This window comes from Microbacterium sp. 22242 (assembly GCF_052045495.1).
Lineage (GTDB): Bacteria > Actinomycetota > Actinomycetes > Actinomycetales > Microbacteriaceae > Microbacterium.
This window is the reverse complement of the sequence record NZ_JBQEOZ010000010.1, coordinates 5,149-116,161: the sequence shown is the minus strand read 5'-3', so window position 1 is coordinate 116,161 and position 111,013 is coordinate 5,149. Positions and strand designations below refer to the sequence as shown.

Here is a 111,013-nt window from a genome sequence, read left to right as displayed (position 1 = left end):
AAGGGAGACGGCCCGTTCCAGACACCGGAGAAACGCCATGGAAGACAGCACGCAGACCCCGGCCCGCGCACTCAGCCGCCGTACCCTCGTGAAGGGTGCTGCCTGGTCGGTCCCGGTGATCGCCGTCGCGGCCGCCACCCCGCTCGCCGCAGCCTCAACCGGCAACGCGAGTGTCGCGTTCGCGCCTGCCGGCCAGCTTCTCGACCTGCGCCTGTACGACGGCACCGCAGTGATCGCAAGCGTGCTCGAGGTCGGCCCGAACGTCATGAACATCATCAACGACGCGGGACCGCTGTCTGGCCCGTTTGACGTTGACGTCATCACGACCTATGCGAGCGGCATCAACTTCCCGTTGACCGATGCGGGGCATGGTGTCGGCGTAGCCACTCTCGGTGGTCTGTCCGCACTCACCTGGACAGAGAACGCTGGCGGTTCTGCTGGTTTCGGACCCAACCCGTGGGGCGTGACGTCGACGTTCCAGATTTCCGGCCCCGTGAATGGCAACACGACACTCCCGTCGAACATCGGCTACAAATACACCCAGAACGGCACCTGGGTTGATGCTCTCGGCGTGGTAGCCAGCTTCAGCGTCACTGCCACGGTCAAGCAGGGCGTTACGACCATCGGTACCGCACAGGGGACGGTCAGCGTCTTCCTGAACGCCCATGTTCTCTGAGTCTCACCCACTGCATCTGGGATCGCCTGCGCCCGATAGTCTCTCCCCGTGCGCCTCGGAGTCCTCGACATCGGATCCAACACCGTCCACCTGCTCGCCGCCGACGTGCATCCCGGCGGCCGGCCGCTGGCGACCACGAGCGACCGGTCGGTCCTGCGGCTGATGCGCTTCCTCACGCCCTCCGGCGCGATCTCCGAAGAGGGCGTGCAGGCCCTCGAGGCGGCCGTGGTGCAGGCCCGCCGGGTGGCGGCGGAGGAACGCGTCGACGCCCTGCTCGCAACGGCCACGAGCGCCGTGCGCGAGGCGGCGAACGGCGCCGAGGTCATCGCCCGGGTCGAGCGCGCACTCGGGCAGCCGCTGCAGGTGCTGGACGGCGAGACCGAGGCGCGGCTGACCTTCCTCGCCGTGCGCCGCTGGTTCGGCTGGGCGGCGGGGCAGATCCTGCTGTTCGACATCGGCGGCGGATCCCTCGAGCTCGCGGCCGGATCCGAGGAGCTGCCGGCGCTCGCCGCCTCCGTGCCGCTCGGCGCCGGACGGCTCACCGTGCAGTTCCTTCCGGAGGACCCGCCGGGCGAGGCCGCTGTCGAGCGCCTGCGCGCGCACGCGGCGGAGACCATCGCCCCGGTCGCGGCGCAGTTCTCCGCGCTTCCCCGCCCCGACCACGTGGTCGGCTCGTCCAAGGCGATCCGTTCGCTGGCGCGGCTGGTCGGCTCTCCCGCGCCGGGCCCTTCGACGGGCTCAGGGACCGGGGGATCCGAGCGGATGCTGCTGCCCAGGGCGGCTCTCGGCTCGTGGATCCCGCGGCTCGCGCGCCTGCCCGCGTCCGCGCGGCAGGAGCTGCCGGGGATCACCCCCGACCGCACGTTCCAGATCGTCGCGGCCGCGGTCGCCCTGCACACCGCGATGACCGCGATGCGCGTGGACGAGCTCGAGGTGTCGCCGTGGGCGCTCCGCGAGGGCGTGCTCCTGCGGTACATCGAGGACCGCGCGCACGAGGCCTGAATCCGGTTCTTCTCGCGGGTGCGCGCAGGGCCCCGCCGCCCCTACCCTGGTGTCATGACCGACGCGACGGATTCTGGGGCTCCGCGCGGCGAATCGCCGATGCCGCTCACCAGACGTGAACTCCGACAGCGCCGCGAGGCCGCCGCGATCGCGGCAGCCTCCGGGGCGCACCTCGAACGCGCCCAGGAGGCCGGCCCGCCTGATCCGGCGCCGAACCGGCCGCTGGCGCAGCCGTCGTCGGGGCAGCCGTCAGAGCAGCCGCCGTCAGGGCAGCAGCGCACGGGCGAAGCCCTGTTCGGATCGCTGGCGGGCATGTTCGCCGCACCCGAGACGCTGACCTCGCCGCGACCGACCGTGCTCACCGTGTGCACGGGCAACATCTGCCGCTCCCCGCTCGCCGAGGCGCTGCTGCGCACCCGGCTGGCGGATCTGGACCTGCGCGTGCACAGCGCGGGAACGCACGGTCTGGTGGGCGAGGCGATGACGGCTCCCGCCCAGCAGCTCGCCCGCGCGCACGGCGCCGACACCGCGTATGCCGACGCGCACCGTGCCCGGCTGCTCACCGAGCCCCTGCTCGAGGACGCGGACCTGATCCTCACCATGACCGTGGAGCAGCGCGACTACGCCGTGCGGATGCTGCCGCGCCGGCTTCATCGCGCCTTCCCGGTGCGCGAGTTCGCGCGCCTCGCCGAAGGCCTGGACGACGAGCGTCTGCGCAGCATCGCCGACGCCGCAGGGCAGGATCCGCGGGCCCGCCTGGTCGCGGTCGTCGAGGCGGTCTCCGAGCAGCGCGGCGGAGGCTCCCCGCGCCGCGGAGACGAGGACGTGATCGACCCGTACCGGCGGGCGTTCGCCGTCTACGAGGAGTCGGCGGCGCAGCTGCTGCCGGCCCTCGACGAGGTCGAGCGGGTCGTCCGCGCGGCGCTCTGAGCCCCGGCCGCCCCAGTACGCCTCCGCGGCCGCAGGGTCAAGGGCCGTGAGTCCCTGACCGGAGGCAATAGGATTTCCGCACCCGTCGTCCGAAAGAGTCCGTGTCCGTGCATCCTTCCCCGCCCGCTCTCCTGCTGGAAAGCCACCTCGGCTTGACCTCGCATCACGCTGGTCTGATCAGCGCGCGCACCTTCCGATCGGTGCTGGTCACCGTGCATCGGCCGCAGGAGCCGCAGTGGACGTGGCGTTCCGACACCAGCCTCGACGGTCCGCGGGCCGCGATGCTGTTCCCGAGCGGCGAGGCGGCGGACGGATCCGCCCATCCGATCGCGATCTTCGCACCCCCGCAGTGCGGCGAGACGATCGCGTGGACCCGATCCACCGAGGTCGTCGCGGTGTGGGTGCCGCTGGACACGCTGCGGGAGTTCATCAACGAGGCGCCGCTGCGCATCATCGCCCTGCAGGCCACGCCGATCGTGGCGGCGTTCCGCGCATTCACGCTCGCGATCGCCCGCAACGGGGAGGACGCGTCGTCGATCTCCCGGTACGCGATCGAACGACTGCTCGCCGAGATGGTGTTCGGCGCCCTGCTCGAGATCTCTTCGGCGAGCCTGCCGGAACGCGGGCAGCCGACGCTCGTGGAGCGTGCGCGCTCCATGATGCTGATGCACCGGGAGGATGCGGACTACACGATCGCGGAGCTGGCGTCGGAGCTGCACGTGTCGCTGCGGCATCTGCAGCGCGCCTTCGCCCGCACCGGCACCACGCCCGGCGATGCGCTGCGCCGCATGCGCGTCGAGCTCGCGGAGTCGCTGCTGCGCAACCCCGACTACGTCGTGCTCACGATCGAGGAGATCGCGATGCACGCGGGTTTCTCCGGCGCGCTGCAGCTGCGCCGCGCTCTCCGGGCGGAAGGACTTCCCGCGCCCACGGTGATCCGGCCGCCGTCGCGCTGAACCCACGGCCCCGGCCCGGCGTCAGTCGCGGCGGGTCAGCACCTTCGCGTCGGCGAGCTGGCCGAGGGCGACGGCGACCAGCTCCGCGGGATCGCCCGCCGCCGGCCGGCCGAACTCGGCGATCACGTCGTCGACGATCTGTGCCGTGCGGCGACCCTGGCGCAGCGACTCCCAGATGACCGGGGCGATGCCGTCCAGCACATGCACCCAGCGCTGCGCCAGGACGACCACGCGGTCGCCGCAGCGGATCGCGTCGGTCACCCCCGACAGGTCGTACTCGGGGTGCTCGATCTCGATCTGCGCGGGCTGCCACTCCTCCTGCACCCGGTCGTGGTCGAGCAGCTCCGGAATCACCGGCGGCACGGTGGCCGCGTCCGGGTAGGTGAGCCGGACGACCCCGCCGATCCGGTCGCACAGGGCGGCGAGGGTCTGCAGCGGTCGTGGCAGCTCGGCCAGATAGCTCATCTGCGGAGCGATCTCCGCGATCGCCTCCGGGAACGCGACGGACTCGAGCGTGGGGGCGGGATGGTCGGCGTCCCGCGTCAGCAGCACGAGGGCGCCGAGCCGCAGCGGTGCGTCCGGCACGGGCAGGAGCCCGGCCGCGTCGGGCGAGACCTGCTCCTTCGGCCTGCCGGCGCGCACGACCGAGAGCGGCTTGCGGTACGGGCTCACGACGAGATCGGGGCTCACCGCGACGGTCTCGTCCGAGACGTAGCCGTAGTGAGTGCCGAGCGCACGGCTGAGGGTCGTCTTGCCGCGTCCCGACGGCCCCACGAACGCGGCGACCCGGCCCTGCGGATCGGCGACTCCGCAGGCGTGGAACATGACGAGTTCGCCGCCGCGGCGCTCGAGAGCGGCGAGCGTCACCTGCACCGTGAGCGATTCCGCGAGCGCCTCCTGGTCGTCCTCGGGAACGACGAGGATGATCTCATCGGGCTCGCGCGGATCGTCGGCGGCGATCTGCGCTCCCGCCCAGGACCGGCGGATCCGCTCCGCCGCCTCCGGATCGAACCCGTCCGCGAAGTCCAGCCGGATGCGCACGCCGAAGGCGCTCACCACGAGCGAGGGGCTCGCGCCGAGCCCCGTCACGCGGTCTCCGCGGTCTCCCGCCGACGGACCTCGCCGGACGGCAGTCCCTGCTCGTCATCCGAGCGGTAGTAGTCGCCGTGGTACTGGTAGCCGTAGTAGGCGGCGCCGCTGCCGCGACGCGGGATCCGGTTCAGCACGATGCCGAGGGGCCTGGCGCCGGCCCGTTCCAGGTTGGCGAGCGCCTTGGCGAGCACCTCGTACTTGGTCTTGCCCACCGTGCCCACCACGATCGCGCCGTCGGCGCTGTGCGAGAGCACGGCGGCGTCGGTCACCGGGATGAGCGGCGGGGCGTCGATGACGACGATGGCCTCGCGCGCGATCGACTTCAGCAGCTCGCGCATGCGCGCGGATCCGAGCACCTCGCTCGGGTTCGGCGGAACCTTGCCCGCGGTGACGACGAGCAACTGGCCGTTGCCGAAGCGCTGCGCGACCTCGGCGATGGTCGCCCGCCCGGCGAGCACGTCGGAGATGCCGGCGCCGTGCGGCAGACCGAACACCGTGTCGATCATCGGGCGGCGCAGGTCGCCATCGATGAGCACGACCGGCTGGCCGCTCGAGGCGAGCGTGACGGCGAGGTTCGACGCGATCGTGGACTTGCCGTCACCCGGGAGCGGACTGGTCACCACGATGATGCGAGGCGGGTTGTCCACGTCCATGTACTGCAGGTTGGTGCGCAGTTCGCGCACGGCCTCGGCGATGCCGAACAGGTGGGCGCGATCGCTCGAGTTGCTGCTGCCGCCGTCGAACGGCAGCAGGCGGTTGTCCGCCGTGAACGACTTCTCCTCGGGGATGGTCCCCACGACCGCGACGCCGGTCTCCCGCTCGACCTGCTCGACGGAGCGGATCCGGCGGTCCAGCGTGTACCGCAGCAGGCCGTAGCCGACGGCGATCGCGAGGCCGACCAGGGCGCCCAGCGCGAGCGCGAGCCGGGTGTTCGGCGACGACGGGCTGTCCGGAAGCCGGGCGGAGTCGACAGGGCTGAGGTACACGGCGCCCTTCTTTCCGGGGTCGCCGCTCTCCAGGCGGTTCACTTCTGCGCTCATGGAGCGCACCCAGGCCTCCGCCAGATCGCGGGCCTTCTCCGGCGTGGCGGCGTCGGCGGTGACCTTGAGCGTGAGGGTGTCGACGGCGTTGGTCACCGACACCTGCTTCACGAGCTCGTCCGAGGTGGTGTGCAGATTCAGGTCCTTGATGACCCCGTCGGCGACAGCGCGCGAGGAGCCGAGTGCGGCGTACGTCTTCACACGGCCGGTGGCCAGGGTGTTGCCGACGACGGCGTTGCTGACGTCGGAACCGCCGATCGCGTCCGCGGACGCCTGCACGATCGCCGAGGCGTCCGCCGAGTACACCTTGGGCTGCAGCAGCGTCCACCCGAAGGCGACGACGACGCCCAGGAGCGTGATGAGGACCATCCCGAGCCAATGCGCACGGAAGACCCGAAGATAATCACGCAGATCCATGTGGGCGTTTCCCCCTCGCTCGGTTCACCCTCCGAGGGCGACAGTCAACGGCTTTCGATGCTACCGGACGCGGTATCCCGGTCGCGACCGGGCGACTGCGCCACGACGATTCCGCGTACGAGGTTCTCGATCTCGTCGCCGCGCGCCACCGGGGATGCGACGAAGGGATGGTGCATGCCGCCGAGGAGGACCGCGGACGGAATGCCTTCTGCGCCGAGCGCCCGCTTGGCCGAGGCGGCGCCGAAATACGCGAAGGGCATGGCTTCCGGGCTGACGACACGGAGCGAGTCCGGGCGGGACGACGTGGCCACCCTCAACAGGACGGAAGGTCCTATCGCCCGTTGCCATTCCGGCAGACGACGGGCGACGCCCGCGCACTTGCCGCACTCGGTGGAGAGGAAGACCAGAAGCACGGGAGCGCCCGCACCGAGAGCGTGAAGCGGGATCGTGACGCCCTCGGCGCTCACGAGCTCGGAAGCCGGAACCGCCGCTCCCTCGCGCGCGACCGCCTCGTCTTCGTGAGATGCGGCGGATGGGCCCCCGGTTGATTCGTACGCGGCGCGGGACCCGCGGCGGACACGGACCAATGAGATCGCGAGCGCTGCCGTCGCGACGGCGAGCCAGACCAGCGCCGCCAGCAGCGGGGTGAGACCCGTGGTGAACAGCTCGACCACGAACGCACCGTGCGCAGGCGACGTGACGACGATGACCGCGGCGGCGAGCATCAGGACAGCATTCCGCGTGGCGGTCCAGCCCGTGACGCGGTCGTCGGCGCTGAGGGCGCCGAAGCATCCGCAGTCCACCTCCTCACCCCGGCGGAGCACGCCGACGACGAACACCGTGAACACCGCGAACGTCACGAGCGAGAGCGCGGCTGCCGCAGCACGGTACCCGCCGGGAAGGATCAGGAGCGCCACGGCGAGGCCGAGTTCCCAGAGCGGGACCGCGGCGGCGATCCATCGACGCCGGAAGGGTCCCGGCACTGCGAGCGCGGTCATGCTCTCCAGCGTCCGTCGCCCTCGTCCGGCCTTCGCGACCCCGGAGAGCAGCAGCACGAACGCGACGAACCCCGTCGCGACCATCAGGACGGTCTCGACGGGGTTCGCAGGCATGGGCCTCAGATTAGCGTCAGATCAGGCGCAGGTCTGGATGGTGAGCGAGCCGGATGCCCCCAGGACGCCGAGGCTGCCGAGGTTGACGGAGGCGGCGGCAAGCGTGGAGCTCGTGGCGCTGTTGTCCCCGGCATTCGCGTCGGCGGTGGTCTGCGTCAGGGTGAGGCCGCTCGCCACACCCGCGTTCACGATGGCGCGGTAGAAGTCCAGGGTGAGCGAGCTGCCCTGGGCGAGCGGGGCGGCCAGCGAGAACGTGAATCCGCCCGAGACCGTCGCGATGCCGGCGATACCGGCGATCGCAAGCGACTGAAGTCCGGAGAGCGTGAGGATCGCGTTCGGGTCGCTGAGCAGGTACTGCGTACCCGCAGGAGTCGTGCCGCTCGTCGCGGTGATCGTGAAGCCGCGGGTCGCTCCCGCGTGGATGCCGAGACCGTTGAGTGCCGTCTGCACTGCCGTGAACACGAGGGGAGCTGGCACGAGAGCCTGAAGCGCAGACACGTCGTACTGATTCGTGCAGAACGCGCTGACCGACGCGTTGAACGGGGCGACGCTCGCGGAGGCGAGCGGAGTGGCCGCGGCGACCGCGATGACGGGGACCGACCAGGCGGCGCCCTTGAGAACGGTGCGCCGTTCGACGTTCTTGAACTCGACCATGTGTGTGCTCCTCCGAAGCGTCTGTTTTCCGGGCCCCGGGACAGGACCTCTGCGGCGCGATGCGGTGGATGATGGGTGCATCCCCGACGCGCACAAGGGAAATGCTGGCGGGGAGGGTGTGAAGGGGACGCCACCTCGGTCGCATTACGATCGGCACTGGTCGCATACCGCTCAGGAAGCGCTGTGCGGCCCGGCACACGCGACTGAGCGTGGAGGCGCCGCCTGCCCGGCTTCACCTGCGCCGCGCACGTCAGCGCGGGCCCGTGCACGGCATGATGGATCCATGACCGCGGACCCCTCTGCCCCGCCCCGGCCGCTGTGGCGACGGATCACGGGGAGCACGTGGTTCCACCTGTTCGCGGCGTTCGTCGTGTTCGGCCTGATCCTGTCCTTCGTCGCGAAGCCGTACTGGGTGCCGTCGGGATCGATGGAGCAGACCCTGCAGGTCGGCGATCGGGTGCTGGTCAACCGGCTCGCTTACGTGGGGAACGCGGGCCCGCGCACCGGCGACGTCGTCGTCTTCGACGCCGGCCCGGAGTGGTCAGCGGGCGCCCCTGTCGCCGACAACCCGGTCAAGGCGGCACTGCGCTGGCTCGGCGAGGTCACCGGGTTCGGCCCCTCCGGTCCGCACACGCTGATCAAGCGCGTCATCGCCGGTCCCGGCCAGACGGTGAGGTGCTGCTCGGCCGACGGACGGCTCATCGTGGACGGCAAGCCCCTGGACGAGAAGTACGTGTTCCAGGATCTGCCGTTCCGGACCGGCACGCTCGACTGCGCGACGAAGCCGGTGTCTCCCCGCTGCCTGCCCGAGGTGTCAGTCCCGAAGGACTCCTACCTGGTGATGGGCGACCACCGCTCGGACTCGTCGGACGGAGCCGTGTACTGCCGGGGCCGCACCGCGCCCGACGCGAGCTGCTGGCGGTGGGCGCGTTCCGGGGAGATCGTCGGAAGGGCCGTCGTGATCCTCTGGCCGGTCAACCGCTGGTCGGGGCTGTGACGGTCGCACGACGGCGAACGGTCAGCGGCTTCCGTCGCCCGGAGACGGCGGCCATCAGCCACTCGACCGGTCCGGTGCCCACGTAGCGCCACCAGAGCCAGCCGACCGCCAGCGGGACGACCACCACGGTGATCCAGCCGATGGGCACGTTCGTCGTCGGCCAGCCGATCGACGTGAACCACAGCGACACGATCCATACGTGCAGCAGGTAGAGGCTGAGCGCCAGCTGCCCCCAGACCCGCAGCGGCGCGGACGCCGCGGACGGCACCATGCCGCGCCGGGGACGCGTCGCGAGCAGCACCACGACGGCATAGGTCGCGAAGACGAGCCCGACGTCGTGCAGCGTGTCGGGATAGGAGCCGGAGACCGCCGCCGGCTGGTGCAGCACCTTCTCGAGGACCGGTCGCACGAGGTAGGCGAACGGGGCGACGGCGAGCATGATCCACATCGTGCGGTCGCGCCGCAGACCGCCGCGCAGCAGGAGTGCTCCGAGCAGGAAGAACGGCAGCAGGTTGGTGAGGCGATAGGAATGCCCGAGCACCGTCCAGTCGGCCAGATACCGCACCGCGATGTTCGAGGACATGATCTGCACGAGGTCACCGCGCGCGAGGTCGTTCAGCGGCGCGCCGATCAGCACGACCAGCGCGAGGACCACGGCCAGCGCACGCGACCCCAGCAGCAGCAGCGGCGTGCCGACGATGATCAGCACGCCCAGGCAGGACAGCACGATCGCGACCCACGACCCCCAGGTCGCCATCCACACTCCGAGCGCGATCAGCACGACCCCGCGGATCGTCTGCTGCACGAGCGTCCGCCCCGTGCCGCGCGAGGACGCCCAGACCAGCTGGGCCGACATCCCCATGACCAGCGCGAACAGCGGCGAGGCGAGGTCGTTGATGTTGCCGATCGCGAACCGCACGGTGCCGGGGAGCTGCGGCAGCAGCGGCGCGGCGTGCGCGAGGAGCATCGCGACGATCGCGACACCCCGGAGCACGTCGGGAACGATCAGCCTCTCCGGTCGCGCAACAGCCATCCCGTTCCTCTCGTCGCCTGAAAGCTACCGCATCTCGGCGCACGGAACGGCGAACGGGGTGGTGCAGCGCTGCCCGTGCTGCACCACCCCGCCCGTCAGAGCTGATCGAGGATCAGGGGCACACGCATCCCGGAGGCGTGCCCGGAACGCTGATGTGCAGCACGATCGGCGAGTGGTCGTGGTCGGAGCCGTCCGACGCGTGGCCCCAGGTGACGACGAAGTCGAACGAGCCGGCCTGGTTGGCACTGTTGGTCGACTGGGCCTGCAGCACGATGTCCACCGTCGCACCCGGGGCGACCGCGATGGGCAGCGGAGGGTACGTCGACGGCGTGAGCGTGATGCCGAGCGTGTTGTTCGTGATCGCCAGCGCCGTGATGTAAATGGTCTTGACGGGATCGGGGTTGTAGACCGTCGCGGGGACGTTGTACCCCTTGGCGAAGGACTTGCAGCTGTTGCCCGGCGACTTGCACGCCGCGCCCGGAGTGATGACCGGCGCGGGGCCGGACGTGGCGAAGGCCGGCACCGGAGCCGCCAGCGCCACCGCGGGCACCGCCCAGGCCATCGCCTTGGTCACCGTGCGACGGCTGACGCCTTTCGGCTGTTCGAGTTCAGACATGTTAAGACGCTCCTCCGGGTTGTCCCATCACCCGAATCCCCAGCAGACGGCGGGCGAGCACGCCAGACCCGGGAAGCCCCGTCGTGCACCTGAATTATCGCACAGCGGATCCTCAGATTAAAGCGTGTCGCCTTGATTTCCCTCAGACGAACCGGTATATCGGTCTTGGCCTCGTCTCGGGAGCATCTCCCCCGTGTCCGGATCGAAGTCCATGTCGAGGTCCGGGCCGTCCGGGGTGTACGCCGCCGCGAGGATCGCGGGCAGGCTCCAGGCGGCGCCCAGCACGAGCCGCCCCGGCCGCGGCGCCTCGTCCGGTCGGCTGCCATCCCCGATCTCATGCTCCTGAAGTACCTCGTCCACGTCGGCGAGAACGGGGTCCTCATCCTCCGCGACCTCGGGCTCGACGTCCTCACCGGCGGCAGCGAGGACCCGGTCGTCGGGCGCGACGCCGGCCGGGCCGGCATCGGAATCGGGCCCTGCCGCCCCGCGGGGACCGTCGCAGAGCAGGGCCCCGCCGTCGTCTTGTTCCGGCGCGATGGCACGCCGGATACTGCTCTTCGCGTTCCTCTGCAACGCGCACTTCCCCTCTACCGATCCCCTCCCCAGGGGGCCCGTCACGGGCGGCGCGACGCATCGGCCGTCTCGCGACGAGAAATTGCCGCCGACGGCTTTCGGGTCGCCACCGGCAGACTTCATTCAACGACGCGAAGCTGGGAACCGTCCGAGGTGAAACCGATTTCACCCTCACCGTCACCCGCGGGGCCTGTGAGGGTGCTCAGAGATAGCCCAGCACCGTGGCGCGGATGACGGCGTCGTGCCGGGAGCCGACGCCGAGCTTGCGATACAGGGAGCGCTGGTGCGATTTCACGGTGTTCACCGACCGGAACAGCGAAGAAGCGATCTGCTCCCTCGTCTCGCCGCGCGCGAGCCCCGCCAGGACATCGAGCTCGTGTGCCGTCAGCCGGGGATCGTCCAGGACCCCGCTCGGAGGAAGCTCCTTCCCCGGCGGAACCAGGCCGGGCACGTGCTCCGCGAGCCGGCCCAGCAGCCGGGGAGACAGCGTCCGCAGCACGGCGACCTCGTGCGCTCCGGACTGCCGGTGCAGATCGCTGAGGTGCTCGACGGCTGCCTGCACGGCCGTGGGCTCGCCGCTCAGGAACTCCGCGAGCGCCCGCAGGAGCAGGCGGTGCCGGTCGGCCTGTCGCAGCCCCTTCGTCAGCGTGGCCGCCGCGTTGAGGTCGGCGATCGCCGACCGCGGCGAGGACGAGGCTATCTGCACGAGGTCGCGCACGACCCGCGTCGGCCAGTTCGCGGCGTCCACACCCTGCAGTTCCTCGCGCGCTCGCGGCACGTTGCCGCTGAGCAGCGAGTCGAGGGCGAGCAGGGCGTGCGTGACGGATCCCGGCAGGCCCGACGATCCCGCCCCGATCCCCGCGGACTGCAGTGCCTCGATCCGTTCCCTGCTGTCCACCCGCCGCTCCGCGATCACGCTGGTGCGGTGCAGTATCAGCAGGTGAAAGGGCCAGAACTCCCCCATGTGCCCGTAGGACAGCTGCAGCGCCCGCTCGAACCCGGCCACCGGATCCTCATCCAGCAGCGCCTCCGCGAGGTTCTGCTCGACGTCCAGGAGCGGTTCGACCCAGCTCACGGAGCGGCGGAGCGCGCGGGCCTCGACGAGGTGCGCGCGGGCGGCGTCGCGCGTGCCGTACATCCCGTGGATGAGCGCGGAGCGGATGTGCGCCTCACGGGCGAGGAAGGTCAGTTCGAGCGCCGGACGCACCCGCAGCACCCGCTGATAGAGCGACAGTGCCTCCTGGAACCTGCCGAGCAGCGCGGCCGTCAGCGCGGCCTGGTTCAGGTACAGGCCCCGGACGCCGTGCGTGGGGTCGATCAGCGTGCGGTCGGCTTCGATGATCGCGGGCAGCCCGCTCAGGATGTCGTAGGCCAGTTCGAGGTCGCCGCTCAGCCGCGCCTGCCAGCCGTCGACCAGGACCATCCACCGCCGCAGGTGCGGGGGCAGCTCCTCCCTGCGTTCGGTCGCCGGCAGGACCAGGTCGCGCATGGCCTCGGGCGCCACCAACCGGGCGGCGAGCGCGGCCTCCGCGCTGCGGTTCAGCTCGTTCGGCGGCAGGTCGGCGATCATCTGCGCCAGTTCGTCCGGATCGACCGTGAACCAGAGCTCGATCGAACGGGTCGCCATCAGGCGGGTCAGTTCGACGGAATCGCCGGCGAGCCAAGCGGCTCTCGCCCGTCTCGCGATGTCTCCCATGACTCCTCACCCGTTCGCACGGCGCGCACGCCGTGCTGTGTTGTCCGAGCTTACTCACGCGGCCGGGAAGAGGCGCCGTTTCGCCTCGACGAAAGGGGTGCGTCGCCGGATCGACGTGGGACGATGGCCTCGTGCGCCTGGTCTACGTCTCGCCGGGCCCGCTCGACGCGAAGGCCGTCGACGGGCTCTCGCAGTTCGCGCAGACGTGGCCGGGCGAAGTGATCGCCGTCGCTCCGCCGGTCGCCGGCGCGGCCCTCCCGGCGGCGCCGGGCGTCGAGGTCGTGACCGCAGCGCCGACCACCGCCGACGGGCTCCGTGCGCTCGGCCCGGACGTCCTGCTCGCCCTGCACCGCCCGGAGTTCGGGTGGCTCACCGAGGTCGCGCCGACGGTCTTCACGGCGGAGTTCAGTCGCCGTATCCGGGTCGAGCAGCAGATGGTCGCGGCGCGGGGCACGCTCGACCGGGCCCGGATCGCCCTCGGCCAGAGGCGCCGCGAGCGCGCCTATCGCGACATGGCTCGCCGGGCGGCCGGCCTTCAGTGCAACGGACCCGGCGCGTGGGACGCCTACGCTCGGCTCAACGCCCGTCCCCTGCGGATCCGGGATCACCGGATCCGCAGGGAAGACCTCACTCTTGCAGGCCGTCGTGCGACCTGGCGCGGGGACCGTCCGCTGCGCGTGGCCTTCTCCGGGCGCCTGACGGCGGTCAAGGGACCGCGGACCGTGGTCGAGGTCGCGACGATGTTGCCGGACATCGAGTTCGTCGTGCTCGGCGGAGGCGAGCTGCGGGACCCTCTGGAGCGGGCGGCACCGGACAACGTCCGCTTCGCGGGCTTCCTCCCGTTCGAGGAGTGGAAGGCGTTCGTGCGCGACGGCGTCGACCTCGCCCTGCTCCCCTATCCACAGGGCGACCCGTCAGGCACGTACTACGAGTTCGCCGGCTGTGGCGTGCCGGTCGTCGGTCTGGCCAACAGCACCTGGCGCAGGATCGCCGCGGAGGACGGGCTCGGATGGGCGGAGCGGGATGGTGCCGGACTCGCCGCGCGCATCCGCTCGCTGCGACCCGACGATCTCGACGCCGTCCGGGCGCACGCACTCGGCGGCTTCGAGGCGTTCGAGGACGTCGCGGCGAGGCGGGTCTCGCATCTCGTCGCCGTGGCCCACGGCGACCGCTGAGCCGTCGCGCGCCTCCGCCGGGCGCCGCGAAGGCTCATTCGGACGAGGAGCGGCCACGATGCTCGAACACGGAGCGGATCAGGCGGGCGATGCGACGCGCACCGCCGCGCACCGCCTTCATCATGCCCACGGCGCGGGGGAACCGCGTCCGCATCCGCTCCAGCAGCGCATACCGGTGACGGAGGTCCATGATCTCGTCGTGCTGGCGGAACAGGAACGTGAACCAGTCCTCCGCGTGGTCCGCGTAGGTCTGCAGATTGTTGCGCAGGATCTGCGCGTGCGCGGCGATCAGGTCTTCCCTCGTCATGCTCGAGTTCACCGAACTGCCGTCGGGACCGATCCGGTAGAAATAGTGCACAGCGTCGAGCCGGTGCGGCACGCCGCCGCGACCGAGCACGCGCATCACGAAGTCGTGGTCCTCCCGTCCGCGTCGCATCGTCTCGTCGTAACCGCCGACCGCTGACCAGTCCGCACGACGGAAGACGGCGGCGTGGAAGATCTGGTTGTGCATCAGGAACCCTGCCCAGTCGAAGTCCGGCAGTCGCCACGGGCCGGTGTACCGGCCGAAGAGCTCCGCCCTCGAATACACCAGCCGAATCTGGGGGTCGGCCTCGAGCACGGCGACCGCCTCCGCCACGTAGGTCGGAGAGATCCGGTCGTCGCTGTCCAGGGGCAGGAAGTACTCCCCGTCGGTCGCCGCGATGCCGGCGTTGCGGGCGGCCGAGGGTCCCGCATTCTCCTGCCGGATCACCTGCAGGCGCTGGTCTCCGCGGAGTTCGTCCAGCACCTGCAGGGTGAGCGGATCCGTCGAGCCGTCGTCGACGACGACGATCCGGAGCGGGACGTACGTCTGCGCGAACACGGACGCCAGTGTCTCGGGCAGCGTCGCGCCGGAATCGAACACGGGGATGACCGCCGTCACCGCCGACGCCGTCGCTTGCGAGCTCATGGGCTCATCCATTCATCGGTTCCCCGCAGCGCCGGATCCGCTCTCGGGGCGCCCCAGTATAGCGACGGAGCCGCCACGAGCACGGCCCCTGAGCTCCGTCCTCATAGCCCCGCCCCTCGGCATTGAATAGGGTGGACGCGTGCGCGCCCGGCCCTCCGTAGACGTGGAACGCGGGGACCGATCCCTGCGCGTCGTCGTCGTCGCGCAGGAGCCCCCCGCGCGCAAAGCGGACAGCGCCGGCGTGGGCTACCTCAGGGACCTCATCGACATCCTGGTGGACGGGGGCGCTCACGTCACCGTGATCGTGCCAGAGACCGAGACCAGCCGCCGCGCGGCGACCGAAGCCGCGGGCTTCGCGTTGCGCCTCGTCGCCGCAGTCCCGGTCGCGACATCGGCGGGCCTGGCCGCGTCGGCGATCGGCGCGCGGCTCGCACCGATCCGTCCGCCGCGCGGTTTCCTCTCCGCCCTGCGACGCGACCCCGCCGTCCGCGCGGCGCTCCGCGACGCCGACGTCATCGATGTGCAATGGCCCACGATGGCCGCGGCGCTGCCCGCGCTGCACCGGCTCGCTCCGCGGGCCCGCCTGATCGCGACCCTGCACGATGTCGCGAGCCAGGGCCTGCGCCGGCAGCGTCGGCGAGCCCGCGCTCCGAAGACCTGGGCGCGCTTCGCCGTCGGCACCCTGCAGGCCCGTGCGATCGAGGTGCGCACGACGGCTCTCGCCGACACCATCGTCGTGTTCAGCGAGAAGGATCGCGCTCTGCTGCCCAGCTCGGAGCACGTGGAGGTCGTCCTCCCGCCGCTCGGGCTGACACCGCCTCCGCCGCCGGGATCACCGGAACCCGTGCTGAGCAGGGACATCCTCTTCGTGGGACCGCTCTACCGCGGCGAGAACCGCGAGGCGCTGCGCTGGTTCGCGCGCGAGATCTGGACGGCGGTGCGGGCGGGCGTGCCCGACGCGCGTCTCCTCGTGGCCGGCAGGTCGACGGACGCCCATCGCGCCGACTACACCCACATGCCAGGGATCGAGTTCCTGGGCTTCGTCGACGACCTGGAGCCGCTGTACGCCCGTGCCGCCGCCGTGATCGCACCGCTCCAGGTCGGCGCCGGCGTGAAGTTCAAGGTCGTCGAGGCGCTGGTGCGGGGCGTCCCGGTGATCGGCACGTCCGTGGCGTTCGAGGGCATCGGCGACGACGAGCATCGGCCCCGACCGCGCGACGACGCGGCCGGCTTCGCCGACGCGCTGCTCGCGGCGCTGCGGGATCCGCGGGGTGCCCGATCGGACGCTGCCGGCTGGCGGGACTGGGCGAGGCGCCATTACTCGACGGGGGCGTTCGCGCGACGGGTCGCCGGGATCTACGGACTCGCCCCCGCGATAGCCGTCGCCGAGGACGCGCCCCCGCTGGCGAGCGTCGTCATCCCGGTGCGCGACGGCGCGCACGGCATCGCCAGACAGCTGTCCGCTCTTGCGGGCCAGGACGTCGCCTCCCGTCTCGAGGTGATCGTCGCGGACAACGGATCGACGGATCGCACGGCCACTGTCGCGCTCGCGCATCGCACCGGCTTCCGCGACCTGCGCGTGGTCGACGCGGGCGATCGGCCCGGCGTGAACCACGCGCGCAACACCGGCCTCCTCGCCGCTCGGGCAGAGAAGGTGCTCTTCTGCGACCACGACGACGAGGTGCACGCAGGTTGGGCGGGCGCCTTGATCCGCGCCCTCGACGACGCCGATGTCGTGGGCGGACGCCTCGTGCTGGTCGCGGAGGATGCTCAGGGCACGCACGTGACCGGGGAGGTGTCGGCCCTGCGCACGGCCCTGGGCTATCTCCCCTACGCGGTGGGGGCGAACTTCGGCGTACGCCGCGCGGCCGCCCTCGAGATCGGCGGGTTCGACGAGAGCTTCCGCCGCGGCCACGACGAGGTCGACTTCTGCTGGCGACTGCAGCAGGCGGGTTCCGCGATCGCCTACTCCCCCGATGCGACCGTGTCCTACCGCCAGCGCCGCGGGCTGCGCGACCGGGCGCGGCAGAGCTACCACTCCGCGCGCACGTCGATCCTGCTGTGGACACGGCACCATCTCGTCGGATCCCTGCCCGCACCCTCGCCGCGTCGCGCGGCGATCAACGCGGTCGGCTCGATCCGGTACCTTCCCGGCCTGCTTTCCCGGGCACGGCGCGACGAGTCCGCGCGCGCTCTCGGCTGGGTGTGGGGCTGGCTGGACGGCCAGCTCCGCTACCGGGCGCTCGGGTCGCCTCCTCCGCCTGTCCTACTGACCGGATCGCGGGCCGCGTCGTGACCGCCGACAGCACGCCGCGGGACCCGGCGCCCGCCCTCAGCGTGATCATCCCGGTGCTCGACGGCGCGGAGACCATCCGCCAGCAGCTCGAGGCCCTCGACGCGCAGCGCGATGCGCCGGCGTTCGAGGTGATCGTCGTCGACAACGGCTCGACGGACGGCACCGCGGACGTCGTGCGCCACGTGACCATGCGCGGAGCCTCCCTGCGCCTGATCGCCGCGACCGACGAGCGCGGAGCGTCGTACGCCCGAAACGTCGGCGCGGCGCACGCCCGGGCCGCGCTCCTGATGTTCTGCGATGCGGACGATGTCGTCTCGGCGCACTGGGTCGCCTACGGCTGGCGGAACTTCCAGCACGACGAGCTGTGGAGCGGCATGGTCGTGCCGATCCCGGCGGCCGAGTTCGGGCCGGACGTCACGACGCTGCAGCAGCGCATCGACGAGGACCTCTCCTGGCATCCGCCCGAGCCCAGGACCGACACCCCGATCCCGATGCTGCAGGGGGGAGACTTCGGCGTCACCCGCCGGCTCTTCGCCGCCCTGGGCGGCTTCGATCAGTCGATCCCCTCATCGTTCGAGGACCTCGATCTCGCCTATCGCGCACGCAAGCACGGCGTCGAGGTGCGCTTCGCAGGCGGGACCAGGATCGCGTACCGGCTGCGCGGGTCGCGTGAGGAGACCGCGGTCCGGCAGATCCGCATGGCGCGCGCGAAGATCCTCATCGCTCAGCGTCACGGGGTGCGCGACGAGCTGTCCGATCCGCCGTGGCCGCTGCTCGCCGTGCGCCTGGCCGCGGCGGCCACGCGCATGCCGTTCCGCCGGCGGGCAGACCGGGACTGGACGGGCCTGCGGGGCCGCGCGCTGTTCACCTGGGGCGTGTTCTCCGGAACGGTGATGTACCGGTATCTGCGCCGGATCCCGGCGCCGCGTCCCGGCGCCGGGCTGACTCCGCCGGCGTCCGGGGAGGCAGCTCCATGAGCCCGATCCGGAACCTCGCCGTCGCGGTCCGCGCGCGCACGCTGGTGCCGCTGGGACGCATCCTCGGCGCACCGCGGGTGCAGCTGACCTCTCCACTGACCGGCGCAGGCAACCACCTCTACGACTGGATGTGGGCGTACCGCAACGATGCGCCGTCCGCGCCCGCACGCGTGCTGCGCCAGCCCGGCATGGCCGAGTGGCTGCAGGAGTTCCCGCTGCTCGAAGACCTGACGGTGGAGAAGAGCGACGTCCCGCGCCTGCTGACGGACTTCATCGGAACGCACCAGGACATGTTCGGTCGCGACTTCGCCCGTGCCGACGTGGACCGTTTCTGCCAGGCGCTGCTCGCCTCCTCCCCGGCATTCCGCACCCGCATCGACCGCGCCGCCGCCGTTCTGCAGCCGGGATCCGTCGTCGTGAACGTGCGCCGTGGCGACTACTACCGGCATGACTTCCTGCAGGAGGCGTACGGCCTCGATATCGCCGGCTATGTGCAGGCCGCCGTCCGTCGGCTGCGCGACCGGGAGCACCCGCTCGACGACATCGTCCTCGTCTCCGACGACGTCGAGTGGTGCCTGCGCGAGCTGCCCGCCGTGCTGCCGTCCACGCCGAGGGTCGTCGAAGGCCGGCGCTCGCCGCTCGACGACCTCGCGGTGCTCGCCGCGTCGCGCACCACGGTCCTGGCGAACTCGACGTTCTCGTTCTGGGGCGCGCATCTCGCGGCCGCGCGGGATCCTGAGGTGCTCGTGCTGGCGCCGCCCTACCATTTCATCGACGACGGCGTGCCGTCGCGCGAGCGCTTCGATCCGGCCTGGCTGGTCGTCGAGTCCTAGCCGCGCGGCTCTCTCCGCATGGTGCGGAGCACGGCGGCGGCCTCGTGCCAGGTGCGCCGGAACGAGAACCGCCCCTCGACCTCGGCGCGGGCAGCGACGCCGATGCCGGCGCGCAGCGACGGGTCCGAGACAGCACGGCGCACGACGGCAGCGACACCGGGCCCGTCGTGCAGCGGCAGCGCGAGGTTGGTGCGTCCGTCGTCGATGTACTCGCTCATCGCGGCAGTGCGGGTCACGGCCGTGCAGCGTCCGCAGGCCATCGCCTCCAGCAGCACGCTCTGCCCGGTGGGATAGGCGAGGTCGTGCGTGGGAACGATCACGAGGTCCGCCGCCCGCAGGTTCTCGCGGTGCTCCGCCATCGCCGTCGGCGGATGCAGAGTCACGTTGGCCGGGGCGGAGAGGATCCGGCCGGGCTGGGTGAACACGTCGTAGCGGATCTCCGGGGTCAGCCGGGCCGCTGCGAGGAGAGTGTCGAAGTCGCGTCCCCGATCGATCCCCATCGCCGCCACCTGCAGCCGCGAGCGCCGCGGCTCCCCGGGCGTGTACCAGGCCTCGTCGACGCCGAAGGGGATCGGCACGACCTTGTCCGCCGCGCCGATCAGCCTGAACGCCTCGACCTGGTTGCGGGAGAAAACCAGGATCCTGTCGACCTGCGCGACGGTGCGAGCGATCCGTGCCCTCTGCTGCGCGGATCCGTGCACGAGTTCCTCCGCCCACCAGCACGAGACGACCACGAGCGGCGCTGTCGTGTAGGGCGGGATCCGGCGTCGGCGCAGCGCAGCGGGCAGCACCGCCTTGTCCTCGAGCATGCAGAGCACCGCGTCGGCGCGTGCGGCACGTCCCGCCCCGCGCAGGGCCAGATCCGCGCGCACGCCGCTGCGGTGCTCGACGACGTCGCGCACCTTCCGGTGCAGCCGTCCACGGGCCGGGGCGATCGGCAGGAGGTCGATGCCCTCGTCCATGAGGAGGTCCACGCGGTACGGACCGGGGACGCGCTCGGTGACCGGGAGCGCATTCTGGCCCCGGCGCACCCCGGCGTGATCGAACAGCGCGAGGACACGCATGCGATCCTCAGCAGTCGCGGCGGTCTCGCGCGCGCGGCTCGTCCGGCCGGACCGGCCGGTCACCGGCGGTCCACTCCGAGTTCACCGAGCTCGACCATCCGCGCGAACTCCGGCACCCGATCCCGCACCTCGGCGAAGGTCCCCTCCGCACGCACGTTCCCGGCGCTGAGGAAGACGAGCTTGTCGACGTCGCGCACGGTCGAGAGGCGATGTGCGACCACGATGATCGTCATGCGGCCGTGCAGGGTCGCGAGCGACGCGGCGATCTGCGCCTCGGTGTCGTTGTCGAGCGCGGAGGTCGCCTCGTCGAGCACGAGCACGAGAGGCTCCCGGTACAGCGCACGCGCGAGGCCGAGCCGCTGGCGCTGCCCTCCGGAGAGCCGGGTGCCTCTCTCTCCGATCACCGTCCGCAATCCGTCGGGGAGCTCTGCGATGACATCGTCGAGCCGGGCGAGGGCCAGGGCGCGCTGCACCCGCTCCGGGTCGATCTCGTCCTCGGGCAGCCCGAACGCGATGTTCGCCTGCACCGTGTCGTTCAGCAGGAACACGTCCTGCGGCACCACGGCGAGCCCGCGGTACCAGCGGGCGGGATCCGCCAGGATCGGCACGCCGCCGCACGCGATGGTCCCGCGCGTGGGTGTCAGCAGGCCGAGGACGAGGTCGACGACCGTCGACTTGCCCGCCCCGCTCGATCCGACGAACGCTGTCGTCGCGTGCTCCTCGATCACCAGGTCGATGCCGTGCACCACGGGCTCCGTCGCGTCCGGGTAGGCGAACTCGACCCCCTCCAGGCGTATGTCGCCGTGGAGGGGCTCGGCCACGAGGGGCTCCTCGACATGCGCGTCACCGCGACCGAGATCCTCCACCGCGGCGGCGAGGATCTCCATGCTCGACTCGGCCGCCCGCACCGCGCCGATGTTCTGCGTCATCAGGTTCATGGTCGGCAGTGCCCGCATGGCCGCCGCTCCGAACAGCCCGAGCGTGGCGATCGTGCCGGCCGCGGATCCGGTCGCGAACATGATCGCCGAGACGCCCGCCAGCGCCAGCGCGAAGACGACCTGCGACACCGCCGCCGGCACCGCCCCGAGCGTGGCCAGCAGCCTGTTGGCGCCGAGCAGCCGCGCCTGGGAGCCCTCGTACTCGGCGAGCAGCCGGGTTCTCGTCCCGGAGAGCCGCACCTCGCGGAAGCCGTGCACGAGCGGCAACAGGAACGACCAGCCGCGCAGGTTCGCCTCCGTGCTCGCCGCCCCGGCTCTGCGCTGCGCTGGCTGCAGGCGGCGCTGGGTGAGCGCCATCGTGCCGCCGAACAGCACGACCGTGAACGCCGTGACCAGCGGCGATGCGACCAGCAGCACTGCGCAGATCGCGACGAGCGTGAGCGCGCTCGTGTAGACCGTCAGCACGTTGGTGAGGGACGATCCCACGATCGCGGTGCCGCCGACGTTGCGCAGGATCTCCGCGTCGGAACGGCGCCGGTGCGACGCGTACGGCTCCGCGGAGTACGCGGCCAGCATGGCCGTGTTCGCGGCCACGCCGAGCCGTGCACTGCGCCCGTTCTGCCACCACACGAGCAGCACGCCCGCTCCGCTGCAGACGAGGAACAGCACGGCGATGCACAGCGCGAACACCGGGATCACCACCCGCGGATCCGCCGTGCCGAGCATGCCTGCGAGCACCCCGACCGCTCCGGACCGGGTGCCTCCGCCGGAGATGACCGACATCAGCGGGATCATCGCGACGACCGGGATCGTGCTGAGCCCGGTCTGGACGAGCATGAGCACGATCGCGACAGCGATCCACGGCACCGCGCGCACACCGGCGAGCCGCATGAGCGCGCCGAGGCCCCGGCGCACCAGCGGGTCGAAGATGATCAGCATCCGCTCTCCTCCCCCGCCGGCCGGTACGCCCGCGCGATCGCCGCCGCCATGTCGCGCGGCGTGATCAGCCGATCGCGTGCGATCAGCGGCGCGTCCGCCAGGGCGGCAGCGGTCGCGGCGAGATCGTCCGGATCCACGCAGTGCTCCCGGCCGACGATATCGGCGTTACCGCCCACGTCCGACGCCACCACGCGGAGCCCGCGTGCCACCGCGTCCAGCAGCGTGTACGAGCAGTTCTCCCAGACCGACAGTTGCGCGATCACGTCGGCCTCGGCCATCGCCGCCTCGGGGTCCAGGAAACCGGGGAACGAGACCGGCGCGCCGAGCCGCGCGGCGAGCGTCGCGAGCTCGTCCCGCAGCGGTCCCTCCCCCGCGACGGTCAGCGTCGCTTCGGGGCGGGTGACGCGCACGCGTGCGAACGCCTCGATGAGCCGGTCGATGCGCTTCTCCGCGGACAGCCGGGACAGGGCGAGGATCCGCAGCCCTGCCACAGTCTCCGAGTCGCGCACGGCGGCGCCGTCCGGCAGGGCGACGCCGTTCGGGATCACCCGGATCGGCCGCCGCATCCGCCACTTGGCGACCATGGCGTCGCGGGTCGCGCGGGAGACGGCGATCGCCCCGGCGAACCGCCGGAACCGCCACCGGTGCACGCCGGCCATGAGCTTGGCCTGCAGGGAGGAGCGATGGTAGACGCCGTCGTCGAGCGCGATGCCGTGCTCAGTCGTGAACCGCCGGACGGTGCGCGGCAGGCGGGTGGCCGCGTTCACGATGTCGGCGTAGGCGAGGTGCGAGTGCACGATCGCAGGATCCGTCGCGCGCACCGCGGTGGCGAGGGTCCGCCGGGAGGCGGCGAAGCCCGCGTCGGGGCCGAACGCACCGGTGATCACCGGGGTGCCCTGCGCCCGCAGCCGTACGGCGAGGGCGCCCTCCGGGCACAGCACGGTGACTCGCCAGCCGGGGATCCCGGCATGGGTGGCATCGAGCACGTGCCGGGCGACCCCGCCGATCGGTGCGACCGGGACGAGCCAGAGCGCGCGGCGCTCCTCCCCCCGCACGGACCGCCACTGCCGGAACAGCTCCAGCCAGCGCTCGGCCATGCGCTCGTCCGTGAAGGTGCGCTCCCAGGCGTCGGCGTTCGCCCGCCCCCAGGCAGGATCGGCGCTGAGCTCGATCCCGCGGGCGATGCCGCCCACGAGATCGTCCGGGCCGCAGAGCACGGTGTCGGGGAGGAGCGCGTGCTGGTCGACGTTGCCGCCGACCGCGGTGAACACGAGGGCCTTTCCGAGGGCGGCGGCCTCGAGCGGCAGCAGGTCGTAGTACGCCACGCGGTTCGGGACGACGACGAGGCGGGCCCGGGCGATCGCCGGGACCGGGTCGTCCTGCCAGCCGAGGTCGTGCACCCCGGCCGACGCACGGCGGTCCGGGCCGGCCCCGAGCGTGGCGAAGCGCAGCTCCGGATGCTGCGGGGCGAGCCGTTCGGCGGCGGCGAGGAACAGGTCGTATCCCTTGTGCGCCACGTAGCGGCCCACGAACAGGACGTCTCTGCGGGCGGACTCCGCTGTGCCGTCCGCGGCCCTGGCGGGGCCCGCGCCCGGATCCGCGGCGCGCTGCCCTACCGGGTCACCCGCCGAGGCGGGCTTCGGAACGCCGGAGAGCACGTAGCGCACGGGCTTGTTCGCGATGATCGCGCCGAACGCGTCCGTGTAGGCGCCGGCGGCGTGCGCCGACGGGAACACCACGAGATCCGCGCGGCGGAACAGGGCCCGCTCGGCACGGATCATCCGCCGTCGCACGCGGGCGACACCGCGTCCGGTGTGCATCATCGCGTATTCGTCGCCCGCGATCGTCGGGCTGTGCGGCATGTACCACGCCGCGGTTCCGCGCCGCCGGGCGAAGCGCAGGCGCCGCGGATCCTGAAACCCCTGGAACACGACCACGTCGGCCGCCTCGATCTGGGCGCGAAGCCTGCGCGTCATCCCGCCCTTCAGGGCGTGGCCGATCTCGTGCCGGATCCGCCCGGCGAGACCGCGCAGGCTCGGCCGAGAGCGCGGGCGCGGCGGCGCCGGAGTGCGTTCACCGGTGGCACGATTGCGCTGCCCGGTGACGATCCCGGCGAAGTCGACGTCCACGTCCCCGATGTCGAGGCGCTGCAGCGCGGATCGGAGGTTGTACGTGTACCCGGTGGGCCCGCCGCCGGGTGCGATCAGGTCGCACACGATGAGGACGCGGGTGGGATCCCTGTCGGCAGCCGGCTCAGACATGCGCCGTCACCTCGTCGGGGTGCAGCGTTCCGGACAGCCCCGCCGACTCGACCAGCCAGGCGACGTGCTTCTCCGCGATCCAGCGCGGAGAGCGGCCGATGACGCGATCCGCCGTCCTCGCCCGTCGCTGCAGGGCCCCGAGGCCGTAGCGGGCGGCCGTGCGCCGCACGAGACGGCCCCATGCCCCGGCCGACGCCCCGACGGATCCGAGCGCCTCTGCGCCGTGCTTCGCCTCGAACGCGCGCCTCGCGGCGCCGGCGAGGAATGCCCTGGTGACCCGGATCTCGGTCGTTGTCGCGGCGACGTGGTGCGCGGTCTCCAGCTCGGGCGCGAGCACGATCTCGACCCCGGCCCGGTGCAGCCGGTAGCCCCAGTCCACATCCTCCCAGCCGTAGGCGCGGAACGCGGTGTCGTACCCGCCGACCCGGTCGTAGGTCTCCCGGGTGACCGAGACGTTGCCGGCCCAGTACCGCCAGCGCGCGTCGGCGGGGGTCGCGTACGCGTCGGCTCGGAAGCGCTCGTCCCGCTCCCGCCCGTAGGCGCGTGCATAGGCGGTGTCGGGGTAGACGTTGCGGTACAGGCCGATCACGCCGCGGTTCCCGTCGGCGTGCCGCGCGAAGTGCCCGGCGACGTAGTCGGGACCGGGACGGAGGTCGTCATCGCAGCGGATCAGCACCTCGCCGCGCGCGTCGTCGAAGCCCGCGTTGAGCGCCGCGGAGCGACCGCGGTTCTCGGGGAGGACCAGCGCGCGGACAGGCAGGTCGTCGCCGGCCGCCGCGACGACCTGGGCGGATCCGTCGACGTCGCCGTCGATGACGACGATCGCCTCCCACGCGGTCTCGGTCTGCGCTCGCAGCGCGGCGAACAGGTGCGGCAGGCGGCCGGCGCCGCCCCGAGAGGGCACGACGATGCTGGCGCGCGGGGCGGTCACCGCAGCGCCTCCTCGCACACCCGGGCGCACAGCGCGGTCACGTTCTCGGCCCAGAGCGCCCAGTCCAGCGACTGCGCGTACCAGCCGCTCGCGGCGGCGCGGGAGACGGAGCCCCATTCGCCGCGTCCGAGCGCGGTCAGCCGGGCGGCCGCGGCGCCGGCGGCCGTGTCGTCGTCCGGCACGAGCCAGCCGCTGCGGCCGTCCGCGACGATGCTCGGCACGCCGCCGGTGGCGGTCGCGATGGCCGGCAGCCCGTGGGCGGCGGCGTCGGTCAGCGTGACGCCCGCGGCGTTGGCGCGGGCGAGCTCGAGCAGCACGTCGGCCCGGTCGTACTCGGAGGAGAGCCCGCCGGCGGTGAGCCGGCCGAGCGCGCGCACGCCGTCCGGCAGTGCGGGTGCGCGGCCGATCACCGTGAGCTCGATGTCGGCTCCTGCCGCCCTCGCGCGAGCCACCGCTGCGAGCGCGCGATCCCCGCCCTTGCGCTCCCACTCGCTCGCGACGAGGAGGACGCGCAGGGGGGCCGGGGCTTCGATGACGTTCGCAGGGCGCCCCGCGAGACGCTGCGTTCCGACCGCGGCCCGCAGGATCGCCGCACCCGGAGGCGCGACCACGATCCGCTCCGCCGGAACGCCGGAACGCTCGAGCCCGGCCGCGGCCCACGCGGACGCCGTCACGTACCCGCTCGTCCGCCGCGCGGCGAGGCGTCCGATCCGGCGCACCTGCAGCGCCGACAGCCGGCTCAGGCCGGTGAAGATCGAGTAGCGGTCCTTCAGATCCTCGAAGCCCGCGTCCACGTACTGCACCACCGGCACCGATCCGCCGAGGTGAGCGACGTCCACCGAGGCGGCCACCGCGAACACGACGTCCGCACCGGTCGCCGCCACCCGCCGCCGGGCGGTCCCGCCGCGTCGGCGCGAGGTCGCGAGCCCGAAGTCCCACAGGTACCGCCGCCGCGACAGCCGCGCTGCGGCCCGATCCACGAGCGCCGCCCGCACGTCCGCGGTCGAGACCGGCGTGACCTCGGCGACCGCCTGCAGCGCCCGCAGCATCGGCTGCACGATCCCGGACCACGCCGTAGGATCGTCCGTCCTCCACGGGGTGAGGAAGGCGATCCGCACACGGCCGGGATCCGTCACAACCACTGCTCCATCCGGTCCAGGGCGGTCCAGAATCCCTCGCCGTTGTTCACGTGTCCCTGCCAGATCTCCGGGATGAACGGCACGGCCGGCAGCAGCGCATCGAGCTGTGCGCCGAACGCCGGCCAATCGATGTCGCCCTCGCCGACCTGCACGCCCTCGCCGTCCACGCCCGTCGCGTCGACCAGGTGCAGGTGGATCGTGTGCGCCGCGAGCAGGTCGACGGCCTCGGAGAACGCCATGCCCAGCCAGGTGGTGGCGAGCTTGGTGTGCGAGGCGTCGAAGCACAGCGGCGTCCCGGTCTCCTCCGCGAACTGCGCGGTGTCGCGAGGGTCCACGAACAGGTTGTGGAACTGCTGCCCGCCCATCAGCCACGGGTACGGCGGCAGGGTCTGCGCGGCGATGCGCACGCCGTCGGCGTCGAGCCGGCCGAGCGCGTCCGCGATCCGCGCGTACTTGGGCGCGCGGGCGGTCGGCGGCAGGTGCCGGTCCTTCGTGAACCCGCCCATCGTGACGACCATGACCGGATCCTGCTCCGCGGTGAACCAGCGGCGCAGGTCGCGGGTCACGTCGATCGTGCGCTGCACCTCGCGGATCGAGCGCTCCCAGATCTCAGGATCCTCGGACGCGAGGTCGACGAGGAAGTCGCCCGCGAACAGGTCGGGCAGATGCGTGGTGAACGCGATCGGGAGCCGCTCGGCGAAGACGCCGTCCGGGGCGATGTCCAGATCCTTGTAGGAGAAGTGGAACTCGAGGAAGTCGGGGTTGCTCTGCTCGCGCAGCGCGGCCTCGTCGTGGTACCGGACCGGCAGCCCCCACGGGCGGCGGAAGGAGAACGGGCGGCCGGCGGGCGCGGCGTCGCGCAGATCGCCGTCGAAGAAGAAGTCGCCGTCCGCCATGTCGCGCTGCAGCGTGCGGCCGAGCAGCTGCGGCAGCACGTTCGGCTGCAGGCCGCGACCCGGGCTCTTCACCGCGACGTCCGCGGCGGCCAGCACCGTGCCGGCGGCGAGCGGGCGCGCGGCGACGAGCGACTTGGCCAGGGTCACCCGGTTCATCTGCTCGCCGGTGGAGACCGTGCGCGCGGCACCCGTTCCCATCGACGCCTCGATGTCGCGGATCTGCTCGACCATGATCCGGAACTCGTCCGGCAGCAGGGAGACGGTGTGGTCGTTGCCCTCCATGCCGCGATCGACGGTGAAGTGCTTCTCGATGATGTGCGCTCCCCGCACGACCGCAGCGACCGGCACGTGCCAGCCGCGCTCGTGCCCCGAGTAGCCCACCACGCCCTGGCCGATCTCGGCGAGCCGGTCGAGGTAGCTGAGGTTCAAGTCCTTGTACGGCGCGGGGTAGGTGGACTGGCAGTGCAGCAGCGCGAACGGCGCGCCCTGGCCGCGCAGCAGCGCCACCGTCTCGAGGATCTCGCTCTCCCGCGACATGCCGGTGCTCAGCACGAGCGGCACGCCGCGACCGGCCGCGTCCAGGATCAGGGCGTGGTTGGTGAGGTCGGCGGAGGCGATCTTCATCGCGGGGATCCCGTAGTCGGCGAGGGCCTGCACGCTGGGCGCGTCCCAGGGCGTGCACATCACGTCGATGCCGGCGTCGCGGGCGTGGTCGAACACCTCGAACAGCTGCTCCGCCGGCAGCGAGAACCGCCGCAGCAGATCGAGCGTGTACTGCACGCCGAGGTCCTCACCCCCGGCTGCCGCTCCGCGCTGGCGGTACAGCGCGTCCAGGTCGCGCAGCTGGAACTTCACCGCGTCGGCGTCGGCCTCGACGGCGAGGTCGACGAGCCGCTTGGCGAGGTCGACGGATCCGTTGTGGTTGTTTCCGACCTCGGCGATCACGAACGTGGGATGGCCGGCGCCGATCTCGTGGCCGCCGATCCGCAGGGTCCCGGTCTCGTCGACCGCGATCGCCCACAGGTGCCCGCGGTCGTCGACCATCGGCACGTGGTGCACGCCGTCGCGGCCGAGCAGCGGCGCGATCTCGGCGACGGCCGCCCCGCGCGGCACCGTCCGGACGCCGCGGTTCGCGACCGTCGCGCACGACACGTCGAGCGAGGCGTCGGGGTTCGCGATCAGCCAGCGCCGGAAGTCGCCGTCGGAGAGGGATCCCAGCAGGATCCCGTGCGCGTCGACGCAGAACACGATCCGCTGCTTGTTCGCGTTGATCTTCGCGAGTCCGGTGAGCACCGGATCCTCCCCGAAGACGATGTAGGGCGCGAGGTCCCGTTCGATGATCACGAGGGATCCCCCTGTCCGCTTCCGAGCCCCTCGCCGCCGGACCGCGAGAAACCACTTTCAGCATGAGACACCACAGCAGACGTGGTGTCTCGTGCTGGATCTGGTTTCTCGCGGGATCCTGCTGCTCCCCCGGGCGCCTCAGCTGCGGCGAGGTCCTCCAGCACGCTCTCGGCGATGCGCAGGTCGACCAGGGTGTCGATGTCGACGCCCTCGGCCTCGTCCATCACGAACAGGCCGACGCGGCCGCCGATCCGGTTGTCCTGCTGCTCGTACACCTCTGTGCGGGTGAGGTAGAGGGATCCGGTCTCGCGGTAGAAGAAGTCCTCGCGGTGCAGATCCTGCCGACGCGGCCGCGCCGCCGGGTCGTACTGCGGGCGCACGTCGCCGCCGTCCGTCTCCGGCAGCCGCCACAGGAACGGCGTCTGCGGCACCACGCCGACCAGGCTGTCCACGCCGGTGTCGGCGAACTCGCGCACGGCGCGGTCGATCGTGCCGGGCAGCCGCACGGGCGACGTGGCCTGCAGCAGCATCACGGCGTCGGGGCGGCGGCCCTCGGCGGCGCGGTGGCGGATCGCGTGCAGGATCACGGGCTCGGTGGGCGTCGTGTCCTGCGCGAGCTCGGCGGGGCGCAGGAACGGCACGTCGGCGCCGGCCGCGCGCGCGATCTCGGCGAGCCCGGCATCGTCGGTCGACACGAGGACGTCGAGGCCCGCGGCGAGCGCCTGCGCGATGCTCCACTCCACGAGCGGCCGTCCCGCCACGAGACGGGCGTTCTTGCCCGGGATGCCCTTGGATCCGCCGCGCACGGGGATCACGCACAAGATGTTCATCGTCCTCCTTCGGCCAGGGCGAGTACCGCACCGGCGATCGCCCTGGCGGGTTCGACCGCGGCCCGCTCCGGAGCCGCGGTGGGGGCGTCGCCCCACGCGGCGAGCCCGTACCGGTCCCAGAACTCGCTCACCCAGTCTGGGGGATGCACGCAGGTCACCCAGGCGTCGCGGCCGGACGCCGCCGCCTCCAGCACGCCGGTGGAGAAGATCGACACGACAGGGCCGGCGGTCGCCGACAGCGGTCCCGGCTCGGCGAAGCGGATCCCCCTGCGCCGCCACAGCGCGTGCTGCGCGCGGGACACCCGGTCGGTCTCGGCGGGGTGCGGACGGTACAGCGCGCCGTGCTCGCGGCAGAACGCGGTGGCCGTGGCCGCGCTGATCCGGCGCGGCAGCTCGGCGCCGTGCAGCTGCCCGAGGAAGACCGGGGCGTCCGACCGCCCGTCCCCCCGCGCGTCCGGCCGTGCCGGGCCGCCGCCGGCGCCACTGCCGGCGACCGCGGATCCGGCCGCCCGCCACAGCAGCTGGCTGCCCACGCTCTCGCTGGTGACGTCGGCGCGGCCGGAGCGCCAGAACTCCGCGTCGCGGTCGGAGAAGGCGAGCAGGTGGGCTCGCTCGGGCAGCGGCGCCATGAACGGCGTGAGCAGCCCGTGCTGGACCACCACGTACCGGGCTCCGAGCTCCTGCGACCACCCGAACGCGACCTGCCCCGCGGGCAGGAAGTGCCCGGCCGACACCACGGCCCGCACGGATCGCAGCGACGCAGGCACGGCGGCGGGATCCACGACCTCGGTCGTCCACTCCCCCGGCAGCCGCGCCGACACGTCACCGGGCGCGAGCACGGCGGCGGGGGCGTCGCCGAGGTGCGCGAGCGGTTCGAGCACGGAGGCGAGGGCGGTCGGGGTGGTGGCGTCGAGCACGAACAGCACGCCAGGATCGGCCGCTCGACGATGCAGCACGAGAGCCGCCGCGAGCGGGGCGGGACGCCGCAGCAGATCGCGCGCACGCCGGGCCGGATGCCGGCCGCGCTGCCAGCGCCGCCAGGCCGCGAGATCCTCCGGGAACATCAGGCCCATGCCGCACGCACCTTCCGCATGCGGTGCACCAGGGTGTGCTCGGCGAGCGTGCGCCGCCGGCCCGCCTCGCGGATCCCCCGCGCCCAGGCCGGATCCCTGCGGGCGTGGCGCACCTGCTCGATGAGCTCCTCGTCGCTCTCGAACACGAGCGTCTCGGTGCCGACCTCGTAGTGCTGGGCCACGTCGGGGCGGTCCACGAGCTGCAGCGCGCCGACGCCCGGCGCCTCGTAGGTGCGCATCGAGAACCCGTCGTGCCCGTCGCCGTGGATGTTCAGGGTGGCGACGCTCCCGGCCATGACCCCGTAGTAGGCGGCGCGGTCGACGTCGCGGTGCACGAGGATCCCGGGGTTCCGCCAGCGTCCCGTGCGCAGCACGTCCCACGGGTGCCGCGACCACTCCCGCCCGAACGCCTCGACCGGCACGCCCGCGTCGGACAGGGCCCGCAGCAGCCGCTCCCGCTCGGGGTAGCGCGATCCGACGAAGCTGACCCGATCGCTCGGGCGCGGCGTGAACGCGGTGAGCGAGTCGAAGCCGTCCGGCAGCACCTCGGCGGCGATGCCCCTGCGCTGCAGGGCGCGGGTGTCGTCGGGGCTGTAGGAGAACACGTGTCCGACGGAGCCCAGCGTCGCATCGTCGTAGGTCATCCGGGACAGCTCGTCGTACAGCCACAGCGCGCTGCGGGCGCGCGACGCGGCCAGCTCGTCCCACCAGTCCGGGCCGAGCGCGTCGCCCTTCACCACGAGCACGGCGTCGGGATCCACCGCAGCGAGCGTCTCGATCGTCGCCTCCGTGGCGGCCTCCCGCACCCCGGCGGCCACGGTGGAGCGCTCGAACCGGTGCGCGAGCGCGTTGCCCAGGCGGTCGCCGGCGTCGTAGCAGTGCACGGTCACGTCGAGCTCGAGCGCCTCGAGCGCGGCCGCGAACGCGCTCCAGTAGCCGTGGAACACCGGGCTGACCAGCAGAACCTTCATCACGGCCCCCCGGTGGCGGCGGCGGCGGACGTCTCGCCGGTCCCTGCGGCAGTGGCGGACGTCTCGCCGGTCTCTGAGCCTGTCGAAGGGCCCCCGGGCCGGATCGCCGCCAGCTCGCGCCGGAAGGTGCGCAGCGGCTCGACGTCCCGGCCGAGCATCCGCCGTCCCGCGTTGAACGCGAGGTTGACCGTGCTCGCCACCCGCAGCGCGAACCGCAGCAGCGCGGGCCGCTCCCGCCACTTCGCGGCATAGCGCAACCGCGCCTGCACCACCCAGCGCACCCGGCGCCCGGCCTCGGAGGATCCGCCGCCCTCGTGCCGCACCACGACCGTGCCGAGGAACACGGATCCGACACCGCCTGCCGTGAGGCGACGCTGCAGGTCGACCTCCTCGACGTTCATGAAGTAGCGCTCGTCGAAACCGCCCACGACGCGGAACGCGGCGGTCGGGATCAGCAGCGCGGCGCCGACCACCCAGTCCACCGGCAGCACTGCGCCGGGCACGCACCGGGTGTCGTGGCCGACCGCCTCGTGCAGCCGCGGACGGAACCGGGCGAGCGGTGTGAGCCATTCCACGACGTGGTGGCGAGTGCGCGGCCAGCGCCGCCCCGACCACTGCGTCACGCCGTCGAAGCCCACGAGCAGCGGCCCGCACACCGCGGGCTGCCAGGGCTCGGCCGCGCGCACGAGGTCCGCGACGAACGACAGGCCGATGTCGAGGTCGCTGTTCAGCACGAGCAGCAGCGGGTGCTCGGCGAGCGCGGCCCCGGTGTTCACGGCCGCGCCGAAGCCGCCGTTGACCTCCCGGCGCACCACGCTCGCCCCCTCGACCGGCGGGAACGGCTCGGGCGAGGCGTCGTCGACCACGATGAGCTGCAACGGCGGCGCCGCGGTCTGCGCCCGCAGAGCGGCGATCAGCGCCCTGGTCGGGGCGGGGTCGCCGTGGTGCGGCACCACGACCGACACGGCTGCGGCGCGGCCGGCGATCGAGGGGCGGATCCCGGTCGCCGGCGCCGACCGGACGGCGTTCACGGCTGGGAGTTCCTGCGGGCGTAGCGCGGGCCGACCACGGCGCTCGGATCCTCGGGCCCCACCGGCTCGGCCGGCTCGTCCTGCGCGCGCGACGTGATCGGGACGCGCGGGACCGCCGTGCGATGCAGCCGCGGACGCGTCGCCGGCACGAGCGCGACCCCGCCATCCGTGCCGTCGTCGTCGCGCACCTCGCGGGGGCCCCCGTCGCCGGCGGCCTCGTCGTCGCGGCCGCCCGCGGCGGCCTCCTGCGGCGCATCGAATGACGCGGGGCTGAGGTTCGCCATCGCGGCGAACTCGGCGATCGCGTCCTCGTCCTCCTCCGCGCGGCGGGACTGCACGTAGTAGCGGCTGTTCTTCTGGTAGTAGCCGTAGCCGTTGTCGCCGCCGCGCAGCGAGACCATGTTCAGAACCACGCCGAGGATCCTGGCCCTGGTCTGCGCGAGCAGGGTGCGCGTCTCGACCACCTCGGAGCGGCGGGTGCGCCCCATCGCCACGACGAAGACCAGCCCGTCCACGACCGTGCTGAGCACGCTCGCGTCGGTGACGGGCAGCACCGGCGGCGCGTCCACCACGATGTAGAAGTCCCGGCGCAGCTCGGCGAGCAGGTGCTGCAGCGCAGAGGATCCCAGCATCTCGGACGGGTTCGGCGGGATCCCGCCGGCCGGCAGCACGAACAGGTTCGGATCCGCGGTGCGCTGGATGGCGCTCGCGACCGGCACCTGGCCGCTGAGCACCTCGCTCAGCCCGACCGCCCCGTCGATCTCGAAGCCGGTGGCCACCGTCGGGCGGCGCAGATCGCCGTCGATCACGAGCGTGCGCTGCCCGGATTCGGCGAGCGCGCGCGCCAGCGACCGGGCCACCTCCGACTTCCCCTCGCCGAGGTTGGCGCTCGTGACCATCACCACGCGCACCTCCTGATCGACGCTGGAGAACCGCAGCCCGGTGCGGATCTGCCGGTAGGCCTCGTGCGCGACCGCGCGAGCCAGCGCGTCCTTCTTGCCGCGCCGCCTGCGGTCGAGCTTCGGCACCCGGCCGAGCACCCCCGTGCCCACGAGCGCAGGGATGTCGGTGTGCGCGCGCACCCGCACGTCCAGCGCACGGCGCAGCAGCATCACGATCAGTCCGAAGACCAGGCCGGCCAGCGCGCCGAGGCCGATCGCGAGCGGCTTGTTCGGTGCGGACGGCCGGGTCGGCGCGACGGCCTCGTCCATCGGCACGATCGCGATGCCGTCGGTCGCCGCACCGGTGGTCGCAGTGGCCGGCGTGCCGGTGGTCGCTGTGGTCGGCGTGCCGGGCGCAGGTGTGGCGGCGGCCCCGGCCACCTCCTCGATGTGCGCGACGACCTTCGCGAGCGCGTGCAGCGCCCCGTTCGCGAGCTTCAGCGCGCTCCGCGGATCCGAGGCGTTCGCGGTGACCTCGACCAGGGTGCTGCCGGGCACGACCCGGGCACTCAGGGTGCCGTGCAGCTCGGAGGCCGGCACCCCGGCATCCTTCGCGATCTCGTCGCGCACCTGGCTGGAGTCGATCAGCGGCATGTAGGCGCCCGCCCGGGCGACGGCCTCGTCGGATCCGGCGACCACCGAGGTGCCGGTCGCGGCGATGAACCCGGTGGCCTGGGAGCTGTACACCGGGGTCGCGACGAGGCCGTAGCCGAAGCCGGCGAGCGCGCCCAGCACGACCCCGAGGAAGAGGTATTTCCAGCCCCGCCGGATCAGCGTGATGAGGTCGAGTACAGTCACGACAGGCTCCCCAAAGCATCGTCGGGGAGCGATTCCCTAAAGCCCCAAGCGCCTTCTCCCCAGCCGACGCTTGCGGGTAGTCTAGCCATCCGCCGCCCCGGTGTCCCCCTCCCGGGCGAATCCGATCTGACCGGAATATCGGATGGCTTCCGTCCTCGCCGTCGCCCGCACCGGCGAAGAACGCGGTCGTCCTGACCCCGGACGACCCCGCCGCCCTAGAATCGGCGCGTGGCCATCGCGAGCACGGGAGTGTCGCCGGCGCCACGGGGTGGGGCGTCCCGGGCGCTGCTTCCGAGCGCCTGGCTGATCCCGGACGGGCACTCGGCGCGGATCCTCGACGCGATCGGCGGAGCGTTCCTGGTGTATCGCAGCGGCATTCCGGGCTTCCCGCTGCCGATCCCGCAGCTCGTCATCATCGCGATCCTCGTGCTCGCCGTGTTCCGCCGGCCCACGCGCTCGTTCGCGTCCGCCGGGTGGTACCCGCTCACGATGACGCTGCTGCTCGTGTTCCTGGCCGCGGAGACGTATCTGAACGGGCTGGATCCGATCCGGCGGGCGGGCAGCTTCGCCGCGCTGATGGCGTTCGCCGGGTTCCTCGCCAGCGGGCGGATCGACGTCGGCTCGGTGCTCAAGGGCCTCGGACTCGGCCTGGTGCTGAACGCCGTGCTGTTCTATCTGCACGTCGCGCCGAACGCCTACGAGGGCAAGCTCACCGGGTTCCTGCAGGACAAGAACGCCGCGGCCCTCATCTACGCGGTGGGCGCGCTCCTGCTCGCGATCGTCACCCGGCGGACCCTGTTCCGGTTCCTGATCCTCTTCGCCGGCGCCGTCGCGATCGTGCTCACCGACTCGCGCACCACGATGGCCGCGTACGCCGTGGCGGTGGCGTACCTGCTCGTGTCGGCGAAGCTGGGCCGCGGGATCCAGGTCGCCGCGCTGGCCGCCGCCGTGCTCGTCTTCTTCTGGGCGGACAACAACCTCACCACGCTCGGCGACTACGCGTTCGACCGCAAGGGATCCGACGCGTTCCGGATGCGGATCGACTTCGCGTCCGCGCTCAAGGCCCAGGCCGCGCCCTGGTACGGCAGCGGCCTGGGCACCGCGACCGTCAACCTCGACTCCGGCACCTGGTTCTTCCACAACTCGTACCAGGGGCTGATCGTGGAGGGCGGGGCGGTGCTCACCGTGGTCACGATCGCGGTGTACCTGATCGCCGGGCTCGGACTCCGCACGAACGGCTTCGTCGACGCGACGACGTTCGACGCCAGGGCGATCACGGCGGCGGCCCTGGTCGTGTTCCTCTGCGCGGTCCGGCTCGGCGAGGTGTTCTACGCACCGATCGGGTTCCTCGTGATCGGGGTGGGGCTGGCGCGGCTGCTGGATCCGATCGAGCGGGGCCGACCCTGGTGGGCCTCCTGAGATGACTGCGCCCGCCCCCTCCCGCGTGCCCGCCTGGGCCAACGTCCACCTCTCGCACGCGGCGCTGCAGCGCATCGCCGACGAGGCCGGCGTCGACCTGCTGCACATCAAGGGTCCCGCCACCGACGCCGCACTGCGCCGCGGCATGCACCGGTCCGCCGACGCCGACGTCCTCGTCCGGCCCGCGCACCTGGATCGGCTGACCGCCGCGCTGCTCGCCCGGGGCTGGACGCTCTACACCGGCTTCGACGAGGGCTCGCCGTTCGGCCACGCCGCGAACTACGCGCACCCGTCGTGGAGCTTCGCCGACGTGCACCGCCGGCTGCCCGGCCCTCGCGCCGACCCGGGTGTCGTGTTCGACCGGCTGTGGCGCGATCGCGGTGTCGCGTCCATCGCGCACCGGCCGTGCACGGTGCTGTCACCGGCCGGGCAGGTGCTCGTGCAGACGCTGCACGCGGCGCGGTCGCGCGGATCCGAGCAGTCCGACGCGTGGCTGCTGTGCGGCGACGAGCTGCGCGCCGAGACGCGCCGGCTCGCCGAGGAGCTGCAGGCGGCCACCGCCCTCGCCGCCGGAATCGGCGAGCTGGACGAGCACCGGGGCGCACCGGATCACGCGCTGTGGAGCTACTGGTCGCGCAGCGACGGCGACCGCCTGGACGAGTGGGCGGCCAGGCTCCGCGCCGCGGACGGATGGCTGGCGCGGATGCGGGTGCTGCGTCAGGCGCTGCGGGTCAACCGCACGCACCTGGCCCTGCGGCTGGGCCGTGAGCCCTCCCGCGGCGAGGTCCTGCGGGAGCAGGCGGCGCGGATCCGGCTCGCGGGCCTCGCGCTGCGGCGGCGGCTGAACGGGGCCCGTTCATGACCGGCTACGCCATCTCCCCGGATGTCGCCTGGCTCGAGGCGGCGGAGGCCGACGGCCCGGAGCACGTCGTGTGGGCCGCGCGCCTCGACACCGCCGAGCAGTTCGAGTTCACCGACACCGGCTGGCTGATCTGGATGCTGCTCTCCGACGGCGTCTCGACGGTGCCGGAGCTGCAGGCCGAGCTGACCCGGATCCACGCCGAACTCGGCTCCCGGGCCGGCGCGGAGAACATCGACCGCCCCTCCCTGCTCGCGTTCCTGGACGACCTCACCCGGAACGGGCTGCTCATCGCCCTGCCCGAGCCGTCCCACAGTCCCTGAGCGAACGCATCGAGACCCCGGGCCGCCGTCACGCCGCCCTGCGGTTCCCCTGATCGACCGCCGGCTGCGGCTCCCGCCGGATCCCGAGCGTCTGCACGAGCTCCGTCACCCGCCGCCGTCCGGCCTCGGGCGAGAACTCCGCGATCCAGCGCTCGAACAGCGCGCCTCTCCGCGCGGGCATGTTCCCGCCCGCCACCGCCGCGATCCGATCCGCCAGCGCCTGCGGATCCCCCGCCGGCACCACGTGTCCCGCCGGCCCGACCACCTCGGGCAGCGCGCCCGCGTCGCTGACGATCAGCGGCACGCGCGCGACCATCGCCTCGGCGGCGACCAGACCGAACGACTCCGGGACGACCGACGGCACCACGAGCAGGTCGATCGTGTCGAAGAAGTCGGCGGCGTCCACCCACCCTGCGCGGTGGGTGATCCGGGCCACGGGGCCGAGTGCCTCCTCCATGATCACGAGGTCGGCCTCGGGCACGAACAGCGGCTCGCCTCCGAGCACGAGGCGGTAGCGACCGGGCGTGCGCTCCTCGAGCAGCCGCACGGCCTCGGCGAGCACCGGCACGCCCTTGTCGATGCCGAGCCGCCCGAGGAACCCGATCCGGATCGCGCCGCGCGGATCGGGCCTCGGCCTCGCCCGGCGGATCGGCTCCGTCCAGTTCGGCAGCACCACGGCGCCCGGCACCCTCGGCAGCATCGCCTGCGCGGGGACGAGGGTGGCGACGGATCCGCGCCGGGCGATCCCCGCGAGGATCCGGTGCAGCCCGGCCGGCTGCTGATGCAGGTGCACCAGACGCTCCACCCGCCCGGCCGTCGCGAAGGACGGGACCAGGCCGTTGCACCAGAGCAGGCCGTCGGTGCGGGTGCGATCCCACCGGCGCAGCGCCCGCATCCAGGAGAGGCGGCGGCGTGCTGCGAGTCCGATCGTCGGCAGCCCTGCCGCCTCAGCCGCCTCGCACACCGCCGAGCCGCCCGGAGCCACCACGGTGACGTCCACCCCGATCGCTCGCAGAGCCTCGGCGAGTCGCAGCAGCATCACCTCGCCGCCGCCGATCGCGCCGTTGTTGGACGCCAGATAGACCTTTTCGAAGCGCGCTCGACGCGCCAGGGCATGCTCGCCCATCCGTGCCTCCCCAGTGGCACATCGGATGCCTCCCACAGGCACCGCAGCCTCGGGTCGGCTGCACTCTGCAGACTACGACGGATTCCGCTGCTCCGGAAGAACTCCGCGGAACGGATTTGGGCTGTGCCGCCGCGTGCCGTAAGCTTTCCCTTTGGTGTGGTCACTGCTGGCCGCACCTGCGAACGTGAGCCCTCCACTGGCGTGTTCACCTGATCCGGTTCCCCGGGCCCTTCGACAGGCTCAGGGAGCGGAGCGGAGAACCACCCCGGAGTGGGATTCACGAACTCCTCCGTTCGAACAAGAAAGCAGCACTATCGTGACGCGCACTTACACCCCGAAGGCCGGGCAGGTCCAGCGTGACTGGGTCGTCATCGACGCCACCGACGTCGTTCTCGGTCGCCTCGCCTCGCACGCCGCAGCGCTCCTGCGCGGCAAGCACAAGGCCACCTTCGCCAACCACATCGACTCGGGTGACTTCGTCATCATCGTGAACGCCGACAAGGTCGCGCTCACCGGTCAGAAGCTCCAGAAGAAGATCGCCTACCGCCACTCGGGCTACCCGGGCGGGCTCAAGGCCGTCGCCTACTCCGAGCTGCTCGAGAAGAACCCGGTCCGCGCCGTGGAGAAGGCCATCCGCGGCATGCTCCCGAAGAACAGCCTGGGCCGCCAGCAGCTGGCCAAGCTCAAGGTCTACACCGGCTCCGAGCACCCGCACGCCGCTCAGCAGCCGAAGACGTACACCCTCGACCAGGTCGCCCAGTAAGCGCCGTTTACGAATAAGGACATACTCGTGGCTGACATCCAGGACACCACCGACTTCCCGCAGAGCTTCTCCACCTCGTCCCCCGAGGCCGAGGCCGAGACCACTGCTCCCCGCCCCGTGCTCAGCGTCCCCGGCGCTGCCGTGGGTCGCCGCAAGCAGGCCATCGCCCGCGTGCGCCTCATCCCCGGCGCCGGCACCATCACGGTGAACGGCCGCACGCTCGAGGACTACTTCCCGAACAAGCTGCACCAGCAGCTGATCAACGACCCGTTCACGGTGCTCAGCCTCGCAGGCGCCTACGACGTGATCGCGCGCATCTCCGGCGGCGGCCCCTCGGGCCAGGCCGGTGCGCTGCGCCTCGGCATCGCCCGTGCGCTGAACGAGATCGACGCCGAGAACAACCGCCCGACCCTGAAGAAGGCCGGCTTCCTCTCGCGCGACGCCCGCGTCAAGGAGCGCAAGAAGGCTGGACTCAAGAAGGCCCGCAAGGCGCCGCAGTACTCGAAGCGCTAAGCCCGACAGTCCCTCTATGGCTCTGTTCGGTACCGACGGGGTGAGGGGGCTGGCCAACGGCCCCCTCACCGCCGATATCGCGCTCACCCTGGCCCAGGCGACAGCTGTCGTCCTGGGCCAGGGCCGTATTGCCGAGGCTCGCAAGACCGCCGGCAAGAAGCTGACCGCCGTGGTCGCGCGCGACCCGCGCATCTCCGGGCACTTCCTCAGCGCCGCCGTCGAGGCGGGTCTCGCCTCCTCCGGCGTGGACGTGCTCGACGCGGGCACTCTGCCCACCCCGGCGACCGCGTTCCTCATCGCCGACATCGACGCCGACTTCGGCGTGATGATCTCGGCGTCGCACAACCCGGCGCCCGACAACGGCATCAAGATCTTCGCCCGCGGCGGCGTGAAGCTGCCCGACATCGTCGAGCGGCGCATCGAAGAGGCCATGGACGGCGAGAAGCTGCGTCCCACGGGCGCCGACGTCGGCCGTGTGAGCCGTTTCTCCGACGCCGAAGACCGCTACATCATGCACCTGCTGACGTCGCTGCCGCACCGCCTCGACGGCATCCACGTCGTGCTCGACTGCGCGCACGGCGCCGCGTCCGGCGCCTCCCCCGAGGCGTTCCGCAATGCAGGCGCCCGGGTCACCGTGATCGGTGCGGATCCGGACGGGATCAACATCAACGACGGCGTCGGATCCACGCATCTCGACAAGCTCGCGGCCGAGGTCCTGCGCGTGGGCGCCGACGTCGGCATCGCGCACGACGGCGACGCGGACCGCTGCCTCGCGGTCGATGCCGACGGAAAGGTCGTCGACGGCGACCAGATCATGGCCATCCTCGCGGTCGCGATGAAGCAGCGCGGACGTCTGGTGCAGGACACCCTCGTCGCCACCGTGATGAGCAACCTCGGCCTGCACGTCGCCATGCGCGAGCAGGGCATCACCGTGCGGCAGACCGCGGTGGGCGACCGCTACGTGCTCGAGGACATGACCGCCGGCGGCTACTCGCTCGGCGGCGAGCAGTCCGGCCACGTCATCATGAGCGACTTCGCGACCACCGGCGACGGCGTGCTCACGGGTCTGCACCTGGTCGCCGAGATGGCGCGCCAGAAGAAGACCATGGCCGAGCTCGCCTCGATCATGACCGTGTATCCGCAGAAGCTCGTGAACGTCAAGGGCGTCGACCGCACCCGCACCGACGACGAGCACGTGCAGAAGGCCGTCCGCGTGGTGCAGGCCGAGCTCGGCGACACCGGCCGGGTGCTGCTGCGCCCCTCGGGCACCGAGCAGCTCGTCCGCGTGATGGTCGAGGCCGCCGATGAGGCGACGGCGCACGGGTACGCGCACCAGCTCGCCGAGGTCGTCCGTGAGCGCCTCGCGCTCTGAGCGAGATGCCTGACGACGCAGCCGGGGCAGCGCCGGCGCACGCTCGCGTGCGCCGGGTGCTGGTCTGGATGCTCGTCTACGCGATCGTCGTCGCCATCATCGTCTTCTGGCCGCAGCCGTTCCTGTCGGTCTTCGACCCCTGGATCCGGAAGGCGTCGGTGGAGCTCCCCGCGCTCACGCTGCCCCGGGTCGAGTTCGCAGCCAACATCGCCATGTTCGTCCCGCTCGGCATGTTCCTGGCGGTCCTGCTCCCCCGGCGCCGCTACCTCGTCGCACCCATCGGGTTCGTCACCACGATCATGATCGAGTCGGTGCAAGGGCTGTTCCTCTCGTCGCGCAGCGCGACCGTCGCCGACGTCCTCGCGAACACCACGGGCGCCTGCCTGGGCTTGCTCATCATCGAGATCGTCGAGGCGGTCCGCCGCCGAAAGAGGCCCTCCAGCCCCTGATCCGCATTCCGATATTCCGCGGTCTGGATTCTTCGGACCGCGTGGGGCTAGGATGACCACGTCGCACACCTTTGGGAGGTGTACGAACCGACTCGGTGGAGCAGAACCCGAAACCTGCGGACACCGATCGTGGGGAGTCGCGGCCTTGGGAGGCCTCGGCTCCAGTGGGACAAGGGTGGCAGTGGTGCCATCCACCGTTGTGGGAACGGTTACTTGGGGAGTGCTGGGGAGTGTCTGGAAAAGTCGATTTCGTGGCGACGGCGCGTACCGTCGCGCTGTGGCGCCGCGCTTATGCGAGGCGTCTCGCTGTCACCGATACCCTGGTCGTCTGCGCGACGGTGACGTTCGCGCAGGTCGTCAGATTCGGCTTCGGGGACTCCCGCGTCGTCGCGCCAAGTCTCGTGAACGCCGAGCTCGAGTACTCGCTGTTCTCCGTGGGGCTCGCCCTCTTCTGGCTGCTCGCGCTGCGCCTCCTGGGCTCGCGGAATGCGAAGGTCATCGGCGGCGGGACACTCGAGTACAAGCGTGTGGCCGACGCCACCATCTGGCTGTTCGGAGCGCTCGCGATCCTCGCGTTCGGGTTCCAGCTGCAGATCGCGCGAGGGTACGTGCTGATCGCGTTCCCGATCGGGCTCGGCCTGCTGTTCCTGGGCCGGTGGCGCTGGCGGCGGTGGCTGCTGCACCAGCGCGCGTTCGGACGCTGCACGCACCACGCTGTTCTGCTCGGTGAGCGTGAGAAGTCGCGCCACGTCGGGGCGTCCATCCTCCGCGAGCCCGGCCTCGGTTTCGAGCTGTTGGGCGCCGTGACCGAGTACGGAACCGACAGGGACCTCCTGCCCGGCGTGCCGGTGCTCGCCGGCTTCGAGAACGCTCTCGAGGTGGTGCTCGCCAGCGGGGCGGACACGGTCGTGTACAGCGGATCCGATCGCATGTCCCCCGAAGCTCTGCAGGAGTTCGGTTGGGAATTGGAGGCCGCGCAGATCGAGCTGCTCGTCGCCCCCGCGCTCACGGGGATCGCGGGTCCCCGCGTGCACTCGATTCCGGCCCCCGGCCTTCCGCTGATCCAGGTCGACTACCCCACGTTCGAGGGAGCGAAGTACGTCGCCAAGCGCACCCTCGACATCGTGGGCTCGGTCTTCGGCCTCATCGTCCTGAGTCCGATCTTCGCGGCCCTCGCCCTCCTGGTGCGTCAGGACGGAGGTCGAGCCCTGTTCCGGCAGCAGCGCATCGGTGCCGACGGACGGCGATTCGAGATGCTCAAGTTCCGCACCATGGTCGTGAACGCGGAGGATCAGCTGCCGTCCCTGCTCGACCGGAGCGATGGCAACGCCGTGCTGTTCAAGATGAGGAACGATCCGCGGGTGACGCCGGTGGGCCGCGCTCTGCGGCGGCACAGCCTCGACGAGCTGCCGCAGCTGATCAACGTGCTGCGCGGGAACATGTCCCTCGTCGGTCCGCGGCCTCCGCTCATCTCGGAGATGGAGCGCTACGACCATCGCATGCAGCGCCGATTCCTCGTCCGCCCCGGCATCACGGGCCTCTGGCAGGTCAACGGACGGTCCGACCTGTCCTGGGATGACAGCGTGCGCCTCGACCTCTTCTACGTGGAGAACTGGTCGCTGACCGGTGACCTCGTCATCCTCTGGCGCACGCTGCGGGTCGTCTTCACCGGCGCCGGGGCCTACTGAAGTCGACGGGCTGCGACGTGACCGGGCTCATCGTCACCGAATGGATCGAGCCGTCGGGAGGGGCGGAGCGCGTCCTCGACTCCATGGGCGAGGCCTTCGGGGACGCGGAGATCTTCTGCCTGTGGGATGACGCCCCCGGGCGGTTCGCAGCGGGGCGGGTCTCCGAGTCCTGGCTCTCACGGACCCCGCTGCGCAAGCACAAGGCCGCATCGCTGCCGCTGCTGGATCCGACCTGGCGCCGCGTTCCTGTGCGGGACGATCTCGAGTGGGTGCTGGCCAGTTCGTACGTGTTCGCACATCACGTGCGCGTGCCGGATCCGTCCGTGCCGAAGTTCGTCTATGCGCACAGCCCCGCCCGCTACCTCTGGGATCCGGAATCGGACGAGCGCGGCAGGCATGCGCTGGTGCGCGCGGCCTCACCGCTGTTCCGCCGAATCGATCGACGGCGCGCTCAGGAGGCCACGACGATCGCGGCGAACAGCCGGTTCGTCCGCGACCGGATCGCCCGAGCGTGGCAGAGAGACGCGACGGTCATCCACCCGCCCGTTGCCGTCGACGCCATCCGGGCGCAGTCCGACTGGCGCACTGAGGTCGTCGACGCCGACGAGCGCCGCATCCTCGAACGACTGCCCGAGACGTTCATCATGGGGGCCTCGCGGTTCACCCCGTACAAGGCGCTGGATCGCGTCATCGCCGCAGCCGACCGCGTGGGCCTGCCCGTCGTCATCGTCGGGCGGGGGCCGGACGAGATGAGGCTGCGGGCGCGCGCGGAGGAGGTCGGCGTTCCCGTCGAGTTCGTGATCGGGCCTTCGGACGCGCTCATGTACGCCCTCATGCAGCAGAGCGCCGTCTTCGTGTTTCCGCCGATCGAGGACTTCGGAATCGTCCCCGTCGAGGCACAGGCGGCCGGCACTCCCGTCGTCACCGGGCCGGTCGGCGGGCAGCTGGAGGCGATCGTGCCCGGCGTCTCGGGGGTGATCGCGGCTTCCACGGAACCGGGCGATCTGGCCGCCGGGGTCGAGGCCGCGCTACGCCTCGATCCGTTCGACTCGGAACTGCTGAGCGAGCGGTTCGGTGCAGACCGGTTCGCCCGCGAACTGAGGGACTTCGTACATATTCGATGACGCCCGGACGAGCCCCGGCCCTACTTGCAGGTCGGCTCGACGGTGGTCGGCGTCGCCCGGGACATCGGCGTCGTCCAGACGGTGAGCGGGCCGCCAGGCCCCGGCGCCTTGAACTCGACCTTCACCGTATGCGCATCCGCGAAATGACTGAAGACCTCGATCTTCACCGCGGGACGGCCGAGGTGTTCTCCCTGGCTGAGGATGTGGGCGGGCTGCCCGTCGATGGTGATGCTGGAAAGGGAACCGCCGGCCGGCCCGTAGAACACGGCATAGCTGCTGATGTCCCCGGCCGCGAAGTACGGGCCCTTGATGTAGGGCGGCAGGCTGGCCGCCTTGTCTTCGGTCAGGCTCGACGTCAGCGTCATCGTGCCCTTGACGATCTGATCGGTGCGGCACGCGTCGATCTTCATGTCGAGGTAGTAGCTCTTCTTCGAACCGGTGTTGTCGTTCAGGTAGACGCCGAGAACGCTCTGATCCTTGTCCGTCGTGGGCATGATGCCGCTCATCCGGGAGTTGTCGACCAGCTTGGTCTGCTGCGGGTCGTTGCTCACGTAGAGGAGTCGCCCCTCGTCGGACGCTCGGAACAGGGCCTGGATCAGCTTCACCGGCGACGCCTTGCCCGAGGTGACGGCGGAGAAGATCGTGTCGGCCGCAGAGGCGAAGAAGGCGTCCTGTTCAAGCCCGGTCGGATACTTGACGTACACCTGGTTGAGCAGCAGCGGCACCGCGTTCTGCGCAGTGAGTTGATCGCCTGTCGCGAGTGTTACCGGACCGGTCGCCTCCAGGATGTAGGAGAGCGTCACCGGGTCGATCGACAGCACGGCGTCGAAGTTCGTGCCGATGTCGCTCGCCCACCAGGCGCGCAGGATCCGCACGGCGTCCGGCAGATTCGGCACCATCGTGAAGTCGGGCGTGTACCGGCCGATCTTGTCGCCGAAGATGTTGGCGGCCTGAGGATCAAGATCGGTGACGGGATCAGGCCGGCCCTGGCGCTTGAAGTCCGAGCTGCTCACAACCGTGCCGCGGGTTATCGTGCCGTTGTCGACTGTGATCGGCAGGAACTGCGCGGCGTTGCCGCCGAGGCTCCGCGCCTCGGAGTTCCCCTGGAACATCAGCAGGTACGTGCGGGGGCCCTTCGCCCCGAGCGCATCCGGCAGGACGCTCAGCACCTCCCGCGCCGTCTTCATGGTGGGCCCGAGCTTGGTCAGCTCCGTGTCGAGCTTGGTCACGCCGTCGGCGACGGGGCCGACGAGCGGGGCCTTGTCGACCTTGCGGAGATCGGTGATCGCCTTCTGGATCCCCGCATCGACGGAATCGAAGGTCTTCGAGAGCGCGGTGATCGACGCGGGGTCGATCCGGCCGCCGGCGATGTTCAGATCGCTCAGCTTCACGCTCGCAGCCGGCCGCACGACGTCCTTGGCCAGCCCATCCGTCACCTCGGCGACGGTGCGGACCGCCGAGAGATTGGAGCCGACCACGGGGAGCTTCTCCGCGAAGCTCCACTGCCATCCCTTGGTCGCGGTAACCGCCGCCGACGTCTGGGCCGAGACGACGCCGGAACTCTTCGCCGCCGCGTCGAGGTCACCGGCGATCACGGACTTCTGCACCTGCTGCACGCCGGTCATCGCGGCCTCGAGATGACCGCGGGCGGACATCGCCTTGTCGTACACCTGCTTGCCGATGATCCCGCCGGCCACCGCCAGCACGACGAGCAGGAGGAACACACCGCCCACGACCCAGGGCCAGGTCCGACGGCGCCGAGGCTTCGATCCGACGTGCTCCGCCTTCTGCTCGCGGAGTTCACGGCGCGAGGGGGGCGTGCTGCTCATGCACCCATCCAATCATCACCGGCAACGCGTTCCGCCCGCGTACTCACAGCCAGCGGATCTAGCCGATCTTCACCGCGTCCATCAGCCGGGCCGATTCCAGCGCGGCCTCGACCACGGCGAGCGTGCGCAGTCCCTGCTCCATCGTCACCACGTCAGAACGCTCTCCCAGGACCGCATCGCGGAAGGCCTCGTGCTCCACGCGGAGCGGCTCGCGCTTGGTGAACGCGTACCGGATGACGTCGCCTTCCGAGACGCCGCGGAAGCTCGACACCGACTCCCACTCGAGCGGTATCGTGCCGTTCGCGAAGAACGTGAGGTCGCCGGTCGCGGTGTCGGCGACGAACGCCCCCTTCTCCCCCGTGACGACCGTCACCCGCTCCTTCATCGGGCTCAGCCAGTTCACGATGTTGTTCACGATCACGCCGCTCTCGGTGCGTCCCGTGATCGTGATCATGTCCTCGTGCTCACGGCCGCTCTTGAACGCCGTCTGCGCGAACACCCGCTCGTAGTCGGACTGGACGACCCACGCCGTCAGGTCGACGTCGTGCGAGGCGAGGTCCTTCCCGACCCCGACGTCCGCGATCCGGGACGGGAAAGGGCCCTGACGTCGCGTGACCACCTGGTAGACCGCGCCCAGCTCCCCCGCTTCGAGTCGCCGGCGAAGCTCCTGCAGGGCGGGATTGAAGCGCTCGATGTGCCCGACCGCGCCGACAAGACCCGCCTGCGCGAAAGCGTCGACCATACGGCGTCCCGCATCGAGAGTGTGCGCGATCGGCTTCTCCACGAGAGCGTGCACGCCTGCTGCGGCGAGCTTGAGCGCCGCCTCCTCGTGGAATCGGGTCGGCACCGCGACGACGGCGGTGTCCAGGCCTGCCTCGATCAGCGCGTCGATGTCGGGCAGGATCTCCAGTTCGCCCGCGACACCGTGAGGATCCCCGCCGGGATCCGCGATCGCGACGAGCTCGACGCCATCGATCTCACGCAAGACGCGAGCATGGTGGCGCCCCATCATGCCGACGCCTAGCAGGCCAGCGCGCAGGGCCATCAGGCGCCTGCCCCGGCGATGGCGTTCACGGCGACCACGATGCGCTCGAGGTCGTTCTGCGACAGCGACGGGTGCACCGGCAACGAGACGACCTCGCGAGCCGCTCGCTCGGTTTCCGGCAGCTCCACTCCTGGCGCGAACCGCGTCAACGACGGCAGGCGGTGGTTGGGGATGGGATAGTAGACGCCCGCCCCCACGCTGTGCTCCTCCTTGAGCGCCTTCACGAAGCCGTCCCGGTCCTCTGGAACGCGGATCGTGTACTGGTGGTAGACGTGCACAGCGGCGTCGGCGACCGGCGGGACGACCACGCCGCGCAGGTTCGCGTCGAAGAAGGCCGCGTTGTCCTGACGCGTCTTCGTCCACGCATCGACCTTCGTCAGCTGCACGCGGCCGATCGCGGCGTGGATGTCGGTCATGCGCGCGTTGAAGCCGATGACCTCGTTCTCGTACTGCCGCTCCATACCCTGGTTCCGCAGCAGCTTGACCATCCGTGCGATCTCGTCGGTCGCGGTCGAGACCATCCCGCCTTCGCCACTGGTCATGTTCTTGGTCGGGTACAGGCTGAACATGGCGAACTCGCCGAATGTTCCGACCGGGCGTCCGTCCAGCGAGGCGCCGTGCGCCTGTGCCGCGTCCTCGTACAGAGCGACGCCGCGCTCCGTGGCAAGCGCCTCCAGCTCGCGCATGCGCGCCGGGTGCCCGTAGAGATGGACCGGCAGCACGCCCTTCGTCTTCGACGTGATCGCTGCGGCGACCGCCTCGGGGTCGAGTGTGAACGTGTCCGGTTCGATGTCGACGAAAACGGGAGTCGCGCCCGTGAGCGCGACCGAGTTCCCGGTCGCGGCGAACGTGAACGACGGCACGATGACCTCGTCGCCGGGACCGACCCCCGCGGCGAGCAGGCCGAGGTGCAGGCCCGCGGTTCCGGAGTTCACCGCGACGGCCGGACGCCCCTGCACGAAGTGCGCGGAGAACTCGGCCTCGAAGGCGGCGACCTCGGGCCCCTGCGCGACCATGCCGCTGCGGAGAACTCGATCGACGGCTTCACGCTCGTCGTCGCCGATGATCGGCTTGGCGGGGGGAATGAAGTCGCTCACGCGTTCTCCTTCGTCAGGGTGCCGTTCTGCTCACGGTAAGTGCTGCCGTTCTGGGGACAGATCCAGGTGCCGGCCTCATCGCCCGCAGTCAGGGGCACGCCGGCCTCTCCGACCCACCCGATGCGCTTCGCTGGGACTCCCGCGACGAGGGCGTAGTCGGGGACGTCCTTGACGACGACCGCACCCGCGGCCACGGTCGCCCACGCGCCGATCGTCACCGGGGCCACGCACGTGGCCCGTGCTCCGATGGCCGCGCCTCTCCCGATCGTCACACCGACCGGTTCCCAGTCATGCGCGCTCTTGAGCGTTCCGTCCGCATTGATCGCCCGCGGATAGGTGTCGTTGGTGAGGACAACCGCAGGGCCGATGAAGACGCCATCCGCGAGACGTGCCGGCTCATAGACGAGCGCGTAGTTCTGCACCTTGCAGTTGTCGCCCATCACGACGCCCGTGCCGACATACGCGCCTCTGCCGATGATGCAGTTCTCGCCCAGCCGGGCCCGTTCACGCACCTGGGCGAGGTGCCAGATGGACGACCCCGCTCCGATCTCGGCGTCATCCGATACGTCTGCGGACTCCACGATCCGCACCTCAGTTCGTTCGGTCATTCTGCAGCGCCCCCGTTCGATGAAATGCCGGAAGTCAGGCGGATCCGACGACGATCCGAGGCGTGCCGGCCCAGAGCGCGGCATCGCTCGCCGCGCGCCCGTCGACGAGCAGCTTCACCCCGGGGATCTGGGCCGGCGACAGCGCGCGATAGTCGGCGTGATCGGTCTGCAGCACCGCGACATCCGCCGCCTCACCGATCGCGAAGGGCTCGAGACCCAGCGTGCGCAGCTCGTCGTCCGTGTACAGCGGATCATGCACGCGGACGTCGGCACCGCGCTGGCGCAGCGCCTGTACCGTCGGGAAGACTCCCGAGAACGCCGTCTCCTTCACGCCGCCGCGGTAGGCCGCTCCCAGCACGACGGCCGTCAGGCCGGAGAGCGAACCGAGAATCGTCTCCGCCTGGGCGACGAGTCGTTCCGGCATCGATGCATTGAGCTGTCGTGCCGTGCGCACGATGTCCGCATCCGGGTCGGTCGACAGATATAGGCGCGGGTACACCGGGATGCAGTGTCCGCCCACGGCGATGCCGGGACGATGGATGTGACTGTACGGCTGCGAGTTGCAGGCCTCGATCACCTTGTAGACGTCGATCCCGTTGGCCGCGGCGAACAGCCCGAACTGGTTCGCGAGGCCGATGTTCACGTCGCGATAGGTCGTCTCGGCAAGCTTCGCCATCTCGGACGCTTCCGTCGTCCCCAGGTCCCACACGCCGTTAGGACGCGGCAGGTCGGAACGCTCGTCGAACTGGAGCACCGCCTCGTAGAACTCGCGTGCACGCCGAGTGCCCTCCGGCGAGAGCGCGCCGATCAGCTTGGGGTACTTGCGCAAGTCTTCGAACACCCGCCCGGTGAGCACCCGCTCCGGGGAGTACGCGACGTGGAAGTCGACACCCTCGGTCAGCCCTGAACCCGCCTCGAGCATGGGCTTCCAGCGGTTGCGCGTGGTCCCGACGGGCAGCGTGGTCTCATAGGAGACGAGAGTGCCCGGGGTCAGGTGCTCCGCGAGTGACGCCGTCGCCGCGTCCATGTATTTGAAGTCGGGTTCCCAGGTCTCGTCGTTGACGAAGACCGGGGCGACCAGAACGACCGCGTCGGCGCCGGGAATCGCCTTCGCGTAGTCGGTGGTCGCGCGAAGGCGACCCGAAGGGATCAGTTCCGCGAGCTTCTCCTGCAGGTGCGCCTCGCCGGGAAACGGCTCCTGCCCCGCGTTGATCGTGTCAACGGCCTTCTGGTTGACGTCGACACCGATCACGTCATGGCCCGATGAAGCGAACTGGACAGCGAGGGGAAGCCCGATCTTTCCCAGGGCCACGACGGCGATACGCATGGGCTATAGCTTAGCGAGAGCCGGAAGCCCCAGCCGGACGGCCCGGGGCGAAACCCGGTGGTGACACTATTCGGGACGCTCTCGCCCGAATTGGAGTGCGGCCGCGAGAACCCGACGAACGCGAGCCCCTGCGGTGTCCTCGATCGACTCTTCGCCTGCAGCGCCGGCTCCTTCGATCATCCGCCTGCTGGGCCAGACCAGGCGGAAGAGCACTCGCGGCCGATCGCGCCACCGAACGAGGCATAGCGCCTTCGCATGTCGTCGAGTCGCGGACGTTGTCGAGCGCCATGGCCAGTCGGAAGGCATGCGGGCCTCCGATAGATCGATCTCCTCGTCAGGAAAAGCCTCCTGTAACAGCTCTCCGAGTACGAACTCGGCCCCGAGATCTCGAGTGACATCAACAGTGGCCGCCCCCCCCGACATCAATGCGCGCAGGGCATTTTCCCGCTGAGAGGGTCCAGGCGGGCTCCCAACGATCGGCCTCATCTCGTGAAGGGCGAAGAGCACGGCATGCACAGGCTTCGACGGAGTACGAACAGCAGTCCCTGCGAACGTCCGTTGCTCGGCCGTTTCCACAACGAGTTCGAAAGCTGCGGGTGCCGCGATGGTCGATCCGGGGAACCGCGTGTGCACGTCGATGGCACATCCCCACGCTCCGGCCGCGAGTGTCAGAGAGTGAGAGATGCTGGTGCCTGTGAACGCCGTGTAGCACGGTGTCCATCCCCACTCCCGCATGGCCTCGGCGAGGACGACATCCTGGCCAGGCAGAACCCAGCAATCAACATCTCCCGAGTGCTCCCGGACCCGTAGCCCCTGGCGATGAAGAGTCGGCCCCTTGAGGAAGATCGGCTCGATGCCATGCTGCCGAGCGACATGCGCGATGAGCGCGTACACCAGTTCGTGCAACGCGGAAGTCAGCCATGGTTTGCTCGCACGAGCCGATATGCCGGCGTCGACGTCCGTCACGAGAGCCATCTGAGCGAGTTCGCGCAGCGTTGCCCGCTCATCGGCATCAAGGTCGCCGTCGTCGGCGGGCTTCTCGGCGAGCCGCCGCCACATCTCGGCGCCGTCTCCCCACAGGAATCTGGGCGCGCCAGGAGCACCTGGGATCAACGCGAGTTCGTACCCCTGCTCCGCGAACTCATGATCGGCAAGATCAAGTGCACCGAAGCCACCTGCGACCCAGATCGCCACGCTGCCGCCCCTCCTACTAGCATCACGTCACACGCCTTCGGCCTCTCTGCAGCAGCGAAGCCAAGCTCAAACAAAAACCTATCGCTAAGCGCAGGGGCCGCGGCCGGCGCCGCGTAGGGGCTCCTGCAGCAGGCTTGTCCGACGACCGAGGCCGGACGATGAAGCATCCCGCCGGTCGAGCGCCACTGACTCGCGCGCGTGGCACGGCTCGGACATGCGCTGTACTTTGGGATGAGAACACGGGCTGCGTACTGGCGTTCTTCGCGTCGCCAAGGGGCGAGACCGCGACATCCGCGACAGAGACGAGCAACGATTGACCCGCGCGAACGCTGGTGATGGCCCGAGCTCCGGTATTGCTTCTCCAGGGATCCGCCGATTCCTGCGTTACGGGATCGCTTACCCGATCGCGCTCGCCCTCTATGCGTACGTCATGCACTGGGTATACGCGAGTCTGATCAGCCCGGCGTTCGGCTATCTCGGCAACAAGTACCAGCCTGCTCCGTTCTCCTCCCATGTCGTAACGTTCTTCATCGCTCTTTTCACCGCATACGCGTTGCCCCGCTCGCTCAAGCGCCCCTCGTCGATGTTGCTGTGGATCATTTACGCGGTGGCGGCGGTGCCCACGATCTTCATGACGACGTACACGACATATCTCGCCGGGGGCGAAGACCTGGCATTCAGCGCGTTGGTCGGTGGCTCGATGATCGCTGCGGCCCTGATCCAGAACAGAAGTCCAAGACCGTGGAGGTTGCCGAAAGTCTCTTCGACATCCATCACGCTCTTCATCGCCGTGTTCTCCATCGTGACGTACGCGTCGATCATCGCGACCAAGGGACTCAACACAAACTTCCTCGCGTTCGCCGATGTCTATGGAGTCAGGGCCGATTTCGCGGATCAAGTGGACGAGGTGGGGATACTCGGGTACCTCGTCCCGATACAGGCGAACGTGATCAACGCCTATATCTTCGCGGCTGGAATCGCCCGTCGCAGGGTCCTCTTCCTCGCGATCGCGATCATCGGCCAGCTGCTGCTCTACACCACCACCGGATCCAAGGGAATGTTCTTCGCGATCCTCACGTGGCTTCTGATGTTCCTTCTTCTCCGACGGCGCCAGGGGAACGCACTCGGGATCACTTTCATTTTCGGCGCGGCCGGCGTGATGGTGGTGTCTACAATCATCGACACGCTGACGGCGAGTTCGACCTGGACTTCGTTCTTCTCGAGACGAGTGATCACTGTTCCAGGAGCACTCAGCTCCGCGTACTTCCGCTTCTACTCGGACAACCCGCAGGCTCACCTCGGTTATTCGCTCTTGGCGCCGTTCATGAAGTACCCGTACGATCTGCGCCCGCCCTATGTCATCGGCAACTTCATCGCCCACCTGCCGTCGATGGCTGCCAGCGCGAACCTCTTCGCCGACGGTTACTCGAATTTCGGCTGGGCAGGCGTGCTCGCCTCGACACTGATCCTCGGGGTCTATCTCCGCTTCCTCGACCGAGCGACGTTCGGGTGGCCGCCCTACTTCGTTGGCATCGTCATGGTCTCGCCCGCTATCGCCGTCACGAACGCGTCGATCCTGACATCGTTGACCACTCACGGACTGCTGGCGGCGTTGCTGTTGCTCGCCGTCTCGCCGCTGGTCACCTCGAAGTCGTCAGGCGAACCCGACCTGGCCGAGCGGCGGATGACAAAGCCATCTCAGTCACGCAGCAGGTAACGCGTCACATCGCGTCACGCGGCACGACCGCCGTCTCGTTGGCGCGCACGAGACGCCAACCGTATCCCCACAGCAACACGTACCCCAGCGTCTGAGCGATGCTGAGAACCCACGCCGACTCCACCAGCGAAAGTCCGTAGGCGTGCGCAATGGCCCATGCCCCGAGGACAACCGCGACGCGGATGATGTCCACGATCGCGGTCGCTCGTGACTGATACACCGTGTAAACCTGACTCAGCGGCGAGCCGACAAGCCCGGCGGCCGCAACCAGGGACAGCGCTTGCGCCAACGGCACGGTGCGGGACCAGTCGCTTCCAAGGAACACGGGCAGAAGCGGTGCCAAGCCGACGATCGCGATGCCCACCACAATCGCGACAGCCCCGAGTCGGATCGTGGTCGAGCGGTAGATCTCGCGAGCCCCGGCACGCCGCTCACGAAGAAGCTGGGCGAGCTCCGCACCGAGGACCTGGGCGACCGACGCGCCGAGCAGGGTCGCCGGGAGAGTCACGAGCCTTTGCGCCATGCCGTACTCACCCGTCGCCGCATCGCCGAAGGCAGCCGCGATGAGAAGCAACGGCAAGTTACTGCCGAACGAGTTGATCAGGGCGGCCGCTGTCAGCGACGTGGGGAGGCGGACGTACTCGCGAAGGGTCTCGCGATAGCTGCCGCTGTCCGGAGCTTTGAGTAGTGGCTTTGTCGCCTTGATCAACGGAAGAAACCCGAATAGACGCCCGAACAGGAAGCCCGCTGTAAGGCCCACCTGCAGTGCTCCGATGACACCCAGCCCCAATTGAGCGGCGGCGGTGCCCAGCGACTGGAACAGAGGGCGCTTGGCGACGACGCCGTACGAGCGCTCTCGGAGAGCCGCCTGCGTCAACACGGTGAACAGAGATGTCGCAAGCACCAGCGCGCCGCCCCACAGGGGCGCCCAAGGCACCAGCGCCCAACTGCGCCCGAGGGATGTGAAACTCAAGAGCCAGATCCCGACGCCGGTGGCGACCGCGACCGCGGCCGAACTGACCATCGCCATCCGCAGCAGGCGACGCGCTTGGCTCTCGTCCGCCGGTAACACGATCCCCACATCGAACTTCAGGGCTGCGGCCGGACCGATCACCGAGGTGGCGGCGACCAACGCGCTGAAAGCGCCGAAAGCGGCTGCACCGTAGAGTCGGGCGATGAACGGGGTCGATGCGACGAGAATGATCTGCCCCAAGGCGGCGCCCGTGACAAGCGCGAGAAGTCCGCGCCCGACGCGTCCTGGCATGTTCTCGTCCCTCCTGCACACGGCACGCGTGAAGCGGCGAACACGCTTCGGCTAGCATAGAGCCACAGTTTGTCCTGTCCCACCCAGTCTCCTGAGGATGCTGATGACGCACCCGTCCATGTGCAGTCGGTGCGTTATGAATGACGAAGTCGATCCAGACCTCGTCCTCATCGACGGCCTCTGCAATCACTGCCGCCGATACGACGCACTACTGTCTTCGAGAATCGTTCCTGTCGCGGAACGACCCGCCCGGCTGAGCGCGCTGGTCGCTGCCATGAAGGCGGCAGGCAAAGGCAAGCAATACGACTGTCTTATCGGCGTCAGCGGTGGCGTCGACAGCTCGTTCGTCGCTCTGAAGGTTCGCGAACTCGGTCTCCGCCCGTTGGCCGTGCACGTCGACAACGGATGGAACTCGGCTCTCGCTTCTCGAAACATCGAGAACGTTCTTCGAGCGCTCGACGTCGACCTCACGACCAACGTCCTCCGCCTCGACGAGTTCTACGACCTCCAACGGGCATTCCTCAACGCCTCGGTGCCCGATGCGGACATCCCTGCCGATCACGCGATCCAGGCGACGCTCTGGAAGGAAGCCCGCCGTCACGGAATCCGCTACATCATCTCCGGGATGAACTTCGCGACGGAATCGATCAGCGTGCCGTCATGGTCCTATGGCCACTCGGACTGGCGTTACATCAAGGACGTCCACCGCTCACACGGGTCCACGCCGTTGAAGACGTACCCTCATTTCGGCTTCGCCGAACTCGGATGGACGACCGTCGCACGACGTGTCCGCATCGTCTCGATCCTCAACTATCTCGAGTACGACAAGGCTGACGCGATGCGCCTCCTACAGGAGCGGCTCGGGTGGACCCCGTACGAGGGAAAGCACTACGAATCCATCTACACGCGCTGGGTGCAGGGCTACTATCTGCCCACGAAGTTCGCCATCGACAAACGTCGTGGGCATCTGTCCGATCTCATCAATTCGGGTCAGATCACGCGCGACGCTGCATTGACCGCACTCGAGTCGGACGACTATCCGAGCAGTCTGCGCCGGATCGACACACAGCTACTCGGAAAGAAGTTGCAGCTCGACGCGGAAGCCATCGATGCGATCTTGAGCGCGCCGCGCCGGTCCTTCAGGGACTACCGCAGTTCATACGGTTTCGTGCAACTGCTACGACGAACTGTGAACATCCTGAGACGAATGGGGCTTTACCCGCGATGACTGCAGGAAAAGGGACGAACCTCCACATCTATCCCGCGCCGATCGTCTCGGAAAGCAGGATCTTCCGGCAGACCGCCGCGGTCGAGGAGGCGGAACTCTTCGACGAGGTTGAGATCTGCGGGACGTCGGCCCCGGGCCTCCCATCGGTGGAGCCGCTCTCCGAGCGTCGCAGGATCAGACGCGTCGGATCCCACTCCAAGGGCAGCGGTTCAGTCCTCCGTCGCGTCGCTCACCAGATCCTCTGGTCGGTTCAGGTGTATCGCTCCTACGCGGGAAAGTCGATCGGTGCCGTCAACGCCCACTCGGTGGCTGTACTGCCGGTCGCCGTGTTCCTCGCGCGACGTCACGGGGCGAGGCTGATCTACGACACCCACGAGCTGGAGACAGAGACGGCGACATCGAGAGGCGCACAGGGGCGGATCTTCAAGCTCCTCGAGCGCCGGTACATCCGTCGGTGCGATGTGGTGTTTGTCGTCAACGACCTCATTCGCGAGTGGTACGAGGAGACCTACCCCGGCATTCGCGCGACGAGTGTGGTGAACTCGCCTGTCGGCGAGATTGCTGGAACCGGGCAGGATCTCCGGTCCGAGCTCGGCATCCCCGGCGAGAGTCGTCTCTATGTCCACGTGGGCAACCTTGGAGCTGCGCGGCACATCCCCGAGTTGCTCGAGGTCTTCAAGACGCGCTCCAATGATCACCTCGTGTTCGTCGGAGACGGCCCTCTTCGCACGTTGATCGCCGAGACAGCGGTCGGGCACCCCAACATCCACCTCTTCGGAACCGTCGACAGCTCATCCGTCGTCCCCACTCTGGAGTCCGCCGACGTCGGTATCTGCGTCATCGAGCCCTCGTGCCTGTCCTACGCGCTCTCGCTGCCGAACAAGGCCATCGAGTACATCGCTGCCGGAACACCTTTCATCCACAACGAGCTTCCGGCGGTGGACCGATTGCTGGCCGGTCGCCTCGCCCCCTTCCGGATCACCTCCGTGGAGACCGATCTGCCCAGGACCCTCGATTCGATCACCCCGGTGGATGTGTCCGACGCGCGATCGGATCTTGCTGATGTCGCTCTCCCCAGTTGGGCCTCGCAGTCTGACAAGATGATCCGGGCCTATCGAGAGGTGCTCGGCAGGCCGCGCTCCGAGAGTGCGGCCGAATCGAAGGAGAGGCGTTCATGACGGTCGGCATCATCGACTACGGCGTCGGCAACATCGGATCCCTGCAGAACATGTTCTTTCGTCTGGAAGTCGACGCCTCCTTTGTCACCGATCCCGCCGCGCTCACCGCGTACGATCATGTCGTTCTTCCGGGAGTGGGAGCTTTCGACGCTGCAGCCGCCGAGCTGCAGCGCACAGGCTTCGATGACGCCGTACGCACATACGCTGCCACGGGTAAGCAGCTGCTCGGCATCTGTCTGGGAATGCAGCTGCTCCTCGATTCCAGCGAAGAGGGAGTATTGTCCGGGCTCGGTCTGATCAGCGGCACCAGCGTTCGGTTCGATCCTTCGATGGGGCTGAGAGTCCCGCATCTCGGCTGGGCGCAGATCCGCAAGGAGCGCGATCATCCGATAGTCGCGGACCTGCCCGATGATCATCGCTTCTATTTCGCCCACAGCTATCACGTGAAGTGCGCGGACGAATCGAACGTCTTGGCGAGCACCGAGTACGGTGCCAGGTATGCCTCGATGATCTGCGCCGACTCCGTCACGGGGGCGCAGTTCCATCCTGAGAAGAGCCATCGTTTTGGAATGCAGATGCTGAAGGAGTGGGTCCAGCAGTGAGACCGCGCGTCATACCCGTCCTGCAACTGCACCATGGCTGGCTCACGAAGACTCAACGGTTCGGAGGCAACCCGTATCTCGGTGATCCCGTGAACGCCGTACGCATCTTCAACGAGTTGGAGGTCGACGAGCTGATCCTGTGCGACATCTCCGCCAGCCGGGGCGAGACGCCTCTCGATCCGAAGCTCATTCGGTCGATCGCATCCGAAGCGTTCATGCCCGTTGCCTATGGCGGCGCGGTAGGCAGTGTGAGCGACGCGCGGGCAATAGTTCGCTCTGGTGTCGAGAAGATCGTGCTGAACAGCGCGATCTCCCGATCTCCCGAACTGGTCACGCAGATCGCCTCCGAGATCGGCACGCAAAGCGTCGTCGCGAGCGTGGACGTGCGCTCGACCGTCTCCGGGCCACGCGCTCATGTGTCCAACGGCAGAATCGATACCGGTCTCACGCCGGTCGAATTCGCACAGGCCGCCACTGGGCTGGGGGCCGGAGAGATCGTACTCAACTCGATCGACCGCGATGGGACCCGTTCGGGATATGACCTTCCCCTGCTGCGCGAAGTCTCAGCCTCGGTCGAGGTGCCCGTCCTCGCGCTGGGAGGCGCGGACAGCCTCGACGACATCAAGTCCGCCATCGAGAACGGCGCCGACGCGGTCTGCGCAGCGAGCCTGTTCGTCTATTTCGGACGGCATCAAGCCGTCCTCATCACCTACCCGTCGTCAACGGAACTCGGCGCTCTCCGCAGCCGCTGAGGAGTGCTCAGCCTCGGAAACGGCGACGTCGTCCGGAGCGATCCTCGATCAGTCGCGGCGAGCGTCATCACAGATGCGGCCTAGCGCGATCGCCAGGTGGTCACCGATCGCGGCGTACGTGTACTGCGTCTCGACGTGCGTCGCACCGCGTCGCCCCATCTCCGCGCGGGCTTCCTGAGGAAGCTCACTCATCTCTCGAATCGCAGTGGCGAGCGCCGTCGCATCGCCGGCCGGCACCGTGAGTCCGGCCCCGGCGTCCGCGACCGGATTGTTCACTGCACTCGTCGCGATGATGATCGGCCGTTCCGCCACGAGATAGTCATAGAGCTTGTTGAGCGAGATTCCGAACCGATACACCGGGAGGTCCTCGAGGTTCACGATGAGGGCGTCGGCCTCCCTTGCGCGATCGATGACCTCCGATCGCGGGATGCGGTCCTCGAACTCGATCAACTCCGCGGACTTCAAGGCAGCCGCGCGAATGCGAAGAGCTTCCTTTTGGGTTCCGTCACCGACGAGGCGGAGCCGAAGTTTCTGAGTCCGGTCAGGCCGACCTGCAGCCTCATCGAACGCGTCGAGGAGTCCTTCTAGTCCATTCGCGTTCCCGTGGGACCCCAGATACATGATGACGAACTCGTCGCGGACGGCAGGATATCGAGCGTCGGACTGCTGCGGCAGATCCACGCCGTTCGACGCCCAGTGGAAAGGAGTGTCGTCCAATCCCATGCCGTCGAGATAACTGCGGACCCCAGGCAGCGGCGAGACCACGAGAGATGCCTGCGATGCGAGGTGCCGCGAGACGCGCGACATCAATCGGGCAGCCAGGCTTCCCGCCTGCAGCTTCCCGAGGTCGATGAGGGTCTCGGGCCAGATGTCGCGGATCTCGAATACGAAGGGCACGCGATAGCGCCTGGCGAGCCGCAGTGCCGCCCATGATGCGAGGAGATGTACGGTGCTGCCGACGACGACGTCAGGAGTCGGCACCCCTCGGACCGTCCCCGGAAGGAGCAGCCTCACCGCGAAGACCGCCATGTTCCAGACGCGTTGCAGCCCTCCCCGATACCTCGGCGCGCGCACCATGAGGAAGGGCACGCCCTCCTCCACGCCGCGACGTCGGCGTTCACCGCGTCGCAAGTGCTGGGCACCGGCGGGATGGGTCGTGCTCGCGAAGATCAGCAGCGGTCTCCACCCGTTCCGGACGAGTTCCTGCGCGAGCCGGAAGTGTCGCGCGCCGGCGCCGTCGCGCGAGGGAATCGTCGAATAGTGGTTGATGATCCAGACGACCGGTCCGGAATCCGCCGTCATTCCGCGTCACCTCTGGCGATGTACTCGTCGCGGAGCATTCCGAAGTGGAGGACGTCACAATATTTGCCATGACGCCACACGTGCTGCCTACTGATTCCTTCGAGCGACCAACCCAGTGCGTCCCGGTAAAGCGCCAAGGACGCCGAGTTGAACTCCAGGATCTGGGCCGTCAGTCGATGCAGACCGACATCGAGGAAGGCGAAGTCCATCGTCATCTGCAGAGCGCGTCGTCCGTACCCCTTCCCGCGGAGATCCGGAGCACCACCGATCTTGATCGCCGACATCGCGGTGCGATTGCGGGCGTCGATGTCCCAGAGCCCCGTCAGACCGACATTCGTTCCGTCCATCCGGCGAATCACGAATCGTCGCGCATGATCCGACTCGATGCCTCGCTCGAACCATCGCTCCTGCGCGGACATCGACAACGGCCAGTCCCAGCCGACGACGTTCTCACGAACCGCAGGGTCGTCGGCCAGGTCCTTGAGGAATCGAAGATCCTCACGCTCGATCGGGCTCAGAACGATCGTGCCATCACTCAGCAACTTGCTCACCGTTCGTTCGGGCCGGGCCGAGATCATCGACCTCTCCGGCGGTCTGGTCTGTTCTCACTCCTGTGCCGCGGAGCACTCGAACGGCCGTGGCGCACAAGATCCGGAAATCGGTGCCCGGACCGATTCGATCAATGTACCGAAGGTCGGTTTCGATCCGCACTGACCAGGGTGCCTCGTTGCGATGGAGCACTTGCGCCAAGCCTGTCAGCCCTTGCGGCACGGACACCCTTCCTGCCTGACGCGAAGTGTAGCGGGCGTATTGGCTCGGGAGCGCAGGCCGAGGCCCGACGATGGAGATGTCGCCTTTCAGTATGTTCAGCAGCTGAGGCAGCTCATCGAGGCTCGTTTTGCGGAGGAACGCACCCAGCGGCGGAATCAGGTTCATCTCAGCGGGCATATAGCCTCCGCCGCGTTGTTCTGCATCCTGGACCATCGTTCGGAATTTGTAGATGAAGAACTCGCGACCGCCTTGTCCCACACGCTTCTGACGAAAAAGTACCGGTCGACCCATTCGAACGAGCACCGCGATCGTGAGAGCGACGAGTACCGGTGAGAGCACGACCAGAGCGACGGCGGCGATGACCCGATCGATCACACCCCGCAACGTCAGATACACCTCAGTCTTACTCACACCCGCACCGCCCGGTATGCAGGGAAGAACGAGCTTTCCTGAAGCTGACTGGGACGAACTCCGAGTCGCCGCGCATGCTCTGTGACCAACGATGCGTATGCCTCCGGGCGTACGATCAGACGCCCTACGAAGAACGGCATCGAAACTCCTCCGAATGACGCTTTGAATCGGAACAGACCATCAGCGCGTGAAGTTCCTCCGCCGAGGTGAAACCGCTTGTGCCCCTCAGCTGCTGCCCACTTCATGGCAGTCCAGATCATCAGGTTGTTGGCTCCGTTCCGCGCAGCCTCGACCACTGATCCGGACAGGTGGTAGTGAACTGCCTCCTCGTCGATGAGCAGAAGGGTCGCCGCCACTACTTCATCGTCCGCATCCCGCACCTCGACGAGATGGAGGTCGACGTCTTCAGCGCGTGAAAGGCGCTCGTAATAGTCGTCAGAATGAAGATGCGCAGCCGTGGCACCGACACGCTCCATCGCCACCTCGTAGACGTTTCGGAATCCGGAGTCGGAGCCGAGGCTCAGCGGCCGTTCCATCACGACTTGTGCGTGCAGACCTTCTCGCTCCGCTTTGCGGATCGCTGTGCGGGAGCGCCCGTGCATCCCCTCCCACATGCTGGCTTCCTCGCCGAGCTCAAGGAGAACGGTCTCGGACAGCTCTACGAGTTCAAGCCCGGGAAGAGTGACGCGACGCTCCACACCATCGCGATACGGGGCGAATCGCAAAAAGACGGAGACAATGCCTCGTTCCGCGAGTAGACGCACCGTGTCGTCCCACGCGGCAAGCACTTCATCCGCCGGCATCGCCGGATCCGACCAGATCCCCGGGTATCCGTAGGGCGAGACGGCGTCACGCGAAGTCCGTCCCCCCACGTCCACGGAATTGATGCACAAGGGCAATCGCCATCTGCCTTCTTCGTCACCAATCGCGTCCCAGAGGGCTCCAGTGCTCCGGGCCGCAGCCTCTCCGTAGCTTCGGGACTGATACACGCTCGCGGCCGTAGTGCTATCCCTCCAGCTGATCGTCATCTCGACACCTCCTCGACGATGGCCGAGGCCACGCGCTCCATGTCCTTGGGACCGTAGCGATGGTCGACAGGGACCGAAAGCAAATCAGACCGCCAGGGCCCCAGCCCGTGGACCCCTTGCACGCGCGGCCAATGGATCGCGCAGTACACACGGCGCTGGGCCAGACGAGCCTGCAGCACCGGCGGGGCGTCGAGCTGAAGGACCAGATGCGACGGGATCCCATCTCCATTCCGCCGCATCACCGAGATTCCGGCATCAGCGAGAAGCTGCCGAAGAGTCCGCGCATTGTCGGCGCGCTTCTTAGCCATCGCGTCGTATGGCAAGGTACTCAAGGCCTCGATAGAGCGCGGTGTCGCGCGACGAATCCGTCCCTGGTCTTCAAGACGTTCGTTCTCGCGCTGGAAGATCTCTCGGAACCCGTGCGAGCCGTCACCATCAAGGGTGGCGCGCTTGAGATCCATTGCCTCCCATCGTTCAGAGTCGCTCTCCTCCAGACCTGAGGCAACCTCTAGGATCTCCTCATCGCCTGACACGTAAGCGCCGTCTCCGACCGGGAGCAGCTTGCGCAGGCTGGCAAAGGACAGATCAGCTCCCAGCACATCGGGCTCGAAAACACGGTGAGTGGTATCTTCCACCACGACGATGCCGCGAGCTTTCGCCTCCTCGATGAGGGCCCGGTGCGTCGGGTCAGGGCGGCTCCCAAAGTAGGCGGCCAAGAGAATCACCGTTCGCTCGGGCACGTCTTGGAGCACGCGGGACGCGTCTAGGGGGACACCGAGTCTCTCGTTGATTCCGAGCGAGGAGATACGCCAGCCCCGCTGCACGAAAGGCTCGATCATTGAAGAACAGAGATATCCCGGGACGATCAGTCGGTCTCGTCCTCGTCGCGCGAGGACGTCAGCCATGATCGCCAGTGCTTGTCGTCCGGTCTCCACGTAGCGAACCGGACGCCCTTCTCGTTCCCAGGGGGGAACGCTGTGTGGGACAAGCTCGCCCGCAGGAAGTGTCTCGAAGTCAGAACCGATCGGTCTGCCTTCGGAAGGGACATAAGTCACGACTCAGCGTCCCCCGACGAAGGTGGTGATGCCGTCAACCACTCGAGCGCGCTGCATGTCCGTCAGCGCAGACCCGCTGGGCAGCGTGAGCCCCGATTCGAACAGCCGCTCCGAGGCGCCGTTGATGACACCGCGATGATGGGCGAACACCGGCTGCTTGTGCATCGGCTTCCAGAGCGGCCGGCTCTCGATATCGTCCTTCGCGAGCGCTGCGGAGAGGTCGGACGGACCCCAGCCCGTGCGCTTCTCGTCGACCAGGATCGACGTCAGCCACACGTTGTCGTGCTCGTCGCCCTCGGCACCGAAGACCTCGACTCCGTCCACCGTCGCGAAGAGCTCCTTGTAGAGCTCCCGCATGTCTCGCCGACGCGCGATCATCGCGTCGAGCCGAGACAGCTGCGCGCGCCCGAGCGCAGCCAGCAGGTTGCTCATCCGGTAGTTGTAACCGATGTCGATGTGCTCGTAGTGCACGACCGGCTGCCTCGCCTGGGTGGCCAGGTACCGCACGTGCTGGGCGACGTCGGCGTCGTCCGTGAGCAGCATGCCTCCGCCCGAGGTGGTCATGATCTTGTTGCCGTTGAAGGAGACGATCGATGCGCGCCCGAAACTGCCCGCTGGGCGACCCGCGTGCCATGCGCCCAGCGATTCAGCGGCGTCGGCGAGCACAGGCACGTCGAACTCCGCCGCAATCGCGAGAATCGTCGTGTAGTCCACCGCCTTGCCGAGCAGATCCACCGGAACCACCGCGGCGACGTGCTCACCCGCGTCGCGCAACGCCACCAGGGCGCCACGCAGCAGCTCGGGATCCATGTTGCCGGTTCGGGGATCCGCGTCGATGAAATAGGGCTCGGCGCCCGTGTACACGATCGCGTTGGTGGTCGCAGCGAACGTCATCGTCGACGTGACCACCACGTCTCCCGGTTTCACGCCCAGCGTCAGCAGACCGAGGTGCAGAGCAGCCGTGCCCGAGCTCAACGCCACCCCGTGCGCGACGCCGATCCGCTCCGCCAGCTCACGCTCGAACGCGTCGACATCCGGACCGAGAGGTGCGATCCAGCCGGAGCGCATCGCGGCCACGAGCGCTTCTTCCTCGAGTGCCGTGACGTCGGGCGATGACATGTAGATCCGGTCAGCCATTCGAGCGTGCCTCCTGCGTGACGCGCGTTGATCCGTTGACGACCCGATCCACGATGATCCGGTCGACCACGGCAGTGTCGTTGTTGCGCGGCTCGGCCTTCATCCGCGCCTCCCAGCCGGCCTTGTCGAGCCGTTCCGGGCTGATCATGTCCGCATGCGCGTGCGAGATCTGCGGGTGGAACGGGCGCTCGAGGTTCTCCCGTGCTCCGACGAGCTCCTCATGCAGCTTCTCGCCCTGCCGAAGGCCCGTGAACACGATCTCCACGTCCTTGCCCGACATGGAGATCATCCGCTTGGCGACCTCGAGGATCGACACCGGCTCGCCCATGTCCAGGATGAGCACCTCGCCCGCGCGGCCGATGCCGCCGGCCTGGATGACCAGTTGGCAAGCCTCGGGGATCGTCATGAAGTACCGCGTGGCGTCGGGATGGGTCACCGTGATCGGCTTGTCCTCCGCGATCAGCCGCTGGAACGTCGGCAGCATCGAGCCGCGGCTGCCGATCACGTTGCCGAAGCGCACGGACAGGTACTGCATGCCCGTCTGCTCCCCCGCCCACGCGGTGAGCTTCTCGGCGACGCGCTTGGAGTGCCCGAGCACGCTGGTCGGGTTGGCGGCCTTGTCGGTGGAGATGTTGACGAAATGGGTCACCCCGACCCTCTGCGCCGCCTGAAGCACATTCAGCGAGCCGATCACGTTCGTCTTCCACGCCTCGTCCGGGTACTGCTCGAGCATGGGGAGGTGCTTGAGGGCGGCCGCGTGGAAGACCACCTCCGGGCGACGCTCATCGAAGATCGCGTTCAGCACCGCCTCCTCGCGGATGTCGGCGAGAACGACGTCCCTGGAATCCAGCAGACCGTTCCCCGACGTGCCGAGCTGCGCGGTCTGCAGACCGGTCTCGTCCCGGTCGAGCATCATCAGCTCACTGGGGCCGAACTTCGCCAGCTGGCGGCAGAGCTCGGACCCGATCGATCCACCGGCGCCGGTCACGAGCACGCGCTTGCCGGTGATGTAGCCCGCGATCAGCTCGACGTTGGTGTCGACCGGGTGACGGCCGATGAGGTCCTCGATCTCGATGTCGCGCACGTCGACCTTGACGCGAGCGTCGAGCATGAAATCCGTGATCGTCGGCGTGACCGACACGCTCATCCCGGCGCGCTCCGCCGCATCGCTCAGCTTGCGCAGCAGGACGCTGTCGGCGTTGCCGAGGGCGATCACGAGCCGAGTCGCTCCGGTGCGCTGAGCGATGTCGGCGAGCTGCCTGGAAGGCCCCAGCACGGGCACGCCGCGCAGCCGCAGGTTCTTCTTGAGGGGATCGTCATCGATCAGTCCCACCGGCCGGATCGGCGACGCGGGATCGGTGATGATCGTGTGCAGCAGCCGGTCCCCGAGGTAGCCTGCCCCGACCACGAGCGTGCGCTCCGCGCTGTCGCCGGGTTTGCGCGCACGCTCGACCGCGAGCCGGGCCGCGTAGCGCACACCGAACATGAGAAGCAGCACGAAGGGCCCGGCCAGCAGCATGGTCCCCCGCGGCACGCCGATCATATTCCCGAACGGCACGACCACCAGCGAGAGCAGCACCGAGATGCCCAGCACGATGACGGCGAGCGTGCGAACCACTTCGAAGGATCCGTAGGCGTACCGCCCGCGATACAGTGCCACGTAGTAGCCGATCCCCAGCTGGATCGCCGCGGCGACGACGCCGAGCAGGATCGTGGCCAGCCAGGCCGTCGGCTTCAGGGTGAAGTCGAGACGGAGGGTGACGGCCAGGAAGGTACCGATGACCCAGGCCAGGACGTCGAGAGCGGCCGTCAGCCGGCGTCGACGCCGCTGCTGCACGGGGATGCGGATTCCCCCGGTCAATGTCTCTCGAATCTGCGTACTCACCATCCACCCCAATCGTCGTGTGCTCGGCATCCCGCTCAGGATCCCCCCTATGCCCTCAGCGCACGCGTACCGAAATTCTCCCATACTGGGAGTCTCCTGGACGAACGGCTTCCTGCGGCCGAAGGCTCTGTCGCTTTACGCTTCGCCTGATGTCGCGTTGCGATTCGGATGCACCGCTGTATAGACATATGAGGATCTCGTTCGACTACGAGAACTTCCCGACCACCGGAGAGGGCCACGGGGAACGCTTCGCTAGGCTGACCGCGTGGCAGGTGCGAAGGCTGAGATGTGGCGGATCGCCGAAACCGTCGCGTGGACGGAAAGCGGGGATGACGTGGTGGCTCTCGACCTTGTCTCTGTGGAGGCACGTCCGTTGACGCTTCAGGGCACAGCGGCAACGGTCTGGAACGAGGTCGACAGGAGCGGGCCGATCACGGTGGACGACCTCGTGCGGAATATCGCGACGGCGTACAGCGTGGATGACGGTGCGGTCCATGACGATATCGTCGCCCTGCTCCGCCGCCTCCGCGAGCATCATCTGTTGGTCGCATGACGGCGTCGGTAGCTTCCAACTGAGAAGAAGGATTCCTCTATGCACGTTCTGGTCACCGGGGGCGCCGGGTTCATCGGTTCGCACACCGCGGTCGCGCTGCTCGAGCGAGGGCACCGGGTCACGATCGCCGACGATTTCCAGAACTCGTCCCCGAAGGTGATCGACCGGATCGAGCAGATCACGGGGACTCGCCCGGGTCTGGCCGCTGTCGACCTCCTCGACGAAGAGGCGTTCGATGCCGCCTTCGCCTCGGCCTCCCCCGATGCCGTGATCCATTTCGCTGGACTGAAGGCCGTCGGCGAAAGCGTCGCCGATCCCCTGCGCTACTACGCGCACAATCTGGGCAGCACGTTCTCTCTACTCAAGACGATGAAGCGGCACGGCGTGCGCAGCCTCGTGTTCTCCTCGTCCGCCACGGTCTACGGAGACCAGCAGGACCCGCCGTACCGCGAGGACGGCGGGCGCCTGGACGCCACCAACCCGTACGGCATGACCAAGGTGATGCTCGAGCGGATCCTCAGCGACGTCGCGGAGTCGGAGGGCGGCTGGCATATCGGGCTGCTTCGCTACTTCAACCCGATCGGCGCGCACCCCAGCGGCCTTATCGGTGAAGACCCGAACGGGATACCCAACAACCTCGCTCCCTACATCCTCCAAGTGGCGGTCGGGCGTCTGCCCGAGGTGAACATCTTCGGCGACGACTACGCCACCGCCGATGGCACGGGCGAACGGGACTACATCCACGTGGCCGACTTGGCTGAAGGACATGTCGCGGCGCTCGAGAAGCTCTCGGCGGTCGAGGGCGCACGCGCCTGGAACCTCGGCACGGGAGCCGGCACGTCGGTCAGGCAGATGATCGCCGCTTTCGAGGCTGCCTCGGGTCATCCGATTCCGGCGATCGTTCGCCCCCGGCGCGAGGGCGACCTCCCGCGCAGCTGGGCCGACACCACTCGAGCCGCGTCGGAGCTGGGCTGGACCGCCTCACGCAGCATCGCGGACATGGCCCGGGACGGGTGGCGCTGGCAGTCGCAGAACCCGAACGGCTTCGCGGACTGAGGATCCTCCGCTCGACCTGATCACGAGCCGCCGACCGCGCCTGCACGTAGCCATGGTCAGGGACCCTCCGGATCCCTAGAATCAGGGCGTGCCTACCCGACGCGGAGACCGCGAGGCGCGCCCGGCCCACGGAAGCTCGTCATCCGACTCGGACGATCCTCTCGCGAGCCCGCGGGCAGGATCCGATGGGCCGGATGGATCCGCCGGACACCGGCGCAGGCGGCGGCGTCCCCTGCTGAAGAGCGCGCGCTTCTGGGTGCCGATCTCGATTCTGCTGGTGCTCATCGCCGTCGGCATCGCCGGTGCGGCCTCGGCCAAGCAGCTGTACGACCAGGCGATGTCGGCCAAGTCCGACCTGGAGAAGGCGATCCCGCTGGTCGACCAGGTGCAGAAGAGCATGCTCGCCGGCGACACCGCCGGCGCGAAGACGACGGTCGCGCAGATCTCGGCGCTCACAGCCTCGGCGGAGAAGAAGACCAGCGGCACACTCTGGAAGAACGCGGAGTGGGTGCCGGTCGCCGGCCCGAACCTGGTCGCGGTGCGCGTCCTCGCGAGTTCGGTTAACACGCTGGTGCAGAACGCGGTGTCTCCGCTGACCGGGATCGACCTGAAGGCCCTGATGCCGAAGGACGGCGCGATCGACGTCAAGAATCTGACCGCGCTCGCCGGCGATGTCGACTCCGCGGCCACGAGCCTGACGACGATCCAGAAGAGGCTCGCGGGGATCGACCGCGCTGCGCTCATCCCCCAGGTCGCCGCCGGCGTCGACAGGCTCGATTCCGCGATCGCGAAGATCGAGCCGATCCTCACCCCCGCGCACAACGCGCTGACGATCCTGTCGAAGGCGCTCGGGGCGAACGGCCCGCAGCACTACCTGCTGATCTTCCAGAACAATGCCGAGTCCCGCGGCACCGGCGGCAACCCCGCGGCGATCGCGATGCTCACCGCGGAGAACGGCAAGATCTCCCTCACCCAGCAGGCGTCGTCGGCCGACTTCCACACCGGCCGCCCGGATCCGATCATCCCCCTCGATCCCCAGCTCGAGGCGCTCTACGGCACCAAGGTCGGCCGCTACATCCAGGACACCACTCTGCCGCCGGACTTCAGCGACACGGCCAAGATCGTCCGCGCCTTCTGGGGCGACTCGTTCGGGACTTCCATCGATGCCGTCGCTTCGATGGATCCGGTCGCGCTCGGCTATCTGCTCAAGGTCATCGGCCCGGTCAGGATGCCCACCGGCGACGTGCTGACGGCCGACAGTGCGGTGCCGCTGCTGCTCAGCCAGGTCTACGGCAGATACGGCGGCGTCAAGGCGGACCAGGACGCCTTCTTCGCCGCGGCGGCGAAGAGCGTCTTCGAGGCGCTGCTGACCACCCACGCGGATCCGAAGGCTCTGCTGAACGCGCTCTCGCAGGCGGCGGACGAGGGGCGCCTGATGTATTCGCCGAGCGACCCCGCGCAGGCGGCCCTCCTCGCCGGCACCCCGGTGGGCGGCACTCTGCCGGCCGACAACGCGCACACCACCGACCTGGGCGTCTACGTCGACGACATCACCGAGGGCAAGCTCGACTACTACATGCAGCTGGGCATCGCCGCGAAGACCACGCAGTGCCAGAAGGGCGCGGCGCCCACCTTCACCACCACCGTGACGATGCAGAACACGCTCGCCCCGGGCGCTGTCGCCGGCCTGCCGGTCTACGTCTCCCCGGCCCGGTTCTTCCCCAAGGGCGACGTCTCGAGCGACATGTACCTGTACGGCCCCGTGGGATCGACGCTGACCGGCGTGACCGTCGACGGGCAGCCGGTCGCCGCATCAGGGCAGCCGCATCTGGGCCGCACCGCCGTGAAGGTGAACGTGCTGACCCCTCCGGGGCAGACCGCGACGATCACGGCCACCTTCACGGCTCCGGCCGGCGCCTTCGGCCCGCTCGAGGTGCGGCACACGCCGATGGTGCGGTCGACGCCCCTCACGATCGACGCCCCGGGGTGCGCTGCGGCGAAGTAGTCCGCGACGTGAGCGGAGTCCGTTCGACGGGCTCAGCCGCGCAGAACCGGCTCAGGTCCGGAGAAGCGGCTCAGCCGATGGGTGGGACGGTCGGATCAGGGCTCACCACGACCGGAGGAGACGTCGGCTGCGGCTCGGTGGTCGGAGTGCTCTCGGGCGTCGTCGGGGTGGTGCCGGAATCCGTGCCGCCCGAGTCGGTCCCGCCCGAGTCCGTCGTGCCGGAGTCCGTCGTGCCCGAATCCGTGGAGCTCTGCGCCGCCACGGCGCGCGCCTGGTCCTCGTGCAGTGCGGCGAGCGCGACGCGCCAGGCGTCCCAGGTCGTGAACGCGGTCGGGCCGAGCGGATCCGTGGCGGCGACCGTCGCGGCGGCGTCTGTCACCGCCGTGCGGAACGACTCGTCGGCGTCCGCGTCGGTCGCGACCGCGGTCTCGGCATAGGCAGGCAGGGACTGCGTGAAGGCCGAGATCGCCGCGCGGAAGGCGGTGGTCGCCGCGGTGAGGGCGTGCTGCGCGGCTGCGGTGCCCCGCTCCGCCTCGTCCAGCACGGCGTTGCCCGACGTCGCTCCGGTCTTCGCCGGCACCTTCACCGCGGCGAGCGCCGCCGCATAGGTCTGGCGCGCGGCCTCAGCCGCGGCGCGCGCGGTCTCGTCGCTGGATCCCGCCATCGCCGCGAGCGGAGCCGCGAAGGATCCCGCACTCGCCTCCGCCGACTGCAGCGCGCCCGCCAGCGCGTCGATCCCGTCGGCCACCGCAGCCGCCCTGGCGGGATCGACGGTCGCGATCGGCGACGGCGTCTCCCCCACCGGACCGGACGACGCAGGCGCCGCCAGCGCCCACCCTGCCCCGAGCATCGTGACGACGGCTCCGACGCCCATGGCGATGCGCTGCGAACGCGTCAGACCGTAGCCCGGTGCAGCGTGCTCCGGCTCGTGCATGGCGGGGATCTTCCGCGGCGTCGATCCCGGGCGCGGACTCGGCGTGGCGTTCGCCGGCTCGGCGAACAGGCCGTCCGCCGGCGGCTCGGCGGATCCTTCCCCCGCGGTGACGGCCGAGGGCGCGAAGAGCGCGCCGACGTCGTCGTCGAAGTCGGCAACGGCCTCCGGCTCCTCGTGCGGGCCGTGTGCGAACAGCGCGGCGAGATCGCCCAGGAACGGTTCCGGCGGGTGCGGAGCACCGGCGGCCGGGGAAGCGTCCCCGCGCACACGATCATCGGCCATCCGTCCGCCTCCTTCCACGCCGTCCTCACGGACTCTACCGAGAAGGCCGCCGTCCTCCGGGGCGACAGGCTCGGTGCCGGCGAATCAGGCGGTCACGGGCGCCCCATGCCGAGGTAGGTCCACCCGGCGGCACGCCAGGCCGCCGGGTCCAGGCAGTTCCGGCCGTCCACGACGATCCTCCCCTCGGTCAGGGTGGAGGCGTGCCCTGGCGACAGCTCACGGCGATACACGTCCCATTCGGTGACCAGGACCAGCGCATCGGCCCCGCGGATCGCCTGGTCGCGGTCCTCGACGTAGGTGAGCTGGGGGTGCAGGATCGCCGCATTCGCGATCGCCTGCGGATCCGTCACGGTCACCTCGGCGCCCAGCCCGCGCAACCGCGTCGCCACCTCGAGCGCCGGCGAATCGCGGACGTCGTCGCTGTGCGGCTTGAACGCGGCCCCGAGCATCGTGATCCTCCGTCCCACCACGCTCCCGCCGAACGCGTCGACCACGAGCCGCACCGCGTGCTCGCGGCGGCGCAGGTTGATCGCGTCGACCTCACGGAGGAACCCCACCGACGCGCCCCGACCGAGCTCCTCGGCCCGGGTCGCGAAGGCCCGGATGTCCTTCGGCAGGCATCCGCCGCCGAATCCGATCCCCGCACCCAGGAAGCGTCGACCGATCCGCACGTCGTGGCCGATCGCGTCGGCGAGCAGCGTGACGTCGGCGCCCGCGGCCTCGGCGATCTCGGCCATCGCGTTGATGAACGAGATCTTCGTCGCAAGGAACGCGTTCGCGGCGCCCTTCACGAGCTCGGCGGTGGCGAGGTCCGTCGCGAGGAACGGGCTGCCCGCGGCGACGGCTGCGGCGAACACCTCGCGCAGCACCTCCGTCGCCCGGCTCCCGGCCGCATCGTCCACGGCGCCCACGACCAGCCGGTCCGGCTGCAGGGTGTCGTGCACCGCCCAGCCCTCGCGCAGGAACTCCGGGTTCCACACCAGGGTCGCCCCGCGCTCCGCGACCGCCGCGTGCAGGGCCGCCGCCGTCCCCACGGGGACCGTGGACTTGCCCGCCACGACGTCCCCGGCCCGCAGCTGCGGGATCAGCGACGTGACCGCCGCGTGCAGGTGGCGCAGATCGGCCCCCGACGAGTCGGGGAGCTGCGGCGTGCCGACCGCGAGGAAATGCACGCGGGATCCGGCAGCCGCGGCGTAGTCGCCGGAGAAGGTCAGCCGCCCGCCGGCGACGCCCTCGGCCAGCAGCTCGTCCAGGCCGGGCTCGAAGAACGGGGCGCGACCGGCCGCCAGCTCCGCGATCCTGCCTGGATCCGTGTCGATCCCGATCACCTCGTGCCCGAGCGATGCCATCGCCGCGGCGTGCACGGCCCCGAGGTAGCCGCAGCCGATCACAGACATCCGCATGGGGACAGGTCAGCGCGCCCGCCTCACCGGCGTGCGTCGTCCGTGCGACGTGCCGGCGACGAGCGGGTGAACGTTGTGGCGTCGCGCACGGCCGACCCGGCGTGCGGACCGCGAGCGTGCTCCTACTTCGGGTGCGCGGTCACCAGGATCGGCAGGTGATCGGACTCGCCCTGCGGCAGGGTGCGCACCGACTCGACGACGAAGCCGGAGGCAGCGGCGAAATCATAGAACCCGCGGAACACCCGGTACCGGGTGTAGGTGTGCTGGTCGCTCATCACGAGCTCGTAGCCGACGTCGCGCATGTGCTCGCTCAGCCGCTCCTTGAACACCGGGTAGTTGAAGTCCCCGACGATCAGCTGCGGCAGCCCCCACCCGAGCTCGGACAGCTCGGACAGCGCGGCGCGGATCTGGTCGCGCCGCAGGGCGTTGCGCGCGGTGAGCGGCGCGGCGTGCAACGAGGCGATGAGGATGTCCCGCCCGGCGTCGATGTCGCGCAGTCGCACGCCGAGCAGCCGCTCGTGCGCCGGGCGGAGCAGCCGGTCATGCAGCGACTTCTTGACCGACACCGCGGCCATGTCGACCAGGTTGAACGCGCTCGCCCGGTAGTAGATGGCGAGCCCGAGGCGGTTCCGCTGCGTGGTGTGCGCGAGGACCAGCCCGCCCGCGGTCTCCGGCAGCGACGTGGTGTCGCCCTCCTGCAGGCACAGCACGTCGGGGTCATGAGCGGCGACGAGGTCGGCGAGCTCATGCACCGCGCGGTGCTTGCGCAGGTTGTAGGAGATGATCCGCACGGAACCACCGTACCCGCGCCCACCCCTCAACGTTCGACGTGGAATGTTTACGGGTGCGCTGAGTTCACTCCGTGTTACGGATCCGTCCCGGGATCCGGATCCGTCCCACCGTCTCAGCCGATCGGGGCACCGCCGAGCCAGTTGAAACCGAGGGCGAACGGGTCGTTGGGCGACGCCTTCGTGCGCAGCAGTTCGCGCAGGCTCGCCTCTCGCGGGCCTCGCATGCACAGAACCACTGCCCCGGCCAGCGCCGCCACGGCGGCGACCACGAAGGCTGTGATCGTGGGCGCCGCCTGCCCCAGGGCTGCCTCGCCGAACGCGACGGCCAGGCACACCGCGGCGAGGGCCGCGAGGCCGCGACCCAGGCGCGCGCCAGCCCCGCGGGTGAGGAGCAGCACCTGCGCGAGGCCGTCGTCGATGCGACGCGGCGGGCCGTCGAGCGTCCGGAACACGGCACGCTCCGCCGCGAAGCGCCAGGCGACGCCGATCCACCACGCCGCCACGCCCGCGAGCACAGCGCAGCCCGCGAGGCCCGACGACAGCAGGGTGTACCCGTCGATGAACGGCCGTTCCGCGGCCGGCCACTCGATCGGCGCGCACAGACGGCACGGCTTGTGCAGGAAGATCACGGCGACCCAGGCCACGCCGGCGGCCACCACGACCCCGCGGAGCACGGCGCGCACGCGGGTCAGCCGCCGACGCATGACCGGATCCAGCACGCTCGGCACCGGCCCGTCGGGCAGCTCCTCACGGCGCAGCGCGGCGTACGCCTGCGCCGAGGGGACATCCAGCGCCCAGCGCTGCTGCAGCGCGCTCAGCACCGGAGCCTGCGCCCGCACCCGCGGGCCGCTCGCGACCGTGATCGCCAGCCCCGCCACCACGAGCACGCTGCTCGCGGCGAACACGCTCCACGACTCCGGCTCGGCTGTCGCGCCCGGGTCGATGAGCAGGTGGATCCCGATCAGCACGAGCGGCACGACTCCCACCGCGAGCAGCACGATGCCGTAGCGCCGGGCGAGCGCGGCAGGCGGCCGCTCCAGCTCGCGGCGCTGCGTCGACGGCGGCACACGGGCCGGATCCTGCTCGGCGACGCGCTGCGCCGCGCGGAGCAGCCGCCCGCGATGCACGACGAGCGCGGGCGTGGCGATCAGGCCGCACACGCCGGCGATCGCCATGGCGGCGAACACGCCGGTTCCCGCGATGTCCTGCAGCAGCGCCGACGGGACGAAGACGAAGGACACCTGCTCGTGCACGACGCCCGCCACGACGGAGAGCAGGAAGACCACGACGGCGCCGATCGCAGCACCGACCGCGACGTCGACGAGCATCCCCGGCACTGCGGCCCCCGGCATCGACACCTCTTCGAAGCGGCGGGGCGGATCCGACCGCCATAGTCCGTGGTCGCGCTGCATGGGTCAGTCGTCCCGGTCGCGGCGGTTGCGGGTCTGCTCGGCGCGTGCTGCCAGCAGCTCATCGGTGGGGTAACCCACCTCCGTGAGGGTGAGGCCGCGCGCGGCGAGCACCTTGAACTCGCTGGTGCGGGTGAGTTCGTCGCGCAGCCGAGCCAGATCCTCGACCGCGAGGCGCCCCTCCCCCACGGCCGCGCACGCGCCCACGAGCGCGCGCACCATGCTGTGGCAGAACGCGTCGGCCTTGACTTCGGCCACCAGCACCCCGGACGCATCGCGCGTCCACCGATAGTCGAGCAGGGTCCGGATCGTGGTGGCCTCCTCGCGCGGCTTGCAGTACGCGGCGAAGTCGTGCAGCCCGATCAGGCTCTGCGCGGCGGCGTCCATGGCGCCCTCGTCCAGACGGCCCCGGATCGTGGTGGTGTCGTGCCGCTGCAGCGGATCGTAGCCGGAGCGGTCGTCGGCGAGCCGGTACCGGTACCGCCGCCACACGGCCGAGAACCGGGCGTCGAAGCCCTCCGGCGCGAGCGAGCTGCGCGTGACCGTGACGTCCGGGTACTGCCCGAGCACGCCGCGCATGCGTCCCGCGAGCGCCGCGACGGCCTCGCCGGCGGACGGATCCGCCCCGCCGCGCCCCCGCCGCGCGACCACCCGCGACCACTGCTGCTCGTCGAGATCGAGGTGGGCGACCTGGCCGGTCGCATGCACGCCGGCGTCCGTGCGCCCGGCGACGACGAAGCGCACCTCGGAGCCGACGATCCGCCCGAGCGCCGCCTCGAGCGTGCCCTGCACGGTCCGCAGTCCCGGCTGCGTCGCCCACCCCCGGAAGTGGGTGCCGTCGTAGGCGATGTCGAGACGGATGCGCACGGATCCAGGGTACCGGCGCAGGATCCGCCGCCCTCCCCGTCGCCCGCGCCCCACTCGCCCTTGCGCTCGCCCTCGCGCCCTGCCGCACCCTGCCGCGCCCCCGCGCCGCCGCTCCGCCCTTGCGCTCTGCCGCGCCCCCGAGCCCCCGCTCGCCTTTGCGCTCTGCCGCGCCCCCGCGCCGCGAGAAACCAGATCCAGCATGAGACCCACCCTCTGCAGGTCGGTCTCATGCTGGAAGTGGTTTCTCGCGCAATGCGGGGCTGTCGCGGGCACACGCCGCAACCCGCCACCGCAACCCGCGCGCCTCGCCACCGCCGCCCGCGCCGCGAGAAACCAGAAGCAGCATGAGACCCACCCACTGCAGGTCGGTCTCATGCTGGAAGTGGTTTCTCGCGCAATGCGGGGCTGTCGTGGGCACACGCCGCCACGCGCCGCCACACGCCGCAACCGCAACGCACACGCGCCGGCGCGCGCCGACCACCACAAGATCCGTCGCCGCCCCATGACCCCCAGTGCCATCCTGTGCGACACTGAACCGCAAGCGACGGTGCCCGACCGCCCGCGACCGAGATCGAAGGAGATCCCATGGTCAGCAGCACCTTTCCCGACGTGGAGATCCCCGCGGTCCCCGTGCACGAGTACCTGTTCGGCGACATCGCCGAGCACGACCTGGACCGCGTCGCCCTGATCGACGGGATGACCGGCGCCGAGACCAGGTACCGCCAGCTCATCGGGCAGATCGACCTCTTCGCCGGCGCACTCGCCGCTCGCGGCATCGGGGTCGGCGACGCGGTCGGCCTGCTCTGCCCGAACGTGCCCGCCTTCGCGAGCGTGTTCCACGGGATCCTCCGCGCGGGCGCCACCGCGACCACCATCAACGCGCTCTACACCGCGGAGGAGATCGCGAACCAGATGCGCGACGCCTCGGCGTACTGGCTGATCACGGTCAGCCCGCTGCTGCCGCAGGCGCAGGCCGCCGCGGATGAGCTGGGGCTCCCGGCCGACCAGCTCATCGTGCTCGACGGCGCCGAGGGCCACCCGTCCCTGCGAGACCTGCTCTCCGAGGGCCACGCGGCCCCCGTCGTGACGTTCGATCCCGCCACGCACGTCGCCGTGCTGCCGTACTCCTCCGGCACGACCGGCCGCCCCAAGGGCGTCATGCTCACGCACCGCAACCTGGTCGCCAACGTCGCACAGAGCTCGATCTCGATCGACCTCGACGACGAGGACAGGATCCTCGCGGTGCTGCCGTTCTTCCACATCTACGGCATGACCGTGCTGCTGAACCTCGCCGTGCGCGAGCGCGCCACCCTGGTCACGATGCCGAAGTTCGACCTCGTGGAGTTCCTGCGGATCGTGGCGGAGCAGCGCACCAGCTGGCTGTTCATCGCCCCGCCGATCGCTGTCGCGCTCGCCAAGCACCCGCTCGTCGCCGAATACGACATGAGCGCCGTGCAGGTGGTGTTCTCCGGAGCCGCTCCCCTGGACGGCGCCCTCGCCGCGGCCGTGGCGACCCGCCTGGACTGCCGGGTGCGGCAGGGCTACGGCATGACGGAGACCAGTCCGGTGACGCACTCGATCCCGGTGGATCGCGAAGACATCGACCTGTCCTCGGTCGGCCTGCTGCTGCCGAACACCGAGGCGCGGCTGCTCGCGGAGGACGGATCCGACATCGAGCCGCCCGCCGAGGGGGCGAGCGAACCGGGCGAGCTGCTGATCCGCGGCCCGCAGGTCATGAAGGGGTACCTGAACCGTCCCGATGCGACCGCCGAGATGCTCGACAGCGACGGCTGGCTGCACACCGGAGACGTCGCCACGGTGAACGCCGACGGGGTGTTCCGGATCGTCGACCGCCTCAAGGAGCTCATCAAGTACAAGGGCTACCAGGTCGCTCCCGCGGTGCTCGAGGCCGTGCTGCTCGAGCACCCGGCGATCGCCGATGCGGCCGTGATCGGCGCCCCGGACGAGGACGGCCAGGAGGTGCCGAAGGCGTTCGTCGTGCTGCAGCCCGGCGCGGAACTCGACGCCGAGGGCGTGACGGCGCACGTCGCCGCCCACGTCGCCCCGCACGAGAAGGTGCGGATGGTGGAGTTCATCGACAAGATCCCGAAGTCCAGCTCCGGCAAGATCCTCCGCAAGGACCTCCGCGCCCGCGCCTGATCCAGCCGGTCAGGCCCCCCGCTCGCCCGGCTCGCTCGGCCCGCCCTTGGGCATGTGCCGGAACACGACGAAGTGGTACAGGAAGAACCGCACGACGACGATGATCGCGATGCTCGCCAGGTTCACGAGGTTCACCAATGCGGGCCCGGGCGCGTGGCCGGTGAGGCCCTGCAGGATCTCGGCGCCGAGCCACACGATCCCGGCGCCGAGCAGTGCGCAGAGCAGGTTCACGACCAGGAACAGCACGATCTCGGCGATCCGGCCACGGCGATCCCGGCCCTTGAACGCCCACTCGCGGTTGCCGAAGTAGGCGTTGATCAGCGCGATCAGCGACGCGGCCAGCTTGGCGACGACGAGGTTCCAGCCGAACGCGTAGACGAAGAGGTTGAACGCACCGACCTCGATGAGGGTGCTGAGACCGCCGACGATGAGGAACCGGGTGCCGACCCCGGCGAGACGGCGCAACCGGGAACGGCGATCCATAGCCCCACTAGACTACCCGGGGAAGGCCCGACCCCAGGACGCCTCCACGATGACACAGAGGTTCGATTGCACTACGCCCACCTGGCCGTCGTGATGCCGGCTTACAACGAAGCCGAGGGCATCGGCGGCTTCATCGATGAGATCCGCACCGCCGTCGCCCCCCTGGCCGAGCGCGTGACGTTCGTGGTCGCCGACGACCGCTCCACGGACGGCACCCCGGGCTCGCTCGCCGGCAGGGACGACGTCCAGGTGCTGATCCAGCCTGCCAACCGCGGCCACGGCCCGACGGCCCTCGCGGCCTACCGCGCCGGCCTCGCCCTCGCCCCGGACGCGCTGGTGCACGTCGACGGCGACGGTCAGTTCATCGGCACCGAGATCGCCGCAGCCGTGCGCGCCCTCTCCGAGACCGGCGCCGACGCCGTGCACGGCGTGCGCCGCGAACGCAGCGACGCGTGGTACCGGCAGGCGCTCACCGCCTGCGTGCGCCTGCTCATCGCGGTCGCGGTGGGACGCGGGATCCCCGACGTGAACACCCCCCTCCGGGTCTACCGGCCCGACGCCGTCCGGATGCTCGTCGGCGCCGTCCCGAGCGGCGCTCTGGTCCCGCACGTGCACTTCTCGCTCGCCGAGGCGCGGGCGGGGCTCACAGTCCGCTACGTGCGCGTGCGCAGCATCCCGCGGCGCGGCGCCTCCGCCACCGGGACGATGTGGGGCCGGGCGGCACGCCCGTCGGTGCCCCCGAAGCGGCTCGTGCTGTTCGCCTGGCACGCGCTCGTCGAGGCGTGGCGCTGGTCGCTGCGCCCCGGTGCGCCGTTGCGCGCCGTGGAGTTCCGCACACCGCAGCCCGAACCGTCCCAGCGGGAGACCCCTGACCGATGACCCATCGCCTCACCGGAGCCCTGTTCTGGATCCTGTTCGCCGCGCTGCTCGTGGCGAACGCGATCGTGATGTGGCACAGCCTGACGGTGCTGCGGTTCTGGGAGGACGAGGCGTTCAACCTCACCGTGCCGCGCAACCTGCTCGCCGGCCTCGGCTACACCAGCGACGGGACCCTCTCCGGCTCGACGCTGACGCCCTTCGATCCGCGGATCTCCACGGGTCCCGTGGTGCTGCTGCCGGTCGCCGCGGTGCTGGCCATGGGCGTCGACCCGATCATCGGCGCGCGCCTCGTGCCGCTCGCGTACTGGGTGCTGCTGCTGATCGGGCTCGGGATCCTCGGGCGTCGTCTCGCGGGGCCGTACGGAGCCCTGATCGCCGTCGCCCTGCCGCTGGCCTTCAACACGGCCGACAGCGTCTCGCCGATCCAGGGGCCCGCCGATCTGCTCGGCGAGATCGCCGCGGCGGCCTGGATCGTCTGGGCGCTCGTCGTGCTCCCCCGCCGTCCGTGGCTGGCCGGCCTGTTCCTCGGCCTGGCGGTGCAGGCGAAGCTCATCGCGCTGCTCGCCCTGCCCGCGTTCGCCGTCGCGCTGTTCCTGCTCACCCCGCCCGGCCGGTTCGGCGCCCGGCTTGCTGCGACGCTGCGCCGGGGGATCCTGCCGCTGATCCTCGCCGCGGTCCCGACGGTGCTGATGGAGCTCGCCGCGCTGGTGTCGATGAGATCGGGCTACCTCGACCACGCGCGCGCCCTGGTCCGCTTCCTCCTCAGCGGGGGCCAGAACCAGGCGCCCACGACCGTGCCGCAGAAGCTCGGAACCCTGGCGGGTGCCTGGTTCGTGCCGTGGTGGCTGGTGGTCGTCGCCGCCGTCCTCGCCGCGATCGTCGTGGTCCTGGCCGCGTGGCCGCAGCGGCGCGCGATCGGTGCGGATCCGCTGCCGGCGCGGTCGCGCAGGGATCCGCAACTGCTCGCCCTGGCATTCGGATCCGCGGTCGGGCTGCTCGCGTTCGTCGGGTGGTGGGCGCAGGCGTCCCAGCTGCCGCTCTGGGTGCGCCATCCCGCGGTCGGCGTCTTCGCGTTCGCGCCCGCCCTCGCCGCCGTCGCCGTGCGGGCCGTGGCGGCGCTCTGGCGGCGTCGGGCGTCGGATGCTCCGCTCGTGCTCGTGCGCGCCCTGACGGTGCTCTCTGCGGCCGTTCTGGCCGCGGTGGTGGCCGGTGGCGCCTCCGGCGACACGCTGCGCGCGGTGCGGCCGTCGCCGGCGCAGACCCTCGCCGCTCAGCGGACGGCGGTGGCGCCGCTCGCCGACTGGGTGCGCACGCACCACGTCGCCTGGCTCGGCGCGGGGGGCTGGGGCGGACCGGTCTCGTCCGTCGTGCTGACCGGAGCGCACGTGGGCATCGCCGACGCCCCCGCGATGCAGCACGTGCCGATCCTCGCCGAGCTCCCCTGCGCCTCCGGCACCCCGCTCGCCACCGCGCCCGGTGGCCGCATCTGCCCCGCGCGCTGACCCCGCGCGGCGAGGCCCCTCGCGGCTCCCCTGGCCGCATCCTGCAGCTGGCCGACCACTGGGAGGCGCAAGAACGCGACCAGCGGCCGGACGCCCCGCCGCCGGGAACGACGAAGCCCGTCGCACCACAGGGTGCGACGGGCTTCGAGCGATGAGGGGGCCTTACTCGGCCTTCTCCTCCGCGGGGGCCTCGGCGGCAGCCTCGTCAGCGACGGGAGCCTCCTCGACGGCCTCGGTCTCGGCCGGCGTCTCTGCCTCGGCGGGGGTCTCGACGACCTCCTCCTCGACCGGTGCGGCCTTCTCGGCCTTCTCCGCCTTGGCGGGCTTCGCAGCCGACTTCTTCACCTTGGGGGTGACGGGCTCGAGGACGAGCTCGATCACGGCCATGGGGGCGTTGTCGCCCTTGCGGTTGCCGACCTTGGTGATGCGGGTGTAGCCGCCCTCACGCTCGGCGACGAGCGGCGCGATCTCGGCGAACAGGATGTGCGTCGCCTCCTTGTTGCTGCGCAGCACCGTCAGCACGCGACGGCGTGCGTGCAGGTCGCCGCGCTTGGCGAAGGTGACGAGACGCTCGGCCAGGGGACGCAGGCGCTTGGCCTTGGTCTCGGTCGTCTTGATCGACTTGTGGACGAACAGCTGAGCGGCGAGGTTCGCAAGCAGCAGACGCTCGTGGGCCGGGCCGCCTCCGAGGCGGGGACCCTTGGTGGGCTTAGGCATGTTTGTTACTCCTGGATCGGAAAGGGTCGGGTATCAGAAGGACTCGTCTTCGGAGCCGCCGTAGAAGTGGGCGCCGTCGAAACCGGGCACCGAGTCCTTCAGCGACAGGCCGAGCGAGACGAGCTTGTCGCGCACCTCGTCCACCGACTTCTGTCCGAAATTGCGGATGTTCATGAGCTGCGTCTCCGAAAGGGCGACGAGCTCGGACACCGTGTTGATGCCTTCACGCTTGAGGCAGTTGTACGAGCGGACCGACAGGTCGAGGTCCTCGATCGGCATGGACAGCTCGTTCGAGAGCACGGCCTCGACCGGCGCGGGGCCGATCTCGATGCCCTCGGCCTCGACGTTCAGCTCGCGGGCGAGCCCGAACAGCTCGGTCAGGGTGCGGCCGGCCGATGCGACGGCGTCGCGCGGAACGATCGAGTTCTTCGTCTCGACGTCCAGCACGAGCTTGTCGAAGTCGGTGCGCTCGCCGGCGCGGGTGGCGTCGACGCGGTAGCTGACCTTGAGCACCGGCGAGTAGATCGAGTCGATCGGGATCTGGCCCGCCTCGGCGTACTCGCTGCGGTTCTGCGCTGCGGAGACGTAGCCGCGGCCGCGCTCGATGGTGAGCTCGAGCTCGAACTTCGCGGTCTCGTTGAGGGTCGCGATGACCAGCTCGGGGTTGTGCACCTCGACGCCGGCCGGAGCGGAGATGTCCGCCGCGGTGACCTCTCCGGCACCCGTCTTGCGCAGGTAAGCGGTGATGGGCTCGTCACGCTCGGACGAGACGACCAGCTGCTTGATGTTGAGGATGATCTCGGTGACATCCTCCTTCACACCGGGGATAGTGCTGAACTCGTGGAGGACGCCGTCGATGCGGACGCTCGTGACGGCGGCGCCGGGGATCGACGAGAGCAGGCTGCGACGCAGCGCGTTGCCGATCGTGTAGCCGAAGCCGGGCTCGAGCGGCTCGATCACGAACCGGCTGCGGTTCTCGGAGATCTTTTCCTCGGTGAGAGTGGGACGCTGTGCGATGAGCACTGTTGTTCCTTTCGATCACGTGCCCGCTATATGACACGTGTGGGTGAGGTCTTGAGTTGTGGAAAGAACGCGGGTGAGGATCCCCGGGCCCCGAGCGTGTCGAAGGGCCCGAGGATCCTCAGGAAAGCGTCAGACGCGGCGGCGCTTCGGCGGGCGGCAGCCGTTGTGCGCCTGCGGCGTCACGTCCTGGATCGACCCCACCTCGAGGCCGGCGGCCTGCAGCGAGCGGATCGCGGTCTCGCGGCCGGAGCCCGGACCCTTGACGAGGACGTCGACCTTCTTCACACCGTGCTCGGCGGCCTGACGGGCGGCCGACTCCGCGGCCATGCCGGCGGCGTACGGGGTGGACTTGCGCGAGCCCTTGAAGCCCACGCCACCGCTGGAAGCCCAGGCGATGACCGCGCCGGACGGGTCGGTGATCGAGACGATCGTGTTGTTGAACGTCGACTTGATGTGGGCCTGGCCCAGCGCGATGTTCTTCTTCTCCTTGCGGCGCGGCTTGCGCGCGGCGGCCTTAGGTGCAGCCATGAAAGTGTTCTCCTATTCCCTGGCCGCTTAGCGGGCCTTCTTCTTGCCGGCGACCGTGCGCTTGGGTCCCTTGCGGGTGCGCGCGTTGGTCTTGGTGCGCTGACCGCGGACCGGCAGGCCACGACGGTGACGGATGCCCTCGTAGGAGCCGATCTCGACCTTGCGGCGGATGTCGGCAGCGACCTCGCGGCGGAGGTCACCCTCCACCTTGTAGGTGCCTTCGATGTGATCGCGAAGGGCGACGAGCTGGTCGTCGGCGAGGTCCTTGACGCGGATCGACTCGTCGATTCCGGTGGCCTTGAGGATCTCGACCGAGCGGGTACGGCCGATGCCGTAGATGTACGTGAGGGCGATCACCACGCGCTTGTCGCGCGGGATGTCGACGCCGGCAAGACGTGCCATGCGGTTCTCCTGGAGTGTTGTGGAGGTGTGGAGCAGGGTCGGTGCCCGGGCCTCCGCCCGAGGTGTCCCCCGCCCCGGTCCCTGAGCCTGTCGAAGGGCCCGGGGCGGAGCAGGTTCTGATCCTGCCTGTCAGATATTGAGTTGTGAGATCGCGAGAGCTCCGGGCCGAAGCCCGAATGCTCAGCCCTGGCGCTGCTTGTGGCGCGGGTTGCTCTTGCAGATCACCATGACGCGGCCGTGGCGGCGGATCACCTTGCAGTGGTCGCAGATCGGCTTGACGCTGGGGTTGACCTTCATGTTGTTTCCTTATCGCTGTCTTCACCGGGCAGGCGCGAAGCCTGGGGTGTTACTTCTCGACCGGCCTAGCGGTAGCGGTAGACGATGCGCCCGCGGGTGAGGTCGTAGGGCGAGAGCTCCACGACGACACGGTCCTCGGGGATGATGCGGATGTAGTTCTGCCGCATCTTGCCGGAGATCGTTGCAAGGACCTTGTGTCCGTTGCTCAGCTCAACGCGGAACATCGCGTTGGGCAGCGCCTCGGAAATCACGCCCTCGATCTCGATGACACCGTCTTTCTTAGCCATAGCCTCGCTGACGCTTCTGCAGACCGGTCGATCTGCGGTGGGTGGGTGGTTGTGGTGCCGCGGGTCCGGACACGCCGGACCAAGGCGCAAAGCACCAAAGATCTATGGTAGTCCGGATCCGCGGTTCGGGCAAATGCTGAGCCGCGGCCTACTGGCCGACCTGGACGCCGTTCTTCGTGAGGATCGCGTTGAGTTTGGCGATGTCGCTGTTGTTCTGCAGGTCGAGCCGCTTGTCGTTGACCTCGATCGTCGGCGTGCCCTGGATCTTGTGCGCGGTCGCCTGCGCCGTCGGGTACTTGAAGTACGTGCCGGCCTTGATGCACGACGCCGCCTTGTCGGCGCCCACCTGCGTGGCGTAGTCGGTGAGCTGTGCGTCGGTGAGGCCGGGGCTGTTCTCCTCCGGCTGGTTCTTGAACAGGATGTTCAGGTAGTCGAGGAACTTGTCCGAGTTGGATTCCGCGACGCAGTACGAGGCCGCAGCCGCTCGCGAGGAGTAGTTCGTGCCTGCGGAGTAGCGGTCCAGGATCGCGATCGGGTGGTACTCGAGGGTGATCTTGCCGTCCTTGGCCAGCGTCTGCAGCTGCCCGCCGTAGGAGTCCTCGAACTGCTTGCAGATGGGGCACTGGAAGTCGACGAACAGCGCGACCTTGTCCGTGCCCTTGCCGACGGTCACGGCCCCGGTGTCGGAGTTGATGATCGAGCCCTTGGGAGCTGCGCCCGTGTCGGTCGCCTTGTTGTTCAGGAACACGACGACCCCGACGAGTGCGATCAGCACGACGACGACGGCGGCGGTGATTCCGATGACGAACCCGTTGGTCCTGCCCTTGGCAGCGGCCATTGCACTTCCATTCTCTCGGGACCCGCCCCGCGGATCCTGTGACACGTCCCCCCATTCTGCCCTGTCACGGCTTTGAGGGCCGTGGGAGCCCCGGACCCGGCCCGCTGCTCGCCCCGCGCACCCGCTCCGCGGCGCTGCTCCGCGCTCCCGCCGTGCTGCGCCGTGCTGCCCCGCGCTCCCCGTGCCGCCCCGCGCTGCCGCCGTGCTGCGCCGTACTGCCCCACGCTCCCCCGTGCCGCCCCGTACTGCCCCACGCTCCCCCGTGCTGCCCCTCGCTGCGCCGCGCTGCGCCTCGCTCCCCCGCCGAGAAACCACATCCAGCATGAGACCTACCCGCAGCAGGTCGGTCTCATGCTGGATCCGGTGTCTCACGCTCCGCCGGCTTCGCCCTCCACAGGCCCACGTTGTCCGAGTTCGTCCACGGGAGGCGGCGGAGCCCGCCCGGGGCGACGGCACGTGGACCAGGCTGAGGCCCATGCCGCTGCTCCTCGCCGATCGTGCCGCGCTGGTCCCGCCCGTGCCTCTCGTGACGAGGGCTGAGGGGCGCGCACGCGGGATAGCTCTGGACACGCCCGCGCACGTGCGGATCCGGTCCGGCGTCTACGCCCCGACGAAGCCCTTCGCGTCGCTGCGGCCCTGGGATCGCTATGCGGCCCGCGTGCATGCCTTCGCACGGACCCATCCCGACGCCGTGCTGTGCCTCGAGTCCGCAGCGGTCGCGCACGGGCTGCCTCGCTTCGGCGAGACCGCGGACGTCCACGTCCTGGCCACCGGCCGCTCGCACTCGCGGCGCTTCGGCGACGTCTGCGTGCACGCCAGCGCCGACGCCCGCGCCGTCGAGCGACGGGGCCCGCTGCTCGTGACATCGCTGCTCGACACCGTCGCGGATCTCGCGCGGATCCTGCCGCCCGCGCAGGCGCTCGCGGTCATCGATGCCGCGATCTCGCCGGCGCAGGGCGGCCCCCTGTCGTTGGACGCGCTGCGCGGCCATGCCGCAGGGCGGGCGACCTCGCGGGGTTGCGCGCAGCTGCGCCGGCTGTGGGAGCAGGCCGACGGCCGCGCCGAGTCGCCGGCGGAGAGCGTCAGCCGCGCCGTGATCGCCTGGTGCGGTTACGAGGATCCGGAGCTGCAGCAGGAATTCCGCTACGAAGGCGTTCTGGACCGGGTCGATTTCCTGTTCCCCTCGTCCGGCGCCGTCGGCGAGGCGGACGGCTGGGGAAAGTACGACCTCGAGGATCCCGAGAAGGCGGCCGAGCACCTGCGCGACGAGAAGCGGCGAGAGGACCGGCTCCGGCGCCACCGCCACCCGTTCGCCCGCTGGGAGCTGGCCGACGCGTGGAAGGTCGCACCGCTGTGCCGCGCCCTGGACGCCGCGGGGGTCCCCCTGGTGCGGCCGCGCGAGGTCGCGATGCTCGGCACGTTGCAGCGCCGGCCGCGCGAAGTGGCGCGCCACCGCGCCGCCGGATCCCGCGCATAGGGCGCGACGACCGCGGACGGCCGCGCTCCGCCTGCGGATGGCCGTGCTCCGTCTCCGCCGTGAGAAACCATATCCAGCATGAGACCTACCCGCAGCAGGCAGGTCTCATGCTGGATCTGGTTTCTCGCGCCATGCTCGCCGCCAGCGGCTGCAGCAGCGGCTGCAGCGGCGCCAGCGGCGGCAGCAGCGGCGCAGCGCCCCCCTACGCGATCGCGGCGGGCGTGATGCCGAAGGGGGCGAGGCCGGCGGCGCCGCCGTCCTCTGCGGTGAGCACCCAGATGCCGTCGTCGTGCAGGGCGACGCTGTGCTCCCAGTGCGCTCCGTCCGAGCCGTCGGTCGTGGTGACGGTCCAGTCGTCGTCCTCGACGTAGGTCTGGTCGGATCCCGCGGTCACCATCGGCTCGATCGCGAGCACCAGCCCTGGGCGCACTTCCGCGCCAGGGTCGGGAGTGCGGTAGTTGAACAGGCTCGGCGCCTCGTGCATCTTGCGGCCGATGCCGTGGCCGACGTACTCGCGCAGGATCCCGTACGCCGGTGCGACCGGGCTCGGGCCGGCGCCGAGGATGTGGTCCTCGATGGCGGCCGAGATGTCCCCAAGGTGCTTCGCCGTGGCCATCGCCGCGACCCCGGCCCAGAGCGATCCCTCGGTGACACGGGACAGCTCCTCCCGCGCCGAGACGATCGCGGCATGGCCGGCGTCGGGGACGACGACGGTGATGGCGCTGTCGCCGTTCCAGCCGCGGTACTGCGCACCGCAGTCGATCGAGACGATGTCACCCGCGCGCAGCACGCGCGCACCCGGGATCCCGTGCACGACCTCGTCGTTCACGGAGATGCACGTGGTGTGCCGGTATCCGCGCACCAGCTTGAAGTTCGACTCGGCCCCGCGGTCGCGGATCACGCGCTCGGCGATCGCGTCCAGCTCCCCCGTCGTGATGCCGGGGCGCACGGCCGCGCGCACCGCGGAGAGCGCGGCCGCCGTGATCAGGCCGGGCTCGAGCATCGCCTGCAACTGGGCGCGGCTCTTGTAGATCGAACGGCGGAAGGCCACGTCAGACCGCAGCCGCGCGCACGAGCCCGCGCACCTCGAGGGCCGCGAAGATGCGCTCGGTGATCTCGTCGAGATCCCCCACGCCGTCGATGCGGTCGACGATGCCCTTGGCGCCGTACGCGTCCAGGATAGGCGCCGTCTCGCGCTCGTAGATGTCCAGGCGGTGCGCGATGCCCGCGTCGGTGTCGTCGGCGCGGCCCTGCTCGGCCGCACGGACCTTCAGGCGCGCGAAGACCTCCTCACGCGGGACGTCCAGCAGGATCACCGCGTCGAGGGCGGCGTCGATCTCGGCCAGGAACCCCTCGAGCTGCGCGACCTGGGCCGCGTTGCGCGGGTACCCGTCGAGCAGGAAGCCGTCGACGGCGTCCGGCTGAGACAGCCGGTCGCGCACCAGGGCGCCGGTCAGCTCGTCGGAGACGAGGTCTCCGGCCTGGAGGATGGCCGTGACCTTCTTGCCGAGCGGCGTGCCCTCCTTGATGTTGGCGCGGAAGATGTCGCCGGTGGAGACGACCGGGATGCCGTACGCGTCGGCGATCCGAACCCCCTGCGTGCCCTTGCCGGAGCCCTGCGGGCCCACGATCAGCAGGCGTGCGGTGGAGGTTGTGGATGCCGTCATCGTAGGAGCCCTTCGTAGTGTCGCTGCTGCAGCTGCGCGTCGATCTGCTTGACCGTCTCCAGCCCGACGCCGACGATGATCAGGATCGATGCGCCGCCGAACGGGAAGTTCTGGTTCGCGCCCACCGTGGCCAGCGCGATCAGCGGGATCAGCGCGATGAGACCCAGATACAGGGATCCGGGAAGTGTGATGCGCGTGAGCACGTAGTCGAGGTACTCGGCGGTCGGCCGGCCGGCCCTGATGCCGGGGATGAAACCGCCGTACTTCTTCATGTTGTCGGCGACCTCGACCGGGTTGAACGTGATCGCGACGTAGAAGTAGGTGAACCCGATGATGAGCAGGAAGTACACCGCCATGTAGACCGGGTGGTCGCCCTTGACGAAGTACGTCATGATCCAGGTCGCCCACGCCGGAGGCGTCTTGCCGTCCTGCGGGATGTTGAACTGCGCGACCAGCATCGGGATGTACAGCAGCGACGACGCGAAGATGACCGGGATCACGCCCGCCATGTTCACCTTGATCGGGATGTACGTGTTGGTGCCGCCGTACGTGCGCCGGCCCACCATCCGCTTCGCGTACTGCACCGGGATGCGGCGCTGCGACTGCTCGATGAAGACGACGAGCGACATCACGATGATGCCGACGATCAGCACGAGCAGGAACACCTCGAAGCCGCGGGTCTGCCAGATGCTCCACATCGCGCCGGGGAAGGTCGCTGCGATCGAGGTGAAGATGAGCAGCGACATGCCGTTGCCGATGCCCCGCTCGGTGACGAGCTCGGCGAACCACATGATCAGGCCGGTGCCGGCGGTCAGCGTGATGATCATGAGCAGCTGCGCCCACCACACGTCGTTCGTGAGCAGCTGCTTGCACGCGGCGATGCTGGTCTGGCCGAACAGCTGGCCGCTGCGGGCGACGGTCACCAGAGTCGTCGACTGCAGCAGTGCGAGCGCGATCGTCAGGTAGCGCGTGTACTGGGTCAGCCTGGCCTGACCGGCCTGACCCTCTTTGTGCAGGGTCTCGAAGTGCGGGATGACCACGCGCAGCAGCTGGGTGATGATGGTGGCCGTGATGTACGGCATCACGCCCAGGGCGAAGATCGACAGCTTCAGGAGCGCGCCGCCGGAGAAGAGGTTGACCAGTCCGAGAAGGCCCTGAGTGCCCGAGTTGGCGGCCAGGCACTCCGTCACGTTCGGAAAGCTCACGAAGGGAGCGGGGATCGTGGATCCGAGCCGGTAGATGGCGATGATCGCGATCGTGAAGCCGATCTTGCGACGCAGGTCCGGCGTGCGGAAGATCCGCGCGATGGCGCTAAACAAAAGCTTGCCTCCTGAAGGGGATGACCGTCCAAATGAGGACAGTCATTAGCCAGGGTAACGCAAGAGGGGCCGGAGAAATCTCCGGCCCCTCTTGACAGCTGTTACTTGACGGATCCGCCGGCGGCGACGATCTTCTGCTCGGCAGAGCTGGAGACCTTGTCGACCGACACGGTCAGCGCCACGGCGATGTCGCCGTTGCCCAGGACCTTGACCTTCTCGTTCTTGCGGACCGCGCCCTTGGCCACGAGGTCGGCGACGGTGACGTCTCCGCCCTTCGGGTAGAGCTCGGCGAGCTTCTCCAGGTTCACGACCTGGTACTCGACGCGGAACGGGTTCTTGAAGCCGCGCAGCTTGGGGGTGCGCATGTGCAGCGGCATCTGCCCACCCTCGAAACCGACGCGAACCGTGTTGCGGGCCTTGGTGCCCTTGGTGCCACGGCCGGCGGTCTTGCCCTTGGAGCCCTCGCCGCGACCCACGCGGGTCCTGGCGGTGTTGGCGCCGGGGACCGGACGCAGGTGGTGCACCTTCAGGACGCCGGGACGGGAGACGGTGGTCTCCTCGGCCTTCTTGGCGGCGGGCTTCTTCGCGGCGGTCTTCGTCGCCGCTTCCTTCTTCTCAGCCATTAGTCGATCTCCTCAACCGTGACGAGGTGAGCGACCGCGCGGACGTAACCGCGGGTCTGGGCGTCGTCGGGACGGACGACCGAGTCGCCGATCCGCTTGAGGCCGAGCGAACGCAGCGTGTCGCGCTGGTTCTGCTTCTCGCTCACCTTGGACTTGACCTGCGTGACCTTGAGGCGCGCAGCCATCAGGCACCTGCCTTCTGCGCAGCGATGGCCTCGGCCTCTGCGCGGACGAGACGCGCCGGGGCGACCTGGTCGAACTCGAGGCCACGACGCGCGGCGACCGCACGGGGCTCCTCGAGCTGCTTCAGGGCCTCCACCGTCGCGTGCACGATGTTGATCGTGTTCGACGAGCCGAGCGACTTCGACAGCACGTCGTGGATACCGGCGCACTCGAGCACGGCGCGGACGGGACCACCGGCGATGACACCGGTACCGGCAGCGGCCGGGCGCAGCAGCACGACGCCGGCAGCGGCCTCGCCCTGCACGGGGTGCGGGATGGTCGACGCGGAGCGCGGCACGCGGAAGAAGTTGCGCTTGGCCTCCTCGACACCCTTCGAGATGGCGAGGGGGACCTCGCGGGCCTTGCCGTAGCCGACGCCCACGAGACCGTTGCCGTCGCCCACCACGACGAGCGCGGTGAAGCTGAAGCGACGGCCGCCCTTGACGACCTTCGACACGCGGTTGATGGTCACCACGCGCTCGAGGAACTGGTTGTCCCCGCGATCGCGCGAATTGCGGTCGCGGCCGCCCTGACCACGGTCACGGCCACCACGGCCGCCGCGGCGCTCATCGCGCTGCGGGGCCTCGGTGCCGGCCGCCGTCTCGGCGGGAGCCGTAGCCGTCTCGGTCACTTCGTTCTCCTTGATGTCACTCACAGTGCCAGCCCCCCTTCACGGGCGCCATCGGCGATGGCCGCGACGCGACCGGCGTACCGGTTGCCGCCGCGGTCGAACACGGCCTCCGAGACGCCGGCGGCCTTCGCACGCTCGGCGACGAGCTCGCCGACCTTGCGGGCCTTGGCGGTCTTGTCACCGTCGAACGCGCGCAGGTCGTTCTCGAGCGTGGAGGCGCTGGCCACGGTGCGGCCCTTGCTGTCGTCCACGAGCTGCACGAAGACGTGACGAGCAGAGCGGGTGACGACGAGGCGCGGACGCGCCTCGGTGCCCTGGATCTTCTTGCGAAGACGGGCGTGGCGACGCGAACGCGCGTCGGACTTCGAGGTGATCGCCATGGTTACTTACCACTCTTTCCGGCCTTGCGACGCACGACCTCGCCGGCGTACCGCACACCCTTGCCCTTGTACGGCTCGGGCTTGCGGATCTTGCGGATGTTCGCAGCCGCCTCGCCGACGGCCTGCTTCGAGATGCCGCTGACGGTGAGCTTGTTGTTGCCCTCGACCGTCAGGGTGATACCGGCGGGCGGGTCGATGAGGACCGGGTGCGAGAAGCCGAGGGCGAACTCCACAGAGCTGCCCTTCTGCTGCACGCGGTAACCGGTGCCGACGACCTCGAGGCCCTTGGTGTAGCCCTGGGTCACGCCGATGATGTCGTTGCTGATGAGGGTGCGGGTCAGGCCGTGCAGCGAACGCGAAGCGCGCTCGTCGTCCGGACGGGTGACGAGAACCTGGTTCTCCTCGACCGACACCTCGATGGGAGAGGCCACGGTGAGCGAGAGCTCGCCCTTCGGGCCCTTCACCGAGACCTCGCGGCCGTCGACCGTGACGGTCACGCCCGCAGGGATCTCGATGGGAAGTCGTCCAATACGCGACATTTCAGATCACCACACGTAGGCGAGAACTTCTCCGCCCACGCCCTTCTGCTCTGCCTGACGGTCCGTGAGCAGACCGGAGGAGGTGGACAGGATCGCGACGCCGAGGCCGCCGAGCACCTTGGGGAGCTCCGTCGACTTCGCGTACACGCGGAGACCGGGCTTCGAGACGCGCTTGATGCCGGCGATCGACCGCTCGCGGTTCGGGCCGTACTTCAGCTCGATCGTGAGGTTCTTCCCGACGCGGGCGTCAGCGACCTCCCAGCCGGCGATGTAGCCCTCCTGCTGGAGGATCTCGGCGATGTGGGTCTTGAGCTTGCTCGACGGCAGGGTCACGGAGTCGTGATGCGCCGAGTTCGCGTTGCGCAGACGGGTCAGCAGATCTGCGACCGGGTCTGTCATCGTCATAGTTGTCTTCTTTCGTCATGAGGTTCCGGCTGCCGTTACACGACAGACGGCCTGCGATGAACACGCAATTTTCAATTGTACGTCACCGCGGACTGCCACGCAGACCGCGGAACGGTCGTTGAGCGAGGCGGCGGAGCCGCGGAGTCGAAACGGCCCGAAGACCGGATCCCGAGGGAACCCCCGGGATCCGGTCTTCAGAGCATGGTCTTACGCCTGTGCGTCGTTCGACTTGAACGGGAAGCCGAGGTGGCGGAGCAGTGCCCGGCCCTCGTCGTCGTTCTTCGCCGTGGTGACGACAGTGATGTCGAAGCCGCGGACGCGGTCGATCTTGTCCTGATCGATCTCGTGGAACACGCTCTGCTCCGTGAGACCGAAGGTGTAGTTGCCGTTGCCGTCGAACTGCTTGTCGCTCAGCCCGCGGAAGTCGCGGATGCGCGGCAGCGCCAGGTTCACGAGGCGGTCCACGAACTCCCAGGCGCGGTCGCCGCGGAGGGTGACGTGCGCGCCGATGGGCTGGCCCTCGCGCAGCTTGAACTGCGCGATGGACTTGCGGGCCTTCGTGACGATCGGCTTCTGGCCGGTGATCTTGGTGAGGTCGTCGACCGCACCATCGATCACCTTGGAGTCGCGCGCCGCCTCACCGACACCGGTGTTGACGACGACCTTGACCAGGCCGGGGATCTGCATGACGTTCTCGTAGCCGAACTCGTCCTGCAGGGCCTTCTTGATCTCGTTGTTGTACTTCGCCTTCAGGCGGGGCTGCACCTTGACAGCGCCCGCGGCGTCAGCAGCCGCCATCAGAGGTCCTTACCGCTCTTCTTCGCGTAGCGCACGCGGACCGTGCGCTTCACGCCGTCCTTGACCTGCTCCTCGACGCGGTGGCCGACGCGGGTCGGCTTCTTCGTCTCGGGGTCGATCAGGGCGACGTTCGAGATGTGGATGGGGGCCTCGATGGTCTCGATGCCGCCCGTCTTGGTGCCGCGCTGCGTCTGACCGACGCGGGAGTGCTTGGTGGCGTAGTTCACGCCCTCCACGATCACGCGGTTCTGCTCGACGAGGACCTCGAGGACCTTGCCCTGCTTGCCGCGGTCGCCGCCCTTTTCCTGCTTGCGGCCGGAGATGACCTGGACCAGGTCACCCTTCTTGATGTTCGCCATGAGTTACAGCACCTCCGGGGCGAGCGAGACGATCTTCATGAACTTCTTGTCACGGAGCTCACGGCCGACCGGACCGAAGATGCGGGTGCCGCGGGGCTCCCCGTCGTTCTTCAGGATCACGGCGGCGTTCTCGTCGAACTTGATGTACGAGCCGTCGGGACGGCGGGTCTGCTTCACGGTGCGGACGATGACGGCCTTGACGACGTCACCCTTCTTCACGTTCCCACCGGGGATCGCGTCCTTCACCGTGGCGACGATGATGTCGCCCACGCCGGCGTAGCGACGGCTGGAGCCGCCGAGCACGCGGATGGTGAGCAGCTCCTTGGCGCCGGTGTTGTCGGCGACCTTGAGTCGGGACTCGGTCTGGATCACTTTGCCTTCTCCAGGATCTCCACCAGACGCCAGCGCTTGGTGGCGCTCAGCGGGCGGGTCTCGTTGATGAGAACGAGGTCGCCGATGCCGGCGGTGTTGTTCTCGTCGTGCGCCTTGACCTTGGTCGTGCGGCGGATCACCTTGCCGTACAGCGGGTGCTTCACGCGGTCCTCGACCTCGACGACGATGGTCTTGTCCATCTTGTCGCTGACGACGTAGCCACGGCGCGACTTGCGGTAACCGCGGGCGTCGGCGTCGCGCACATCGTGCGAGACGACCTCGGCCTCTGCGGCAGCAGCCTTCTTCTCAGCCATTACTCGGCCTCCTCCTTCGGCGCGTCGGCCTCATCGGCCTTCTTCGCCTTTGCCTTGGACGCCTTCTTGGCCGGAGCCTCGACCGGAGCGGGCGTCGCACGGATGCCCAGCTCGCGCTCGCGGATCACGGTGTACAGGCGCGCGATGTCGCGCTTGACGGCGCGGATGCGGCCGTGGCTCTCCAGCTGGCCGGTGGCCGACTGGAAGCGGAGGTTGAACAGCTCCTCCTTGGCCTTGCGCAGCTCCTCGACGAGGCGCTGGTCTTCGAACGTGTCGAGCTCGGTCACACCGAGCTCCTTGGTGCCGATCGCCATTACGCGTCGCCCTCCTCGCGCTTGATGATGCGTGCCTTGAGCGGCAGCTTGTGAATGGCACGGGTCAGTGCCTCGCGAGCGAGCTGCTCGTTGACACCGGCGACCTCGAACAGGACGCGACCCGGCTTGACGTTGGCGACCCACCACTCCGGGGAGCCCTTACCGGAACCCATGCGGGTCTCGGCAGGCTTCTTCGTGAGCGGACGGTCGGGGTAGATGTTGATCCACACCTTTCCACCGCGCTTGATGTGACGCGTCATCGCGATACGAGCGGACTCGATCTGACGGTTGGTCACGTACGCGGAGGTGAGGGCCTGGATGCCGAACTCGCCGAAGGAGACCTTCGTGCCGCCGGTGGCGGCGCCGTCACGCTTCGGGTGGTGCTGCTTGCGGAACTTGACCTTGCGAGGGATAAGCATCAGGCAGACGCTCCTTCTGCGACGGGAGCCTCGCTGCGCGGGCCACGGCGGCGGTCGCCGCCACGGTCGCGGGAGGGCTTCTGGTTGGCCTGCTCGCGAGCGAGCTCCTTGTTGGTGAGGTCGCCCTTGTAGATCCAGACCTTCACGCCGATGCGGCCGAAGGTGGTCTTGGCCTCGTAGAAGCCGTAGTCGATGTTCGCGCGCAGCGTGTGCAGCGGCACACGACCCTCGCGGTAGAACTCCGACCGGCTCATCTCCGCGCCGCCGAGGCGGCCCGAGACCTGGATCCGGATGCCCTTGGCACCGGCGCGCTGGGCACCCTGGAGGCCCTTGCGCATGGCGCGGCGGAAGGCGACGCGAGCAGAGAGCTGCTCGGCGATGCCCTGGGCGACGAGCTGAGCGTCGGCCTCGGGGTTCTTCACCTCGAGGATGTTCAGCTGGATCTGCTTGCCCGTGAGCTTCTCGAGGTCGCCACGGATGCGCTCGGCCTCGGCGCCGCGGCGGCCGATGACGATGCCGGGACGCGCGGTGTGGATGTCCACACGCACACGATCGCGGGTCCGCTCGATCTCGATGTTGCTCACGCCGGCGCGGTCGAGCTGCGTCTGCAGGAGCTTGCGGATCCGGATGTCCTCGGCCACGTAGTCGGCGTAACGCTGACCCGGCTTGGTCGAGTCGGAGAACCACCGGGACACGTGGTCCGTGGTGATGCCGAGGCGGAAGCCGTACGGGTTTACCTTCTGTCCCATTACTTGCTCGCCTTCTTCGTCTTGGCACCCGCGGTCTCAGCGACCTCAGGGGTGGCCAGCACGACCGTGATGTGGCTCGTGCGCTTCTTGATCTGGAACGCGCGGCCCTGGGCGCGGGGCTGGAAACGCTTCAGCGTCGTCCCCTCGTCCACGAAGGCGTTCTTCACGTACAGGTCCTGCTCGTCGAGGTACTCACCGTCGCGATCGGCCTTCACCTGAGCGTTCGCCATCGCGGAGTGCACGAGCTTGTAGATCGGCTCGGAAGCGCTCTGCTGCGCGAACTTCAGGATGGCGAGGGCCTCAGCGGCCTGCTTGCCCTTGATGAGCGCGACGACACGACGAGCCTTCTGAGGGGTCACGCGGATGTGTCGCACGCGTGCGATGGACTCCACCATCTCTCTCTCCTCTCTGCGCCGCCGCGTCAGCGGCGACGGCCCTTCTTGTCGTCCTTCACATGGCCGCGGAAGGTGCGGGTGGGCGCGAACTCGCCCAGCTTGTGGCCGACCATGGACTCGGACACGAACACGGGGATGTGCTTGCGTCCGTCGTGCACGGCGATGGTGTGTCCCAGCATGGCGGGGATGATCATCGACCGGCGCGACCAGGTCTTGATGACGTTCTTGGTGCCGGCTTCGTTCTGCACGACCACCTTGCGAAGCAGGTGCTCGTCGACGAAGGGGCCCTTCTTAAGACTGCGAGGCATCTTCTCTTACTCCTACTTGCGCTTCTTGCCAGCGTTACGGCGACGCACGATGTACTTGTCGCTTTCCTTGTTGGCGTGACGGGTGCGTCCCTCAGCCTGGCCCCACGGGGTGACGGGGTGACGTCCACCGGACGTCTTGCCCTCACCACCACCGTGCGGGTGGTCGACCGGGTTCATGGCGACACCGCGGACGGTCGGGCGGACGCCCTTCCAGCGCATGCGGCCGGCCTTGCCCCAGTTGATGTTCGACTGCTCGGCGTTGCCGACCTCGCCGATCGTCGCACGGCAGCGCGCGTCGACGTTGCGGATCTCGCCCGAGGGGAGACGCAGCTGCGCGTAGGGGCCGTCCTTCGCGACCAGGCGCACGGAGACGCCGGCCGAGCGGGCCATCTTCGCGCCGCCGCCGGGGCGGAGCTCGATGGCGTGGATGACCGTACCCGTGGGGATGTTCTTCAGCGGGAGGTTGTTGCCCGGCTTGATGTCGGCGGAAGCGCCCGACTCGACGACGTCGCCCTGCTTCAGCTTGTTCGGCGCGAGGATGTAGCGCTTCTCGCCGTCGAAGTAGTGCAGCAGCGCGATGCGCGCGGTGCGGTTGGGGTCGTACTCGATGTGAGCGACCTTGGCGTCGATGCCGTCCTTGTCGTTGCGACGGAAGTCGATGACGCGGTACTGGCGCTTGTGGCCGCCACCGATGTGACGGGTGGTGATGCGGCCCTGGTTGTTGCGGCCGCCGGTCTTGCTCAGCGGACGGAGGAGCGACTTCTCCGGCGTCGATCGGGTGATCTCGGCGAAGTCGGCCACCGACGAGCCGCGGCGACCCGGGGTCGTGGGCTTGTACTTGCGAATAGCCATGTTCTGTCCTTATCCCCCGGTCAGTTCACTGCCGTGAAGATGTCGATGGTGCCCGACTTCAGAGCCACGATCGCGCGCTTGGTGTCCTTGCGCTTGCCGGTGCCGAAGCGGGTGCGGCGAGCCTTGCCGACGCGGTTGATCGTGTTGACGCTGGCGACCTTGACGTCGAAGATCTTCTCGATGGCGAGCTTGATCTCCGTCTTCGAGGCGCGCGGGTCCACCAGGAAGGTGTACTTGCCCTCATCGATCAGTCCGTAGCTCTTCTCGGAGACGACGGGCTTCAGGATGATGTCGCGCGGATCCTTGTTCGCGGCGGCGGCGAGGATGTTGTCGCTCATGCCGAGACCTCCTCGGTAGCGCCGGTCTTCTGCGCGACGAACGCGTCGAAGGCGGCCTTGGTGAAGACGAGGTCGTCGGAGTTGACCACGTCGTAGGCGTTGAGCTGGTCGAAGTACAGCACGTGCACGCCGGCCAGGTTGCGGACGCTCAGCGCGGTCAGGTCGTCGTCGCGGTCGATGACCACGAGGACGTTCTTGCCCGGGAGCGCGGTCAGGAACGCGGCGGCCGTCTTGGTGGACGGCTTGCCCTCGATCCCGAAGGACTCGACGACGTGCAGGCGCTCACCGCGGAAGCGGTCGCTCAGCGCACCCAGCAGGGCGGCGGCGATCATCTTCTTGGGGGTGCGCTGCGAGTAGTCGCGCGGCTTCGGGCCGTGGACGATGCCACCACCGGTCATGTGCGGCGCGCGGATCGAGCCCTGACGGGCGTTACCCGTGCCCTTCTGCTTGAAGGGCTTGCGGCCGGCGCCGGAGACCTCACCACGACGCTTGGTCGAGTGGGTGCCCTGGCGGGCCGCGGCGAGCTGCGCGACGACGACCTGGTGGATCAGCGGGACGTTGGTCTTGGCGTCGAAGATCGCGGCGGGGGCGTCGACCGTACCGGTCTTCTTGCCGCCGGCGAACACGTCGAGCGTCAGAGTGGTGTCAGCCATGGGACTCAGGCACCCTTCACTGCGTTGCGGACGTAGACGATGCGGCCGCGCGCACCGGGGACGGCGCCCTTGACGAGCAGCAGACCCTTCTCGGCGTCGACGGCGTGCACCGTGAGGTTGAGGACGGTGACGCGCTCTCCACCCATGCGACCGGCCATGCGCATGCCCTTGAAGACACGGCTCGGGGTCGAGGAAGCACCGATCGAGCCGGGCTTGCGGTGGTTGCGGTGCGAACCGTGCGAGGCGGAGACGCCCTTGAAGTTGTGGCGCTTCATGACACCGGCGAAGCCCTTGCCCTTGCTGGTGCCGACGACGTCGACCAGCTGGCCGGCCTCGAAGGTGCCGTCCACGGTGAGCTCCTGGCCCAGCGTGTAGTCGCCGGCGTCCGCGGTGCGGATCTCGGTGACGTGACGGCGCGGGGTGACACCCGCGGCCTCGAAGTGCTTGACGAGCGGCTGGGTGACCTTGCGCGGGTCGATCTGACCGGCCGCGATCTGCACGGCGTTGTAGCCGTCCTTCTCGGGGGTGCGGATCTGGGTGACCACGTTCGGAGCCAGCTCGATGACGGTGACCGGCACGAGCTTGCCGTTCTCGTTCCAGACCTGGGTCATGCCGAGCTTGGTGCCGAGCAGGCCCTTGGAAATCTTTGCGTTGATATCGGCCATCTCGATCCCCTTACAGCTTGATCTCGATGTTGACGTCAGCAGGAAGGTCGAGACGCATGAGCGAGTCCACGGCCTTCGGCGTCGGGTCGACGATGTCGATCAGACGCTTGTGGGTGCGCATCTCGAAGTGCTCGCGGCTGTCCTTGTACTTGTGGGGCGACCGGATGACGCACACGACGTTCTTCTCGGTCGGAAGCGGCACCGGGCCGACGACGGTCGCGCCCGCACGGGTCACGGTGTCGACGATCTTGCGGGCCGACGTGTCGATGACCTCGTGGTCATACGACTTCAGGCGAATGCGGATCTTCTGTCCCGCCATTGTCTGCTCTCTCTCATTAAGCGTCGTACCTGCCCGGACCGGGTGATCCGGGGGCATTGGACGCGCGACGGCGCGTTCTGCGCCTTCGCACTCCTCCTCCTGGCGCAGTTGCGGATCCTGAGATCCGGTCCCTGAGCCTGTCGAAGGGGCGCACCACTGTTCTGCTGTCAGCCCTGAGCCTTGCGACCCGCGGAAGCCGACCCCCGCACACGGCGGGGCCTCGGTGAAGAGGTGTCGGTTGTGTGTTCTGCTGCCCGCGGCCCAGATCCCTGCGCCCGCCTCCCGATGAAGAAGGAGGGGCGCCGTCTGTGCACTGCCGTGACAGTGATCCGTGGCACGTCGCAACGCGCACCGGAATGTGGAACCTCACTAGTCTACGTGCAGCCCGGGCGTGTCGCAAACTCGGGCGTGTCGCGCACGTAGCCCGGCGTGTCGCCCGGGGAACGCCGGACCGGGTGGGACGGCGCGGTGCCGGCCGTGCACGACGAAGGCGGGGCGCCGTGGCACCCCGCCTTCGCGGAAACCGTCAGAGCACGGCAGCGATCACTCGGTGCCGACGGCCTTGTCGACGTCGTCGCGGACTCCGTCGATCTGCTCGGCGGCACCCGGCGCGACCTTCTTGGCGAGGTTCGCTGCCCCCTCCAGAACGCTGTCGCTGATGCCCTCGGCCTGCTCGCTGTGCAGGACCTCGTCGATCTTCTCCTTGTTCTCCTCGAAGAACTCCTTGCCCTTGTTCACCGCGTCGTTGATGGCGTCTCCGAAACCCATGGGATCCCCTCCATTGCCGGCGGCCGACGATCGACCGCGCATGGCCCATTCTGCCGGTCGGCCATCGGGAGCGGAACCCCGAGATCGGCGCCCGGACACGACAGAGGGGCCGGACCCGAAGGTCCGACCCCTCTGCGAGGAAGCAGCTGCTTACTTGACGATCTTCGTGACCGTGCCGGCGCCGACGGTGCGGCCACCCTCGCGGATGGCGAAGCCGAGGCCCTCCTCCATGGCGATCGGCTGGATCAGCTCGACCGACATGTCGGTGGTGTCGCCGGGCATGACCATCTCGGTGCCCTCGGGCAGCGAGATGACGCCGGTGACGTCGGTGGTGCGGAAGTAGAACTGCGGGCGGTAGTTCGTGTAGAAGGGGTTGTGGCGGCCACCCTCGTCCTTGGACAGGATGTACGCGGTGCCCTCGAAGTCGGTGTGCGGGGTGATCGAACCCGGCTTCACGACGACCTGGCCGCGCTCGACGTCCTCGCGCTTGGTGCCGCGGAGGAGCAGACCGCAGTTCTCGCCGGCCCATGCCTCGTCGAGCTGCTTGTGGAACATCTCGATACCGGTGACCGTGGTCTTCTGCGTCGGGCGGATGCCGACGATCTCGACCTCGGAGTTGATCGCGAGGGTGCCACGCTCGGCGCGGCCGGTGACGACCGTGCCACGACCGGTGATCGTGAAGACGTCCTCGATCGGCATCAGGAACGGCTTGTCCTTGTCGCGCACCGGGTCGGGGATCGAGTTGTCGACGGCCTCCATGAGGTCGAGGATCGACTGCGTCCACTTCTCGTCGCCCTCGAGCGCCTTCAGGCCCGAGACGCGCACGACCGGCGCGTCCTCGGCGAAGCCCTGGCTGGCGAGCAGCTCGGAGACCTCGAGCTCGACGAGCTCCAGGATCTCCTCGTCGTCGACCATGTCGGCCTTGTTCAGCGCGACGAGCAGGTACGGCACGCCGACCTGCTTGGCGAGCAGAACGTGCTCACGGGTCTGCGCCATCGGGCCGTCGGTGGCGGCGACCACGAGGATCGCGCCGTCCATCTGAGCGGCACCGGTGATCATGTTCTTGATGTAGTCGGCGTGACCGGGCGCGTCGACGTGCGCGTAGTGACGCTTCGGGGTCTCGTACTCGACGTGCGAGATGTTGATCGTGATACCGCGCTGACGCTCCTCAGGAGCCGAGTCGATCGACGCGAAGTCGCGCTGCACGTTGGTGGCCGACGGGAACTTGTCGGCGAGCACCTTCGAGATCGCGGCGGTGAGCGTGGTCTTGCCGTGGTCGACGTGACCGATCGTTCCGATGTTCACGTGCGGCTTGGTCCGCTCGAACTTGGCCTTAGCCACTGGGTCCTCCTCAGGACGTCGTGTAGGGGCGCCGGGCACTGGATTGTGACCGTTTCCCTACGGGTTTGGGTTCTCAGTTTAGTAGAGAGACGATGTGAAGTTGTCTGAGTGCCTGGCGGACCCCGCGGGGCCCGCCAGGCTCCTAGGGCTTACTCGCCCTTGGTCTTCTGGACGATCTCGTCGGCGACGGCCTTCGGGACCTCGGCGTAGCTGTCGAACTCCATCGAGTAGACCGCACGGCCCGAGGTCTTCGAGCGCAGGTCGCCGATGTAGCCGAACATCTCGGACAGCGGCACCGACGCGCGGACGACCTTGACGCCCTGGGCGTCCTCCATCGACTGGATCTGGCCGCGACGCGAGTTCAGGTCGCCGATCACGTCGCCCATGTACTCCTCGGGCGTGCGCACCTCGACGGCCATGAGCGGCTCGAGCAGCACGGGGTTCGCGCGGCGCACGGCCTCCTTGAAGCCCATGGATCCGGCGATCTTGAACGCCATCTCCGAGGAGTCGACGTCGTGCGAGGCGCCGTCGAGCAGCGTCGCCTTGACGCCCACCATCGGGTAGCCCGCGAGCGCACCGGTCGCCATGGCGTCCTGGAAGCCCTGGTTGGTGGGCTCGATGTACTCGCGCGGGATGCGACCACCGGTCACGCTGTTCACGAACTCGTACGACTTCTCGTCGTTCAGGTCGAGAGGCTCGATCGTGAACTGGATCTTCGCGAACTGGCCGGAGCCACCGGTCTGCTTCTTGTGCGTGTAGTCGTGCTTCTCGACGGCCTTCTTGATCGTCTCGCGGTACGCCACCTGCGGCTTGCCGACGTTCGCCTCGACCTTGAACTCGCGCTTCATGCGGTCCACGAGGATGTCGAGGTGCAGCTCGCCCATGCCCTTGATGGTCGTCTGACCGGTCTCGGGGTTGAGCTCGGTGCGGAAGGTCGGGTCCTCCTCGGCGAGCTTCTGGATCGCGGTGCCCAGCTTCTCCTGGTCTGCCTTGGTCTTCGGCTCGATCGCGACCTCGATGACCGGCTCCGGGAACGTCATCGACTCGAGGACGACCGGCTGCGCGATGTCGGCGAGGGTGTCACCGGTGGTGGTGTCCTTCAGGCCGATCACGGCGTAGATGTTGCCGGCGGTGAGCGAGTCGACCGGGTTCTCCTTGTTGGCGTGCATCTGGAAGATCTTCCCGATGCGCTCCTTCTTGCCCTTGGTCGAGTTGATGACCTGGGCGCCGGAGTCGAGGTGACCCGAGTAGACGCGCACGTAGGTCAGGCGACCGAAGAACGGGTGCACGGCGACCTTGAACGCGAGGGCCGCGAACGGGTCGTTCGCGTCCGGGTGGCGCTCGATGATCTTCTCTTCGTCCTTGGGGTCGTGCGCCTCGATGGCGGGCACGTCCAGGGGCGAGGGGAGGAAGTCGACGACCGCGTCGAGCATCGGCTGCACGCCGCGGTTCTTGAACGCGGAACCGCAGAGCACCGGGTAGAGCTCCGACGCGACGGTCAGCTTGCGGATGGCGCCCTTGATCTCGGCGACCGTGAGCTCCTCACCGCCGAAGTACTTCTCGAGCAGCGCGTCGTCGGACTCGGCGACGGTCTCGAGCAGCGTGTGGCGGTACTCGTCGGCCTTGTCCTTGAGGTCGGCGGGGATCTCCTGCACCTCGTACTTGGCGCCCATGGTCACGTCGCCCTTGGCATCGCCGGGCCAGACCAGTGCGCGCATCTCGATGAGGTCGATGACGCCGACGAAGTCGCTCTCGGCGCCGATCGGCAGCTGCAGGACGAGCGGCTTGGCGCCGAGGCGGTTCACGATGGTGTCGACCGTGTAGTAGAAGTCCGCACCCAGCTTGTCCATCTTGTTGACGAAGCAGATGCGGGGAACGTTGTACTTGTCGGCCTGACGCCACACCGTCTCGGACTGGGGCTCGACGCCCTCCTTGCCGTCGAACACGGCGACCGCGCCGTCGAGGACGCGGAGCGAGCGCTCCACCTCGACCGTGAAGTCGACGTGACCGGGCGTGTCGATGATGTTGATCTGGTGCTTGTCCCAGAAGCAGGTCACGGCGGCAGACGTGATCGTGATGCCGCGCTCCTTCTCCTGCTCCATCCAGTCGGTCGTCGAGGCGCCGTCGTGGGTCTCACCGATCTTGTGGTTCACACCCGTGTAGAACAGAATGCGCTCGGTGGTGGTGGTCTTGCCGGCATCGATGTGCGCCATGATGCCGATGTTGCGGACCTTGCTCAGGTCGGTGAGCACGTCTTGTGCCACGGGGTGTCCTTATCCTCTGCTGTCGTTGTCACGACGAAAGTGAAGTGGGTTGCCCGTCCGGGGAGCGTTCGGCTCCCCGGACGGACGGGCTGTTACCAGCGGTAGTGCGCGAAGGCGCGGTTCGACTCGGCCATCTTGTGGGTGTCCTCGCGGCGCTTGACCGCGGCGCCCAGGCCGTTCGAGGCGTCCAGGATCTCGTTCTGGAGACGCTCGGTCATGGTCTTCTCGCGACGGCTCTTCGCGTAGCTCACGAGCCAGCGGAGGGCGAGCGTGTTCGCGCGGTGCGGCTTCACCTCGACCGGGACCTGGTAGGTCGAGCCGCCGACGCGGCGGCTCTTGACCTCGAGGGTCGGACGGATGTTGTCGAGCGCCTTCTTCAGGGTCGCGACGGCATCCTGACCGCCCTTCGCCTCAACGCCGCGGAGGGCGCCGTAGACGATGGCCTCGGCGAGCGACTTCTTGCCGTCGATGAGGATCTTGTTGACCAGCTGACTGACGATCGGTGCGCCGTAGACCGGGTCGTTGACGACGGGGCGCTTGGGGGCGGGGCCCTTACGAGGCATCTAACTCAACCCTTCTTCGCGCCGTAGCGGGAACGAGCCTGCTTACGGTTCTTGACGGCCTGGGTGTCCAGGGCGCCGCGGACGATCTTGTAGCGGACACCGGGGAGGTCCTTCACACGGCCACCGCGCACGAGCACCAGCGAGTGCTCCTGCAGGTTGTGGCCCTCACCGGGGATGTACGCGGTGACCTCGGTGCCGTTGCGCAGCTTCACACGGGCGACCTTGCGCATCGCCGAGTTCGGCTTCTTCGGGGTGGTGGTGTACACGCGGGTGCACACGCCGGCCTGCTGCGGGTTCGACTTCAGGGCGGGAGCCTTGGTCTTAGAGACCTTGGGCGAACGACCCTTGCGAACCAACTGCTGAATAGTTGGCACTGCTTCTCCTTGTTGTGCTGCACGGTGACAGCGTGATGGGGTTCACATCAGACCCGCCCGCACGCCGAAGCCGACGTGCGTATGGATGGTGGGTATGCCGTGGGGGCGGAACCGGCGAGTGCCGGCGCCCTGCATGCGCGCGTCAGGACACACGCATACCCGTCCTATGGTAATGCCGCGTAACACGGTCGGTCAAATGCGCGCGGGCGGCGCGCCGGGCCGGATCCGCCCGCGGTCGTGGGGTTCGGATTCGGCGGCGGATCCGGAGCCGATCAGCGCAGGTCTCGCAGGCGGGCGGTCATCGGAGCCCGCTCGGCGCGCCGTTCGGCCGTGGTCGCGATGGTGAGCAGTACCGACCCCATCACCGCGAGCGTGATCCACCAGGGCATAGCGATCTTCATCTATCGAAAAGCGATAGCCATGCGCGCGCGCCAGCGCCAGCGCCAGCGCCAGCCCGGATCCGGTCTCCCAGCGAATGTCCGGCTGCGCACACGCCCCGCTCGGCGAGACACCAGATCCAGCATGAGACCTACCTTCTGCAGGCGGGTCTCATGCTGGATCTGGTTTCTCGCGGATCCGGGCCGGCAAACGGCGCGCGCCGCGGTCAGAGCGTGTCGGGGTCGAAGGGGGAGTCCAGTGCCTCGGTCAGCTCCGCGAGCATGGCCTCGATCTGCGGCTCCACATACTCCGAGATCGCCGCCTGCACGCGCAGGCGATGCCGCAGCAGCAGACCGCAGATCTCCCGGCCCACGACGTTCGCGTAGTCGTCGGCGAGGGCGACCTCGCGCCGCAGGGCGGCCTTGGCCTCGTCGCTGAGCGGCGGCAGCGGGGGCAGCTCGCGCGCGTCCTCGTCGGCCATGCCGGCGATCGTGAACAGGAAAGGCGCCCCCGGCACCGGATCCGGATCCAGCGGCATGCCCTCGTACTCGGGCTCGAGGTCCTCGGTGGGCCGGTAGGCGCGCGCTCGGTTGCGGGCCGCCTGCTGGTCCAGCTCGCCCTGCAGCATCGGCAGGTTGCGGGCGGTGTACTCGGCGACCGCATGGTCCACGATCGTCTTGATCCTGGTAGACAGCCCGTGCTGCACGCCGTGCGGCACGTTCGCGCCGATGCCCGCGGCCGACAGCACGGGAGAGCCGAGGCAGCGGCGGCACGGAGCGACCCGGCCGCGGTGGGTGGACGGCTCCCAGCGCGGCACCCAGCGCAGCCAGGCCTCCACGGCCTGATCCACCTGGGTCTCCAGCGAGCGCTCCACGTTCCCAGCGTACGGGCCCGACACGCCCGGGTGCGCGCGGCGCGCGAATCCGGCTACCGGTCCTCGTCCTTCTCCCACGGCCAGCGCGGGGCGCGGGAGGCCGTGCGGCGCAGCGCGATCCCGACCCACGCCGCGATGAGGGCCGACAGCACCATCACCGCACTCGATCCGCCGAGCACGAGCTGGCCGGCCGCGGCCGTCGCCCGCACGGCGCCTGACCCCTCCGACACCGCGGCCCCCCATACGCCGCCGAGGTGCACGAGCGCGGCCGCCAGCGCGAGGAAGACGCTCGAGACGAACGACGGGCGGACCTCGGCGAGCACGCCGCGCAGCGCGAGGGCGAACACCAGCACGGCGAGGCCCATGCCGACGATGCCGGGCAGCTGGCCGAGCCGGGGCACGGAGATGATGTCCTGCTCGGAGAACAGGCTGAGCATGCCGAGCCCCATGATGGCGAGCGCGAAGAAGGAGACCACGCCGATCGCCCAGGCGAGCACGGGCGGAACCCCCGCGCGCCGTGGCTCGCGGGGGTCCTGCGTCGAAGCGTTCGTGATGGTCTCCCTGCGGGAGGGGCGGGGCCGCTTACTGCGGCAGTCGGGGTCCGGCCTCGAGGACGCGCTCGTACTCGCGCTGCGCCTCCTCGTTCCGTGCGGTGCGGCGCGCCCCGGTCCGAGCCGCCCAGGCGCCGAACCAGATCGTGAGCTCGCGACCGAAGATGAAGGCCGCGATCGCGAGCGGCGCGAGCAGCTGCGAAGCCGCGAGCCTGCCGAGCTCGGTGGTGCCGAGCTTCCAGAACTCCACGGATCCGATGGCGCCGAGAACGTGCCCGAAGTAGGCGAACACCCCGACGACGATGCCGAAGACCACCCAGAAGCCCCAGCGCCCGCGGTTGATGATCGCGCCGAGCAGCCAGAAGCCGATCGCGAACAGGGCCACCGGCAGCCATAGGCCGGCACTGAGCAGCTGGCCCTGCAGGAACGTGCCGATGCTGTCGCCGGTGACCTTGCCGGCGATCGCGGCGATGCCGAGCGCGGTGCCGAGGTACAGCACGGCGAAGCTGAGGGCGGCGAGCAGGCCGATCCCGAAGATCGCTCCGCGGTTGCCGCGCTCGCGCGGCGCCTCGGGCGCCTGCACGAAGATCGGGAGGGGGGCGGCGTCCGCCGGCTCCGGCTCGCCGACGCGCGGCTCGGTCTGCGACGTGATCACCTGCGTCTCGCCGGCGACCGCCTCGGGCGTGAGGGTCGTCGTGGAGCCGATCGCGGTGGTCTCCGCCGAGCTCTCCGGCGTCTCGGCGCGCGGCGGCGGCGGGGTGAAGGTTCCGCCGAACGTGCCGGGGTACGAGGCCTCGGCCTCGGCGAACGCTGCCACGTCGGGGTCCTCGGCCGGGACTGCGGGCTTCTCCGCCGCCTCGGCACGGGCGGGCGCGGCAGACGCGTCATCGTCCGGACGCTCTTCGGAGACCCGCTCCCCCGCGCCGTGCTCGGTGGTGTCTCTCCTGCCCTCGGCAGCGCGGGCGGCCTCGGCCAGGCTCTCGTTCGCACTCTGCGCGACGGCGGCGTGATCGGGCGCGACGGCGGCGTGATCGGGCGCGACGTCCTCCGTCTCGGGCGCGGGGCTGAGCGCCCCGTCCTCTGCAGGCGCGGCCGGCGTCTCATCGGCGGGCTCGACGGCACCCCCAGCGGGGGCGGCGGCCACGGCGTCGTCGACGTCGTGCGCCTGCGCCGGCTTCGAAACCTCGTGGTCACTCATGGGAGCTCCTCAATCCGGGTGCGGTCCTTCGAGGGTAGCTCCGGGATCCGGCCCGGCACCGGAGGCGTGCCGGGGAATGTCGAGGCCGCCGCGCGGTCACTGCCCGACGGAGCCGAGCACCTCGGCGAAGTACTTCACCATGACCGGTCCCATCGGCGCGGCCAGATAGAACAGGCCGGCGACGACGCCGGCGCAGACGACCCCGGCGAGCCAGGCCACGCCCGTGTTGCGTCCCCCGATCCGTGCCATGCTCCGAGCATACGAGCGCGCAGCAGCGGCCCCCGGGCGGCACGCGGAGCGCCGCCCGGAGTGCCGCCCGGGTCGCCCGCCCCGGTCGGCGTTTCAGGGCGCGACGGCCCCCGGAGCGGCCACGCCGGGCAGGGCCCAGGCGGCGAACACCGGGCCGTCGGCGGTGAGCACCGCGCCGCCGTCCGCGGCCACCGCCAGCATCGCGTCGCCGAAGAGAGCGTCCGCCGCGGCAGCGCCGGGCAGCGCGCCCGGGGCGAGCTCGACGTCCGCGTCGCCGCGCGCCGCGAGCACCAGCACGCTCTCCTGGGCGGACTCGCGCACGAAGACCACCGCATCGTCGCCGACGTGCAGCCAGCGCAGCCCGCCGGTGCCGAGCACGGGGTGCTCCCGCCGCAGCCGCACGAGGTCGCGGTACAGCGCGATCCGCTCCGCCACCTCGGGACGCCCCTCCGATCCCCACGGGATCGGCGTGCGGCTGGTCTCGCCGTCCACGCCGGTCAGCCCGAACTCGTCTCCCGCGAACACCACGGGCAGGCCGGGCAGCGTCATGGACAGTCCGACCGCGACCGGGACCGTGCCGGGGGCGGCGTTCGTGGCGAACCGCGCGGTGTCGTGAGTGTCCAGCGGCTGCATGTTGCCCAGCCGCACGCGCCACGGGATCCCTCCGGTGAACCGCGTCATCGAGTCGACGAAGTCGCGGGCGGTGTAGCGCGGGATGCCGCCGACCTCCATCCCGAAGAACCAGGGCTCGGTGCGCTCCTCCCCCTCCGCGGTCAGGTACGGCTCGCCGTTCGGCTCGCTGAGCCACGCCCAGACCGGCCGCGTGAACGACGGGTAGGTCATCGCTCCGTCCCAGCCGTCGCCCTGCAGGTCGCTCGTTGCGTCGTTGGTGGACTCGCCGAGCAGGATCGCGTCGGGGTTGATCCCGCGCACGGTCTCCCGCAGCAGCTGCCGCACCTCGGCGTTCAGGTCGACCGCGCCGAGCCGGCCGGTCATGTTCGCGACGTCCACCCGCCAGCCGTCGGCGCCGTACGGGGCCTTCAGCCAGCGCGCCACGACCGAGTCCTCGGCGACGATGAAGCGTTCCCGCAGCTGTTCGCTCGACCAGTCGAACTTCGGCAGGCTGAGGGCGCCCAGCCAGCATTCGTACTCGGTGTTGTCGGCGTTCGTGAAGTAGTAGAACGCCTCGTCCGGTGCGCCGGGACGGCCGTAGGCCGCGCGGAACCACTCGTGCCGGTCGCCGGAGTGGTTGCTGGTGAGGTCGCCGATCACCTTGATCCCGCGCCCGTGCGCCTCCTCGATCAGCCGGGCGTAGGCCTCGTCGCCGCCCAGCAGCGGGTCGACGCTCAGGAAGCTGGAGGCGTCGTAGCGGTGGTTGGAGGCGGCGGGGAACACCGGGGTGAGGTAGAGCAGGTTCACGCCGAGCTCGACGAGATGGTCGAGGCGCTCGATGACGCCGGTGAGGTCGCCGCCGTAGAACTGCTGCGCACGCCCCGGCATGAGCGGATCCACCGGGGTGTCCCAGGTCGCCGGGATCGCCCAGTCCGGCACCGGATGCTCGTCCGCCTGCGCCGAGCGGGCGAAGCGGTCGGGGAAGACCTGGTACATGACCGACTCGTGCAGCCAGGCGGGCGCGGGCGGCGCCGCGACGAGCGCGAAGTCCTCCGCGTCCAGCGTCTCCAGGCGATGGATCCCGGTCTGGTTCAGCCACTCGATCCGGCCGTCCGCGTGCTGCAGCAGGAAGCGGTAGCCGTGCCGCGGGTTGCGCACCGTGACCGGCGCCTCCCACCAGTCCCAGCCGTCGGCCGCGCCGATCCGCACTGCCTCGGTCCACTCCGGCTCGTGGTCGGGGTTCGAGCGCGTGCGCACGGCGGCGAGCGGGCCGTAGCCGGCGGGCACGCGCAGTCGCACCCGGACGACGTCGCCGAGAGCGGGCGCGTCGTCCGAGACGTGCAGCGGGGATCCGTCGTGGTGCGGGAGGAGATCGGTCATGTCAGGCCTTTCAGGGCGTGCGGCGGCGACCCGCCGGAAGTCGACGTGGTTGCACGACCGGTGCCGTGACAGAGCCCTTGAGTTGTGGGGGTGTGAGGAGGATCGCTATTTGACGCTGCCGGCGGTCAGCCCGCCGACGATGTACTTCTGCAGCGAGAGGAACAGCACCATCGGCAGGATCGCGGCGAGCACGGCTCCTGCGGCGAAGACCGCGTAGTTCTTCGCGTCGGTGGAGACGTACTGGTACAGCCCGACCGCGAGCGTCTGCTTCTCCGGGGAGATCAGCACGGTGGACGCGATCAGGAAGTCGCCGGTGATCCCGATGAACGAGAGCATCCCGACGACCGCGAGGATCGGCGCGACCAGGCGCAGGATGATCGTGAAGAAGATCCGCGCGTGCCCCGCACCGTCGATCTTCGCGGCCTCGTCGATCGACGCGGGGATCGTGTTGAAGAAGCCGTACATCAGGAACGTGTTCGCACCCAGGGCGCCGCCGAGGTACACCAGGATCAGGCCGATCTGCGAGTTCAGCCCCAGTGCGGGGAAGATGTCACCGATCGCGGACATCAGCAGGAAGATCGCGACGATCGCGAGGAGCTGCGGGAACATCTGCACGAGCAGCAGCGTCATCAGCCCCGCCCTGCGCCCGCGGAAGCGCATGCGGGAGAAGGCGTACGCCGCGAGTGCGCACAGGATCACGCTGCACACCGAGGTGAGCACGCCGATGAAGATCGTGTTCAGGAACCACGCGCCGTAGGGGCGGGTCGGATCCTGGAACAGCTGCACGTAGTTGTCCAGGCTGATCTTCGAGAACAGCCCGTTCGTGCTGAGCAGGGTCCCCCCGGGGTTCAGCGACGCGGACAGCACGTACACGAGGGGGAAGCCGGCGAACACCAGCATGACGAGGCCGATGATGTGCCGCCACCCGGTCTCCCGGAACCAGCGGCCGAACGGCCTGCGGGCGTGCGGAGCGGGAGCGGCGATCAGGGCCGCCGTGGAGACGGGCACCGCGGTCGTGGAAAGCATGTCGGTCATGTCAGTTCAGATCCTCCAGCACCTTGGTCTGCCGGAACCCGATCAGCGAGATCCCGGCGACGAGCACGAAGATGATGATCGAGAAGGCGCTCGCGAGGCCGTAGTCCCGCTCGGAGCCGACGAAGGCGACCTTGTAGACCATCGAGATGAGCAGATCCGTGGATCCCACGTTGATGCTCGCGTCGGTGAACTGCGGACCACCGTTCGTGAGCAGGTAGATGAGCCCGAAGTTGTTGAAGTTGAACGCGAACGAGGCGACCAGCAGCGGCGCGACGGCGACCAGCAGCAGCGGGAACTTGATGAGCCGGAACGTCTGCCAGACGCTCGCCCCGTCCACCCGCGCCGCCTCGACGACGTCCTCCGGCAGCGACTGCAGCGCGCCGGTCGTCACGAGGAACATGTACGGGAAGCCGAGCCACAGGTTCGCGACCAGGATCGCGCCCTTGGCGAGCCAGGGATCCGTCAGCCATGGGATCTTCGCACCGCCGAGCGCGACCTGGTTGATGAAGCCGAAGTCCGTGTTGAACAGGCCGGCCCACACCAGGGCGGACAGGAACGCCGGGAACGCGTACGGCAGGATCATGATCACGCGGTAGTACTTGCGGCTGCGCATCTTCGGGTCGTTGAAGACGATCGCGAGGAACAGCCCGAGGATGAACGTCGTGGCGACCGAGAGGATCGCGAACGCGAAGGTCCAGGTCAGCACCGCGAGGAACGGCCCGCGGATGGACTGGTCGGAGAACGCGCGGACGAAGTTCTCGCCGCCGACCCAGACCTGCCAGCCCGGCAGCAGCTTGCTGCCGTCCTTCGCGGTGAACGCGCCGTGCCCGGTGTCGCGGTAGACCGTGCCCGACTTGCTGTCGGTCATGGTGTCGGCCTTCGGATCCCACTTCAGCGTCGAGGTGAACAGGTACGCGCTGGATCCGTCGGTGGTCTTGAGGTAGCCCTTGTTGACGTCCGCGGAGATCGGCACCGCGAGCTTCGCGATGTCGTCCTGATGGGCGATGATGCCCTGGAAGTCGAGGGTGGTGTAGCCGGGAGCGCCCGTGGCGGTGACCCCGGGCTCGCTCGAGAGCGGGTGGCCGGCGCCGCCGATGAGCGGCTGGTCGGATCCGGGCTTCTCGGTGAGCAGGTAGAACTTCCCGTCCTTCTCCAGGATCTTGACCGGGAAGGTGGGCGAGTCGGCGACGCGGGTCTGCGACTGCAGCAGCAGCGCGCTGACCGCGTCGTCCTTGGTGGAGTTGTGCCCGGAGCCGTAGTTCGTGAACGCGACGTACCCGGAGTAGAGCACCACGAAGATCTGGAAGATCAGCAGGAAGACGAGCCCCGGCGTCAGGTACTTCGCGGGCAGCAGCCCGGGGATCAGGTAGACCGCGTTGACCGCGATCACGCCCACGGCGACCAGCGTCGCCGGCGTCCACTGTCCGCTCGTCGCGAGCGAGAACACGGCGAAGACCGCCAGCGCGTCGATCACGCCGAGTGCGACGATCTTGACCAGCCACACCTTCCAGCCGGCCGATGCGGCCTCGGCGTAGGCGGCCGCGCGCCGCTGGCGGCGATGCCTGGCCCTGTCCTCGGCGGACACGACCGTCTTCTCCTGCACGGCAGGACCCGTCATCTCGACCCCTTCACAACGTCGTCTCCGG

The 111,013-nt window shown here is 69.6% G+C and carries 113 protein-coding genes; 30 read left to right on the top strand and 83 right to left on the bottom strand.

Going from position 1 to position 111,013, the window contains the following annotated elements; all coding sequences use genetic code 11:
* Positions 1–37 precede the first annotated feature (37 nt).
* From ACTJJZ_RS12425 to ACTJJZ_RS12410, 4 genes are all read left to right on the top strand, one after another.
* Positions 38–676: a hypothetical protein gene (locus ACTJJZ_RS12425; protein ID WP_440721499.1), complete on the top strand. Its 639-nt coding sequence runs from the start codon at positions 38–40 to the stop codon at positions 674–676.
* A 48-nt stretch (positions 677–724) separates the two neighbouring features.
* Entirely contained in the window at positions 725–1,678 is a 954-nt protein-coding gene (locus ACTJJZ_RS12420) for a Ppx/GppA phosphatase family protein (protein ID WP_440721498.1), read from the top strand.
* 54 nt (positions 1,679–1,732) lie between these two features.
* Positions 1,733–2,608 (top strand): arsenate reductase/protein-tyrosine-phosphatase family protein, encoded by an 876-nt coding sequence (locus tag ACTJJZ_RS12415; protein WP_440721497.1) that lies wholly within the window; start codon positions 1,733–1,735, stop codon positions 2,606–2,608.
* Positions 2,609–2,760: 152 nt separating this feature from the next.
* Complete coding sequence (locus ACTJJZ_RS12410; protein WP_440721496.1) at positions 2,761–3,564, top strand: helix-turn-helix domain-containing protein; 804 nt, start codon at positions 2,761–2,763, stop codon at positions 3,562–3,564.
* 21 nt (positions 3,565–3,585) lie between these two features.
* On the opposite strand, the gene ACTJJZ_RS12405 is transcribed toward ACTJJZ_RS12410, so the two are convergent.
* The 4 genes from ACTJJZ_RS12405 to ACTJJZ_RS12390 are packed head-to-tail and all read right to left on the bottom strand — an operon-like array spanning position 3,586 to position 7,879.
* On the bottom strand, positions 3,586–4,653 hold the full coding sequence (locus ACTJJZ_RS12405; protein WP_440721495.1) for an ATP-binding protein: 1,068 nt from the start codon (positions 4,651–4,653) through the stop codon (positions 3,586–3,588).
* Complete coding sequence (locus ACTJJZ_RS12400; protein ID WP_440721494.1) at positions 4,650–6,113, bottom strand: polysaccharide biosynthesis tyrosine autokinase; 1,464 nt, start codon at positions 6,111–6,113, stop codon at positions 4,650–4,652. Before ACTJJZ_RS12400 ends, ACTJJZ_RS12405 begins: the two co-directional genes overlap by 4 nt.
* 44 nt (positions 6,114–6,157) lie before the next feature.
* Entirely contained in the window at positions 6,158–7,225 is a 1,068-nt protein-coding gene (locus ACTJJZ_RS12395) for a MauE/DoxX family redox-associated membrane protein (protein WP_440721493.1), read from the bottom strand.
* Positions 7,226–7,246: 21 nt separating this feature from the next.
* Positions 7,247–7,879, bottom strand: a complete 633-nt coding sequence (locus tag ACTJJZ_RS12390) for a hypothetical protein (RefSeq protein WP_440721492.1) — start codon at positions 7,877–7,879, stop codon at positions 7,247–7,249.
* A 283-nt stretch (positions 7,880–8,162) separates the two neighbouring features.
* On the opposite strand from ACTJJZ_RS12390, the gene lepB reads away from it, so the two are divergent.
* Entirely contained in the window at positions 8,163–8,876 is a 714-nt protein-coding gene (lepB, locus tag ACTJJZ_RS12385; RefSeq protein WP_440721491.1) for a signal peptidase I, read from the top strand.
* Here lepB and ACTJJZ_RS12380 read toward each other — a convergent pair.
* The 4 genes from ACTJJZ_RS12380 to ACTJJZ_RS12365 form a co-directional block, all read right to left on the bottom strand.
* Positions 8,854–9,909 carry a heparan-alpha-glucosaminide N-acetyltransferase domain-containing protein gene (locus tag ACTJJZ_RS12380; RefSeq protein WP_440721490.1) on the bottom strand — a complete coding sequence of 352 codons (1,056 nt, stop codon included), beginning with the start codon at positions 9,907–9,909 and terminating at the stop codon, positions 8,854–8,856. The genes lepB and ACTJJZ_RS12380 overlap by 23 nt on opposite strands.
* Positions 9,910–10,021: 112 nt before the next feature.
* The gene (locus ACTJJZ_RS12375) at positions 10,022–10,525 is read right to left on the bottom strand and encodes a hypothetical protein (protein ID WP_440721489.1); all 504 of its coding nucleotides are present in this window, start codon (positions 10,523–10,525) and stop codon (positions 10,022–10,024) included.
* A gap of 117 nt (positions 10,526–10,642) precedes the next feature.
* Positions 10,643–11,221 (bottom strand): hypothetical protein, encoded by a 579-nt coding sequence (locus ACTJJZ_RS12370; protein WP_440721488.1) that lies wholly within the window; start codon positions 11,219–11,221, stop codon positions 10,643–10,645.
* 79 nt (positions 11,222–11,300) lie between these two features.
* Positions 11,301–12,794 (bottom strand): LuxR C-terminal-related transcriptional regulator, encoded by a 1,494-nt coding sequence (locus ACTJJZ_RS12365; RefSeq protein WP_440721487.1) that lies wholly within the window; start codon positions 12,792–12,794, stop codon positions 11,301–11,303.
* A 131-nt stretch (positions 12,795–12,925) separates the two neighbouring features.
* On the opposite strand from ACTJJZ_RS12365, the gene ACTJJZ_RS12360 reads away from it, so the two are divergent.
* Positions 12,926–13,969 carry a glycosyltransferase gene (locus ACTJJZ_RS12360; protein ID WP_440721486.1) on the top strand — a complete coding sequence of 348 codons (1,044 nt, stop codon included), beginning with the start codon at positions 12,926–12,928 and terminating at the stop codon, positions 13,967–13,969.
* A 34-nt stretch (positions 13,970–14,003) separates the two neighbouring features.
* Here the strand turns inward: ACTJJZ_RS12360 and ACTJJZ_RS12355 are convergent, their stop codons facing one another.
* A complete protein-coding gene (locus tag ACTJJZ_RS12355) occupies positions 14,004–14,918 on the bottom strand; it encodes a glycosyltransferase (RefSeq protein WP_440721485.1) in 915 nt (304 codons plus the stop codon).
* 139 nt (positions 14,919–15,057) lie between these two features.
* Here ACTJJZ_RS12355 and ACTJJZ_RS12350 point away from each other — a divergent pair, with 139 nt between their 5' ends.
* Genes ACTJJZ_RS12350 through ACTJJZ_RS12340 form a run of 3 tightly spaced genes read left to right on the top strand, consistent with a single transcriptional unit; the run spans position 15,058 to position 19,024 of the window.
* Positions 15,058–17,214 (top strand): glycosyltransferase, encoded by a 2,157-nt coding sequence (locus ACTJJZ_RS12350; RefSeq protein WP_440721484.1) that lies wholly within the window; start codon positions 15,058–15,060, stop codon positions 17,212–17,214.
* Complete coding sequence (locus tag ACTJJZ_RS12345; RefSeq protein WP_440721483.1) at positions 17,211–18,191, top strand: glycosyltransferase family 2 protein; 981 nt, start codon at positions 17,211–17,213, stop codon at positions 18,189–18,191. The genes ACTJJZ_RS12350 and ACTJJZ_RS12345 overlap by 4 nt, the downstream gene beginning before the upstream one ends.
* Complete coding sequence (locus ACTJJZ_RS12340) at positions 18,188–19,024, top strand: alpha-1,2-fucosyltransferase (protein ID WP_440721482.1); 837 nt, start codon at positions 18,188–18,190, stop codon at positions 19,022–19,024. Before ACTJJZ_RS12345 ends, ACTJJZ_RS12340 begins: the two co-directional genes overlap by 4 nt.
* Here the strand turns inward: ACTJJZ_RS12340 and ACTJJZ_RS12335 are convergent.
* From ACTJJZ_RS12335 to ACTJJZ_RS12285, 11 genes are read right to left on the bottom strand one after another with little or no spacing between them, the layout of a single operon-like run.
* Positions 19,021–20,088, bottom strand: coding sequence for a glycosyltransferase family 4 protein (locus ACTJJZ_RS12335; RefSeq protein WP_440721481.1), 1,068 nt, complete (start codon positions 20,086–20,088; stop codon positions 19,021–19,023). The genes ACTJJZ_RS12340 and ACTJJZ_RS12335 overlap by 4 nt on opposite strands.
* Before the next feature lie 59 nt (positions 20,089–20,147).
* A complete protein-coding gene (locus ACTJJZ_RS12330; RefSeq protein WP_440721480.1) occupies positions 20,148–21,965 on the bottom strand; it encodes an ABC transporter ATP-binding protein in 1,818 nt (605 codons plus the stop codon).
* Complete coding sequence (locus ACTJJZ_RS12325; RefSeq protein ID WP_440721479.1) at positions 21,959–24,226, bottom strand: glycosyltransferase family 4 protein; 2,268 nt, start codon at positions 24,224–24,226, stop codon at positions 21,959–21,961. The genes ACTJJZ_RS12330 and ACTJJZ_RS12325 overlap by 7 nt, the downstream gene beginning before the upstream one ends.
* On the bottom strand, positions 24,219–25,157 hold the full coding sequence (locus ACTJJZ_RS12320) for a glycosyltransferase family 2 protein (protein ID WP_440721478.1): 939 nt from the start codon (positions 25,155–25,157) through the stop codon (positions 24,219–24,221). The genes ACTJJZ_RS12325 and ACTJJZ_RS12320 overlap by 8 nt, the downstream gene beginning before the upstream one ends.
* Positions 25,154–26,293 carry a glycosyltransferase gene (locus ACTJJZ_RS12315; RefSeq protein WP_440721477.1) on the bottom strand — a complete coding sequence of 380 codons (1,140 nt, stop codon included), beginning with the start codon at positions 26,291–26,293 and terminating at the stop codon, positions 25,154–25,156. The genes ACTJJZ_RS12320 and ACTJJZ_RS12315 overlap by 4 nt, the downstream gene beginning before the upstream one ends.
* The gene (locus ACTJJZ_RS12310) at positions 26,290–28,536 is read right to left on the bottom strand and encodes an N-acetylneuraminate synthase family protein (RefSeq protein ID WP_440721476.1); all 2,247 of its coding nucleotides are present in this window, start codon (positions 28,534–28,536) and stop codon (positions 26,290–26,292) included. The genes ACTJJZ_RS12315 and ACTJJZ_RS12310 overlap by 4 nt, the downstream gene beginning before the upstream one ends.
* Positions 28,533–29,366 (bottom strand): acylneuraminate cytidylyltransferase family protein, encoded by an 834-nt coding sequence (locus ACTJJZ_RS12305; RefSeq protein ID WP_440721475.1) that lies wholly within the window; start codon positions 29,364–29,366, stop codon positions 28,533–28,535. The genes ACTJJZ_RS12310 and ACTJJZ_RS12305 overlap by 4 nt, the downstream gene beginning before the upstream one ends.
* A complete protein-coding gene (locus ACTJJZ_RS12300) occupies positions 29,363–30,439 on the bottom strand; it encodes a hypothetical protein (protein ID WP_440721474.1) in 1,077 nt (358 codons plus the stop codon). Before ACTJJZ_RS12300 ends, ACTJJZ_RS12305 begins: the two co-directional genes overlap by 4 nt.
* Positions 30,430–31,410 (bottom strand): CgeB family protein, encoded by a 981-nt coding sequence (locus tag ACTJJZ_RS12295; RefSeq protein WP_440721473.1) that lies wholly within the window; start codon positions 31,408–31,410, stop codon positions 30,430–30,432. Before ACTJJZ_RS12295 ends, ACTJJZ_RS12300 begins: the two co-directional genes overlap by 10 nt.
* Positions 31,410–32,441, bottom strand: a complete 1,032-nt coding sequence (locus ACTJJZ_RS12290; RefSeq protein WP_440721472.1) for a glycosyltransferase family 2 protein — start codon at positions 32,439–32,441, stop codon at positions 31,410–31,412. The genes ACTJJZ_RS12295 and ACTJJZ_RS12290 overlap by 1 nt, the downstream gene beginning before the upstream one ends.
* Positions 32,438–34,180, bottom strand: coding sequence for a polysaccharide biosynthesis tyrosine autokinase (locus ACTJJZ_RS12285; RefSeq protein WP_440721471.1), 1,743 nt, complete (start codon positions 34,178–34,180; stop codon positions 32,438–32,440). Before ACTJJZ_RS12285 ends, ACTJJZ_RS12290 begins: the two co-directional genes overlap by 4 nt.
* A 228-nt stretch (positions 34,181–34,408) precedes the next feature.
* On the opposite strand from ACTJJZ_RS12285, the gene ACTJJZ_RS12280 reads away from it, so the two are divergent.
* Genes ACTJJZ_RS12280 through ACTJJZ_RS12270 form a run of 3 tightly spaced genes read left to right on the top strand, consistent with a single transcriptional unit; the run spans position 34,409 to position 36,781 of the window.
* Positions 34,409–35,599 carry an O-antigen ligase family protein gene (locus tag ACTJJZ_RS12280; RefSeq protein ID WP_440721470.1) on the top strand — a complete coding sequence of 397 codons (1,191 nt, stop codon included), beginning with the start codon at positions 34,409–34,411 and terminating at the stop codon, positions 35,597–35,599.
* Between the two features lies 1 nt (position 35,600).
* Positions 35,601–36,461, top strand: coding sequence for a nucleotidyltransferase family protein (locus tag ACTJJZ_RS12275; RefSeq protein ID WP_440721469.1), 861 nt, complete (start codon positions 35,601–35,603; stop codon positions 36,459–36,461).
* The gene (locus ACTJJZ_RS12270) at positions 36,458–36,781 is read left to right on the top strand and encodes a hypothetical protein (protein ID WP_440721468.1); all 324 of its coding nucleotides are present in this window, start codon (positions 36,458–36,460) and stop codon (positions 36,779–36,781) included. Before ACTJJZ_RS12275 ends, ACTJJZ_RS12270 begins: the two co-directional genes overlap by 4 nt.
* Positions 36,782–36,809: 28 nt before the next feature.
* Here the strand turns inward: ACTJJZ_RS12270 and ACTJJZ_RS12265 are convergent, their stop codons facing one another.
* On the bottom strand, positions 36,810–37,907 hold the full coding sequence (locus ACTJJZ_RS12265) for a glycosyltransferase (RefSeq protein ID WP_440721467.1): 1,098 nt from the start codon (positions 37,905–37,907) through the stop codon (positions 36,810–36,812).
* A 316-nt stretch (positions 37,908–38,223) separates the two neighbouring features.
* Here ACTJJZ_RS12265 and rplM point away from each other — a divergent pair, with 316 nt between their 5' ends.
* From rplM to ACTJJZ_RS12235, 6 genes are all read left to right on the top strand, one after another.
* Positions 38,224–38,670 carry a 50S ribosomal protein L13 gene (gene rplM / locus ACTJJZ_RS12260; protein WP_091742431.1) on the top strand — a complete coding sequence of 149 codons (447 nt, stop codon included), beginning with the start codon at positions 38,224–38,226 and terminating at the stop codon, positions 38,668–38,670.
* Positions 38,671–38,697: 27 nt separating this feature from the next.
* Positions 38,698–39,183 (top strand): 30S ribosomal protein S9, encoded by a 486-nt coding sequence (rpsI, locus tag ACTJJZ_RS12255; RefSeq protein WP_440721466.1) that lies wholly within the window; start codon positions 38,698–38,700, stop codon positions 39,181–39,183.
* 16 nt (positions 39,184–39,199) lie between these two features.
* Positions 39,200–40,555 (top strand): phosphoglucosamine mutase, encoded by a 1,356-nt coding sequence (glmM, locus tag ACTJJZ_RS12250; RefSeq protein ID WP_440721465.1) that lies wholly within the window; start codon positions 39,200–39,202, stop codon positions 40,553–40,555.
* Between the two features lie 5 nt (positions 40,556–40,560).
* Positions 40,561–41,004, top strand: a complete 444-nt coding sequence (locus ACTJJZ_RS12245; RefSeq protein WP_440721464.1) for a VanZ family protein — start codon at positions 40,561–40,563, stop codon at positions 41,002–41,004.
* Between the two features lie 251 nt (positions 41,005–41,255).
* On the top strand, positions 41,256–42,692 hold the full coding sequence (locus ACTJJZ_RS12240; RefSeq protein WP_440721463.1) for a sugar transferase: 1,437 nt from the start codon (positions 41,256–41,258) through the stop codon (positions 42,690–42,692).
* A 17-nt stretch (positions 42,693–42,709) separates the two neighbouring features.
* On the top strand, positions 42,710–43,816 hold the full coding sequence (locus ACTJJZ_RS12235; protein WP_440721462.1) for a glycosyltransferase: 1,107 nt from the start codon (positions 42,710–42,712) through the stop codon (positions 43,814–43,816).
* Positions 43,817–43,836: 20 nt separating this feature from the next.
* Here ACTJJZ_RS12235 and ACTJJZ_RS12230 read toward each other — a convergent pair whose 3' ends face one another.
* From ACTJJZ_RS12230 to ACTJJZ_RS12205, 6 genes are all read right to left on the bottom strand, one after another.
* Positions 43,837–45,645 (bottom strand): DUF4012 domain-containing protein, encoded by a 1,809-nt coding sequence (locus tag ACTJJZ_RS12230; RefSeq protein ID WP_440721461.1) that lies wholly within the window; start codon positions 45,643–45,645, stop codon positions 43,837–43,839.
* Positions 45,646–45,703: 58 nt separating this feature from the next.
* Positions 45,704–46,693: a Gfo/Idh/MocA family oxidoreductase gene (locus tag ACTJJZ_RS12225; protein WP_440721516.1), complete on the bottom strand. Its 990-nt coding sequence runs from the start codon at positions 46,691–46,693 to the stop codon at positions 45,704–45,706.
* Entirely contained in the window at positions 46,690–47,787 is a 1,098-nt protein-coding gene (locus tag ACTJJZ_RS12220) for a DegT/DnrJ/EryC1/StrS family aminotransferase (RefSeq protein ID WP_440721460.1), read from the bottom strand. Before ACTJJZ_RS12220 ends, ACTJJZ_RS12225 begins: the two co-directional genes overlap by 4 nt.
* Positions 47,784–48,395: a DapH/DapD/GlmU-related protein gene (locus ACTJJZ_RS12215; protein ID WP_440721459.1), complete on the bottom strand. Its 612-nt coding sequence runs from the start codon at positions 48,393–48,395 to the stop codon at positions 47,784–47,786. The genes ACTJJZ_RS12220 and ACTJJZ_RS12215 overlap by 4 nt, the downstream gene beginning before the upstream one ends.
* A 34-nt stretch (positions 48,396–48,429) precedes the next feature.
* Positions 48,430–49,722 carry a nucleotide sugar dehydrogenase gene (locus ACTJJZ_RS12210; protein WP_440721458.1) on the bottom strand — a complete coding sequence of 431 codons (1,293 nt, stop codon included), beginning with the start codon at positions 49,720–49,722 and terminating at the stop codon, positions 48,430–48,432.
* Positions 49,723–49,788: 66 nt separating this feature from the next.
* The gene (locus ACTJJZ_RS12205; RefSeq protein WP_440721457.1) at positions 49,789–50,916 is read right to left on the bottom strand and encodes a hypothetical protein; all 1,128 of its coding nucleotides are present in this window, start codon (positions 50,914–50,916) and stop codon (positions 49,789–49,791) included.
* A gap of 313 nt (positions 50,917–51,229) precedes the next feature.
* Here ACTJJZ_RS12205 and ACTJJZ_RS12200 point away from each other — a divergent pair, with 313 nt between their 5' ends.
* Entirely contained in the window at positions 51,230–52,633 is a 1,404-nt protein-coding gene (locus tag ACTJJZ_RS12200) for a hypothetical protein (RefSeq protein ID WP_440721456.1), read from the top strand.
* 4 nt (positions 52,634–52,637) lie between these two features.
* On the opposite strand, the gene ACTJJZ_RS12195 is transcribed toward ACTJJZ_RS12200, so the two are convergent.
* Positions 52,638–53,897: an oligosaccharide flippase family protein gene (locus ACTJJZ_RS12195; protein ID WP_440721455.1), complete on the bottom strand. Its 1,260-nt coding sequence runs from the start codon at positions 53,895–53,897 to the stop codon at positions 52,638–52,640.
* A gap of 97 nt (positions 53,898–53,994) precedes the next feature.
* Between ACTJJZ_RS12195 and ACTJJZ_RS12190 the strand changes: the two genes are divergently transcribed.
* The 4 genes from ACTJJZ_RS12190 to ACTJJZ_RS12175 are packed head-to-tail and all read left to right on the top strand — an operon-like array spanning position 53,995 to position 57,657.
* Positions 53,995–55,125, top strand: a complete 1,131-nt coding sequence (locus ACTJJZ_RS12190; protein ID WP_440721454.1) for an N-acetyl sugar amidotransferase — start codon at positions 53,995–53,997, stop codon at positions 55,123–55,125.
* Complete coding sequence (locus ACTJJZ_RS12185) at positions 55,122–56,303, top strand: glycosyltransferase (protein WP_440721453.1); 1,182 nt, start codon at positions 55,122–55,124, stop codon at positions 56,301–56,303. The genes ACTJJZ_RS12190 and ACTJJZ_RS12185 overlap by 4 nt, the downstream gene beginning before the upstream one ends.
* Complete coding sequence (hisH, locus tag ACTJJZ_RS12180; protein WP_440721452.1) at positions 56,300–56,905, top strand: imidazole glycerol phosphate synthase subunit HisH; 606 nt, start codon at positions 56,300–56,302, stop codon at positions 56,903–56,905. Before ACTJJZ_RS12185 ends, hisH begins: the two co-directional genes overlap by 4 nt.
* Entirely contained in the window at positions 56,890–57,657 is a 768-nt protein-coding gene (locus tag ACTJJZ_RS12175) for a HisA/HisF-related TIM barrel protein (protein ID WP_440721451.1), read from the top strand. Before hisH ends, ACTJJZ_RS12175 begins: the two co-directional genes overlap by 16 nt.
* Positions 57,658–57,705: 48 nt before the next feature.
* Here ACTJJZ_RS12175 and ACTJJZ_RS12170 read toward each other — a convergent pair whose 3' ends face one another.
* The 7 genes from ACTJJZ_RS12170 to ACTJJZ_RS12140 form a co-directional block, all read right to left on the bottom strand.
* Positions 57,706–58,959: a glycosyltransferase family 4 protein gene (locus ACTJJZ_RS12170; RefSeq protein WP_440721450.1), complete on the bottom strand. Its 1,254-nt coding sequence runs from the start codon at positions 58,957–58,959 to the stop codon at positions 57,706–57,708.
* Positions 58,956–59,510: a GNAT family N-acetyltransferase gene (locus ACTJJZ_RS12165; RefSeq protein ID WP_440721449.1), complete on the bottom strand. Its 555-nt coding sequence runs from the start codon at positions 59,508–59,510 to the stop codon at positions 58,956–58,958. The genes ACTJJZ_RS12170 and ACTJJZ_RS12165 overlap by 4 nt, the downstream gene beginning before the upstream one ends.
* A complete protein-coding gene (locus tag ACTJJZ_RS12160; RefSeq protein ID WP_440721448.1) occupies positions 59,491–60,126 on the bottom strand; it encodes a sugar transferase in 636 nt (211 codons plus the stop codon). Before ACTJJZ_RS12160 ends, ACTJJZ_RS12165 begins: the two co-directional genes overlap by 20 nt.
* Positions 60,127–60,137: 11 nt before the next feature.
* Entirely contained in the window at positions 60,138–60,944 is an 807-nt protein-coding gene (locus ACTJJZ_RS12155; protein ID WP_440721447.1) for a GNAT family N-acetyltransferase, read from the bottom strand.
* A 221-nt stretch (positions 60,945–61,165) separates the two neighbouring features.
* Positions 61,166–62,074: a hypothetical protein gene (locus ACTJJZ_RS12150; protein WP_440721446.1), complete on the bottom strand. Its 909-nt coding sequence runs from the start codon at positions 62,072–62,074 to the stop codon at positions 61,166–61,168.
* Positions 62,075–62,227: 153 nt separating this feature from the next.
* On the bottom strand, positions 62,228–63,361 hold the full coding sequence (locus tag ACTJJZ_RS12145) for a DegT/DnrJ/EryC1/StrS family aminotransferase (protein WP_440721445.1): 1,134 nt from the start codon (positions 63,359–63,361) through the stop codon (positions 62,228–62,230).
* Entirely contained in the window at positions 63,354–65,249 is a 1,896-nt protein-coding gene (locus ACTJJZ_RS12140; protein ID WP_440721444.1) for a polysaccharide biosynthesis protein, read from the bottom strand. The genes ACTJJZ_RS12145 and ACTJJZ_RS12140 overlap by 8 nt, the downstream gene beginning before the upstream one ends.
* Positions 65,250–65,511: 262 nt before the next feature.
* On the opposite strand from ACTJJZ_RS12140, the gene ACTJJZ_RS12135 reads away from it, so the two are divergent.
* The 3 genes from ACTJJZ_RS12135 (at position 65,512) to ACTJJZ_RS12125 (ending at position 68,860) form a co-directional block, all read left to right on the top strand.
* On the top strand, positions 65,512–65,799 hold the full coding sequence (locus tag ACTJJZ_RS12135; protein WP_440721443.1) for a PqqD family protein: 288 nt from the start codon (positions 65,512–65,514) through the stop codon (positions 65,797–65,799).
* 39 nt (positions 65,800–65,838) lie between these two features.
* The gene (gene galE / locus ACTJJZ_RS12130; protein WP_440721442.1) at positions 65,839–66,855 is read left to right on the top strand and encodes a UDP-glucose 4-epimerase GalE; all 1,017 of its coding nucleotides are present in this window, start codon (positions 65,839–65,841) and stop codon (positions 66,853–66,855) included.
* Between the two features lie 256 nt (positions 66,856–67,111).
* Entirely contained in the window at positions 67,112–68,860 is a 1,749-nt protein-coding gene (locus ACTJJZ_RS12125; RefSeq protein ID WP_440721441.1) for a DUF4012 domain-containing protein, read from the top strand.
* A 70-nt stretch (positions 68,861–68,930) separates the two neighbouring features.
* Here ACTJJZ_RS12125 and ACTJJZ_RS12120 read toward each other — a convergent pair whose 3' ends face one another.
* The 5 genes from ACTJJZ_RS12120 to truA form a co-directional block, all read right to left on the bottom strand.
* Positions 68,931–70,076 carry a hypothetical protein gene (locus ACTJJZ_RS12120; RefSeq protein WP_440721440.1) on the bottom strand — a complete coding sequence of 382 codons (1,146 nt, stop codon included), beginning with the start codon at positions 70,074–70,076 and terminating at the stop codon, positions 68,931–68,933.
* A gap of 92 nt (positions 70,077–70,168) precedes the next feature.
* Positions 70,169–71,479: a UDP-glucose dehydrogenase family protein gene (locus ACTJJZ_RS12115; RefSeq protein ID WP_440721439.1), complete on the bottom strand. Its 1,311-nt coding sequence runs from the start codon at positions 71,477–71,479 to the stop codon at positions 70,169–70,171.
* 122 nt (positions 71,480–71,601) lie between these two features.
* Positions 71,602–72,270 carry an endonuclease/exonuclease/phosphatase family protein gene (locus ACTJJZ_RS12110; protein ID WP_440721438.1) on the bottom strand — a complete coding sequence of 223 codons (669 nt, stop codon included), beginning with the start codon at positions 72,268–72,270 and terminating at the stop codon, positions 71,602–71,604.
* 113 nt (positions 72,271–72,383) lie between these two features.
* Positions 72,384–73,682, bottom strand: a complete 1,299-nt coding sequence (locus ACTJJZ_RS12105) for a hypothetical protein (protein WP_440721437.1) — start codon at positions 73,680–73,682, stop codon at positions 72,384–72,386.
* Between the two features lie 3 nt (positions 73,683–73,685).
* The gene (truA, locus tag ACTJJZ_RS12100) at positions 73,686–74,546 is read right to left on the bottom strand and encodes a tRNA pseudouridine(38-40) synthase TruA (RefSeq protein WP_440721436.1); all 861 of its coding nucleotides are present in this window, start codon (positions 74,544–74,546) and stop codon (positions 73,686–73,688) included.
* A 585-nt stretch (positions 74,547–75,131) separates the two neighbouring features.
* Here truA and ACTJJZ_RS12095 point away from each other — a divergent pair.
* Positions 75,132–76,706, top strand: a complete 1,575-nt coding sequence (locus tag ACTJJZ_RS12095) for an AMP-binding protein (protein WP_440721435.1) — start codon at positions 75,132–75,134, stop codon at positions 76,704–76,706.
* A gap of 9 nt (positions 76,707–76,715) precedes the next feature.
* Here the strand turns inward: ACTJJZ_RS12095 and ACTJJZ_RS12090 are convergent, their stop codons facing one another.
* On the bottom strand, positions 76,716–77,189 hold the full coding sequence (locus ACTJJZ_RS12090; protein WP_440721434.1) for a GtrA family protein: 474 nt from the start codon (positions 77,187–77,189) through the stop codon (positions 76,716–76,718).
* Positions 77,190–77,255: 66 nt separating this feature from the next.
* On the opposite strand from ACTJJZ_RS12090, the gene ACTJJZ_RS12085 reads away from it, so the two are divergent.
* Entirely contained in the window at positions 77,256–78,068 is an 813-nt protein-coding gene (locus ACTJJZ_RS12085; protein ID WP_440721433.1) for a glycosyltransferase family 2 protein, read from the top strand.
* On the top strand, positions 78,065–79,570 hold the full coding sequence (locus tag ACTJJZ_RS12080; RefSeq protein ID WP_440721432.1) for a hypothetical protein: 1,506 nt from the start codon (positions 78,065–78,067) through the stop codon (positions 79,568–79,570). Before ACTJJZ_RS12085 ends, ACTJJZ_RS12080 begins: the two co-directional genes overlap by 4 nt.
* 162 nt (positions 79,571–79,732) lie before the next feature.
* Here ACTJJZ_RS12080 and rplQ read toward each other — a convergent pair whose 3' ends face one another.
* The 7 genes from rplQ to ACTJJZ_RS12045 all read right to left on the bottom strand — a co-directional run bounded on the left by rplQ (position 79,733) and on the right by ACTJJZ_RS12045 (position 83,662).
* Entirely contained in the window at positions 79,733–80,287 is a 555-nt protein-coding gene (gene rplQ, locus ACTJJZ_RS12075) for a 50S ribosomal protein L17 (protein ID WP_440721431.1), read from the bottom strand.
* Positions 80,288–80,320: 33 nt separating this feature from the next.
* The gene (locus tag ACTJJZ_RS12070) at positions 80,321–81,310 is read right to left on the bottom strand and encodes a DNA-directed RNA polymerase subunit alpha (protein ID WP_440721430.1); all 990 of its coding nucleotides are present in this window, start codon (positions 81,308–81,310) and stop codon (positions 80,321–80,323) included.
* A 129-nt stretch (positions 81,311–81,439) separates the two neighbouring features.
* The gene (gene rpsK / locus ACTJJZ_RS12065; protein WP_017829189.1) at positions 81,440–81,838 is read right to left on the bottom strand and encodes a 30S ribosomal protein S11; all 399 of its coding nucleotides are present in this window, start codon (positions 81,836–81,838) and stop codon (positions 81,440–81,442) included.
* Positions 81,839–81,865: 27 nt separating this feature from the next.
* Complete coding sequence (gene rpsM / locus ACTJJZ_RS12060; RefSeq protein ID WP_440721429.1) at positions 81,866–82,240, bottom strand: 30S ribosomal protein S13; 375 nt, start codon at positions 82,238–82,240, stop codon at positions 81,866–81,868.
* A gap of 180 nt (positions 82,241–82,420) precedes the next feature.
* Positions 82,421–82,537, bottom strand: coding sequence for a 50S ribosomal protein L36 (gene rpmJ, locus ACTJJZ_RS12055; protein ID WP_005050492.1), 117 nt, complete (start codon positions 82,535–82,537; stop codon positions 82,421–82,423).
* A gap of 65 nt (positions 82,538–82,602) precedes the next feature.
* The gene (gene infA / locus ACTJJZ_RS12050; protein WP_017201569.1) at positions 82,603–82,824 is read right to left on the bottom strand and encodes a translation initiation factor IF-1; all 222 of its coding nucleotides are present in this window, start codon (positions 82,822–82,824) and stop codon (positions 82,603–82,605) included.
* A 148-nt stretch (positions 82,825–82,972) separates the two neighbouring features.
* Complete coding sequence (locus ACTJJZ_RS12045) at positions 82,973–83,662, bottom strand: DsbA family protein (RefSeq protein WP_440721428.1); 690 nt, start codon at positions 83,660–83,662, stop codon at positions 82,973–82,975.
* 475 nt (positions 83,663–84,137) lie between these two features.
* Here ACTJJZ_RS12045 and ACTJJZ_RS12040 point away from each other — a divergent pair, with 475 nt between their 5' ends.
* Positions 84,138–85,139, top strand: coding sequence for a hypothetical protein (locus tag ACTJJZ_RS12040; protein WP_440721427.1), 1,002 nt, complete (start codon positions 84,138–84,140; stop codon positions 85,137–85,139).
* Between the two features lie 202 nt (positions 85,140–85,341).
* Here the strand turns inward: ACTJJZ_RS12040 and map are convergent, their stop codons facing one another.
* From map to ACTJJZ_RS11865, 35 genes are all read right to left on the bottom strand, one after another.
* Positions 85,342–86,190: a type I methionyl aminopeptidase gene (map, locus tag ACTJJZ_RS12035; RefSeq protein ID WP_440721426.1), complete on the bottom strand. Its 849-nt coding sequence runs from the start codon at positions 86,188–86,190 to the stop codon at positions 85,342–85,344.
* A 1-nt stretch (position 86,191) separates the two neighbouring features.
* Positions 86,192–86,806 (bottom strand): adenylate kinase, encoded by a 615-nt coding sequence (locus tag ACTJJZ_RS12030; protein WP_440721425.1) that lies wholly within the window; start codon positions 86,804–86,806, stop codon positions 86,192–86,194.
* Positions 86,803–88,125 carry a preprotein translocase subunit SecY gene (gene secY / locus ACTJJZ_RS12025; RefSeq protein WP_440721424.1) on the bottom strand — a complete coding sequence of 441 codons (1,323 nt, stop codon included), beginning with the start codon at positions 88,123–88,125 and terminating at the stop codon, positions 86,803–86,805. Before secY ends, ACTJJZ_RS12030 begins: the two co-directional genes overlap by 4 nt.
* A gap of 101 nt (positions 88,126–88,226) precedes the next feature.
* Positions 88,227–88,748, bottom strand: coding sequence for a 50S ribosomal protein L15 (gene rplO / locus ACTJJZ_RS12020; protein ID WP_440721423.1), 522 nt, complete (start codon positions 88,746–88,748; stop codon positions 88,227–88,229).
* On the bottom strand, positions 88,748–88,933 hold the full coding sequence (gene rpmD / locus ACTJJZ_RS12015) for a 50S ribosomal protein L30 (protein WP_440721422.1): 186 nt from the start codon (positions 88,931–88,933) through the stop codon (positions 88,748–88,750). The genes rplO and rpmD overlap by 1 nt, the downstream gene beginning before the upstream one ends.
* Positions 88,933–89,625: a 30S ribosomal protein S5 gene (rpsE, locus tag ACTJJZ_RS12010; protein WP_440721421.1), complete on the bottom strand. Its 693-nt coding sequence runs from the start codon at positions 89,623–89,625 to the stop codon at positions 88,933–88,935. Before rpsE ends, rpmD begins: the two co-directional genes overlap by 1 nt.
* Positions 89,622–89,981: a 50S ribosomal protein L18 gene (gene rplR / locus ACTJJZ_RS12005; protein WP_440721420.1), complete on the bottom strand. Its 360-nt coding sequence runs from the start codon at positions 89,979–89,981 to the stop codon at positions 89,622–89,624. Before rplR ends, rpsE begins: the two co-directional genes overlap by 4 nt.
* Positions 89,982–89,983: 2 nt before the next feature.
* The gene (gene rplF / locus ACTJJZ_RS12000) at positions 89,984–90,520 is read right to left on the bottom strand and encodes a 50S ribosomal protein L6 (RefSeq protein ID WP_440721419.1); all 537 of its coding nucleotides are present in this window, start codon (positions 90,518–90,520) and stop codon (positions 89,984–89,986) included.
* Positions 90,521–90,526: 6 nt separating this feature from the next.
* Positions 90,527–90,925: a 30S ribosomal protein S8 gene (rpsH, locus tag ACTJJZ_RS11995; protein ID WP_440721418.1), complete on the bottom strand. Its 399-nt coding sequence runs from the start codon at positions 90,923–90,925 to the stop codon at positions 90,527–90,529.
* Between the two features lie 207 nt (positions 90,926–91,132).
* Entirely contained in the window at positions 91,133–91,723 is a 591-nt protein-coding gene (gene rplE / locus ACTJJZ_RS11990; protein ID WP_045249915.1) for a 50S ribosomal protein L5, read from the bottom strand.
* A complete protein-coding gene (rplX, locus tag ACTJJZ_RS11985) occupies positions 91,723–92,082 on the bottom strand; it encodes a 50S ribosomal protein L24 (RefSeq protein WP_440721417.1) in 360 nt (119 codons plus the stop codon). Before rplX ends, rplE begins: the two co-directional genes overlap by 1 nt.
* 3 nt (positions 92,083–92,085) lie before the next feature.
* The gene (gene rplN, locus ACTJJZ_RS11980; RefSeq protein WP_345186667.1) at positions 92,086–92,454 is read right to left on the bottom strand and encodes a 50S ribosomal protein L14; all 369 of its coding nucleotides are present in this window, start codon (positions 92,452–92,454) and stop codon (positions 92,086–92,088) included.
* On the bottom strand, positions 92,451–92,768 hold the full coding sequence (rpsQ, locus tag ACTJJZ_RS11975; protein ID WP_052674221.1) for a 30S ribosomal protein S17: 318 nt from the start codon (positions 92,766–92,768) through the stop codon (positions 92,451–92,453). Before rpsQ ends, rplN begins: the two co-directional genes overlap by 4 nt.
* On the bottom strand, positions 92,768–93,082 hold the full coding sequence (rpmC, locus tag ACTJJZ_RS11970) for a 50S ribosomal protein L29 (RefSeq protein WP_045271047.1): 315 nt from the start codon (positions 93,080–93,082) through the stop codon (positions 92,768–92,770). The genes rpsQ and rpmC overlap by 1 nt, the downstream gene beginning before the upstream one ends.
* Positions 93,082–93,501, bottom strand: a complete 420-nt coding sequence (gene rplP, locus ACTJJZ_RS11965; RefSeq protein ID WP_440721416.1) for a 50S ribosomal protein L16 — start codon at positions 93,499–93,501, stop codon at positions 93,082–93,084. The genes rpmC and rplP overlap by 1 nt, the downstream gene beginning before the upstream one ends.
* Entirely contained in the window at positions 93,501–94,250 is a 750-nt protein-coding gene (gene rpsC, locus ACTJJZ_RS11960; protein ID WP_440721415.1) for a 30S ribosomal protein S3, read from the bottom strand. The genes rplP and rpsC overlap by 1 nt, the downstream gene beginning before the upstream one ends.
* The gene (rplV, locus tag ACTJJZ_RS11955) at positions 94,250–94,645 is read right to left on the bottom strand and encodes a 50S ribosomal protein L22 (protein ID WP_440721414.1); all 396 of its coding nucleotides are present in this window, start codon (positions 94,643–94,645) and stop codon (positions 94,250–94,252) included. Before rplV ends, rpsC begins: the two co-directional genes overlap by 1 nt.
* A gap of 26 nt (positions 94,646–94,671) precedes the next feature.
* Entirely contained in the window at positions 94,672–94,953 is a 282-nt protein-coding gene (gene rpsS / locus ACTJJZ_RS11950) for a 30S ribosomal protein S19 (RefSeq protein WP_440721413.1), read from the bottom strand.
* Positions 94,954–94,965: 12 nt separating this feature from the next.
* A complete protein-coding gene (gene rplB / locus ACTJJZ_RS11945; protein WP_440721412.1) occupies positions 94,966–95,805 on the bottom strand; it encodes a 50S ribosomal protein L2 in 840 nt (279 codons plus the stop codon).
* Between the two features lie 20 nt (positions 95,806–95,825).
* Positions 95,826–96,143: a 50S ribosomal protein L23 gene (gene rplW / locus ACTJJZ_RS11940; protein ID WP_045249924.1), complete on the bottom strand. Its 318-nt coding sequence runs from the start codon at positions 96,141–96,143 to the stop codon at positions 95,826–95,828.
* Positions 96,140–96,796 (bottom strand): 50S ribosomal protein L4, encoded by a 657-nt coding sequence (gene rplD / locus ACTJJZ_RS11935; protein ID WP_440721411.1) that lies wholly within the window; start codon positions 96,794–96,796, stop codon positions 96,140–96,142. Before rplD ends, rplW begins: the two co-directional genes overlap by 4 nt.
* A 5-nt stretch (positions 96,797–96,801) precedes the next feature.
* On the bottom strand, positions 96,802–97,461 hold the full coding sequence (rplC, locus tag ACTJJZ_RS11930) for a 50S ribosomal protein L3 (protein WP_440721410.1): 660 nt from the start codon (positions 97,459–97,461) through the stop codon (positions 96,802–96,804).
* 10 nt (positions 97,462–97,471) lie between these two features.
* A complete protein-coding gene (rpsJ, locus tag ACTJJZ_RS11925) occupies positions 97,472–97,780 on the bottom strand; it encodes a 30S ribosomal protein S10 (RefSeq protein ID WP_017201594.1) in 309 nt (102 codons plus the stop codon).
* Between the two features lie 543 nt (positions 97,781–98,323).
* Entirely contained in the window at positions 98,324–98,548 is a 225-nt protein-coding gene (locus ACTJJZ_RS11920) for a hypothetical protein (RefSeq protein WP_440721409.1), read from the bottom strand.
* A gap of 150 nt (positions 98,549–98,698) precedes the next feature.
* Complete coding sequence (gene tuf / locus ACTJJZ_RS11915; protein WP_440721408.1) at positions 98,699–99,889, bottom strand: elongation factor Tu; 1,191 nt, start codon at positions 99,887–99,889, stop codon at positions 98,699–98,701.
* Positions 99,890–100,038: 149 nt separating this feature from the next.
* Positions 100,039–102,153: an elongation factor G gene (gene fusA, locus ACTJJZ_RS11910; protein ID WP_440721407.1), complete on the bottom strand. Its 2,115-nt coding sequence runs from the start codon at positions 102,151–102,153 to the stop codon at positions 100,039–100,041.
* 92 nt (positions 102,154–102,245) lie between these two features.
* Positions 102,246–102,716 carry a 30S ribosomal protein S7 gene (rpsG, locus tag ACTJJZ_RS11905; protein WP_440721406.1) on the bottom strand — a complete coding sequence of 157 codons (471 nt, stop codon included), beginning with the start codon at positions 102,714–102,716 and terminating at the stop codon, positions 102,246–102,248.
* Positions 102,717–102,721: 5 nt separating this feature from the next.
* The gene (gene rpsL / locus ACTJJZ_RS11900; RefSeq protein ID WP_013584051.1) at positions 102,722–103,090 is read right to left on the bottom strand and encodes a 30S ribosomal protein S12; all 369 of its coding nucleotides are present in this window, start codon (positions 103,088–103,090) and stop codon (positions 102,722–102,724) included.
* A gap of 604 nt (positions 103,091–103,694) precedes the next feature.
* The gene (locus tag ACTJJZ_RS11895; protein WP_440721405.1) at positions 103,695–104,342 is read right to left on the bottom strand and encodes a spermidine/putrescine ABC transporter substrate-binding protein; all 648 of its coding nucleotides are present in this window, start codon (positions 104,340–104,342) and stop codon (positions 103,695–103,697) included.
* A gap of 53 nt (positions 104,343–104,395) precedes the next feature.
* On the bottom strand, positions 104,396–104,839 hold the full coding sequence (locus tag ACTJJZ_RS11890) for a hypothetical protein (protein WP_440721404.1): 444 nt from the start codon (positions 104,837–104,839) through the stop codon (positions 104,396–104,398).
* Positions 104,840–104,924: 85 nt separating this feature from the next.
* Positions 104,925–106,091 carry an ABC transporter gene (locus ACTJJZ_RS11885; RefSeq protein WP_440721403.1) on the bottom strand — a complete coding sequence of 389 codons (1,167 nt, stop codon included), beginning with the start codon at positions 106,089–106,091 and terminating at the stop codon, positions 104,925–104,927.
* A gap of 96 nt (positions 106,092–106,187) precedes the next feature.
* Complete coding sequence (locus ACTJJZ_RS11880; RefSeq protein ID WP_440721402.1) at positions 106,188–106,340, bottom strand: hypothetical protein; 153 nt, start codon at positions 106,338–106,340, stop codon at positions 106,188–106,190.
* A 93-nt stretch (positions 106,341–106,433) separates the two neighbouring features.
* Positions 106,434–108,332 carry a glycoside hydrolase family 13 protein gene (locus tag ACTJJZ_RS11875; RefSeq protein WP_440721401.1) on the bottom strand — a complete coding sequence of 633 codons (1,899 nt, stop codon included), beginning with the start codon at positions 108,330–108,332 and terminating at the stop codon, positions 106,434–106,436.
* A gap of 105 nt (positions 108,333–108,437) precedes the next feature.
* A complete protein-coding gene (locus ACTJJZ_RS11870; RefSeq protein ID WP_440721515.1) occupies positions 108,438–109,358 on the bottom strand; it encodes a sugar ABC transporter permease in 921 nt (306 codons plus the stop codon).
* Between the two features lie 10 nt (positions 109,359–109,368).
* A complete protein-coding gene (locus tag ACTJJZ_RS11865) occupies positions 109,369–110,985 on the bottom strand; it encodes an ABC transporter permease subunit (RefSeq protein ID WP_440721400.1) in 1,617 nt (538 codons plus the stop codon).
* Positions 110,986–111,013 lie beyond the last annotated feature (28 nt).

Excerpts from the sequence above, each read along its gene's own strand:
- ACTJJZ_RS12425 (WP_440721499.1), top strand. The coding sequence starts at position 38 with ATGGAAGACAGCACGCAGACCCCGGCCCGCGCACTCAGCCGCCGTACC.
- ACTJJZ_RS12415 (WP_440721497.1), top strand. The coding sequence starts at position 1,733 with ATGACCGACGCGACGGATTCTGGGGCTCCGCGCGGCGAATCGCCGATG.
- ACTJJZ_RS12400 (WP_440721494.1), bottom strand. The coding sequence starts at position 6,113 with ATGGATCTGCGTGATTATCTTCGGGTCTTCCGTGCGCATTGGCTCGGG.
- ACTJJZ_RS12395 (WP_440721493.1), bottom strand. The coding sequence starts at position 7,225 with ATGCCTGCGAACCCCGTCGAGACCGTCCTGATGGTCGCGACGGGGTTC.
- ACTJJZ_RS12390 (WP_440721492.1), bottom strand. The coding sequence starts at position 7,879 with ATGGTCGAGTTCAAGAACGTCGAACGGCGCACCGTTCTCAAGGGCGCC.
- lepB (WP_440721491.1), top strand. The coding sequence starts at position 8,163 with ATGACCGCGGACCCCTCTGCCCCGCCCCGGCCGCTGTGGCGACGGATC.
- ACTJJZ_RS12380 (WP_440721490.1), bottom strand. The coding sequence starts at position 9,909 with ATGGCTGTTGCGCGACCGGAGAGGCTGATCGTTCCCGACGTGCTCCGG.
- ACTJJZ_RS12375 (WP_440721489.1), bottom strand. The coding sequence starts at position 10,525 with ATGTCTGAACTCGAACAGCCGAAAGGCGTCAGCCGTCGCACGGTGACC.
- ACTJJZ_RS12370 (WP_440721488.1), bottom strand. The coding sequence starts at position 11,221 with ATGAAGTCTGCCGGTGGCGACCCGAAAGCCGTCGGCGGCAATTTCTCG.
- ACTJJZ_RS12365 (WP_440721487.1), bottom strand. The coding sequence starts at position 12,794 with ATGGGAGACATCGCGAGACGGGCGAGAGCCGCTTGGCTCGCCGGCGAT.
- ACTJJZ_RS12355 (WP_440721485.1), bottom strand. The coding sequence starts at position 14,918 with ATGAGCTCGCAAGCGACGGCGTCGGCGGTGACGGCGGTCATCCCCGTG.
- ACTJJZ_RS12340 (WP_440721482.1), top strand. The coding sequence starts at position 18,188 with ATGAGCCCGATCCGGAACCTCGCCGTCGCGGTCCGCGCGCGCACGCTG.
- ACTJJZ_RS12335 (WP_440721481.1), bottom strand. The coding sequence starts at position 20,088 with ATGCGTGTCCTCGCGCTGTTCGATCACGCCGGGGTGCGCCGGGGCCAG.
- ACTJJZ_RS12330 (WP_440721480.1), bottom strand. The coding sequence starts at position 21,965 with ATGCTGATCATCTTCGACCCGCTGGTGCGCCGGGGCCTCGGCGCGCTC.
- ACTJJZ_RS12325 (WP_440721479.1), bottom strand. The coding sequence starts at position 24,226 with ATGTCTGAGCCGGCTGCCGACAGGGATCCCACCCGCGTCCTCATCGTG.
- ACTJJZ_RS12305 (WP_440721475.1), bottom strand. The coding sequence starts at position 29,366 with ATGAACATCTTGTGCGTGATCCCCGTGCGCGGCGGATCCAAGGGCATC.
- ACTJJZ_RS12300 (WP_440721474.1), bottom strand. The coding sequence starts at position 30,439 with ATGGGCCTGATGTTCCCGGAGGATCTCGCGGCCTGGCGGCGCTGGCAG.
- ACTJJZ_RS12295 (WP_440721473.1), bottom strand. The coding sequence starts at position 31,410 with ATGAAGGTTCTGCTGGTCAGCCCGGTGTTCCACGGCTACTGGAGCGCG.
- ACTJJZ_RS12275 (WP_440721469.1), top strand. The coding sequence starts at position 35,601 with ATGACTGCGCCCGCCCCCTCCCGCGTGCCCGCCTGGGCCAACGTCCAC.
- ACTJJZ_RS12270 (WP_440721468.1), top strand. The coding sequence starts at position 36,458 with ATGACCGGCTACGCCATCTCCCCGGATGTCGCCTGGCTCGAGGCGGCG.
- ACTJJZ_RS12265 (WP_440721467.1), bottom strand. The coding sequence starts at position 37,907 with ATGGGCGAGCATGCCCTGGCGCGTCGAGCGCGCTTCGAAAAGGTCTAT.
- glmM (WP_440721465.1), top strand. The coding sequence starts at position 39,200 with ATGGCTCTGTTCGGTACCGACGGGGTGAGGGGGCTGGCCAACGGCCCC.
- ACTJJZ_RS12245 (WP_440721464.1), top strand. The coding sequence starts at position 40,561 with ATGCCTGACGACGCAGCCGGGGCAGCGCCGGCGCACGCTCGCGTGCGC.
- ACTJJZ_RS12230 (WP_440721461.1), bottom strand. The coding sequence starts at position 45,645 with ATGAGCAGCACGCCCCCCTCGCGCCGTGAACTCCGCGAGCAGAAGGCG.
- ACTJJZ_RS12215 (WP_440721459.1), bottom strand. The coding sequence starts at position 48,395 with ATGACCGAACGAACTGAGGTGCGGATCGTGGAGTCCGCAGACGTATCG.
- ACTJJZ_RS12210 (WP_440721458.1), bottom strand. The coding sequence starts at position 49,722 with ATGCGTATCGCCGTCGTGGCCCTGGGAAAGATCGGGCTTCCCCTCGCT.
- ACTJJZ_RS12195 (WP_440721455.1), bottom strand. The coding sequence starts at position 53,897 with ATGCCAGGACGCGTCGGGCGCGGACTTCTCGCGCTTGTCACGGGCGCC.
- ACTJJZ_RS12190 (WP_440721454.1), top strand. The coding sequence starts at position 53,995 with ATGCTGATGACGCACCCGTCCATGTGCAGTCGGTGCGTTATGAATGAC.
- ACTJJZ_RS12185 (WP_440721453.1), top strand. The coding sequence starts at position 55,122 with ATGACTGCAGGAAAAGGGACGAACCTCCACATCTATCCCGCGCCGATC.
- hisH (WP_440721452.1), top strand. The coding sequence starts at position 56,300 with ATGACGGTCGGCATCATCGACTACGGCGTCGGCAACATCGGATCCCTG.
- ACTJJZ_RS12170 (WP_440721450.1), bottom strand. The coding sequence starts at position 58,959 with ATGACGGCGGATTCCGGACCGGTCGTCTGGATCATCAACCACTATTCG.
- ACTJJZ_RS12155 (WP_440721447.1), bottom strand. The coding sequence starts at position 60,944 with ATGCCGGCGGATGAAGTGCTTGCCGCGTGGGACGACACGGTGCGTCTA.
- ACTJJZ_RS12150 (WP_440721446.1), bottom strand. The coding sequence starts at position 62,074 with ATGGCTGACGTCCTCGCGCGACGAGGACGAGACCGACTGATCGTCCCG.
- ACTJJZ_RS12145 (WP_440721445.1), bottom strand. The coding sequence starts at position 63,361 with ATGGCTGACCGGATCTACATGTCATCGCCCGACGTCACGGCACTCGAG.
- ACTJJZ_RS12140 (WP_440721444.1), bottom strand. The coding sequence starts at position 65,249 with ATGGTGAGTACGCAGATTCGAGAGACATTGACCGGGGGAATCCGCATC.
- galE (WP_440721442.1), top strand. The coding sequence starts at position 65,839 with ATGCACGTTCTGGTCACCGGGGGCGCCGGGTTCATCGGTTCGCACACC.
- ACTJJZ_RS12120 (WP_440721440.1), bottom strand. The coding sequence starts at position 70,076 with ATGGCCGATGATCGTGTGCGCGGGGACGCTTCCCCGGCCGCCGGTGCT.
- ACTJJZ_RS12115 (WP_440721439.1), bottom strand. The coding sequence starts at position 71,479 with ATGCGGATGTCTGTGATCGGCTGCGGCTACCTCGGGGCCGTGCACGCC.
- ACTJJZ_RS12105 (WP_440721437.1), bottom strand. The coding sequence starts at position 73,682 with ATGCAGCGCGACCACGGACTATGGCGGTCGGATCCGCCCCGCCGCTTC.
- ACTJJZ_RS12095 (WP_440721435.1), top strand. The coding sequence starts at position 75,132 with ATGGTCAGCAGCACCTTTCCCGACGTGGAGATCCCCGCGGTCCCCGTG.
- ACTJJZ_RS12090 (WP_440721434.1), bottom strand. The coding sequence starts at position 77,189 with ATGGATCGCCGTTCCCGGTTGCGCCGTCTCGCCGGGGTCGGCACCCGG.
- ACTJJZ_RS12080 (WP_440721432.1), top strand. The coding sequence starts at position 78,065 with ATGACCCATCGCCTCACCGGAGCCCTGTTCTGGATCCTGTTCGCCGCG.
- rplQ (WP_440721431.1), bottom strand. The coding sequence starts at position 80,287 with ATGCCTAAGCCCACCAAGGGTCCCCGCCTCGGAGGCGGCCCGGCCCAC.
- rpsK (WP_017829189.1), bottom strand. The coding sequence starts at position 81,838 with ATGGCTGCACCTAAGGCCGCCGCGCGCAAGCCGCGCCGCAAGGAGAAG.
- rpsM (WP_440721429.1), bottom strand. The coding sequence starts at position 82,240 with ATGGCACGTCTTGCCGGCGTCGACATCCCGCGCGACAAGCGCGTGGTG.
- rpmJ (WP_005050492.1), bottom strand. The coding sequence starts at position 82,537 with ATGAAGGTCAACCCCAGCGTCAAGCCGATCTGCGACCACTGCAAGGTG.
- infA (WP_017201569.1), bottom strand. The coding sequence starts at position 82,824 with ATGGCTAAGAAAGACGGTGTCATCGAGATCGAGGGCGTGATTTCCGAG.
- ACTJJZ_RS12045 (WP_440721428.1), bottom strand. The coding sequence starts at position 83,662 with ATGGCCGCTGCCAAGGGCAGGACCAACGGGTTCGTCATCGGAATCACC.
- ACTJJZ_RS12040 (WP_440721427.1), top strand. The coding sequence starts at position 84,138 with ATGCCGCTGCTCCTCGCCGATCGTGCCGCGCTGGTCCCGCCCGTGCCT.
- ACTJJZ_RS12030 (WP_440721425.1), bottom strand. The coding sequence starts at position 86,806 with ATGACGGCATCCACAACCTCCACCGCACGCCTGCTGATCGTGGGCCCG.
- rplO (WP_440721423.1), bottom strand. The coding sequence starts at position 88,748 with ATGGCTGAGAAGAAGGAAGCGGCGACGAAGACCGCCGCGAAGAAGCCC.
- rpmD (WP_440721422.1), bottom strand. The coding sequence starts at position 88,933 with ATGGCTGCGCGCCTCAAGGTCACGCAGGTCAAGTCCAAGGTGAGCGAG.
- rplR (WP_440721420.1), bottom strand. The coding sequence starts at position 89,981 with ATGGCGATCACCTCGAAGTCCGACGCGCGTTCGCGTCGCCACGCCCGT.
- rplF (WP_440721419.1), bottom strand. The coding sequence starts at position 90,520 with ATGTCGCGTATTGGACGACTTCCCATCGAGATCCCTGCGGGCGTGACC.
- rpsH (WP_440721418.1), bottom strand. The coding sequence starts at position 90,925 with ATGACGATGACAGACCCGGTCGCAGATCTGCTGACCCGTCTGCGCAAC.
- rplE (WP_045249915.1), bottom strand. The coding sequence starts at position 91,723 with ATGGCGGCTGCTGACGCCGCGGGCGCTGTCAAGGTGCAGCCCCGCCTG.
- rplX (WP_440721417.1), bottom strand. The coding sequence starts at position 92,082 with ATGGCGAACATCAAGAAGGGTGACCTGGTCCAGGTCATCTCCGGCCGC.
- rpsQ (WP_052674221.1), bottom strand. The coding sequence starts at position 92,768 with ATGGCTGAGAAGAAGGCTGCTGCCGCAGAGGCCGAGGTCGTCTCGCAC.
- rpmC (WP_045271047.1), bottom strand. The coding sequence starts at position 93,082 with ATGGCGATCGGCACCAAGGAGCTCGGTGTGACCGAGCTCGACACGTTC.
- rplP (WP_440721416.1), bottom strand. The coding sequence starts at position 93,501 with ATGCTTATCCCTCGCAAGGTCAAGTTCCGCAAGCAGCACCACCCGAAG.
- rpsC (WP_440721415.1), bottom strand. The coding sequence starts at position 94,250 with ATGGGACAGAAGGTAAACCCGTACGGCTTCCGCCTCGGCATCACCACG.
- rplV (WP_440721414.1), bottom strand. The coding sequence starts at position 94,645 with ATGGTGGAGTCCATCGCACGCGTGCGACACATCCGCGTGACCCCTCAG.
- rpsS (WP_440721413.1), bottom strand. The coding sequence starts at position 94,953 with ATGCCTCGCAGTCTTAAGAAGGGCCCCTTCGTCGACGAGCACCTGCTT.
- rplB (WP_440721412.1), bottom strand. The coding sequence starts at position 95,805 with ATGGCTATTCGCAAGTACAAGCCCACGACCCCGGGTCGCCGCGGCTCG.
- rplW (WP_045249924.1), bottom strand. The coding sequence starts at position 96,143 with ATGAGCGACAACATCCTCGCCGCCGCCGCGAACAAGGATCCGCGCGAC.
- rplD (WP_440721411.1), bottom strand. The coding sequence starts at position 96,796 with ATGGCTGACACCACTCTGACGCTCGACGTGTTCGCCGGCGGCAAGAAG.
- rplC (WP_440721410.1), bottom strand. The coding sequence starts at position 97,461 with ATGGCCGATATCAACGCAAAGATTTCCAAGGGCCTGCTCGGCACCAAG.
- rpsJ (WP_017201594.1), bottom strand. The coding sequence starts at position 97,780 with ATGGCGGGACAGAAGATCCGCATTCGCCTGAAGTCGTATGACCACGAG.
- ACTJJZ_RS11920 (WP_440721409.1), bottom strand. The coding sequence starts at position 98,548 with ATGGGTTTCGGAGACGCCATCAACGACGCGGTGAACAAGGGCAAGGAG.
- rpsG (WP_440721406.1), bottom strand. The coding sequence starts at position 102,716 with ATGCCTCGTAAGGGCCCCGCCCCCAAGCGCCCCGTCGTCAACGACCCG.
- ACTJJZ_RS11885 (WP_440721403.1), bottom strand. The coding sequence starts at position 106,091 with ATGAGTGACCACGAGGTTTCGAAGCCGGCGCAGGCGCACGACGTCGAC.
- ACTJJZ_RS11880 (WP_440721402.1), bottom strand. The coding sequence starts at position 106,340 with ATGGCACGGATCGGGGGACGCAACACGGGCGTGGCCTGGCTCGCCGGG.
- ACTJJZ_RS11875 (WP_440721401.1), bottom strand. The coding sequence starts at position 108,332 with ATGACCGATCTCCTCCCGCACCACGACGGATCCCCGCTGCACGTCTCG.
- ACTJJZ_RS11870 (WP_440721515.1), bottom strand. The coding sequence starts at position 109,358 with ATGCTTTCCACGACCGCGGTGCCCGTCTCCACGGCGGCCCTGATCGCC.
- ACTJJZ_RS11865 (WP_440721400.1), bottom strand. The coding sequence starts at position 110,985 with ATGACGGGTCCTGCCGTGCAGGAGAAGACGGTCGTGTCCGCCGAGGAC.